The sequence below is a fragment of the Biomaibacter sp. TOL genome (assembly GCF_059717795.1).
The window spans coordinates 173,015-288,357 of the sequence record NZ_AP046092.1 but is presented as its reverse complement, the minus strand read 5'-3'; the positions used below and the strand labels follow the sequence as shown (position 1 = coordinate 288,357).

The window sequence follows — 115,343 nt, the reverse complement described above, 5'->3', positions numbered from 1 at the left end:
GTAATTAACTTAAATGTTTTTCTTTATACAATTTATTGCTAGTAAAGTTATAATTAAAACGCAAAATACAACAGTATATCTATATAAAGTTTTACCTATTCCATAGATATATGCAATAGCTGCAATACTTGTTATACCAATAAATATGGTTAAAAATAGTTTTGTTCCCCAATTTATATTATTATTTCTAAGCCAATACGGTACCAAAAGAAAACTTAAAATATATACAAACAAATAAATAAAAAAATTAATCCTTAAATCAAAATCAGAAAACATAGACACTAAAAGACTTATAATGAAGGATATTAATAGTAATTTAATTGATTCTTTTACTGTATTTTCCATATAAATGTCGAGTAGACGCTCGACTTCCACCTCACTTTTCAATGATGTGTTGAATGTGAAAAGGCCATTCTGTCTTGACGTCAGCGCTGTATTGCTTTGTAAATCTGCCGAACCGGATTATTTTGCTCACTGCTTCTTTGCCACTTTGTCAAACCACATATCCAACACATAGTGTAGATATACGTTTATACACGCCGGCGAAATCAGCCTTCCTTATGCGACGTGCACTTATCGTCTCATAGTAGATACCGGCTTTTAGAAACCGCTTGATGTACCACAGAAAGTTCTTTCAAGATAATATGCAAAGCCTTCCAGGTACGCTGTGAATGGCAAGCTCGTGCTCGCTGTGTGTTCAGACCTCAATGTAACTTGTTTGTTCTCGTCTTTATCGACCAAATGTTATTGCCTAAAGCCAGGGTGAAGGCATCAGCTTCCACTTTGTATAATCTAACGAGGCTATATCACTTCACGCTTTAGCATTCCATCTCGCACAGTTTCCTGCTTACACTTAAACCTCGCCTTACGGCTTTGGCTGCAAGGTTAGATAACGGCGCTGGTTGGGCCTTACCGTGCCGGCTTCCCGCTGGCTATATTCACAGCGCCGAACTGGCGCACCCCCCTGGATAATTATGCCATGAGTAAGGAAATTATTCAAGCCTGACCCCTTTAATTCTGACTGTCATTCTTGAGTTATTTATCCATTATGTTAATATATTATTATAAAATACATCGTAAGTATAAACTAATGATAGTGATTTTGAAGAGATTGTAAAATAATTATAATCATTTTTGCAGGAGGGAGGATAAGATTTAAATTGGTTATTCGCAAGCTTTTGATTGTCCTATTAATGGTTCTGTTTTTAACCGGATGCAGTCAAAATTCCTCTAATCTTATTTACAATAAAGAAAAAATTGATATGATAGATATCCACGGAGTCAATGAATCAAACTCTACAGTTCATTACCCACCACATAGAAGATTTACCCACAATAAAAAAGATATTAAGTTTGATAGATAATATTGAAGTTAGAAAATTATCACCAGATGAAGAAAACAATATTTTAGCTAACGGTAAAAAATGCAACAAAAAGGCAATTATTTTATTTTACTTAATAATACAAAAGAAACCAGTCCTGCAAAATCTCTCTGCGGGCTTCTTATTATTTTAAAAGAAGGTAAATTAATTTTCTCGGATATAAAGACAATGACAGGCAAACAGAGAACCGTTTCATACATTCCGGTTGATAATGTTTCGGACATAGTCCAGGAGTTGTTAAAAATAATAGAAAATCGTTAAATCCAAAGATGTTGTCAACAACTCCGTCCCTTTGATATCACCCTTGAAAAGTATTTTTTCATCCTGACCATCTTCACGTTTTTTATGGCAGTGTCAAAGTTTTAATTCTGCGACACTGTAAGCCAATGTGAAACTGTCTCCTAGTTTCTCGCAGCCCTTATTACTACGGCTGATTTATTGTCACCATCTATATAGTATGAAACTTTGAGCAGCTTCAATTCTATCTCTTGAGGCAATTTTAGATTCAAGGGTACCATGTATTTTATATTGCCTGTCGTTAAATTTGATTTTGAAGAATAATTCCTCGTTCCCGATACTTCTCTTATTTCTTCACCATCGCTGGTGTAAAGGGAAAACATTACATCATAATGCTTATTCAAAATAGGTTTTACATGATAAATCAGATTCATTTCACCGCCGGTCAATTCGATTTTTTCTATTATCAAATCGCCAATACCAGGTAGTTGGAATTTGCTTTCCGTCTCTAATGGAATAGTGATTTTTATCATATCTTCGTAGGGAGCTTCCAGCTCTGCACCTGAAAAAGTTAATAGTAGCTGATTACCCGGGGAAAAAGAAGGTTTGCTCTTGCTGAAAATTAGATCAACATAACCTTCCTGCCCCGTATATATTCGGTCCGGATTAAAAAACATCTCTTTTATAGGATATATGTTTTGTTCGAGGATTCCGCTTTTTAAATTTTCTTCTGAATTGTTGATATTTCGTATGTAAAATTTCGGCTTTAAAATATAGGGCAAATAATAACTCTTTTTTTTAAGATCTTCTGACAATTCGTATTGTATTTGGAGTTTATTTTCCTTAAACCCCAAATATAAATTAACCGGTTTAAAAATTAAGTCTTTACCGGGCGTTGTAAATTCTTCGGAATCAATCTTTATTTCATAAGGCTTGATAGCTTTTGTTAAATCATAACCTGTAAATGTAAAGTAAATAAAACAAACAAGCAGAATGATAATTATTAACAAAATGTATTTTTTCAATTGGCTTATCACCTCATCAAGTTTAACAGAATTTTTTTCTCTTTATTATTATACTAAAAAAATAAAGAAAAGCCATACCATTCAAAATGGATGGCTTTTCTTTATTTTTTATTTGCCACTATAATATGAAGGTGAGGTATTTAATGTAAGTGTATCACGATAATACAAAGTGCTGCTTCCATCGTCCCAATCTGCATAAATAGGGCAGATCCACCTTGCATCCAAGTCTTGGGTATTGCGGCTGCCTCCTACCCAAGCAACCTGTAAAATGGCTTGGAAATTCTGCCCTTTATTTGGCAAATAGCGATTCTTGTAAGTAAACTCAGCCTTTTTTGCATATTCTCCAGTATCAAGATCATCACCAAATATATAATAGTTGCTAGTTTCGGTACAAGACTTGGTAAAGCTAATTGTTTTACTCCAACTCACTTGAATTAACGAGGCTGAGACTCCAATTCCGATTGTTATTGAACCAGGTGAAGAAGCCTTTGTATAGCTTCCCGCAAAAGTACCCTTTAAAAAGGCATCGCCACTTGTACTTGAATCCCCATCGGCAAGAGCTTGAAAAACAATTGGATCGCTATATTTTCCTACAACAAAAGGGGATGTATCAGATTCATAATAAGGAGCAGTTGAAGATGTCCATTTATCATAATTTGTTAATTGATGATTAAAGTCACCAGAACCATTTGCTATGTCTGAAGGGCCATTTACATATGCTTTTAATTTTATATGATATGTTAGTGTATCTCCTTCCGGATTGGCAGTATATGTTTCTGAATACTCATCTTCGTCAGAGTCTGAAGTAGCCATAATCCCAACATCAGCTTTACTTGTACTAATGGGTAAAAATACTTTTGATTGCCAATAATCATCCGAAAACCCTGCAGACTCAATTTTCTTCTGATTGATTTTTCTTAAGTCACTATCTATATCTAAAACAGGCAAAGGAAGTTCGAAAATGCTGAACTCACGTGTGTTCTTTCTTAAAATATATATGCAAAAAACATTTTGCCCTTCTAAAGAATAATCCTTTGTGTTTATAGCAGCTTTATTAAAGTCGTTATGCAAACCCATGTGAATAATTTCAAAGTTATCAGTTTCATCTCTGAATTGTCCAACTTTATCCGATTTGCCAAATTTACTTTGTTTTAGATTGCCCGTTAAATCAAGAGGATAACTCTGATTATTATACGAAACTGACCCAGCTAAGTCCAATTTGCTACCATTAATTTTTATATTTTCCAGTTTTAGAGTAGCCGGAACAATAGGGCCTCCAAAAACAGTCTCAGGTAAGTTTAAATAAGTAACGCCTTCAAATTCCGCTATTTTTTCTAGAGAAGCAAAATCATCAGCTGTCACTATGTTTATAGAACTCAAAAGAAACACGAACAATACAAACACAACCATTAATTTTTTTGTCATTTTGGTAACCTCCAAAATTTGATTTTTTAGATTACCGCTAACATAGAGGTTCACCGATAGAACCCAATGAAACCACCCTCTTTTCAATAAATTTTTCCTCTCCCATAAAAGACATTTGATTTCTCTGCAATTCAGTTCTAAAATTTTTACACTATGGCCATTCCGCATCATTTAAAGTTATTACTTCAATAATTTTTTCTCCGGATTGATTAGGCCAGGTTTTATTGTTTACATTTACACTTAATACGTTGAAGAACACAGCACACGAAAGTATCAAAAGTAATATCCTCTTCATTTATATCACCTCTTTTTGCTTAATATGGAATCTTGTGACTCAATTATTGTTAATTTTATATTAATTGTCAATAGACCGTCTTAAAAAATATTCTGTCATGTCATTATAAATTTACTACTATGCAGTTAAAATAGGTTATCATTCGTTCGCAAGCGCCATAAATTGGCATATCTGTCTAATCCAATCTTGATTTATCAGGTTATTTGCTGTTTTTCTTGACTTATTTATTCGTCATGTTAATATATTGTTATAAATATTTGCGGAGGTAATCTTGATGGGCAGTTTTTTGGGTGAAAAAATTAAGAAGCGCAGAAAAGAGTTGTTCCTCAAGCAAAAGGATCTGGCCGGGGAGGATTTTACCACCAGCTTTATAAGCCAGATCGAGAAAGGAAAGCTGAATCCGTCTTTAAAAACCCTTGAGATACTCGCAAGAAAGCTGGAAGTTCCGGTGGCTTATCTGCTGGAAGAGGAAAGGGAGTCGGTGGTGACGGTGGATAGCGACACGGTCAATCATCTCATAGACCTTTTTGCCAAATTTGAGCTGGATGTCAGTTCTTCCGACTACGCTGGGGCTCTTGAAGTTATAGGCAAGTTAAAATCCAAAATGCAGGAATTGGGAATTGATACTTATTGCTTCTTGTGTGACTATTATGCGGCCAGAGTGTATTTTGGTTTCAATAAGTATGATGAATGTATAAAAGTTTGCAATGATATCCTGCAGAAGTTAATCAATTATGAAATGCATGACAAGATGGCCGTTTGCCTTTACATGATGGGCATGTGCTTCGAAAAGCTGTCGGAGTATGAAAAGGCCGGGGAGCATTTTGCAAGGTGCCTTGAGGTTATGGAAGACAATAATTTGAGTTTGTATGAAATCATGGCTGAATCTCTGATAAAGCTTGGTTCCATATACGGCAGGCAAGGGTCATATGTGAAAGCCATGGAGTATTACCGCCGGGCTTTCGAGATATCAAAAAGGGAGAACTACCATCGATATATTGGAGACTGCTATACCGGCATGGGGCTATGCTGCTATTATCTCAAGGATTACCCGGAAAGTTTGAATCATCTTGGCAAGGCTCTTTCGCTTTACAGGCTAATTGGATACGATTATGGCGTTGCTATGGCCGAAAACAACATGGGCATGGTCTATATCAAGCAGGATAAGGCGGATGAAGCGCTTGAGTGTTTTAAGGACAGCGTAAGGCTTTACCGGAAAATAAACAGACCCCTGAGCGAGGCCAGGAGTCTGAACGAGATAGCAAATATCTATATTCAAAGGAAGGAATATAAGGAGTGCCTGAAATACTGCAGGAGGGTTCGTGATATTTTGCATATGAACCATGATGAGATAATAATGGCACATAATCTTGAGATCCTGGGAAAGTTTTTGTATGGAATAGGCAAGAAGAAATGGGCTTTGAAGGCCCTGAAAAAGGCCGCAGGCATATTTGAAAAACATGACGTCTTGGATTCGAACCTGGCTGATACCTACTCGGTCATGGCAAATGTATATATGGAAATAGGCGAAAATGAGGCTGCCAAGGCCATGTTCAACAGATCAATCAAGATTCTATCGAAAAGCAGTGAAAAGCCGTTGGAAACTGAAGGAGACGGTATCCTTGAGCATAAAATATGATATATACATTACCTTTCCTTTCCTTCCATTCATGATGTGCTTGCCATGGAAAAGGCACGAATACCGCAGGAAAATAACAGAAGTAATAGAGAACATAATCAAAGAATTAAAAGACGCTCTTAAAACAGACGACCTTATCATAGAAGAATGCAACAAAATACTTCTGGAACTTAGCACCCTGGCCGGGGAACTATTCAGAGAAGAGTTAAAAGACATAGAGCAGGAGGTGAATGAAATGGCAAAAATGATAATCGACCCTGAAATATACAGAAGAGGGTTCGAAGAAGGTTTGGAAAAAGGACTGGTGTTACCGCATAAAAAGCAGGATTTTGGCGATTTCTGGAGAATTCTTATTAAATCAAAGGATTTTTGATTATTGGCATAGTTTCAAAGCAATAAAAATTGATTAAGAATGGCCGGGTGGGGAAATGTTGAAAGAGCTTGACATACAAAATGCCATAAAAATATTGCCGCATAAATATTACAAGCTCATTCTGATTGTAGGGCCGAAAGATCGGCAAATCTCCGGCATATTGAAGAAGCTATCTTTGGAATCCGGATATGACTACATCAATTTAAATCTAAAACTTTCCGAAAAACTCATTCGCCTTCCCTTTGATGAGCGCTGTTTTTATGTGGAGGAATATGTAAACGAGATAATCGAATCGTATCACGGCAGTCTGTTGATATTGGATAACATCGAAATTCTTTTTGAAAAGCATCTTAAGATAGACCCTTTGCTCTTGCTGAAGAACTTGAGCCGCTATAAAGCCATTATAGCCCACTGGAACGGCAAAGTGGAGGACGGGTACCTTATATATGCGGTCCCACAGCATCCGGATTTTGCAAAATACAGAATGGATGAACATGACTATATTGTAATCGATGTAACGCAAGAAAAGTAAACCTACATAATTAAGGAATTCTGAAAGAAGTTTTTTAAGAGCAATAATCGAGCGTATGCCGGCCTGCAGCAGGGCATGTGCTTAAAATGCTGAAAGAGCAGGCGCCGGCATTCTCCAGCGGAAAGCTGCTTTTTTACCTGGAATCATCTTTAATAATACCAGCCGAAGAAAAGGGGGATAACTGTGAAGTACAAAGACCTGGTGAGTTTTGATCCGGTGGAAAGCATCATAAAGCTTACCGATACCAACAAAAAGCAGGATGCGGAAAGGTTTGTCAGAACTTACGTCATGTCCGACAGTATGGCGGATGCCCTCATAAGCATTATCTTGCCTCAGCTCCAATTTGAAAATATCGTGGACAACAAGGGCATTTTCATAGTCGGAAACTACGGCACCGGCAAATCCCATCTGATGTCAGTCATTTCCGCCATAGCTGAAAATAAAGACATGCTGGATTTGATGAAAAATGAGCGGTTTAAAAAGGAAGCGAAGTGTATTGCCGGAAAATTTGAGGTGTTGAGGTTCGAGATAGGCGCTTCCAAGATGGATCTTAGAGATATAGTGACCAGGGAAATAGAAAAGGACCTTTACCAAAGAGGAATAGAATATAAATTTCCATCCATGGAGGAAGTATCGAATACCACCGATTCTCTGGTGGAGATGATGAATTTATTTCAGGAAAAGTATCCCGACAAAGGATATCTTATCGTGGTCGATGAGCTTCTGGATTATTTGAGGCATTTGACGGAACAGAAGATGGTCCTGGCTCTCACTTTTCTGAGAGAAATGGGCGAGGTCAGCAAGGTCACCCGCATACGTTTTATGGCGGGTCTGCAGGAATCCCTGTTTGAAAGCGGGCAATTTTCTTTCGTGGCGGACTCTTTAAACAGGGTGAAAGCCCGATTTGAACAGATCATGATAAAAAAGCAGGACATATCCTACGTGGTCTCCGAAAGGATCCTCAAGAAAAACGAAAGGCAGAAGGCATGGATAAGGGAACATCTGGCCAAGTTCGGCCCCCTCTATAAAAATCTTGCCGACCGGCTGGAGGAATATGTTAACCTCTTTCCCATTCATCCTTCGTACATAGAAACTTTTGAGAAGGTTTACATAGCCGAAAAAAGGGAAGTGTTAAAGACCATATCCATTACCATAAAAAATTTGCTGGAAAAAGAGGTGCCCGAAGACGATACCGGCATCATTTCCTACGATTCATACTGGGATTTTATAAAAGATAATCCCGGCATGAAATCCGATGCGGATATAAGGGAAGTCATAGAAAAGAGCGGCGTGCTGGAAAGCCTTATAGAACATTCGTTTACCAGACCTCAGTATAAACCCATGGCCAGAAGAATAATCTACGCCCTGAGCGTAAAAAGGCTTACCACGGGAGACATCCATTCTCCTCTGGGGCTTACGGTGGACAATATGAAGGACGACCTTTTTCTCTATACCCCGATGCCCGAGATGGAAGAAAGCTTTTTAAAGACCACCATTGAAACGGTGATGAAAGAAATATTGAAGACCGTCAGCGGCCAGTTTATAACATATAACCGGGACAATGAGCAGTATTATCTGGACCTGAAAAAAGATATAGACTATGATGCAAAGATTCAGGCCAGGGCCGACTTTATTGAAGATGAGGACATAAATAAATATTATTACAGTATCATATTAAAGGCCATGGAGTGGGAGAGGCCCGAGTATGTGGGAGGTCGCAGAATATACCAGTATGAGCTGACATGGGAAGAAAGAAACGTGGAGAGGCGGGGATATCTTTTCATGGGGCTGCCCAATGAAAGGACCACCGCCCAGCCGCCCAGGGATTTTTATATATATTTCCTGCCGCCTTACGGGAATAGCAGGCATGACGGCGTGACACGGCCGGATGAGGTTTACTTTGAATTTGCTAACCGGGATGAAAAAGTTGATGAATATATCAGGATGTACGCCGCCGCCATGTCCATGTACGACATATCTTCGGGCAGCAGTAAATCCGTATACTACGATAAAGCTGGGGCGTATCAGAAAAAAGCCGTAGAATGGATACGGGAGCACATAAAAGAGTGCTTTGAGGTGCGGTATGACGGCGAATGCAGGACCATCCTCTACTGGCTGAAAAGCAGGGCGGCCGTGGAGGTCACCATCAAGGATTATATAGACATGACCGCATCCACATGCCTTTCCCCGTATTTTGCAGGAAAATACCCCGACTACCCCAGATTCTCCGTCCTGGTGACCCAGAAAAATACGCGGGAGTTGTTCAAATCCGCCATAAATTATATAGCAGGCAAAAAGACCGATGTGGGGGCCAAAGTCCTGGATTCGCTGGGGCTTTTGGATGAAGAAAAAAACATTTCCCCCGAGCACTCTATATACGCTAGGCATTTTATTAACCTCATAAATAAATTGCCGGAACAACAGGTGCTGAACCGGGAAGACATCTTTGAGCGGATAAATGCCGATGAAGAACTCGACAAAAGGTTTAAGCTGGAGCCCTGGTGGGTTCTGGTGATAATGGCTTCCCTGGTCTACAGCGGAGATATAACTTTGACCACCTCCGCAAAAAAATACGACGCCACCATGCTGGAAGAGATGGCGGCTGATAATACCGCAGATATTCTACAATTTAAACACTGCCAGCGCCCGATGGATATCCCCATCGAGGCATTAAAGTGCCTTTTTAAATATCTGGAGATACCTCCGGGACAGATTACAAATCCCAACACCAGGGCAGCTGCCGTGGAAATGATGCTGAAAAGAATAGATGATATGCTGGGAAAGATCATCGATGCCCAGAAATTCATGTATGGGGAGATAAATATATGGGGTAAACCCGTTATAAATGAGAGCAAAAAACAGAATTACAAAGAAGCTCTATTAAGATTCAGGGAATTTCTCGATTCTTTGAAAAAATACAACACCCCGGCAAAACTTAAAAACTTCAAACCCACTTCTAGAGAAATAGAAGATTACTTTAAAGCCCTGGAAATCATAAAAGAATTGAACGTTCTAAAATCCTTCAAGCAGGAGATTGACCCGTATGCCTCTTATATTGCCAGTGCCGAACTGGTGCTCAAAGATGAAGCCTGGAGTAAAAAGGTCGCAGATATAAAACAGGAAATCGAAAGTATCATAAAAGAACCCGGCAGCATAGATGATGATATTTCCCGAAGGCTTACCAGCAGGTTGAGACAGATAAAGGATGAGTATATACAAAAATACATGGAGCTCCACAAAAAGCATAGACTGGACCTTTCAGGCGATGAGCGCAGGAAAAAGATATTAAACGGCAGTATAAAGCAAAACCTTGAGAAGCTAACAGGCATAAAAGATATAATCCCGCAGGGAAAGTTAAAGGAACAGATAGATAGATTATCATCGCTGAAAGTCTGCTTTAGCCTCATCGAAGACAATATGAAAAATACGGCGCTATGCCCTCATTGTAACTTTAATCCTGCGGACGGCGAAAGATCTGTGTTCGGGGAGTTGGAATCCATCGAAGATGCCCTGGATAAACTCTATGAGGAATGGAAAAATATCCTGGTAAATTTCATGGATGATTCAAGAGTCAGCGAGAACATAAGCTTTTTAAGGGAAGAACAGCAAAGGGCGTTAAAACCGTTAATCGAAGGCAGGACTCTTCCCGAAAAAGTCGATGCCGTGTTTGTTTCGGCCATAAACGACCTTTCCAGAGGTTTGGAAAAAATTGAAGTGTCAGCCAGGGATATAGAAAGCAAGGTATTCGGAAGCGGTCCCTCTACCATAGAGGATTTAAAAAAGAGGTTTATGGATTTTTTAGATGAAATATCAAGAGGCAAAGATGCCGGCAGGATAAGAATAATACTGAAATGATGGAGGCAGCACGATGAAGCTCACGAAAGAAATGCTGGACAGCGTAAGACATATGGAGGGATTTCCAAAAGGCGCGGATGAGGATATAATAGCCCTCTCCGACCCTCCTTATTATACGGCGTGCCCCAATCCTTTTATAAATGATTTTATAGAAAAATACGGGACTCCTTATGATGAGGAAAAAGACGATTACCACTGCGAACCCTATACCGCCGATGTGTCGGAAGGTAAAAACGACCCCATATACAACGCCCATTCCTATCATACAAAGGTGCCCCATAAGGCGATAATGAGGTATATCCTCCACTACACTAAACCCGGAGACATAGTGTTCGACGGCTTTTGCGGCACCGGCATGACCGGAGTGGCGGCTTCAATGTGCGAAAACCCCGATAAGGATTTCAAATTGAAAATTGAAGAAGAAGCAAGGCACGAAGGTAAAAAGGTGGAGTGGGGAGCCAGAAGGGCCATCCTGTGCGACCTTTCCCCTGCCGCCACCTTCATAGCGTACAACTACAACACACCGGTGGATGTGGAACAATTTGAAAAAGAGGCAAGGCGCATCCTGGAGGAAGTGGAAAAAGAATGCGGCTGGATGTATGAAACCATCCACACCATAGACGGCGTGCCCCAAGTCGATATCCATGGAAAGCCCGTAAAGGGCAGGATAAATTATACCGTCTGGTCCGATGTTTTCATCTGCCCCAACTGCAGCGGAGAAATCATCTTCTGGGATGCGGCAGTGGACAAAGAATCCGGCAAAGTACTGGATGAATTTAACTGTCCTCACTGCAATGCAAAGGTGAACAAAAAAAACCTGGAAAAAGCCTGGGTGACCAAATACGATAAAGCCATAGGTGAGACCATAAGGCAGGTAAAACAGGCGCCCGTCCTCATAAACTATTCTGTGGGCAGGGCAAGATACGAAAAAACCCCCGATGAATTTGACATAAAGTTGATTGAAAAGATTGAGGAAATGGACATTCCGTACTGGTATCCGACGGACAGGATGCCGGAGGGAGATGAGTCAAGAAGAAATGATAGATTTGGAATAACACATGTGCATCATTTTTATACGAAGAGGAATTTGTGGATATTGAGTGCAATTTATAACAAGTTTAAAAACATTAATCAAGAGTTTTTAGCAAAATTATTATTTACAAGTCAATTAATCAATATTAGTAAATTAAACAGGTTTCGATTTAATGTATCATTTCCGTATAATCCATTAAGTGGGACGTTGTATATTTCATCCATGATTAGTGAATCAAATGTAATAGCGGCTTATTTAAATAAAATTGATAGACTTACAAAAATAAAAACCCCAGGCAGTTATACGATAATCACGTCGCAGTCCTCGGTAGCTCTTAGTAATATTCGCAGCAACTCCATAGACTATATTTTTACCGATCCGCCTTTCGGCGACAACCTGATGTACTCCGAGCTCAATTTCCTCTGGGAAGCATGGCTCGGGGTTTTCACAGACAACAAGTCCGAAGCCATTGTAAACAATGCACAGCATAAAGGCTTATCCGAGTATAAGGAATTGATGGAGAAGTGTTTTTGTGAGATGTACCGCATACTAAAACCCGGCAGATGGATGACGGTGGAATTTCACAATTCTAAAAACACTGTATGGAATTCCATTCAGGAGGCCATTTTGAAAGCAGGGTTTGTAATTGCCGGCGTAAAGACCCTCGATAAACAGCAGGGAAGCTTCAAGCAGGTCACAACCACCAAGGCGACGAAGCAGGATCTTGTCATTTCCGCCTACAAGCCCAGGGATTCATTTGTAAGGGGTTTCCTCAAGAAAGCCGGCACGGAAGAAGGCGCCTGGGATTATATACGCCAGCATCTGGAAAAACTGCCTGTAACGGTGGAACACAAAGGACGGCTGGAGGTCATCCCCGAGAGGCAGGCGTACCTTCTGTATGACAGCATGATTGCCTTCCACATCCAGAAGGGCGCATCCATACCCATGGGGGCGGCGGACTTTTATGCGGGATTGAAGCAGAGGTTCCCGGAGCGGGACGGCATGTACTTTTTGCCGGATCAGGTAATTATATATGATAAAAAAAGGATGGAAATGGAGCTGAATGACCAGCTTTCCTTTTTAATCCTGGACGAAAAGACCGCCATCCAGTGGCTCCGAAAGGAGCTGGAAAAAATGCCCCGGACCTATCAGGAACTCCAACCAAAGTTTCTTCAGGAACTTCACCAGATGAAACATGAAAAACTCCCCGAGCTCTTGGATCTTCTGGAGGAAAATTTCCTGCAGGATGAAAAGGGAAGATGGTATGTGCCGGATCCAAGCAAGCAGTCGGATCTGGAAAAGCTCAGAGAAAAGAACCTGCTTAAAGAATTTGAGGAGTATAAAAACAGCACCGGAAGGCTGAAGGTCTTCCGGACCGAGGCCATAAGGGCAGGGTTTAAAAAGTGCTGGAGGGATAAGGATTACGCCACCATAGTGAAAATAGGCGACAGGCTTCCGGAAAGCATCCTTCAGGAAGACAGCAGCATATTGATGTATTATGACAACGCCCTGACCAGGATGGGTGAGGGGCATGTTTGAGCTGAAAGCCACATATCAAATATGACAGATAATGGATAGCCTGCGATGGACCCATAAAAAATGCAAAACCTTTAACGCTTTTAACTGGCTGCAGTATACGTGTGACCCGGCGGCCGGTCATAAGTATGACCATGCAGCGTTTGGAGTGAAAATATGATTGAAGATGTAATTTGCCAAAAGCTTCCTTTAAACCAGAACAATTTCATACTGCTCTATGACCCTGACGATATGGTGGCCGGGGAAAAGATTGTATCCCGGATAAGTAGCTGCGGTTACACCCTCATTAATTATGAAGACCCGGATATGTTCAGGTTTTATTTCGAACAAATTTTAAATAAAGGTACAGACATTGATGAAGCAGGCGGGGATAAGATTATACTGAGGCTTACACGAAATACGTATGTACCTTACGATATTCAGTCCATATTTCAGGAAATAAGGATAACCATAAAAGACATCTTTCCCGGGCTGAGCTACACTGTTTTAAAGGAAATGGGCAGCGGCATTTTAAATGATGTATACGATGCTTATAAAAATTACACGGGTCTGAATCTGGGCGACGGCGAAACCATAAATTTCATTCTTGAAAACGTCTACGGCATATTTCCGGATACCATACACACATACGAAGATTTGATAAAAACATTGATAAAAATATATTACTGCGGGAAAGAGTTGCCTGAAATCATCCTGAATTACCTTTCAAAGAGATTTGAGACACATCCGGATTTTATAAGCTTCCCCGTTAAAAAAATTTTATCCGGAAAAGAATCCTTCTTTTATTATCTACAGCAGCAATGGGAACTTTATATAAAATCTTTTTTTGAAAATAATATCAAATCCGATGTGAATTTTGGCCATGCAGATATCAGAGTGTATATGGACAACCTTTTTTCCGAAGGGTATTTGACCCCCGTCCATTGCCATGAAATCCAGAGGATTCCAGTTTGGGCCCGGGATGGGGTAATCTATCAAGAGTTTCTCGATAAAAAGAAGAACTATGAAGAATTGATGGAAAAGGTCAGGACGTCCTTGGAAAAGGTGGAATCTTTTAAAGATTGGTGGGGCATAGCTTCCCGGTGGGCTGAATTACTGGTGATAGTAAGTGACAGCAATATAAAAAAGGAGTTGGATATTAAGGAGTTTGAAAAAACTTCTTTACATCTGGAAAGGTGTTTTAAGGAGTGGCTTCTGGAAAATTACGGTTTGCTTTCGTCTTTATCGTATACGGCTTTTCCAGTGATGGTACATCATATTCCCTGGCACATCCATTACAGGATGCAAAAAGAAAACTTTAAAAAAGCGGCCCTCATAGTATTTGACGGCATGTCTCTGGACAACTGGATAATAATAAAAAGGCATCTGAATCAGAGTAAGATATGGATACTGGAAGAGAACCTATCTTTTGCATGGATCCCAACCATGACCTATATATCGCGCCAGGCCATCTTTTCGGGGCAGGTGCCGGCGTACTTTGCCGATACGTTTTTTTCTACGGATAACGATGAAAATCACTGGAAGAGGTTTTGGATGGATAAGGGCTTTCGGGCAGATAGCATATATTACATGAGAAATATTAAGCATTTTGACGAAAACGGCCTTGAAGAACTGGTCAAAAACCCGAAAGCCAGGATACTGGGCCTTGTGGTAAACATGATAGATGACATGGTGCACGGCGGGCAATTGCTTCTTTCGGGGATGCATCAGGACATAAAATTCTGGCTCAAAGAAGGAGGGCTTGAGCGCTTTTTGCTGAAGCTTTCCGCCTGCGGATATGAAATATATATAACCTCGGATCATGGAAACATCAGCGCCGTAGGCCAGGGCAGGCTTCAGGAAGGCCTCGGTGTGGACCAGGCGGAAAGCAGGGTCAGAATATACGAAAAATCCAAAAGCCATGATAGCGCCCTTCAAACATTCAGGGCCTTTAAATGGAAAGCTTATGGCTTACCCCAGGATTATAATTATATCATCTGCGATGATAACTTCGCTTACGGCAAATATAACGAAAAAATGATATGTCATGGCGGAACATCCATTGAGGAAGTCATTGTTCCATTCGTCCATGTAAGAAAAGGAGCATAACATGATGCAGACAGTGGGATTTAATCGATTCATAAAAAGAGAATGGCTGGATTTTACGGCTTTTCTCGCGTGCCGGGAAAAGGATGAAAAAATCATAAGAAAAAATCTGAATGAATATCTTGAAAAGGAAGCAAAAGCCGAAATCACCCGCCAAAAAACCCTGGCGGAGCTTTTAAGGATCTGGGTAAGCGTGCCCGCATCTCATGAAAATCTGAAGCAAAAGGCTCTAGATTTGTTTAAGAAAGTGCCGGAAGATGAGAAAATGTTACTTCACTGGTCCATGATAATTCTGGCCTTCCCCATATTTATCGATGTGGCATCATCATTAGGAAAGATTTTCAGCCTTCAGGACCGGGTGTCTTTAAAAATCTTGGAAAAGCGCATATTTGAAAAGTGGGGAGAAAGGAGCACCGTAAAATACGCGCTTCAAAAAATAGTCGGTTCCATGACTGAATGGGATGTCATCGCCAGGACAAAGGTGGGAGAATACGCCAAAGCCCGGGCTATAGAGATTGAAAAACAGGATTGTAAACTCTTTTTCATAAACTGCTATATGCAAGCTTTGGAGAAAGATTATCTAAGATTCATTGAAGCAAACAACCTCTCCGCCGCCTTCCCCTTTAAACTGAACCTGGGGCTCGATGACTTTAATAATTCAAATACCCTGTCATTGAGTAGGATGGGGAGTGATGTGGTGATTATTGCAAGATAATTACAAGAGGACGAGGGAGTTTTCTAAAAATATTTTAATGATTTTATTAAATCAGGCAAAAGTTCTAATTTGAAGCCACTCTAAAAATATTAGAAAAGGAAGATTTTATATGAACGAAAATAGAAAAGGTTATTTAATACATGAAAGTTCTAAAGACCATCAAAGAAAAATCAATAATTAACGGAGGGTTTCATATGGACAAATATAGGAAAGGTTATCTGATACATGAAGGTGATGGCAATTACTGCCTTTGTAAAATTTTAAATGAATACAATAGCGAAGAAGAAGCAGAAAAAGATTTGATTGATCTTCTTACACATCATAAAACAGAAAAACAAATATTGAAAGAATATAGTAAAAAAGAAGTGTATTAATATTTGAATACCCTAATGGAGTGTGTGGCCCCTCTCGCAGATATTGATGTCGGAATAGTTTTAGACCCTTGCAAAAGCAGCTGACTTTAAATATGTCCTCGATAAGTATTATGAAGAGCGTTTAGAGGAGTGATTATATGTTCTTTACCCCTACCCAGAAAAACTTTAGAAAAGAGATGCAAGAACTTAAGAAAAGTAACAAATACAATGATATAAATGAAATATATTCAAGCCATAAAAGAACTGTTAAGTTTGAACCCGCTGAAGGGACGAATAGAAGTCCTTTTTCGGTGTTTTTAAGTATTATAATAACTCTGATACTGTTTATCGGGCCTACTGTTTTATATAAATATATGAATCAAGATAATAGAATTATAAATACTATTTCTCAAACATCTACGAGCGATTTAAAAATAATTTCGAAAGAACAGGAAATATATTTAAAAAATCTTCAAATATGCAGAGATTCTATCAATCAGAGCCTGTTAAAATTAAGCGATTTTCATAAAGTGCCATATCAGAGTCGAGATATGAAATTATATAAAGAGGTTTTAATTGAAGGAGTTGCCAATTGCGAAAAATGGGAAAACATGCTCGCTGGACAGAAAACAGTAAAACCTTTTGAACCATTATTAGTAACCACCCAGGAATATGCCAACATATCAAAACTGGCTTTTAAACATTATCTTGATTATATCAATAATAAAAGTAAAAGTGATATAGAAATAGCAAATAAGTACATAGAAATGGTCAACCAAAATAATAGCGGTTATTTTTCTGAACTTAAGAAAATTATGGATGAGAACGGTTATAAATATGAAACATTGGAAAACGGTGGAATAAGATACTGGGTGAATTCTTATTAGGAGGTGATGCTATGCTGGATGGCGAAGCCCTTGTTAAAATGTCGGAATAGCTTCATCATAAGACATCAATGACATTGATGGCAGATATATATTGTATAGCGACATTTATAATGACCTTGTAGAAATATTTCCGAGATTGGATTTGGTTTTTGTGCAGGAAAATCATTCGGTATTTCAGACAGAGGCTATTTTAGGCATGTATATACGCTGAATCTGGATATGGGAATTGGCATTTAATAAATAAAATATTATTCTGGAGGAGATTAAAAATGATATTGACGACAACCCCTGGTGTTGAAGGAAAGAAAATCGTGGAGTACAAGGGTATAGTTTTTGGAGAGGTTATCTCTGGTGTGAACTTTATTAAGGATTTTGCAGCAGGGCTTTCGAACATTTTCGGCGGCCGGTCCAGGTCATATGAAGGGGAGTTGCTCGAAGCAAGAGAAGCTGCATTGAGGGAGATGGAGAAAAGAGCGGCGTCTCTGGGAGCCAATGCTGTCATCGGCGTGGATGTGGACTACGAAGTGCTGGGGCAAAACGGCAACATGCTCATGGTGACTGCATCCGGCACGGCGGTAGTAATTGAGTAAATTGATGTAGTATGAGGGGAAATGAAATTATAGATAATAATTCAGGAAGTGATTTAATGCAATTATATGATGACAAGAAAAATAAATTTGAGATAATTAACAGCATATGTAAAAAATATAATATCATCCTTATGTATCTATTTGGTTCCCAGAAGGAAAATGCATTTAAAATCTTAAACGGCGAGGATGTCAATATAGAAGACCCACTGGCAGATATTGATGTCGGTATAGTTTTCTCATATGACATCAATGACGTTGATGGCAGATATAGATTGTATAGCGACATTTATAATGACCTTGTAGAAATATTTCCGAGATTGGATTTGGTTTTTTTGCAGGAAAATCATTCGGTTTTTCAAACAGAGGCCATTTTGGGTATATGTATATACGCTGAATCTGAGGAAATAAAAGATGATTATGAACTCAAGACCCTTGCAAAAGCAGCTGACTTTAAATATGTCCTCGATAAGTATTATGAAGAGCGTTTGGAGGAATTATGATGATAAATAAATCCGCCATACTGGAACGGTTGGACTTAATCCAGGCATATTTAAAAGAACTGGAAAATCTCAAAATCGTTCCCGAAAAGGAATTTTTAGAAAATGGTTTATATTCTGCTGCCGCCGAAAGTTATCTTAGGAGGTCATTGGAGGCAATCTTTGATATTGGAAGGCATATTTTGGCAAAGACTGGTCATATAGACTTTTCCACCGAATATAAATCTATAGCAATATAAATCTATAGTAAAAGGCCTGCAAAAAGAAGGAATCGTTGATGAAAAACTGGGTAAAAGCTTTTTCAAATGGCCGGCTATAGGAATCGCATGGAAGCTATGTTGAAGATATGTAAAATTATTGAAATATATATAGTGATTATATATACTAGAGGTGGGAAAATCCCACAAAAGGAGGCAGAAGCATGTCTCAGATAAAACAAGCAGTAGCAAAGATTGACAGCAAGGGCAGGTTAACATTACCAAAAAATATAAGGAAGGCCTTGGGAATAGATAGCGGTGATATCGTATTTATTAAATATACACCCAAGGATAACCAGTTGCACGTTATTCCTGCAATAAACCCCTTTGATGTTCTTGCTGAAGATGCGATAAATGAGTATAAAAACAGTGGACAAAGAAGATAGAGTAATATTTTGAGGAACAGGAAGAAGGGTAATTATTTTAAAGTGTATTAAAAATAATGCGGAAAAGGATCCTGATGAATTACCACTAAAAGCAAACGGAGGGTTAATAAGATGGAACGCAGGTTTAAAGTAATTTTGGAGTGGAATGAGGAAGATGGCGGCTATACTGTTACTGTCCCAGCTCTGCCCGGGTGTATAACCGAAGGGGATACTCTTGAAGAAGCCTTAAAAAATGTCCGTGAAGCCATAATAGGTTATTTGGAAGTATTAAAAATGAAGGGTGAACCTTTACCTATAAAGGAACCGCCGATCTTTTTTGGGGAAGTTGAGGTGTCTGTATGAGCCTAAGACTTCCCAGAATGACGGGCAAAGAAGTAATCAAAGCTTTGAGCAAAAAAGGATTTAGGTTAGTTCATATCCATGGCAGCCATCATTACCTAGAAGGCCCCAAAGGTAATCTGGTAACGGTCCCGGTTCATGCAGGTGATATCCTGAAGCCCAAAACTTTGAAAAGTATACTCAAACAGGCTGGAATAACAGCAGATGATTTAATTGAACTACATTAAACCGGAGGATTTTATGAAGTCATTTTATAGATTGAATGAAGAAAACAAAACATAGTTTGGCCAATACTACCGATTTAGAAGTTATTTAAAGAAGATTTTCCGCAGAAAAACGCTTTCACCGTCACTGAACAGTTGAGAAACTGCTGGAGATAAAAGAAACTTAACAGATTTAGGGAGGGGAGTAAGTGAATACAGAGGAAAATGCGAAGTCCTTGATTGATGAACATTTAAGGACACTGAACTGGAATTTAGCTGATTTTACTCAAATAACCAAAGAATATCCTAGACCGGGCGGAGAAAAGACGGACTATGCGATATTAGTAAATGGGTCACCTGCTGCAATTATCGAGGCCAAAAAACATGGGATGGATTTGAATGCGGCTTTAGTGCAGGCGAAAAATTATGAGTGCATTTCAATTGGGAAGAGACAGAACCTATTTGAGATGGCCACCGGCACGGGGAAAACGATAACAGCAGCAGGAATTATCGGTAAGCTTTATAAAGTCGGGCTAGTTAGGCGGGTCTTATTTCTTGTAGACAGGGATTCTCTTGCCGAACAGACAGTTTGCTAATTTAATAAGGTATTTGGTGATACCTTTAAAATAAACCGCTTGACCGGCATAATTCTTGATGAATGCCATAGGTCTTATTTCGGAGATTGGCATACGGTAATCGAACATTTCAGGTCTGGAAATGCCAAGGTATTGGGACCGCAACTCCTTCTGACAAGGAAACACAAAATACAGATGCTTATTTCGGCGAACCGGTATTTAGATACAGCTACTATCAGGGGGTTAAAGACGGCATATTAGCAGTTACAGAAAGGTACAAGTTTTTAACCAATATAGATTTAACTGGCATTCACGATGAGGATAAAGATAAAGAACCAAAAGAAACCGAGAAAATTGAGATGGTAATCGCCGATGTGCCTGTCTACGGGGCGTTTCGCCGTTTGTAAATATATGCCGGCACGTATAATTAAGCAAAATCGTGAAATAAAGGAACATTTCCGGGCGATAATCCAGAAAGAAGTAGAAGAAAAAAGAAAAAATGAGAGAAAAAATAAATGAGGAAGTACCTTCTCTGATAAGATGGGTTATTAAACCTATTGCTGAGTTAGGCTTTAGTGAAGGACATCCCGACAGTCAAATATGGATAGTTGGCTTGAACCCAAAAGGGCCTGAAAATTATAATGATCCCAGAGAAAAAGATAATTTGAAAAATTATTTTTCAGGAGATATTCATCCTTATTTCAAGGATTTTTTAACCGTATCGAAGCATCTGTACAGTTTGTTGGGCAAGCCAAAAGGGGCTGGCCATACCGACATTGTAAAATGCTGCTCAAACAATTTTCCGCCTGAAAATATCAACATAAAGGAAGCAGAAAAAATAAAGGAGAACTGTTCAGTTTATTTAAGGAATCAAATATTGAGTTTTAAGCCCAAAATTATTGTTTGTAATGGGACACCAGTGTGCGATTTTTTCATTAAAGCCTTTCCTCCACTTAGAAATTTAAATGGTATATATGATAATGATACAGCTTTAGGGCCTTGGTCGTTATAGCAAGGGAACCTCGATGCACATATTTTGGTTATAGGTCAAGATTGGGGAGATGAAAATTATTATATAACAAACAAAGGTAGAGATGATGATAAAAATCCCACAAATATTAATTTGATGAAACTTTTTCAAACATTAAATATTGATATTGGCAAGCCATCACAACCAAATACCAATGCCCCAACATTTTTTACAAATGCAATTTTAAGGATAAAGCAAAATGGGATGTCCAGCAAAGTTAAGTCTATATGGGAAAAAGAAAGTTACGGAAGAATTTTTGAAGCCATTAATTGAGATTATACAGCCTAAAATAATTATTATTTTAGGTAAAGTGGCTTACGATGCAGTTGCCAGAATATATGGCCTAAGCCTTAAATAAATCGCTTAATAAACTGATAAAAAATAATCCTATAAAAGTACAGAATGTAAATATTTTTGCTATGTATCATTGTGGCAGAATTGGTTTGGCTAATAGAAAGCTAGACCAACAAATTCTTGATTGGAGAAAAATAAAAAAGCATTTGGTTTAAAAATTATATTCTATCACTAACGGAAACCAATAATAACCATAACAACGATTTTAAATGAAAATTGCTGATATTACCACTATAGATGGAAAAAACAAAAATGTTATGGAGGGTATTCAATGGAAAATAGAAAAGAGGCTGTAAAGCATTTATCTATGATATTTACTGAATATCAGATTTATCCACTATCCTGTTACAAAGAAAACAGTCCTGTGAGGGTTTTTCAAAAACTTTATCCTGATAACTATTACGCTGGCGACATTGAAGATTTCCTGTCATTACATGATTATAAACGAATAAGAAGGGGGGCGGATCTCCCTTGGTGGGGAGAAAAATACTTTGAAAATGATAAAAAGAACAGAGTAATGATAATAAGTCAGGATTCACTTGCTAAAGATGCGGGAAGTATAGTGTTTTGGGCAAATCTTTTTAGGATAATCCGTAGCAAATACGATTACGACAGGTTTACAGAACTCCTTGATGACCCCAAAGTGTTTGAATATAACAAATGGGAAAGGGCTTACAGCCAAATAATGAAGTGGAAAATAGATTTGGAACATTGCTATATAACGGATGCATCGAAGGTATATTGGTCGGATTTACAAAATAGAAAAGGCTTTAATAAAGAAGCGAGTAAGAGGCTCCTCGAAAGAGAAATAGATTTTTGTAAACCTGATCTTATAATACTTCTTGGTGCAGAATCCCTTAACCTGCTTTTTGGTCTAGAGTACAAAGATGTTGTTGAAAAAGGGGAATATATTTTTATTAAGGGAATACCATGTGTGGTTTCACCTTTTATAACTGGACAGGGGCATACTCAAAAAAATTATCATAAAAGACTTGAAATTGCATCCAAGCTTATTATTGAAAAAGTAACAAATTAAGGCTATGAAACTTAAGATAAATCCAGGATTATGGAGATAAAAACAGCCGCTTTTTCAATGAAAGTAATTTCCATGACAGCCCCTGTTCATCGTGCTCGTGGTATTATATGGTACACAGAGCAGACAAAGGAGAGATATTAAAATGGGCTTGTTTTTAGAAGAAAGTGAGATTTTTAAGTTTGCATATTCTTATTATTCTACTATATTAACTTTTAGATTAAATGAGTATGAATTAGCTAGACTAAAAAAATGTATGAAGAACATCAAAACTTTCGATAAAAATTTGAGAAGGGAAGTAAAAATTAAAGTTTACATTGCAGATGAAATAACAGAAATTTATGCGATTCCGCATTTTATGGCATTTATCAATTTTGCATCTATCGAAAATGAGGATAAACAGGCACTGTTTGAGTTTTGGAAAGAATGCGAAGAGCCTTTGCCACCTGAGTCAGCTGAGTATGAATATGACTTAAAAGACTTAAAAAATCCAATAACGTATATTTTAAACTATCATGAAAAACCGGAGTACAATATATCGGACATCTATTTTAACGACAATATTCTTAATGATAGCGAAAAGTTGAGATTAACTATTTTGTCAGTAGTTAAAGATAACGAGGGCATTGGACGAAGAGCATGCGAAAGTTCCATCAGATTGCGGCGGGTGTTACTAATGTATAAATGTTTATTGCGGGGAAAGATTTTAACAAAGCAAAAAGTCGATGAAATATGTTATCCGGATATAGTATCAAAGAGGATGTTTTATAGAGACATCAGCATTATTAATGAAATAGAGGATGGCAAGGTTGTTTTTGACAGGAACTTAAAGGGTTATATTTTGAGGGAGTAAAATAATATTGGTAAACTTTTTATTTAATAATGGGAGGATTAGCGGATGTTTTACGTTATTAAGTTTTGTGGTGATGCCCGGAAAAAAATTGCAGACAGCGCAAGCGACCGCTATGAAGGGTTGCTTCACCAGGTTGCTATGGAGTATATACCGGGGTTTGACGCCACATTGGTATATTGCTTCGGTATGGACAAAAAAAGCATCAAAGAACTTTTTTGCATAGGAGACTGGTTTTGGAATAATGCGGAAATACCGAGCTGGGCTGAAGAGCCTTTATATGATGCGACGAAAAAAACTTATTATTACACCAAACCTTATTCAAAATTTTATGGAAGTTATTATTTGTCGCCGAATATAAACAAAGACGGTGTAGAGATTTTCGAAAATATCAACTCCTTATTGGATTTTAGAGATATTAGAATAACCTGGAGTATGCAAGGAGATTTCGGGCTACAGGAGCATCAGGAGAGAAAAGTAAAGAAATTCAGTATAAGGCTAGATGAAGGGATGTTTTCATGTCCTGAGGATTTTGACTCAATAGACGAGTTAAAGGAAAAATTAAAGACCGAATATAATGCAAAGAGGCTTGTTCCTATTTCGTACACTCCATGGGACAGTAAAGAAAGCCACGAAGAAGAGAGCATGATGGTGGACGAACTAACTCTGCTTTATCTATACGAATATCATACGTTTGAAATTAGAAGGTGGTAGGAGGTATATCGTGAGAGGCATTTCTGATAAATTTATTGAGGATTTAAAAACAGGAACATTAGTAGAGGTGTTAAATACTGTCAAGGTTGACCATACTCTCTGCCTGGAAATAAGAGAAAATTACATTAATATCTACTATCGCGGTGGAAATGCACTAAAAATAACAGAAAAAAGTGAAGGTATTTACGAGTTCTGGTTTGATGTTAAGTATGTTGCAGATGATACTGTAAAACAACGCATTGATAGCCTTCTTTCTGGGTCGGTTTCTACCAATAACATGTCTATTGCAAAGAAATGGATTGAGCAGCTACCTTACATTAAAAATCAAATGGATATTTGGTTTGGGCAGCATCCTAAAGAAGAGCGGGAATATCAGCAATTAGTTGCATATGAGAATAATTACGGAAGCGGAGCAAATAGCACTGATTATTATATTTGTGACATAGAATATGCAAATGAAGACCGTAGGTTTGATATGATTGCGGTAAAATGGCCGTCTACTACTTCAGATAGAAAAAATAATCGAAATTTAAGGCTATCATTTATTGAAATGAAGTATTTGGACGGAGCTATTACCGGTGATGCCGGCCTAAAGAAACATATTATGGATTTTAATAAATTCTTGAGCGATACAAACAATCTAAAAAATATAAAAGACGAGATGGTGAATATTTTTAATACTAAAGTTGAATTGGGATTATTAAATGAAATTAAAAAAATCGCATCTTTCAGCGATGAAAATCCTGAGTATATTCTAATCCTTGCCAATCACGATCCAGCCAAGTCTGCATTATTTAGAGAGTTGAGAGATGTTATTAAGTCAAATGATTACGTAGATTTTTGCAGTAAAGCTGAATTGAAAATTGCGACAGCATGCTTTATGGGGTATGGCCTATATAACGAATGTATTTATTCTTTGGATAAATTTCTAATCAAGTATGAAGATATATTTAAAAAAATGGAGCTTTAAGATGAATAGGGCTTCTGGGTGAGGTTTGCAAAAATATACCGATATTTATGGGTGAAAAGGCAGCAAGGATTTTTAATACAACTGCACTATTTATAAATTCTAAGATTTTTGTTAACCCAGCTGAATACCTGGTTAACGGACAGGAAATTGTAGTTGGCGACTTCTCTATTACACCTTATCTAATTGACCACTCTGCATTTGACGCTTATGCTTTTGTTATTCGGGGAGAAGGAAAATGCGTTGTATATACCGGAGATTTAAGAGCACATGGCAATAAACAAAACATAAAAAGTGCAAGGATGCAAAGGTTGATGAATTTTGTTGGCTCTAAAAATATGGAAGTAATATATTTGCATACAAGCGGACACGCGGATGTTGAAACAGTTAAACGTATTTCAAGGGCATGCAGGCCGCAATTAATAATCCCTGTTCATACTGAGTACCCGGAACGGTTTAGAGAGATTTTTAACAATATCAATGAATAGTATTGCGTCAGTGGTGTGTGAACCTGGTCATTGTTTAGGCCAACCAAATCATTCAGTGAAACGCCGAATAGCTGACTCAGTTTAACAAGAATTTCCAGGCCGGGCTGTTTTGCGCCGCGCTCCCAACCCTGAGTGCGCCTGCATGGTGTCCGGTCAGGCTGAGTAGCGGGCCGTGCATAAGAATGTGGGAGGAGGTGATGGATGGGGGAAGAGCTAGAAAATAGGCAGGAAATATCAAAAAACATTAAGCAAGGGGGTAATGAACAATGCCGCCGTGGTAGTGGAAGTCTTGGGCGACGAAAAGGCCGCAAACGCGGGAATGCCTCTGCTCAGCAAAGTGGTGGATATTGTCCTCAAGAACGGCACCCTGACCGGCAAGGTCACCATAACTCTCCACTTCGACAGCAGCAAGCTGGGCAAGGATCAGCAGGCGGCTGCCTTCTACTACAACGAGAAGCAAGGAAAGTGGGTGGGCCTTGAGGGCACCGTAGACGTGGAAAAAGGTACGGTGGCGGTTACCGTAGATCACCTAACCATGTTCGCCGCCTTTGCTACACCCAAAGTCGTAGACTTCAAGGACTTGCAGAGCCACTGGGCTGCTGAAGCAGTAGAAAAACTGGCTGGGAAGAAGAGCACAGTTAAGACTGCAGAGCTAAAATTTGTAGACAATGTCAGTATTCCTGAGTGGGCAAAAACAAGTATTGAAATGGCAGTAGGAGAAGGAATTATACAGGGATATCCAGATAATACTTTCAGGGCAGAGAGAGAGATAACGCGCGCAGAAGTTGCTGCAATGCTCCTCCGTATGCTTGATACACTTGAAAATTAAGAATAATATATTGTATCGCGGGGATTCAAAGTAACCCCGCGATTTTTTAATATTTCGAGATATTACAGGAATTTCGCCTGAAACCCCACGACTGAAAAATATATAACCTGGCCACATGCGAATATATACGTAAGAAGGAAAACGTAGCTTGCTTCTGCTATACTTGATAGAATCGTTCATCATTGTCACCTAGTTTTGATCAAGGGAGAAAGTTATAAAATGAAGGAGCAGAAGTGAATATATCACTGTAGGGACAAAAGATGACCCAATATAATATTACGGCAATGTAAGCGTCATTAAAATGTGTTATAATATATTAGAGGTGGTAATAATGAAAAAATATAACTTCACTATTCTTATAGAGAAAGACGAAGATAGGATGTATTTGGCATCAGTTCCGGCTTTAAAAGGCTGCCATACACAGGCAAAGACAGTGGAGGAGCTGCTTCCTAGGATAAAAGAAGCTATTGAACTATGCGTGGAATGCGAAAAAGAAGATATTTTACAAAATGAATTTATTGGTGTTCAGCAAATTGAGGTAGTAGTATGAGCATATTAACTGTTGTTTCCTCAAAAGATGTGGTAAAAATATTAGAAAGATTAAGCTTTATTGAAATTAGGCAGAAAGGTAGCCATAAATATTTTAAACATGAAGATGGAAGGTCTACTGTCATTCCGTTTCATGGAGAGGATTTAGACGGTTGACTCAGTACAATGCAGGATATTATTGTTTTTTGGAGAAGTATATCGTAATAATAATAATGAATTAATGAAGAGAAAATATAAAAAGCCAACTTTTAATCGGAGGGATTAAAATGATATTGACGACAACGCCTGGTGTAGAAGGAAAGAAAATTGTTGAGTATAAGGGGATAGTTTTCGGTGAGGTAATATCAGGAGTGAACTTTATTAAAGATTTTGCCGCAGGTCTTTCAAACATTTTCGGCGGCCGGTCCAGGTCATATGAAGGGGAGCTGCTCGAAGCAAGAGAAGCTGCGTTGAGGGAGATGGAGACCAGAGCGGCATCTCTGGGAGCCAATGCTGTAGTCGGCGTGGATGTGGACTACGAGGTGCTGGGGCAAAACGGCAACATGCTCATGGTGACTGCATCCGGCACGGCGGTGGTAATTGAGTAAATTGATGTAGTATGGAGGGAAATGAAAATATAAATATAAAGTTTGGCTGTTGAAAACCGCAATAACAAGGATTTGCGAACTATAGGAGGCTTGTTCTATTACTTCTGTGATGAGCTTCAGGATATAAAGTTCATGGAAGCTTTGCAGCTATTGATTGATGCTCTTAAGACTGCTTTGCGTGAAAAGCTCGTGCTTTCAAAGGAAGCAATCAATGAGTTTTTAGATTATTTTATGTCTTGTCTGCCCACTTTCCTCAAGAAAAAGTTGGCACTTTGTTCCTGCGAAAGTTGAGTTAATTATATATAATCAACTAAATGAAAGCAGGGCGAACTGATTATCGAGAATTGATAATCAGTTTTTTAATGTGCAATGATCCAAATACTAGAGCATTTGGCAGACGGTGGAGTTGTAGTGATCCGAGGAGTGAAGGAGAAGCGATACTGAAAGTAGGAGGACGAGTTATGAACTCTAAGATTGATATTAATGTTTGTTACCGCATTGTTTTTGAAGCATTGGCGTCAGGCAAGGGTATGCAGGCCATGATTGATGCTCTTTTTGATTATACCAGGTTGCCAATTCATGTGGTGGATATCTCTTTTAAGGTACTGGCAGCAACATATGGCGAAACCACTGGAAGTAAACATATAGACCAAAATATAAGAGCGGGATTTGTACCTGCTGATGTGGTGATAGAAGAATATTATCGTCAAGGATATATTGATATTATATCGAATAGTGAAAAATCGGTGATCATTGATTGGGGAGTTGTAGAAAAGGCACAGGCCACAGGAGCAATCCGTATCAACGGAAACATTGAAGGGTTTTGTGCTACCACCTATGGCGACCCCACACTGGCTCCCACAGCTTTGCAGGTAAATGATATACTTTGCAAGGCCCTTGCCATAGAGATGGAGCGGGAGCATCTGGAACTGGCATGGGCAACGGATCCGATTCACCAGGTCATTGCCAGAGAGCTCTTTTGGGACATTATTCCGGAGGGTGATAAAAAAGGAAACAGGGGTTTTGTGGATACAGGCAGATTAAAGCCCCCTTATGTGATTGCTATTTTTTCACCGAGTGTACGCAACAATGCAAGGATACAACATATCAGGAATGCTGTTTTAAGTATGTTCTCCAATGTTTTTCACGTGGTTACCGGAGGATATTTATACACACTATTTGCCAACCTGCCGCACTGCAGCGGAGTTGAATTTATTGCAGAACCCCTTGAGAAATTATTAAAACAATATCAATGCTATTGTGGCATGAGCGATATTTTTATGGATCTGGCTGCTCGGTCAGACTTTCGGCTTGGAGCACAAAAGGCGCTGGAGGTGGGGCAAGTACTGCATCCGGATAAAAACTTGTTCCTGTTTAATGACTATTATCTTGAAATTGTGGCTTTATATGCCGTGAGCGGCCTCGGAGAACTTGGCTACCGCCTGTCCGAACTGGAGCGCCTAAGAGCCGTAGACAAGGAAAAGAAGACGGATTACTATAACACTTTAAAAACCTACCTGCTATTAAATAATAACATCAAACTGACGGCACGAAAACTCCATATTCATCGAAATACGCTATTATACAGGCTATCCAAGATTAGAGAGATTATAGGGCAGGATATAAACGACGCTGCGGTGATCAGGCGTTTACTGACGGCCATGACTCTGCGAGAAGTAGATCAGGTCATTCGTCATCATTTGCATTGTGATTGTATGCGATGCACAAATAAGGGAGATTTTTTTAGATAATATGTACCATGAAATTTATATTAATTTTGTTAAAATTATAATAGAATCACAAGAGGCACATACTAAATTGCAAAGCCTAAACTATCCCACCGCTCATAGAGTTAACTGCCCGAACACTCCGTAATTTGTGATGAAGTTTTTTGCGATAGCTATTGAATCAGGGGTGGTCGGCAAAATAATTTAAAATAGAAATGGGGAGTGAAAGACGTGTTTGATTTAACAGGAAGAGTAGCAGTTGTAACAGGTGCATCTGCCGGCCTTGGCAGACAGTTTGCTTTGGCCCTGGCTAGACAGGGCGCCAGCTTAGCCATTATGGCAAGAAGAAAGGATAAGCTGGAGGAAGTAGCGAAAGAGATACGTGCGACAGGAGCCCGGTGTCTGGTTTTGCCATGCGATGTGACAAAGCTGGAACAGGTTAAAAATTGTGTGGCTGCTGTGGTAAAGGAATATGGCAAGGTTGATATTTTGGTAAACAATGCAGGCGGCGGTAGCTCTGCACCATTGGAAGAGATGACTAACGAGATGTGGCAGCACAACATAGACCTGGATTTGACTGCCGTATTCCAATGTACGCGAGAATTTGGCAAGGAGATGCTGAAAAATGGCTATGGCCGGATCATCAATGTCGCATCTATCTTTGGTTTGGTCGGAAACAAGGATATTCCAGTGGCAGGCTATCATGCATCAAAAGGCGGCGTCATAAACTTTACCCGAGCTGCGGCTGCCGAATGGGCTTCCAGGGGCGTTACCGTCAATGCGATTTGCCCGGGTTTTTTCCCATCAGAAGCAAATAACCCTGAGGCTATGGCAGCCATGGACGAGTTCATTAGAAGATGTACTCCTATGAAACGTCCCGGTAGAGAAGGCGAGCTGGATTCAACTATTGTATTCCTTGCAGCTGATGAATCTTCATATGTGACCGGCGCCATCGTAACCTGCGACGGTGGTTGGACCTGTGTTTAGCCTTAAAATAAGTAAGCAGAAAATGATCTGCGGCCGCTTCTGCCTAATAAAGTATCTTTTGAAAGGGTGAATATCGTGGACAATAAATATGCAAAGCTGTTTGAGCCCATGAAGATCGGAAAAATGAATCTAAAAAATCGCCTAATCATGTCCCCCATGGGTACTTTTACCCCCATGCAGGACGGGACGGAGAGCGAAGAAGGTATTATGTATTATGAAGAACGTGCTCGAGGCGGATTTGGCATGATTATCATCGGAGCACAGTTCATAAACGAAAAAACCGCTCAGGGCGGGCCCACTATAGCATTTGACAACGATCGTGCCATCCCTAAGACCACCATTTTGTGTGAGAGAGTCCATCGTTGGGGGGCAAAGATCTGTGCACAGTTAAGTCCCGGAACTGGCCGCAATGGTATGCCCAATATCGGTGAGCGTGTGCCGATATCCTCCTCCGCAATACCTTCCTTTTATAATCCGGATATAATTTGTAGAGCTCTGACTACCGAGGAAATCAAGGAAATCATCAGAGATTTCGCCTCAGCAGCAACCTTTGCTAAAAAAGCGGGATTTGACGCAATTGAGATTCATGGTCATGCCGGTTATTTAATTGACCAATTTCTGTCTCCTATTTGGAACAAACGTACTGACGAATATGGAGGGAGCTTAGAAAACCGGGCGCGTTTTGCCGTAGAGATAGTAAAGGCAGTTCGTGAAGCAGTAGGCCCTGATATGCCAATTCTGTTTAGAATAGCATTGGATCACCGTTTCCCTGGTGGCCGTACCATAGAGGACAGCATGCCATTAATTGAGTTGCTTGAAAAAGCGGGAGTTGACGCTTTAGATATCGATGCTGGTGCTTATGAGACCATGGATTATATATTCCCTACGGCTTATCTTGGTGAAGCTTGTATGGCGTATGTTTGCAAAGAAGCAAGAAAGCATGTAAAGATTCCGCTGATTAACGCAGGCAATCACTCGCCTGAAACTGCATTGGAACTTGTGAATTCGGGTAATTGCGATTTCGTGATGTTTGGCCGTCAAGCTATTGCAGATCCTGAATTTCCTAAAAAATTAATGGAGAACCGTCGTGAGGATGTACGGCCATGTTTGATTTGTAATGAGGAATGCATTGGTCGTATTTTTGGCAGGCTGACACAGATAAGCTGCACCGTAAATATTCAGGTTTGCATGGAAAAATATTTTCAAATCACAAAGACCGCATCACCCAAGAATATCGTAGTTATCGGCGCCGGTCCGGGCGGTTTGGAAGCTGCTCGCGTGGCGGCTATGAAAGGTCATCATGTCACCCTTTATGAAAAGAGGGGCGAAATAGGCGGAATCTTTAAGATCATTGCTACAGGTCCTTTTAAAAAGCGTATCCGGGACTTGATCGCCTGGTATGAAGTCCAGTTGAAAAAACTTGGTGTGGAAGTAAAGTTAAACACAGAAGTGAAGGTGGATGACCCTATTTTGGAGGCTGCTGATAAAATCTTTGTCGCCACAGGGTCTGTACCTTTTGTTCCCAACATACCCGGTGTGAACAACAGCAATGTAATCGGTGTGATTGAAGCTCATCAAAAAGGCGTAAAAGGAAACAAGATTGCCATTTGTGGTGGAGGCCTTAGCGGGTGTGATACTGCACTGGAGTTGGCCATGGAAGGTAAGCAGGTGACTGTAATTGAGATGATGAGTGAATGTGTACGGGATGTGATGCCTATAAACAAGATTAGTCTAATGCGTATGTTGGAGGAAAACCATGTGACTTTGCTGACAGATAGTAAGGTAGTTGCCATTGATAACACAGGTGTGATTATTGAGAAGAAGGACGGCACAAGAGAAGTCGTAACGGCTGATACTGTGATTACTGCATTTGGTCAGAAGCCCGATACTGCCTTTCCGGATGCAGTAAGAGCAAAGTATAACATGAAGACCACTGTAATAGGTGATGCCGAGAAAGTATCCAAAGTGGGAGGCGCTATCCGTACAGGCTTCTATGCTGCCATGTCAGTAGAATAATTATTTAACTACCTGCTATTAACAGCGAGCTATAAGCCGCTGTTTTTTCTTGTTTTTTGGAACAAAACCATGCTTGAGATCTGTTTTTCGTTACTTCATTTGCCTCTTAAGTTTTCACCCATTCAGGTTCCTCAACATCAGGACAGGTCTTATACAATACGATAGGATCTAAATCCAGGCATTTAGTTTCATCATAATTACCTTCTACATCCCATGCCAGTGTGCCATTTAAAACCGTACAGGCATTCATAAAAAGGTCTATATCCTGCAGTTTCCTGAATATACCTTTTTTTATTATTTCCCTGGCATCAAATAATTTTATACTGCCATCGTCAAAATATAGATATACTTTAAAATCTCTGGTAGGTATAACCTGATCTATCTCAGGGAAATATCTATTATCCATAGTCATACCTCCAAGCCCTTTATCGCATTGAGTTCCTTTCCCTCTCTAGCAAGTTCCCAGTTTTGCATCAGTTCATCCTTATGTAATTCTGCCCAGGCTAATACTAATCTTAATTGACGTTTAGGCAAAAATCCTTTAATTACCTTTGTTTTAATAATATCCACGATCGCCTTATTTTCATTATATTCAACATGAAAATGCGGCGGCATATGGTCATTCCAGTTCATTAATATTTTTATACCAAAAAACATACATATTATAGGCATCTTATCATCACTCACTTACTTAATCTTCTTTTGTCTATATTGATTATAGCATGTAGAATCTTTGATATCAATCTTACTCTTATGGTTGTCTTACTTTCATGGTAAGTTTTAACCTGACAACTTTAGATAATAATTTGTCGGTTAATATTAAAAAGAAGGCCTGAAGGCCTTCTTTTTAATATTCCCGGCTATTCATATGTACCTTTAACTACAACATCCATGATTTTACCTTTCGCAAATACATATTCTATGTTCAAATCCTTATCCATAACCACGATATTCGCGTTCGCTGCCGATCTGTATAGCACCTTTTTTCGGATAAAACTTCAGTGACTTTGTATGGTGGCTAAAGTTTTTAAGACATTTTTTGCCGTTGTATAAGATGACTTTTCCCTGAGGCTTGGCTGCATGTGGTGGTGAAACTAATTGATATATATAATATCCACAGTGTGAATCGGCAGCTTTATCGGAGGCATCCTACGATACATTATCTCCGGTTGGGCTGCGGAATTTTTCGGAGCCTTTTTTCCATACGGCACTTTAATCGTAAATATCATAGGATGCTTTATTATGAGTTTTGTGATGATTTTCGCAGCCGAGATGGGTAACATAGATGTAAATATAAGACTATTTTTACGACTGGTATCATGGGAGCCTTGACCACGTTTTCCACATTCTCTTTTGAAACCTTTCAACTTTTATAAGAAGGAAATTTTTTCCTGGCGGGGATTAAAATGTATATTTAAATCTTTTCCTCGGACTTCTTTCTGTATGGCTTGGATTTATCGTTGCCAGAGCGATAGTATAAGAAGGAATTTTTGTGAAAACCCATTATCTTTTCAACCAAAATTCCACCAGCAAGTTAATAAGACTGTTTTGGCCCGGGCTTTTCGAATATTTTATTCGAAATGGTTAAATTATAGCCTTCTTATCGGGTTATGGCAGGAAGGCTTTTTTGATGGTTAAAGCAAATGAAGGGAGGTATATTGTATGGAATTTAAACCCAGTTGCGGTTACGCTCTGTCCGCCACCTGGAGGTGCCCCGTCTGGAGGTGTACCATCCGGAGGTGGCCCATTGGGTGGTGTCTGACCCGGTGCTGCGCCGGAGCCAACTTATCCACTAAAAAAGCTTTTTAAACCCTTTCATTTTCATATCCCTCCATATTTTATAACAACTGCGGCAGAACCTCGCCCTTTATGGGAGACGTCCGCCGCCTCCATCTCGCTTGTTTTAAACTTAAGAGCGGCGACAGCACAGCTTTCCGGTGTTCTTGGCCATATCCGACAGCGGACTTAGTTTATATATCGAAAATGCATTTTTCATTCATCTAATAGTGCCACGAAGTGTCCAGGTGATTACACCGGAATCATAATTTTATTTTAAAAAAAACCATGTCACATTTTTGTTAAGTAATATGATTTTACTTTGAAAAGTATAAATTTGCTAAAAGCCTGCATTGAAATAAAAAACTTACAAAAAGAGGAATTGTTTTATTTTCGTAGAATATAAAATCTAATTTATGTCCATTTTCATGTATAATAATTCAATATGTCCAATATACAATAATAAATTAAATAAATGTATGATTTGTCCTTCAGAAAGGAGGCGGAAAGATTTTTTAGTGGGATCAAGTCATTGAATTTATAAATAAAATACAAGGAGGCAAACATTGTGAAAAAAGTAAAATCATTATTGGTTCTTTCAGTCATATTGCTCATGTGCATTGTATTAGTCGGCGGTTGCGCTCAATCGGCCAATAAAGTTTCAGAGAGCGGGCAAACTGCAAATCAAGGCCAGCAAACCCAGCAGGAATCCAAAAAGACAGAGGTTAAAAACCCAGATACCATGGTAATAGCGTATGATGACCAGCCTACGACACTGGACCCGCACATCGCTTATGACCCCGAGTCGCTTACGGCTATTTCGCAAGTATATGAAGGCCTTGTTACATATAAAGGCAGCAGCAGTGAAGTCATTCCGCAGCTAGCGGAAAGATGGGAAGTCACTGACAACGGCAAGGTATGGACCTTTTACTTAAGAAAGGGTGTAAAGTTCACGGACGGCACTCCTTTTAATGCAGAGGCGGTAAAGATTTCATTTGAAAGATTGTTAAAAATCAATCAAGGTCCTGCATGGATGTTTGATATGATTAAAAACATAGATGTAGTAGATGAATATACTGTTAAATTTACATTGTCCTATGCATTTGTTCCTTTTTTACACGCTCTTGCAAATCCATCTGGTCCATTGATCATAAGTCCTAAAGCTATCAAGGACCATGAGAAAAACGGCGATCTCGCACAGGATTGGCTCAGACAAAACATGGTTGGGACTGGGCCTTATAAGCTTGAGAGTTGGAATATGGGCCAGGATTTCACTCTTGTAAAAAATCCTGACTACTGGGGTGGATGGGAAGGCAAGCATGTATCTAAAATAATACAAAAAGTTGTTCAGGAATCCTCTTCGCAAAGGCTTATGTTGGAAAGCGGAGATGTAGATTTTGCCAATGCTATACCCAGGGATGTTATAGATCAGCTTTCTAAGAATCCTGATATAACTGTACAAAAGAACAAGACTGTTAATTTGCTTAATATATTTTTTAATAACCAGCGGGGTGCTCTAAAGGATAAAAGGGTGCGCCAGGCTATGGCTTATGGTTTTTCTTATGATGATTGTATCAATGGTGTTTTCAATGGCATGGGGACAAAGATGCAAGGTCCTCTGCCGGTCGGTATGTGGTCTCATGATGACAGCATAAAGCCATATGAAAAAGACGTAGAGAAGGCTAAAAAACTCCTGGAAGAGGCAGGTTACCCAGGTGGCGGTGGCCTGAAATTTACCATGATGGTAGAAACGGGTGCGGAAGACTATAAAAAGGTAGCGGAGCTTTTTCAGAGCGACATGAAAAATCTTGGTATCGATATAGATATACAGGTGCTGGCATGGGCTACGATGAAAGATTTATTGAGTTCTCCTAAGTCAGCGCCGGATATGTTTATAAGCGGATTTTACCCCGATTATATGGATCCAGACGATGTGCTGTACGCTATGTATAATTCAAAAACTATAGGCAGCATCAATCAGTCTTTTTATATTAATAAAGAAGTGGATAAGTTATTGGATGAAGCCCGCCAGTCCACTGATGCGTCTCACAGGGAGGAACTGTACAAAAAGGCGCAACAGATTATAAACGAGGACTGTCCGAATATTTTTATACTGACGAGAGACAACATAACCACCATGAGGTCATGGGTGAAAGGATTCGAATATCATCCCCTGCTTGTGAACAGATACTATTTCATGTATAAGGAATAACTTTTGGAGGGGTAAAAGTGGGGACATATATTGCAAGAAGAATGGTAATGCTGGTAGTAGTACTCTTCGGCATGTCGTTGCTCACATTCATTATTTCCCATGCCATCCCAGGGGACCCGGTTCGGCTGGCGGCCGGTCCCCACGCAGGCCCCGAACAGATCGAGTCTTTGAGGAAACAGTTGGGCTTTGATAAACCATTGCCCGTACAATATATCAAATACATGACAGGCCTGCTGCACGCAGACTTTGGTATCTCCATCGAGACTCGAAGGCCTGTGCGGGAAGAATTGATGAAATACCTTCCGGCAACAGTAGAACTTTCGATTTTTGCCCTCTTGATAAGCGTCTGCTTGGGACTGCCTCTGGGCGTCATATCCGCTGTAAAACGGAACTCACCCCTTGATCACAGCGGCAGGGTGGTATGCCTTTTAGGAGCTTCAACCCCGATATTCTGGCTGGGGCTTTTACTTCAACTTTTATTCTATAAAAATCTTGGTTTATTGCCCATTGGCGGGCGCATTGGAGTGGAACTCAACCCTCCTACACAGATAACTGGCCTTTACATCCTCGACAGCATATTGTCTTTAGATTGGCTGGCATTAAAGAGCAGCATACTGCATATAATTTTGCCTGCTTTTACCCTGGGCTACGGCTCCATGGCGGTGTTTACCCGGATGACCCGTTCCAGCGTCTTGGAGATTTTAAATGAAGACTATATCAGGACTGCCAGGGCCAAAGGACTTTCTGAAAGAATTGTAATCTACAAACATGCCCTGCGCAATGCCATATTGCCGGTGCTCACTCTTATAGGCCTTCAGTTTGCCTCGCTCCTGGGGGGCGCTGTACTTACCGAGACAGTTTTTTCCTGGCCCGGCATAGGCAATTACGGAGTCCACGCCATAATGACGCTGAATTTCCCTGCCATTATGGGAGTCACATTGATTATCACAACAATCTTTGTAGTCGTAAACCTGGTGATTGACATAAGCTATGCTTTTGTCGACCCGAGGATCGTATACAAATGATCGGGGTGAATTGCCATGAACAAAAAGTCATTAATTAAATTTTTCAAAAATCCTCTCAATGTTATAGGTGTCTTAATAGTCTTTGCCATGATATTCACCGCAGTGATGGCACCATGGATAGCCAAGGCTGATCCTGTGGCTATATTCATGTCCAATAAACTTCTTTCACCAGGCCCCGGCCATATCCTGGGGACCGATGAGATGGGAAGAGACATCTTCAGCAGAATCGTTTACGGTGCCAGGATATCTTTACAGGTCGGTATAGAAGTCGTGGCATCTGCCGTATTGATCGGTGTGACGCTGGGAGGTATCAGCGGATATTTTGGAGGGTGGATAGATGAGATGATAATGAGGATAACCGACATGTTCCTGTCGTTCCCATCCCTGATCCTTGCTATGGCTGTTGCAGCTGCTTTGGGGCCGACACTCACCAATGCGGTACTGGCGGTAAGCCTCACATGGTGGCCGTGGTACACCAGGCTGGTAAGGGGCCAAGTACTGGCGCTCAGACAGTTTGAATACGTAGAAGCTGCCAGGGCTTTAGGCAACAGGGATATGAAGATAATCTTTAAGCACATACTTCCCAACTGCATCTCACCTATCATAGTTCAGGCCACGATGGACATAGGATTTGCTATACAGCTCACAGCAGGGCTTAGCTTTATAGGTCTTGGGGCTCAGCCCCCAACTCCCGAGTGGGGTGCCATGATTTCTACCGGCCGGCAGTATCTCCTGAGCCACTGGTGGTATCCCACTTTTCCAGGCATCGCGATATTGATCACTGTCCTTGGTTTCAATCTACTGGGGGATGGCTTGAGAGACTTTTTAGATCCTAAAATGCGAAGGGCAGAATAATTACTATGTCAGGCACTCTTTAGTTATTTCTATATTAAAGGGTTGTTGGCGGTTGAAATGGTAATTTAATAAAAAAAGCTGACATAATTTTGACATTTATTAAAGCATGATGTTATTATTATTAACAGCTAATATGAAAATGTTAGCTTTTACAGTTTAATTTAACACAAATCAACCAAATTTCAAACATGTAAGGCATAAGATTTAAAACAATAATAATAAAAATAATAAAGAAAGAGAGGGAAATTTATGTTTAAAAAATGTTTAACTCTGGTGGTGCTTCTTTTTGTAGCTTTGATGCTGTTTGGCTGTGGGAGTCAGCAGACATCGCAGCAGGGTTCGAGCGCTAACAGTCAGGGTGAAAGTAAATCCGGAACAAAGACCTTTAACGGCGAAATCAAAGTGGGCTTGATAATGCCACTCACCGGTTCGGAAGCCACTTACGGCAAAGACATGGAAAATGCTATGATTATGGCGGCGGACGAAATCAATAACTCCGGTGGAGTTTTAGGCAAAAAAATTGTTACCATTTCGGCTGATGACGCCGCTGATCCGCAGCAGGCGTCGGCTGCAGCTAATAAGCTTGTTTCTTCGGGTGTGATGGCCGTTGTGGGTTCTTATGCTTCTGGAGCCACCTTGCCTACACTGGCTATATTCGGAGATGCTAACATCCCTCATATCATTACCGTTGCTAATTCTACAAAACTGATAAAGGAAAAACGCGGCAATGCTATTATGATCAATGGCACAGGGCTTCACCAGGGGGATAAAGCTGTTGAATTGTTCCGAGATATCTGGAAAATTGATACTATAGTAATAGTTCACGAAGGCGACGGTTATTCCGAAGATTTGGCAAACATAACTAAACAGAAATGGGAAGAAGCCGGGCATAAGGTTCTGGGTATAGAAGTGGTAAATAAAGGCGAACAGGATTATTCTTCCATTGTAACAAGTATAAAATCCAAGAATCCAGACGCTGTTTATTGGACTGCTTATTATGCAGATGGTGCTCTTTTAATAAAACAGCTGCGTCAGGGCGGTTATAAGGGCAAAATCGCCGTGGGCGATGGTTCCAATTCGCCAAAGCTGATGGAAATTGCAGGAAGCGCTGCCAATGGCGTGGTATGCACTTCTAATCCCATGGCCGAGTACCTGCCTGCCGCCAAAGACTTTATACAAAAGTACAAATCCCGTTACAACCAGGATCCTGGCCCCTATTCCTCACTATCTTATGACGGAGTTTATCTGTTGAAGGATGCTATTGAAAGAGCGGGGTCTACCGACAAAGACGCAGTTATAAAAGCATTAAAAGAGACCAAAGGATTTAAAGGCATTTCGGGTGAAGTGACAATGACCGATGACGGCACTCTTGCGAAGAGCAATTTTGTTCTCCTGGAGGCGAAAGACGGCAAATGGAATCTTATACAATAGTGCAAAAACTTCAATTTTAAAGGAGTTTTTTGAGGAGTTATACTTCGGTCAAACGAATATTATATTTGACCGGGGTATAATTCCTCTATTTTAATCAGGATTAGACTTTTCGAAAGGATGATGAATTTTCGATGCTAAATATTGTCATTCAGCAAATGATCAATGGACTTATGCTGGGTTCAGTATACAGCCTGGTAGCTCTTGGATATTCAATGGTTTATGGAATAATTAAATTATTAAATTTTGCTCATGGGGATATTTATATGACAGGGGCGTTTGTGGGGCTGGCTGTGCTATCTGCTGTATCAGGTACAGTTGGCGCTGGTTGGGCAGGTATCATGCTGGCCATGATTATAAGCATGCTTATAGTGGGCCTGCTGGGGGTTCTGATTCAACGCATTGCTTACCAGCCGATGCTGAGTGCTCCGCGCCTTTCTATACTAATCACGGCGTTGGGTGTTTCCCTTATACTGTATAATACCGTAATGGTGGTTACTAACGGCGAATTCAAAGCATTTACCACAGATCTAGGCTTCGAAGGAGTGAAGTTGGGCAGCATTCACATAAGTTATACACAAATAGTAATTGTTCTTGCCACAGCTGTACTGATGATAGGACTGCACATTTTTATTTCAAGGACCATGTATGGGAAAGCTATGAGGGCTATTGCGCTTGACCAGGATGCCTGCCGGTTAATGGGAATCAATGTAAAGAAAATAATAGCACTCACATTTTTTATCGGTTCGGCTCTGGCAGCTGCGGCAGGAATCATGGCTGGAGTTTATTACGGCAGCATCCACTTTTTTATGGGTTTTATAATCGGATTAAAAGCTTTTACGGCTGCAGTTATAGGCGGGATAGGAAGCATACCTGGGGCAATGGTTGGAGGGCTGATTCTGGGATTGCTGGAAGCGGCCGGGACTCAGTTACCTTTTGTTGGTTCTGAATGGAAAGATGTTTTCGCTTTTGCAATTTTGATATTATTACTGGTGTTTAGACCTACGGGTATTTTAGGCAAAACTGAAATTGAGAGGATGTAGAGCAATTATGGTCATAAAAAATCTGAACACAATGGCCGAGAAAACATCGATGGATAACAAGACGGTTTGTTGGTTTGATAGAGCATATAAAGCGTTTGAAGACATAAGGGTCAGGACGGGCTTATATGTTTTTTTGATAATAATATCCTTGTTGTTGCCATTTGTTGCCAGTAATTATATTTTGGAGATTTTAACCAATGCCTTTTTTTACATGATATTATGTCTTGGACTGAATATTGTCGTTGGCTTTGCAGGCCTGCTGGACCTTGGGTATGCCGCATTTTTCGCGGTAGGCGCATATACCACGGGAATCCTAACAACGCATCTTGGCATTAATTTTTGGCTGACCATTCCTTTTAGCGTATTGTTTTCAGCTTTAGCCGGCATTATTATAGGAGGACCTACTCTGAGGTTGAGAAGCGACTATTTAGCTATTGTGACACTGGGTTTTGGCGAAATTATAAGGATTGCGGCCAGAAACTTAAAGATAACGGGTGGTGCCAGCGGGCTTGTTGGAATAGAGAGACCGATTTTTTTTGGCATGAAGCTTTATCAGAATAACCATTTTTACTATATATTTTTAACCCTGGTATTCCTTGCGGTGTTTGTATCCTATAGATTACACAATTCCAGACTGGGGCGTGCCTGGGAATATATTCGCGAAGATGAAGATGCTGCAGAAGCGATGGGAATCGATCGTGTGAAATTTAAACTTTATGCATATATAACCGGAGCTATATTTGCCGGAATAGCGGGTTCTTTTTATGCCGTAAAAATGACTTCTATTTCGCCTGAAACATTTCAATTTACACAATCAGTCAATATACTGGCGGCCGTGGTACTTGGTGGAATGGGAAAAATTTCCGGAGTTATTGTGGGAGCATTTCTTCTTGTTATGTTTCCTGAAATATTCAGGAGTATCGGAAATATGAGAATGCTGGTTTTTGGTATAGTGTTACTAATAATCATGATTTTCCGACCTCAAGGGATATGGCCTGAAAAAAGCAACTAAAAATTTTATAAGGAGCGAATATAAGCATGGCGATTTTGGAGGTAAATAATCTTGATTCTGGTGTAAAAACCCCCGATTTTCCCATCCAAAATTAACCAAATACAACTTTAAAAATAAAAATTAGCGAAAACACAATAAAAACTACCAAATTATCATGATTTATGGTATAATATATAGGGACAAAGCCAAATACGAACAATGGTAACCTAAAATCATGATAAATGAGGTGTAAAAATGTTCAGGGAAAATACCAACCACCTACAAGACTCTTTGTTCGAGAGCACAAACTGGATGAATCCCAGAATTAAAGCTAAGTTGGATAAATCATGGGCTCCCATATTCTATAAATACGTATTCTGCAAAATAGATGAAAAACCCTTCGCAGTGCTATACAGCGATACCGGAAGACCAAACTTCCCCGTGAACATAGCCTTATCCCTGGAATACATAAAACACCTAAAAAACTACTCCGATGATGAACTAATCGACAACTTCTACTTCAACTACCTGGTAAACTATGCAGTAGGAATCCGGGTCCTGGGAGAAATAAATCTGGCAGAAAAAACCCTATATGATTTCAGAGCAAGAGTATATCGCTATCTGGTACAACACCCTGAACAGGAAGATTTAATCTTTGCCTCCTTTCTAAACCTTACAAAAAACTTTATCAAAGAAGCCGGCATATCCACCGAAGAACAGCGCATGGACTCCACCATGTTCATGTCAAACATCAAGAAAGCCGGAAGAATAGCATTAGCCTTTGACGTTTTGGAAAGGGCAGTAAAATCAGTACCTGAAGACATTCTTACACCAAACCTCAAAGAAGTCTTAAAACCCGAATTTAAAACAGACATAATCTACAGAGCAAAACCATCGGAAAATGAAAGCAAACTGGATATGCTCTTAAATCTATGCTTTGATATAAAGAACATCATAGAAAAAGCTCCTGAAATAAAAGATCCCGATACCTTGAGGATACTCACAAGATTCATATCAGAGCAATCCGTATTTGATGAACAAAAAAACAAACTCAAAGCCAAAGACAATAAAGAAATTCCTACCAACTCCCTGCAGTCGGCCTATGATGAAGATGCCACATACAGGAAAAAGGGAGACAAAGCCCAAAGCGGATACACACTAACCATTACAGAAACCTGTTCAAAGAACAATCCATTTCAGATGATCACAGACTACAAGACAGATCAAAACATCAAAAGCGATGCAGAAATAGGTCAGGAAAGAATACCCGTTATCAAAGAAAACACCGACTGCAAACACCTTTATTTTGATGGAGGATACTACTGTCCTGAAGTAATCGAAAAAGGTAAAGAAAACGAAATTGAACTTCACTTCACCAACCTCAACGGCAAAAAACCTCAAAAGACATTATCCATAACACAGTTTGAAATAGATGAATCCACCAACATAATAACAAAATGTCCTGAAGGCATGGCCCCTATCCACACTGGCATCACCAAAGGTCAGACAGTAGCTCATTTTGCCTTGAATATATGCGATGCATGTAAACATAGACAAGACTGTTACTGCAAAAAGCAGAAGAAAGATTATGTAGTCCGTATAAATCTAAAAGCCATAGAAACAGCAAGACAGCGTCAAAAAATCGAAGAATGCCGCAAAGAAAACACCAGCATGAGAGCAGCCATAGAAGGGACCAACTCGGCATTAAAGCGTGGACACCAGCTTGGCAAACTCAGAGTAAGAGGCTTTGTAAAATGTAACATGGTTGTAGGATTTAAGATATTAGCCCACAACTTCAAGAGGTTTGCAAATTACATGATAGAGCAGACCAAAAAACTCATGCCTCAAGATATAGGGATAAGTCTGCCTATTTTAAGCCAATAAATGGTAAAAGGTCCCGGAAAGGGTAGTAAAATACCGGATATTAGATGTGAATATAGATGTGAATATAGCAAAAATTATTCTCGAAGCTAAAATATTTTCCAGTTTATACCTTATGAAGTTTTCAAGGTTCGGATAAAGGGGTATAAAAACAGGATTTTTACACTGGAATCAATCTTACTTTAAGATTTGGAGGATTAACGGCTGTCAACAATCTGAGCTTTGAAATAGAGGAACATTCTATTACCAGCCTGATAGGACCGAATGGGGCCGGCAAGACATCGATTTTTAACTGCTTGACGGGTTTTTACAGGGCAAACGAGGGAGATATTGTGTTTTTGGGAAAAAGCATCAAAAAAATGAAGCCTTTTAAAATAACTGAATTAGGTATGGCAAGAACATTTCAGAATTTAAGACTTTTTAAATACATGACGGTTTTGGAAAATGTAATGGCCGGCATGCACTGTCGAAGCAGTTCAGGGATTGTCAGTTCAATCCTACGGTTGCCGAGCCAGAAACAAGAAGAACAAAGAATTAAAGATGTTAGTGAAAAATGCCTCGACTTTGTAGGAATTCTGGATAAAAAGGATCGAATCGCAAAAAATCTAGCCTATGGAGACCAGAGGCGGGTGGAACTGGCCAGAGCTCTTGCAACACAGCCCAAACTGCTTTTACTGGATGAACCAGGAGCCGGCTTAAATCATGATGAAAAGATGCAGTTGATAGCTCTTATGCAGAAAATCCGTGAAAAATTAGGTATTACGATTATATTGATTGAACATGATATGGGGCTGGTTATGAAAGTTTCCGAAAAAATCATCGTGCTGAATTATGGCCAAAAAATAGCCGAAGGGACCGCAGAAGAAGTTCAGAATAATCAAAGAGTTATAGAAGCATATCTCGGCAAAGAGGAGGAAGCAGTATGAATGATATCTTGCTCAGGCTCAAGAATGTTGAAACGTATTATGGCAAGATTCATGCTCTACGCGGTATCAACCTTGAAGTGCGCCGGGGGCAGATTGTTACGCTGCTAGGTTCCAATGGGGCTGGCAAGAGCACGACTTTAAAGACCATTTCCGGTTTAGTACAGGCTTTTGCCGGAACCATCGAATTTATGGGGCAAGATATAACACGAGAAATGCCCCACATAATTGTTGAAATGGGATTAATACATGTACCAGAAGGAAGACGGATTTTCAGAGACCTGACAGTAGAAGAAAACCTTGAACTTGGCTCGTTTACTTTAAAGGATAATAAAAAACGCAAAGAAAGATTAGAGCATGTTTATGAACTTTTTCCGATTTTGAAACAGCGAAAAAGGCAATACGGGGGAACTCTGTCAGGCGGAGAGCAGCAAATGCTGGCCATCGGCAGGGCGATGATGGTTACACCTAAACTTTTATTGCTGGATGAGCCTTCTATGGGTCTTGCACCGATTATTGTACAGGAAATAATGAAAATCATAAAGAGACTTAACCAGGAGGGTATAACTATACTTCTTGTGGAACAGAATGCCAAAATGGCGTTAAAGCTCGCCGATTATGGATATGTTCTGGAAACCGGCAAAATAGTAATGGAAAATTATGGTTATGAATTAAAAAAAGATGAAAGCATTGTCAAGGCCTACCTGGGGAGCTGATATAAAAGGTATGAGGACTTTTAAGGAGATGACAGGCATGAAAACCATTGAAATTAAAACTACAGAAAGGACCGAAATGGTGAATATAACCCGGGAAATAGAAAGGGCGGTAAGAGAAGCAGGGGTTCGGGACGGGCTTTGCCATGTCTTTGTGCCCCATACAACGGCGGGAATCACCATCAATGAAAATGCAGATGAAGACGTAAAGTCGGATATTATTATGGGGCTTAGCAAAATTGTACCGTATAGTGATGGGTACAAGCACATAGAAGGAAATTCCGATGCTCATATTAAGGCTACGCTTACGGGAAGCTCGGTTACGGTGGCCGTCGAGGATGGGCGCCTGGTGCTGGGCACCTGGCAGGCCATATATTTTTGTGAATTCGACGGGCCGAGAAGGAGAAAAGCTCATGTAAAAATTATAAACTGCGGGTGATAATGTGCTGGAAAGATGCATCGAAGTTTTGAAAAAGGGAAAGAGAATTATATACATAGTTCCTTCCCGGGAACTGGCGGACCACATCCGGCAGGAGTTTATGGCAGGCTTAGGCGGGCTCATAAACGCCGATGTCATAGTGATCGATGAGCTGGAAGTATCTTGCGCCAGGGAGTTTCTGGGGGGAAGGAGGATCTTGTCTGAAGATGTCGCTGTCGTGGTATTAAAAGAAGTGATGGAGGAACTGGCGCAGAAGGGGAAGCTTCATTTTTACGATAAGGTTTACGGCAGATACGGGTTTCTGAGAGGATTGATACAAGCTATAAAAAAGATAAAAAGGCAGAACCTTTCCTACGAGGAACTTTTAAGAAAAGCGCAGGATACATGTGAAGAGATGCTGATAAAGAAAGCGGAAAACCTGGTGGCCATATATGAAGCTTATAACAGTAAACTCAGACGGCTTGGATTTGCGGACCAGGAGGATGTGGCCCGCATAGCCGTAGAAAATTCCGGAAGATGTACATATCTGGACGATGTGGAATTAATAGCGGTGGATGGTTATATAAATCTTGACAGGATAGATGCCGAGCTTTTAAAAAGCATTGTGGAAAGCCGGCATATAAAGGTAATAGGCCATGTTCCCATGAATACGCCTTTTATCGATAGGTTCATTGAAAGCGAGGTATACAAGGATTTTGAGGAAATCGGAGCGGAAATTGTAATGTATGATTTTGCACGGGATTGCAAATTTAAACGGGCGGCGGCATGCCTTTTTACCGGCGATAGGCTGCCGGCTCCGGCAAAGGGAATCAAGGTTCTGAACGCCCCCTGCCTGGAAGATGAAGTGAGGCAGGCGGCAAAACTCATCAAATCTCTGCTTTATGAGAAGAAAACGATTCCTGAAAATATTGCGGTAATCACCGGCGATTCCGGAGACTACCGGGAATATATAGCACGAATTTTCGAAGAAATGAATCTTGACACAAATCTGGGAAGGTACATGAAACTTTCGTCCGTACCTTTGATAAGAGACCTTTTCATCCTGTTTTCCGCAGGGGAAGAAGCGACTGAAAGCGGGTTAAATATGGCTTCGCCTTATTTGTCAGGCAATGCCGGCGCAGATTTTAAAAAAATCAATGAAAAATTGTGCGATATTCATTCTGTTGATAAGATCCGGTACTATGCTGTGGAGCTTATAAATATAATCGATGAACTGAAGATCAAGCAAAAACTGAATGATATGTATAAAAACGGGGATATTTCCTCCGACATATTCGTGAGGGACCTGAAAGCATATATTTCGCTGCTGGAAATATTGATGAGAATGGAGCGGGAGTATGCAGACTTTGATATTCAAATTGAATTTGGAGATTTTCTGGAATTTTTAAAGCGGCACATACAGGAGGCGACGATTTCACAAAAAGGCGGCAATCCGGCAGGAATAAAGATATTAAACCCAGACCTTTTAAAAGGGACAGCGTACGACTACGTGTTTTTTCTGGGCCTCAACGAAGGGGTTTTTCCGGCTGCGCCCCCAAAGGGCGGGTTCTTCACATCCCATGAAAAAGAACTTCTGGCAGGGCGGAGGGTAAATCTTGAAAGCCCGGGATGGGAGCTTGCAAGGGAAAAGATAAGGTTTATTTTGAGCGTAGCATCGGCCAGAGAAGGCCTTTTTTTAAGTTACAGGACCGCCGGTGAGGATGGAAGTTACCTCATAAAGTCGCCTTTTCTGGAAGAACTCATTTTCGCGGCAAGACTGGATGAGTCTCCTTACGCCATCACAGATTCAAGGAGCATGAGGCAAAGGTTTTCCACGGATTATGATGATATCTGGAGCCTGAGGGAAGCTGTCGAAAAGGCGATAATCTGCATGCCTGCAGAAATCGCTGGCGAAGAGGATTTGGGAACCTTTCAAGAAAACGCTGATGGAGCAATAAAAGCGAATTCGTCAGAAGGTGAAATCCTTTATGATAATCTAAAGAACAGGGTTGAATGGCTTTGCGCTATAGATACGGCGCATTTTGCCCAAGAAAAGATAGGAAGAGTAGGGCCGGAATGGGTCCGCAAATTCGGCGAGGATTATTTTTTCAGTCCATCCCAGCTAAATAGTTTTGTTTATTGCCCTTTCAGGTTTTTTGTTGAAAGGGTGCTGCAAGTTGCGGTAGAGGACGATGAAGATGTAATACGCGCCAGGGATAAAGGCAAGCTTTATCATGATATTTTGAAAAGATATTATGAAGGTTATAAAGAAGTTATGGTTTTTAATGAGGAGAGGCTGGATGAAAAAGCCAGTGAAGCCTTCGACGCTGCGGGATTGAAGGATGAAAATATAGCGGCTTCTGTGTTTAAAGATGAAATAATAAAGGTATTGAGAGGTTTTTTAATCAAGGACTCCGCTTTTCTTTCGGGTTATTTCAATGCTACAGGGAAATTGCTCAAACCGTATTATTTTGAAAAATCCTTTTACGACGAGGAGTTATTTGAAGATATTAAGTTTTATGCCCGGGTGGACAGGGTGGACCTGGAGTTTGAAAATAGCCGCCCCACCGGTAGGTTTTTAATAATGGACTATAAAACGAAAAGCGGCAGGAACCTAAGAGACTGCCTTGAGGACAGAGACTTTCAGTTGGTCATGTACTATCATCTCGTAAAAAGGGCTCTCAGGGAGGATTTAAATCTGCCGGATCCAGAATGTATATCGCTTCTCTATTGCGATTTAGAAAACTGCAGGTATGAAGGTATTATAGTGGAGGAAGAAAGAAAATCCCTAGGTAAAAACAGGGGAAGCATAGATACGATTTCCCGAGACAATTTTGAATTCGTGATGGACTATTTTAAGGACCTTGCGGCGCATTTGATTCATGACATTAAAAACGGGAATTTTGCGCCGCCCGAAAGGTGTCCTTTTGTAAATACTTATTCCGGCCACCGGTGCAAATACCGGAGCATATGCAGGTACGACGTCGCAAAATTATCGGGTAAAAAGAGGTGATAATCGTGGATGTCTGTAAAATCATGGAGGAGTACGATGTAAATGAGGAACAGGCCAGAGCTCTGGATATAGATAAAAATATTGCCCTTCATGCGGGGGCGGGTTCAGGGAAGACCAGGGTGCTTTCCCGCAGGTTTTTGAGATTGGCGCTCGAGAAAGATGCGGACATTCAAAGCATAGTGGCCATCACTTTTACAAATAAGGCAGCCCTGGAGATGAGAGAAAGGATCAGAAGCTTAATAAACGAGAAGATTCTAAAGGCGAAGGACCCGCAACAATTGCAGAAATTAAAAAGATTAAGGGAAGAGATACAGAGGGCGAACATCGGCACATTTCACAGCTTCTGCGACAGAATCCTGAGGGAAAACTGCCATGTGGTGGGCCTGGACCCAATGTACAGGATAATCGAAGATGTGGATAGGGAGACTTTGCTTTCCAAAATCATAAGGAAAGAAATCAACAAAATTATTACTGAACGCATCTTGGATGAAGAATTCAAAAAGCTCTTCGAATTGTACGGAACGGATTATTACTATAAGGAAGGGCTGATGAAGGATGTAAAACATCTTTACGATAAGATGCGGGAAAAGGCCCTGAGCATAGATGAACTGAGGCAGCATACTATGGGCAATATTGCGCGGTTTTATAAAGAAAACAATATGGAATGTTTCGAAGAAGCCTGCATGCTGGAAGAAGTCCAGTTGTTCATAGTGACCATACTGGAAAAAATCGACGAAAGTTTTAAAAAATATAAACTGGAAAAAGGTCTGGTGGATTTCAACGACCTGGAGATTTTCACTGTAAAGTTACTGGAAAACGGGCATCTGCGGGAGCATTACCGGCGGCGCTTCAAGTACTTTCTGGTGGACGAATTCCAGGATACCAATCGGGTCCAGAAGAAAATCCTTTATTATCTGCTCGAGGAAAATGACGGAAGGATATTCCCGGGCCGCTTGTTCATTGTCGGGGATGTGAAGCAGGCCATCTACGGCTTCAGGGGAGCGGATTATGAGGTTTTTAATTCTGTCACGGAAAAGATAATTGAAAACGGGGAAAAGAGGGAACTTTCTACGTGTTACAGGAGCCATCCGGATATTGTGAATATGGTGAACAGGATATTTTCTAACCTGTTTTCAAATTTCGAGCCCTTAAAGAATGTCGAGGGTTATGAAGGCAGTGCCGGAGTGGAGTTTTCACTTCTGGAAAGAAAAAAGGAGGGCGATGGCCTGTGGAAAAGCGGCAAAGGCGTCCTGAAGAATGGAAACAGGCAGGAGGTGAAAAAATTTCTGGACGAGCTTCTGGGGAAAGGCAAGGATGAAAGGCAAGAGGATGTTGCCGGGACGATGGAGGCGGAAAAGCTCGCTTTAAAGGTAAAAGAACTTGTAGATGAAGGTTATGAATATAAGGATATGGCTGTTTTGCTGAGGAACAGGACAAATCTTTCGCAATTTGAAGAGGCTTTGAGAAAGCATGGTATCCCCTACTGCGTCATTGGCGGCATCGGCTTTTTTGAAAAGCGGGAAATAGTAGATATTATGAACATATTGAAATGCGTATATAACCCCGATGATAAAGCGGCGATGCTTGGAGCTTTGAGGTCGCCTTATATAGGCGTTTCCGACGACTTGCTTTTTGAAGTGTTCGACCATTTTTTTGATGAGGATGTATCAAAAGAATCTTCAAAGAGATTTGATAAACCGGCCGCGCTGGGGCTTTTAAAAGAGATGAGGCAAAGGGCCAGATACTATAATATATCGGATTTTGTCAATCTCATAACCGACAGGTTTCATATAAAGGAAATCATGCTGTCATTTGAAAATGGAGCCGCCATGTACCGGAATATGGAAAAGTTTATCGGCATCGCGCGTGAGTTTGATGAAAAGGATATTTATTCTCCTTCGGATTTTTTTGACTATATTCAAAGTATGAAAGAGGTATCCGCAAAGGAAGCGGAAGCGGTCCTTGACACCGAAGACAGTAATGCGGTTAAGATCATGACCATACATGCGGCGAAAGGCCTGGAATTTGAAGCGGTTTTGATTCCTGAAATAGGCAGGGATGTTATATACAATACCAGAAAAAGCAAACCATGTTTCCTGTTCCATGACGGGTTTGGAGTCATAGCGCGATTCGATGAAAAAATTGCCGATATAAAGGGCGCCGAAAACAGATTATATGATTTTGTGCGCGAAAAGTTCATGGAAAAAGAGCTGGAGGAAGCTGTGAGAATGCTGTATGTGGCAGCCACCAGGGCCAGAAGATACCTGTGCTTTTCAGGGGAAAATGTAGAACTTAAGGATGATGATAAACTCGACTGTTTCGTAAAAATGTTGAAAATGGCATTAAATGAAGAAGTAATTGTGTCGGAAGGCGTTGGTAACGAGGAAAGGTTGGAAAATGAAGATATAATTTATAAAGAATACATATGCGGGAATGATGATGTGACCGGAATTTCTGAGGGAGATTTCAGCGGCAAAGCCCATGAAAATAACGGTAGAAATCATTTGAATGCTTCAGCTCGCGGAATGATTGAAAGTATTTTTAAGAAAATAGAATTTGTTCCGGAATATAAAATCAAATCTTCCTTCAGCATAAGCAGGTATTTTACTTTTACAGGCTGCCCAAGAAAATTCTTTTACATATATAAAGCAGGGCTCAAAGGCACTCATTTTGAAAGCGATATTGAATTGAAGGCCGGAACAGATGATTTGATTTTCGCTTCTTCACAGGGCGTTTACCGGGGTGCGACGAAAGGCAAATTGATTCACGAAATTCTTGAAAAAGTAAAGGAAAATAAAAGCGATATGGAAGATGCAATAAGAGGATATATAGGGAAATGCTTTGCTGATAATGATATCCGGGAGATAAAGCGATTGATACAAAATTACGTTGTTGCCGAATCGGAATACGAAAAAACAGTTGTCGGGAGGAAAATCAAAACCGATCGGGAGAAGGCGTTTGCGGTGCCGCTTTTGGCTGGCGGAGGCAAGGTGGTTTATGGAATAATTGACAGGATAGACATTTATGATAGCGGAGGCACTCCGGAAGCATATCTAATAGATTACAAGACCAACAGGATTAAAAGTAGCGATGACATGGAAATATTGCTGGCTCACTACAAACCGCAGTTTATTCTCTACAGGCTGGGATTTGAAAAGCTCTACACAAAGATATACGAAAATATTAAGTTAAAAGGCATGTTCCTGTTTTTTCTGGATGTTGCAAAAGCAGTACCGGTTTGGTTTGATTGGGGCGAAAGCGCCGAATTTATAAGCCGTTTGAGCTCAATCATTGATTATATTGAAAGCCACAATGACATGGAAGATTACCAGTGCTGTCAACCTTGCGAGTATATGTGCGAATTCGCATCTCTATGCAAATAGAGTGTCTTGTTTAAAATTAATAACAAAACATAAAGTTCGATACTTTATAAAGTTTTCTAAATTAATAAGCAGGAGTTTTACAAAATTTGTCTAATTTTATACAGAAAGGAGGGAAATATTTTGATAAAAACTCTATTAAAATTAAGGATTTATTCTTTACTTATATTTATAATTTCTTTTGTAGCGCTTGTTGCAGTCAAAATTTTTAAATTGCCGGAATACGTTTTTGAAATTATTTCATGTCTTGGCCTTTTGGCGTCAATGATTTTGCTGTATTTACTGACGGAATCAATTATTCGGTTTGACGCCTATGTAAGAAAATCAATAGAGTCTGCTGCAGAGGATGATGCAGACAAAAAGGGCTTGTTCGTACTTGCCGGACTGGCGGGGACCATGAAAGGTTTTATTGACATGGTCAAAGGAATAAAACGTGAATTGAAGATAGTGTCCGAACAGGCTGTGTACTTATCCGATCGGCTCTCCCGGAGTGTGCAAGATGTAGACAGTTCTTACAACCAGATAGTGGAATCGATACAGAGTGTGGCGGGAGGGGCTGAGCACCAGGCTGCCCTGTCGGTGGAGTCGAAAGAACAGCTGTCGGATTTGCTGGAAAAATCCAAAAGCACCCTTGTCAGAGCACGCAAGACCGGAGAGGGATTCAAAGCTTTCCTGGATGTTTTGAATAATTCTTCCGAAACTTTAAAACTTCTTATGGAAAATATCATCGAAAGCGGCAGACATAGCGAAGCTCTGGCCGAAGATATCGGCGAGCTTACTGAAAAAAGCAAAAAGATTGGCGATATAACAATTTCCGTGGAGAACGTGGCGGAACAGACCAATTTGCTGGCTTTGAACGCCGCCATTGAAGCTGCTCGAGCGGGGGAATACGGTCGGGGGTTTGCTGTGGTGGCCCAGGAGATCAGGAAACTGGCTGAGGAATCAAAAGTGCTGGCAAAAAACATTGGAGAAATTCTCGGGGAAATGGTGGAAGGTATCAATAGAAATCTTGAGAATACCAGGAAGAATTTACAGCGATCCAGAAACGACGTTTCCCATGCTCGACAAACCCAGACTTTTCTTGAAAATGTTTTTAAAACCGCCCATGAAGTGGAAAAGGAATTGGCCGAAATAGAGCAAAATGCATCCGGCCAGGCTCAAGAAGTTACAAAGATAGTGGATTCTTTCAACGATATAGTTAAGGTAACGGAGGAAACCTCGGCAGCTTCCCAGGAAGTGGCGGCGGCCAGCGAACAACAAAAAGCGGCCCTAGAAGAACTTTCGCGCATGGCGGTATATCTCAAAAATACGCAGACCCGTTTGAACGAAATAATCAGGAGTTTCGGAAACGATGTCATGCTTGCTGATGATAAGAAAAGAGCGATTGAAACCCTTCTCGATGTTTTGCGGAAAAAAGCTCTATCAAAAGAGATTACATCAATGGATAAGAATGAACACAGGAAAGTGTTTGAAAAGCTTCAGGCAAATCATCCGGAGTTTCAAATCCTTTATTCCGCCGCCAACGGCAAGCTGTTCTATATAACCCGGCAGGTGGATATCGAGGACATTTCATTCCGGCCCTGGTACAGTGAAGCAATTAAAGGAAATTGTTATGTTTCGGATCCTTACATACCGGTTGGAACCGATGATACCTGTGTTACCGTATCGGTCCCCATTAAAAATGAAAAAGGAGATATAGTGGGAGTCCTTGCAACGGATATAAAAATAAAAGATATCTAACTGTAACAGGAAAGGCGCATTATGCGCCTTTCCTTATCCTGCTTTCTTTTCGGTTTTTAAGTCGACTGAAGCATCTTTGCTTTCGGTTTTATTACCCGCTTTTTCGCCGATGCTTTCCACTTTTGAATGGGCTTTTTCATCTTTATGGACATAATCTGTGATATGAAAACCGGAACCTTTAAAGACCAGGCCTACATTGGGGCTTATAAGTCTGTGTACGGGGCCTCCGCAGGTGGGGCATACGTGCAGGGGGCTGTCTTTTATGGACTGCTCTTTTTCAAAATCGCCGCATTTTTTGCATCTGTATTCATAGGTCGGCACGATTATCCCTCCGTTTTCATAAATCTTTAATATGAACAAAATCGTATACAACTTTTTATATACAACTTTTCCCGCATTTTGTCAAGGTCCGCCGGAGTCTATTGTGTTTTGTTAGAAAACAATATTTATAAAAAGTATTGTTTGTGGTAAAATGAGATTTGTTGCATGTATATCAAGATTATATTCGAGATAGGAGAGGATGTGCTTGACCGGCCAGATACATAAATTCAGGATATTTGACAAAAACATAGTTCTTGATGTCAACAGCGGTTCGATATTTGAGATAGATGATATTGTTTACGATGTGCTGGATTATTATGATAAGTTTGACGAAGATTATATAATAAAACAACTTGATGGCAAATATTCAAGAACCGCCATTCTGGAAGCCCTGACGGAAATAGAAAAACTGAAGACAGACCACCTTATATACACCGAGGCGGATTTTTCTTCTGCCATAGACCAGATTAGGAGCAGGCGGCATGTAAAGGCACTGTGCCTGAATGTAGCCCATAACTGCAACCTGCGGTGCAAGTATTGTTTTGCGGCCAAGGGGGATTATCACGGCAGGAGAGAGTTGATGTCAAAAGAAGTGGGCAGGAATGCCGTGGATTTTCTGGTGGAGCATTCGGGAAACCTCAAGAACCTGGAGATAGATTTTTTCGGCGGAGAACCGCTGATGGCGCTGGATACGGTAAAAGAAGTGGTTTCATATGCGAAAAATATTGAGGGAAAAACCGGCAAAAAGTTTCATTTTACCATTACCACCAATGCAATGCTTTTAAACGATGGAACAATTGATTACCTGCATCAAAATATGGACAATATCGTTCTTAGTCTGGACGGGCGAAAAGAGGTAAACGATCGTATAAGGGTCAGGGCTGATGGCACGGGGTCATATGATATGATTGTTCCCAACATTAAAAAAATGGTGGCATTGAGAGAAAAAGAGCATAAAGAATACTATGTGAGGGGTACCTTTACCAACAAAAACCTGGATTTTTCCGAAGATGTTTTTCATATGGCGGATATGGGATTTAAGCAAATTTCGATAGAACCGGTAGTGGGAAAAGAGGGAGATTTTCTGCTGAAAGAAGCCGATGTACAGGTTGTATATGACCAGTATGAAAAAATAGCTCAGGAGTATTTGCGAAGGAAAAGTTCTGGGGAAAATCCTTTCAGATTTTATCATTTCAATGTGAACATATATCATGGCCCGTGTGTGTACAAAAGGCTCTCGGCCTGCGGCGCCGGCAGGGAATACCTGGCGGTGACTCCGAGCGGAGACATATATCCGTGCCATCAGTTCGCAGGCATGGAAGATTTTATTATGGGCAATGTTTTTGAGAAAAAATTGAATGAAAGCATTGTGGAAAGGTTTAAAAATACCCATGTGTTCGCAAAACCAGAATGTTCCGGTTGCTGGGCCAGGTTTTTCTGCAGCGGAGGATGCGATGCCAACAATTACCAGATAAACGGAGATATGAATGTGCCCTATGACGTGACATGCAAACTGCAAAAAAAGAGAATCGAAATTGCAATATATCTTGAGATCGTGAGTCAGTGAGTGAGGGGAGGTTTGTGAGTCAGGGGACGGTTCCTTGACTCACTAGTGAGTCAAGGAACCGTCCCCTGACTCACAACACTCATCCCCTGATTCACCAAATATGGAGGATGAATGTATGCAAAATTTTTTTGTGCCACTTATATTGATTTCCATGGGACATTTTTTTATCGATTTTTACGGCAATATTTTACCCGGTTTGATGCCTGCCATAGCAAAAAACCTGGGTTTATCCATGACTTTATCGGGGCTGCTCTTTACTATGTTATCCATTACTTCATCATGGCTGCAGCCGGTTTTTGGATACCTGGGAGGGAGATTTAACGGATCGACAGTTCCGGCGATATCGGTGATGATTTCGGCCGTCTTTATGGCTATGGTCGGGATGGCAAACAGCTACATATTTCTGCTGATAGTGGTTACCATCGCAGGGGTCGGATCTTCGCTGTATCATCCCTTGAGCTCGGTTTTAATCACTAATCTGACGCCGAAAAATCAGGGTTTTATTATGGCTCTGTACATTACGGCCGGCACCGTGGGCATGACCCTGGCCCCCATCTCGGCTACTCTATTGAAGAATGCCTTTGGATTAAAAGGTGTCCTGCTCCTGGGATTGCCTGGTATAACTGCGGGTATAATAATGTTGATTAATAAAAATCGGTTGCAGGGCTCGGACAGCTTTAAAACCGCACGCAGTTCAAATACGGGGTTTTATCAAAACCATATTAAATACCTGATTCTATTGGTGATTGTGGTGGGATTCAGGACATGGACATTGAGCACTTTTACAATGTATACCAGTATGTTATTTGTATCAAGGGGACTTTCGGAGACCACGAGTTCAGGTATCCTTTCGCTTTTTCTATTTTTTCAAAGCATTGGAGGCATAACCGGCGGTTTTGTGTCCGATCGTATTGGAATTAAAAGGACTCTCATATATTCCTCAATTTTATCCATTATTTGCCTTATCGGATTCTTCAGTTTCAACGGTCCGGTATCCGTTGTATGTTTGCTGCTTGGCGGGGCTTTGATTCACTCAGCTTTTCCTGGCTCGGTGGTTTTGGCTCAGAGGTTGTATCCTCAAAATCCGAGCATGGCCACGGGTCTTATGCAGGGTTTTACTTTTGGCATGGGAGGGCTGGGAGGCCTTTTTACGGGAATTCTTTCCGATGCGCTGGGCGGAAATCTTTACATGGCGATGATGAATACCATTGCTTTTCTTGGGGTATCTCTGGCCGCCAGCCTGATGGTTCCAAATCCTGGAGAAAAGAAGATAAGGGGCGCAAAAGAAATTGGTGTTATTTGATTTTATAAAGGGGTGTTGACATGAGAGGTTCAAAGTATTTGAATTTATTGAAAGAAGCCTGGATGGCTTTAAAATACGTGCTGGATCCCGCTGTGCCCGTCAGTGAAAAGATGTGGGTCATTGTTTCGCTGCTGTATCTCATTTCTCCGGTGGATTTTATACCCGATCCTATTTTTGGAATAGGAATTTTGGATGATTTAGTCGTCATTTTATTGATGCTTTCTTTTATGGCGGACAAACTGAAAAAATACGCTGAAACCAAAAATGTATCTAACCGTGCTCAAAGGCAAACAGACGAGCGGGATATCATCGATGTGGAATATGAAGTGCTCGATAATGAAAAAGATAAATAATGCGGAAGTCGATAAAGCCTCCCATTTTGCCGGAAAAAATCGCGTCTTCAAGAGGTAAAATTTGTTGATTTTAATTGCAATAGCGGCTATAATTAAATATAGTCGAAAAAAAGGGGGATGTAAAGATTGAACATCAAGATAAAGTTAATAACCAGAACGGCATTATTGCTGGCATTGACCATAGCCTTCCAGAGCTTGAAGTTCGGCCAGTTTTTTACAGGGCCGCTTGTAAATGCGGTTCTTCTAATCTCGGCATGCGCCGTCGGATGGCCTGCGGGGATAATCATTGGTGCCGCCACACCATGGATTGCGCTGCTTGTCGGTATTTTAAAACCTGTACTTGCGCCCGCAGTCCCGTTTATAATGATTGGGAATGCCCTGCTGGTAGTAGTATTTTATTTTTTGAAGCCTTTTAATTCGTACATCGCAGTTCTGGCGTCAGCCTTTATAAAATTCGCAGCTTTATATATTGCTACAAGATACCTTCTCCATTTGAATCCGGCGGTTTCTTCCGCACTCCAGTTTCCGCAGCTGATTACTGCAATTGTCGGCGGCCTTTTGGCCTTAATAGTAATTTCAGCCTTAAATTCTTTTGGAGTTGCTCCAAAACTGGGCAAAATACAAAAGAAAATACAAAAATTATAAGCTGACAAGCTCTTACAGTTTATGACAAATATTTCAAAATATGGCGGGAAATAGTTATAATATAGGAAATTTTAACGGAAAAAACAGGATAATAGAATTTTATGGCTATAATGGGATAAACTCGTCATCAGTTAATTTGAATTTACTTTTTTGCTGTGGTAAAATCTCCTACGTTGATTCGTTAATAATTAGGAGAGTTGTTCTAAATGTTAAGAAGTTTATCCCATGAGATTTATAATCTGAAGATAGAGCTTTATAAAACTCTGGACCTGGAGGAGAATCTCAACAGCCAGAAAGCATATCTTCTGAGCCTTAAACTTGACAAGCTTATATATGAGTATTATTGTTTTATTAAAAAGGCGCAAAAAAAAGTAAAAGCCCATATGAATTATTAATTTGTTGCCGCTATTTCACCTGAAGAATAAAAGTCCTTGTAAAAACAGGGACTTTTTTTAAAAAAGCTTTTATCTATAAGCATTTAAACAGCGGTAGCTTTTTTGAAATGCGTTACTGAAAGCCCTACGTTAAGGTATATTTTTGCTTTCCTACGCATTTTAAAACATTTTTGACATACCCAATCGACTAATATATAATTCATATTAGAATAAGAAAAGGGGTGTGCTATATGCTTTATCAAATTGATGATGTGGAAAAACTTTCCCGTAGCGAGATAAGAAAATTGTATTCCGAATATGTTAACCCGGGGCTTGCTTCCATGCTAAGCCTTTTAAATTTTGATAAGAATTTTGTAAAGGCTGAAGGCTGTTATGTATGGGACAGTGAGGGCAAAAAGTATATAGACTTTCTGGGGGCATACGGCGCATTGAATCTGGGCCATAATCCTCCGGAGGTACTTAATGCACTTTCCAGAGTCAGTTCAAGGCCGAATTTACTTCAAGCATCATTGAGTACATATGCAGCGGTTCTGGGTCACAACCTTTCTCAGGTGGCTCCTTCGGGTCTAAAGCACAGCTTTTTTTGCAACAGTGGAGCCGAGGCCGTGGAGGGTGCCTTGAAAACGGCCCGGGCAGCAACTGGAAAGCACAATATCATATCGTGCGAGGGTTCTTTTCATGGAAAGACCATGGGGGCCCTTTCAGCTACCGGTCGGAAAAAATATCAGACACCGTTTTCGCCCCTTATTCCGGGATTTGAGACGGTGGAGTATGGCCGCATCGACGCTTTGGAAGATAAATTAAAAGCAAAAAATGTGGCGGCATTCATAGTGGAACCCATCCAGGGGGAAGGCGGGATAATAGTGCCGCCGAAAGGTTATTTGAGAAGCGCCCGGGAACTATGCAGCCGGTATGAAACTCTACTGATAGTGGATGAGATACAGACCGGTTTTGGCCGCACCGGCAGGATGTTTGCATGTGAGGAAGAAGGAGTGACTCCGGATATAATGTGCGTAGCAAAATCTATCGGAGGCGGAGTCATGCCGATGGGGGCTTTTATAACCACCCCGGTTGTATGGGAGAAGGCTTTCGGCGGCATGGAAAAATGTCTTTTGCACACATCAACCTTTGGCGGCAATACAATGGCATGTGCAGCGGGTATAGCCGCCATTTCCGCCATTGTTGAAAAAAAGCTGCCGGAACGAGCACAAAAAATGGGAGAGTATATGATTCAAGGCTTAAAGACCTTGAAAGACCGATACAGCATCATTAAAGAAGTGCGAGGCCGGGGGCTCATGGTAGGCATAGAATTCCAAACACTGGAAAAAGGGCTGCTAAACAGGATTACGGGCGGGGCAGTTAGCAAATTTTACCAGGAGTTTGCGGGAGCCATGGTGGCCGGCGAACTTTTAAACAGCCACCGGATCATTACGGCTTACACCCTCAACAATCCCAATGTGATAAGGATGGAACCGCCTCTTATTGTCACAGAACAGGATATAGATTATATGTTGAATGCGCTGGAGGACATACTATCTAAAAACCGCGACCTGCTTAAACTTACCTTCAGCACTGTAAAAACTGCGGCAGGTTCACTTTTCTCAAGATAGGTGAAGATCATGTCGTTTTACACGCGTTACAGGAATATCCGGCGAGTTCGGGAGATTGCCAATGTTTTTATAAAACATGGATTTGGTTTAGTGATGGACCGCATCGGAATTTTCGAATATCTTCCTCTTAAAAAAAGGGAGACTTCGACGAATTCCAGTAAAATCCCCGTCGCGGTAAGAGTAAGGCAGGTTCTGGAAGAACTCGGGCCCACATTTATAAAACTCGGGCAGATGCTCAGCACTCGCAAGGATATTATCCCTGGCGATATTTTGAGGGAATTGGAAAAGTTGCAGGACGAGGTAAAACCTTTCAGCACCGAGGAAGCCAGGAAAATTGTGTCGGAAGAACTGGCAAGCCCTCTGGAAGAGGTCTTTGATGCTTTCTCCGAAGAACCGATAGCTTCGGCTTCCATCGGTCAGGTGTATAAGGCAAGGCTCGTCACTGGAGAAGATGTAATAGTAAAGGTTAAAAGACCGCATATAGAGGAAATCGTGACCGAAGACCTGGAGATAATATTTGATCTGGCGGATTTTCTGGAACACAGATTTGAGTGGGCAAGGATGTACGGCCTCGTGGAACTGGTAGAAGAATTTTCCGATTCTCTGATAAAGGAAATGGATTTTGCCAGAGAAGGAAGGAATGCCGAACGCTTCAGGAAATACTTTGAGGGTTCAAGAGAGGTATACATTCCCGAGGTATTCTGGAAGTTTACCACTTCTCGGGTGCTGACTCAGGAGTATATTTCTGGAATAAAGATATCGGATATAGAGACTCTGAAGCAGGCGCAAATAAGCGCCGAAAAAGTTGCCGGAAACCTTGCGAGCTGCTATCTAAAGCAGATAGTAAAGTTCGGATTTTTTCACGCGGATCCGCATCCGGGCAACATAATTGTATTAAATGACGGGAAAATCGGCTTGCTGGATTTCGGCATGGTGGGCACGCTCAGGGAAGAATTGAAACAGATGGGTATGCGTTTGATGGTCGCAGTGACCGGAAAAGATGCGGATAAAATATGTGAAGTCCTGCTGGATATGGGAATTGCCCGGAAAATGGTCAACCGGGAAGACTTGAGAAGCGATATTGAATATCTCATGTCAAAATATTATGATGTGCCTTTTGAGGAAATAAGCATTGGTGAAATAATGACTCAAATGCTGGAAATGGCCCGTAAATATCAGATTAAAGTGCCGTCGGAACTGGCATTGCTGGCAAAGACTCTTATAACATTGGAAGGGATTTTGGCGACACTTGCACCAGACCTGAGCATTGTTGAAATGGCCGAACCCTACGTCAAAGAAGTCATAAGGCAGAACTATTCAATCAAAGGAATAACGGCGGGACTTTATAATTCTCTCAATAAAATCAGAGACTATGGATGGGGTTTGCCGCGGCATTCTTTGAAGATTCTGGAGATGATTGAACGGGGAGAAATACAATTGATATTAAAGCATGAAAAACTGGACCGGTTGATAAGCCGCCTGGATATAATCAGCAACCGCCTGGCTTTCAGCATAATCGTTGCAAGCCTTATCATGGGGTCGTCATTAATGGCTGACCAGAGCCGCCGTCTATTTTTGAAAATACCTGTAGCAGAATTGGGGTTCGTCATAGCGGGTTTCATGGGATTCTGGCTGCTTATTTCCATTATGAGATCGGGCAGGTTTTAGATAAACAGTCTTCATGCAGGTATATTATGTTTTGCCTGTTGCTGAAAAACTTCAGGATTTTGACAGGGCTTTTAGTCCTGATTTTTTTGCCGCATTTTAAGCAATAATAACCCGGGATGTCCATAAGACCGTCAAATGTCTCCACCGGTAGATCACCGTACTTTCTCCAGCTTTTCCATCCGGTTTTACATAATTTCTTTCTTGCGTCATAATCAGCATAGACCCACCGCAGCAGCTTGTGGAAATGGAAGGGATATTTTGTGTATAATACATAGTTTTTGGGAAGGCCGAGAGATACGGCATAATCGGCAAAGGCTTTTTCAACTTTATCCTGAAGGACTCCCTGTATTTTGACATTTTTCCAAATGAAGTTATTTTGTTTGAAGTAATCTCTCAGGGCATCAAAGATGTAACCCTGACAGACTTCTACGGGTTCATCTCCGGGAATAGAATATTTTTGAAGAAAGTTTAATACTATATTGATTACTTGTTGCTGGTAGAGTTTTTTTTTAAAATTTTCCAGAGTATAGAATTCTAAAGGAATATAATCGAAATTAATTATGTTTTTTTTATCATAATAAAGACCTATGCAGGTGCCGCCGATAAGACTGCCGCTGCCGGCGTCATCTATCTGAATCAATCGGACCATCTCGCTTTTTTGACAACCTGTAAGTTATTATAGCTAAAAAAACAAAAAAGCATTATAAAAAAAACCATATCCATACCGGTGGTTTTTTTGTAAAAAATATTTTAAAATGGTCGGGGCGGCGGGATTTGAACCCACGACCTTTCGGACCCGAACCGAACGCGCTACCAAACTGCGCTACGCCCCGACGAATGTTATTATACTACAAACATCTATTTTTTTCAAATGCTTTTTTTACTTTTTGTGGCGATTATTATAAAAAATCTTTGATTCTAAACCCTCGGGCACAAGGCGAAAGATTTAAATCGGTAGATTTTTTGAGATGCGTTACAGAAAGCCATATATTAAGGAATATTTATACTTTCCTACGCATTATAATGTTACGTTGAAAATCACGGCATGGCTTTTAATCCGGACTTTGCGGCTCGGATTGTATACCGGCTATCATGAGGGGAATTATAAAACAAAGGGATTAATGAAGCAGGAATTTCAAAGAAAAAGTGGAAATTATAATAAATGCAAGACACCATCAAGGAGGTTAAAAATTTGAAGGATATTTTTGCTCACAGGACATTGAAAAACGGCATCAATCTTTTTATTCATTCCACCGACAAATTTAAGACAAATACTTTTTGCATTTTTATCCATCAAAATTTAAAAAGAGAAACCGCCACAATGACCGCTCTTTTACCTTTTGTATTAAAGAGAGGCACCCGCAGTTTCCCCACCTCCAGGCATTTAAGCCTCTATCTGGAAAACCTTTACGGAGCGGATATGGGCGGGGATATATTAAAAAGGGGTGAGAGGCAGATATTGCAATTCTTCCTGGAGACGGTAAACCGTAAATATATTTGCGGAAAAGATATAATGGAAGACAGCCTCAACGTCTTTAAAGAACTTGTGTTAAATCCGGTTTTGGAAGACGGGGGTTTTAAGGGCGCATATGTGGAGCAGGAAAAAGATGTGCTTAGAAGGACCATAGAATCTCTCTACAATGACAAGTTCAATTATGCCGTTGAACGCTGTTTTCAAGAAATGTGCAAAGACGAGGCCTTCAGCATTTACAAGTACGGCAATGTTGAAGACCTCGAAAAAATAGATAAAAACAATTTGTACGGATATTATCTTGACTGCATTCATCATTGTCCCATGGACTTTTTTGTGCTGGGGGATGTTGATGAAGACGAGGTCGCATACAGGGTCGAGAAACTTTTTGATTTTGATCGCGGGGAGGAAAAAAGTGTTAATACATCTTTTTTTAAAAAAGAAATCTTAAGCGAAAAAATCGTCGAAGAAAAGCAAGATGTGAATCAGGGCAAACTGTCAATGGGATTCCGCACCAATACCCGCTATGGTGATGACGACTATTACGCCCTTATGGTGTATAACGGCATCCTGGGAGGAGGGCCTCATTCCAAACTGTTCCAGAATGTCAGAGAAAAAGCCGGCCTTGCTTATTATGCTTTTTCAAAGCTCGAAAAGAATAAAGGACTTATGCTGATCGGCTGCGGTATAGATTTTTCAAATTTTGACAGAGCGGTGGGAATTATAAAAGAGCAGCTTGAAGACATTAAAGCCGGAAAGATCTCTAACTATGAATTCGACAGTACAGTGAAAAGCCTTATAAGTTCCCTAAAAGAGACTGCCGACAGCCCGTCCATGATTATTAGCCTATATCTTGACGGCATAATCAACGGCGTCAGAGAATCGACAGAAGACATGATCAGGAAAATACAAAGTGTGTCAAAAGATGATGTCCGGAAGGTGGCACAAAAAATTAATCTTGATACCATATTTTTCCTCAATAAAAAGTGAAATGATGAACATAAAAAAGCCAGTTGAAAGGTGGAAGATAAATGGATACTTTTTTAGGAGAACGCTTGTATTCTCACAGGTCCAATAACGGCCTAATGACCTTTGTCCTTCCTAAGAAGAATTTTAACAAGGTTTTTGCGATGTACTCCACCCGTTACGGTTCCATAGACAGCGAATTTATTGTGCCCGGCACCGGGGAGCATCTTAAAGTCCCCGAAGGCATAGCACATTTTCTAGAACATAAGATGTTCGAAATGGAATACGGCAATGTCTTTGATAAATTTGCGGAATTGGGCGCTTCATCCAATGCTTTTACAAATTATACCAATACCACCTACCTTTTTTCGGCCACTTCATTCTTTGAACAGAATCTCAATTTGCTGCTGGAGTTCGTGGAAACGCCATATTTCACCAGGGAAAGTGTTGAAAAAGAAAAAGGGATTATCACGCAGGAACTCAGGATGTATGAAGACGAACCCGAATGGCAGGTGCTTTTAAATCTTTTGAGGTGCCTCTACCATAACCATCCCGTCAGGATTGACATCGGCGGGACTGTGGAATCCATACAAAAGATCGATGTGGATACCCTGTATAAATGCTATAACACCTTTTACCATCCCAGCAACATGATATTGTTCGTTACAGGATGCATAGAACCGGAAGAGGTTTTCAGTCTGGTTGAAAAACATGAGAACAAAAAACATATGGGTGCTCAACCTCCCATTGAGAGGATTTATCCCGAAGAACCGGGCTTTATCAACACCGCGGCTTCCACGGTAAGGCTCGATGTGTCGGAACCGATGTTTTTAATGGGATTTAAAGATACGGATGTGGGCTACGACGGATATGAATTGCTGAAAAAAGAATTGAGCATTGGAATATTAATGGAAGTGCTTTTTGGAAAAAGTTCCGAGATGTATGAAAGATTGTATGAAGAAGGGTTGATAGACGACAGGTTCAGTTTTAGTTATGAAGGCCAGAAAGACTATGGTTTTTGCACCATCGGCGGTGAGACCAGGGATCCGGAAAGACTTCACAAAGAAATCCTGGAAAGCATTTCAAAAAATAAGGATAGAGGGATTTCAAAAGAAGATTTTACTAGGGTAAAGAAGAAATTTCTCGGGGATTTTATTCAGGGATTTAATTCAGTGGAATTTATCGCCACTTCATTTGTGTCGTATTATCATAAGAACATCGATATTTTCGATTATATGAAAGCCCTTGAAGATATCAAATTCGAAGACGTTGTGGGGAGGCTTTATTCTTTTTTTGACTTTTCAAGGCATGCCGCATCTACCGTGATGCCGAAATAAAAAAAGCTATATTTTAAAAGATGGATTTTGAAAATCCATCTTTTTTTTTTAAAATTTTTTTCTATAACAGGAAGGATTTTTAAAATATTCCTAGAATAGATAAAGTGGAATAAAGTGGAGGAAAGTGGATTATAAAGATATATAAGTGGAGTGAAACGACATGTTTATGGGGCAGTTCCAGCACTCACTGGACCCTAAGGGAAGATTGATTATACCAGCCCGGTTCAGAGAACTACTGGGAGATACATTTATTCTTACAAAGGGTTTAGACCGCTGTCTGTTTGTATATCCTAAAGATGAATGGGCGGTGCTGGAACAGAAGCTCAAATCCCTTCCTTTCACCCAGAAGGATGCCAGGGCGTTCATTCGGTTTTTCTTTTCAGGAGCAGTGGAGATTGAAATGGATAAACAGGGCAGGATACTGGTCCCGCCGCAGCTGAGAGAATATGCCGGAATTGACAGGGACATCATAATCATCGGCGTTTCAAACAGGGCTGAAATCTGGAGCCTGGAGGAATGGGAGGCTTACAGTAAACAGGCTTCGGCGTCTTATGAGGAAATAGCAGAAAAACTGGATTTAGGTTTGTAGCATGGGTGGTAAGATATGGACTACAGATATCACAGGCCGGTGCTTTTGAATGAAACAATAGACATGCTCTCGGTAAAACCAGGGGGCATTTATGTCGATGCTACTCTGGGGGGCGGCGGGCATTTCATGGAAATCCTGAAAAGGGCCCGGGGAGAAGGCAGGTTTATCGGCGTAGACTGGGATGAAGACGCAATATCGAACGCCAGAAGCACATTTTCAAAATATGGTGGGAAAATAGAGTTAGTGCATGACAATTTTAAAAATATAAAACGAATAATCGAAACACTCAATATTGACGGCATCGACGGCATAGTTTTTGATTTGGGAGTTTCGTCTTTTCAGTTGGACGAAGAATCGCGCGGTTTTTCCTATATGAAGGATGCGCCCCTCGACATGCGGATGGATAAAAGAGCGGGGCTTACTGCGGAACAAGTAGTAAATGAGATGGACCGGGAAACTCTTAAAAAAATTTTTAAAGAATACGGCGAAGAAGTCTGGGCTGGCAGAATAGCTGATTTTATATGCGAAAGGAGAAAAAAGGACAAAATTACAACCACAGGCCGGCTGGTAGAAATTATTAAGGATGCCATTCCGGCCCGTGCCCGCAGACAGGGGCCTCATCCAGCCAAAAGGGTATTTCAGGCTTTGCGGATTTATGTCAACGGAGAGCTGGAAATATTGGAGTCCAGTTTAAAGGACGCCGTGGATGTATTAGTGCCCGGGGGAAGGATATGTGTCATAACCTTTCATTCTCTGGAAGACAGAATCGTAAAAAATACGTTCAAGCATCTGGCGGTTGGCTGTATATGCCCCAAGGATGCTCCCATCTGCACCTGCGGCCATAAAAAGACAATAAAAGTTTTGACACACAAGCCTGTGCTTCCCTCACCCGGAGAAATCGAAGAAAATCCCCGCTCCAGGAGCGCAAAGCTCAGGGTGGCTGAAAAGCTCAGGTTCTAAAATGTCGAAGGAGTGAATAAAGTGGTAGTAGCAGAAAAAGTTGAAAGACGGCAATGGTACAGACAAAGATACGAACAAAATTACAATGTTCCTGAAGGCCGTAGCAAAACACATCCCTATAAAAAAGGGCGGTTGATGCTTGCCCTCGGCATTATAGCAATTATCTCGATAATAATACTTTCGCGATATTCAATGATAACCGAAAACCAGTACAGAATCAGCAAATTGAAGGCGGAACTCGCCGATTTGAACGCTCAAAATGAAAGGCTCCGGGTTGAAGCCGCTAACTTGAGTTCCGTAGCCAGAATTGAAGATATAGCGAGGAACAAATTAAATATGAAAGCGCCTGAAAGCCGTCAAATAATTTATTTAAATACGAACTAGCTCAAAAATTGATTTTTGCGGGTGATTTGAAATGGTTCCTTTATCACAGATTAAAAGGAGATTGGTTGTGCTCCTTTTATTTTCATTAATTGCCGGTTTTACCATGATGGGGAGGGTTTTCTGGATACAGCTTGTTCGAAGTGATGAACTTAAGGCTCGAGCTCAGGATCAATGGACAAGTGATGTTCCCGTGGAACCGCAGAGAGGAACCATTCTGGACAGAAACAACAATCCGCTTGCTATAAGCGCCACGGTAGATACCGTGATGGCAAGCCCGCCGGATATCACGGATGTTGAAAAGACCGCCGCACTTCTTTCTTCAGCGCTTGACATGGACAAAGAGGAAATTGTTCGAATCATATCCGAATCAAAAGCAAAAAAGAGGGCTGCGATTTACATAAAACGCAAGATAACGGATGAAGAGTCGGAAAAAGTGCGCAAGCTGGATCTGAAAGGGATTTATTTTACAAAAGAAAATAAGCGTTTCTATCCTGAGAGAAATCTGGCATCTCATATACTGGGATTCACCGGCATAGACAGCCAGGGGCTTGATGGGGTTGAACTGATATACGACAAATATTTAAAAGGAGTCCCGGGTAGAATAGTAACCGAAACTGACGCATTGAGCCGCAAGTTGCCTTTTGGCAATGAACAGTATGTCCCGCCGGAGGATGGGTACAATTTGCAGCTTACAATTGACAAGGTCATACAGCATATAGCGGAAAGGGAACTGGAGAAAGCAATTGCGGAGCACAATGCGAAAAAGGGCACTATCATTGTGATGGACCCCGGGACCGGAGAGATACTGGCCCTTGCCAACAAACCCGACTATGACCCGAACGATTACAAAAAATATACCCCAAAGTTATGGCGCAATCCGGCAGTCTCCGATGTGTATGAACCCGGGTCCACATTCAAGATAGTTACTGCATCAGCAGGTCTTGAAGAGGATGTGGTCCATCCGGAGGATAAGTTTTATTGCCCGGGATATGCCATCGTCTCCGGCGTCCGGATAGGATGTTGGCTGCACGGAGGCCATGGAAGCCAGACCTTTATTCAGGTGGTTGAAAATTCCTGCAATCCTGGCTTTATAGAGGTTGCTCAAAAACTTGGCAAGGAAAGGTTTATAAAATATATAAAAGGATTCGGCTTCGGCCAGACCACCGGTATCGATCTGCCGGGGGAATCTTCCGGCCTGTTTAATCCTTCCAAAATGGGCCCTGTGGAACTGGCCACTATTTCTTTCGGGCAGGGCATTTCGGTGACGCCGATTCAGCTAATAACAGCACTATCAGCCATTGCAAATGACGGTAAAATGGTGCAGCCCCATGTGGCCAAAGCCATAATAGATAAAAATGGAAAGGTAATCCAAGAGTTTGGCACAACACCGGTGAGACAGGTCATATCCTATGAGACTGCACAGGAAATGAAAAAGATACTAGAAAGCGTGGTGACCAACGGCACCGGAGGAAGGGGAAAAATAGAGGGGTTTAGAGTGGCGGGGAAAACGGGGACAGCCGAAAAATACGCAGCAGGCAAGTATGTGGCTTCTTTTGAGGGGTTTGTTCCTGCCGATAATCCGAAGCTGGCCGTACTGGTGATAATAGATGAGCCGTCCGGCGGAATCATCTACGGCGGCCAGATTGCGGGGCCGGTTTTTCAGAAAGTATGTAGCGATGTTCTGAATTATCTTGGAATAAAACCGGAAATTTCCCAGAAACAGGAAAATCTATCAGTCAAAGTGCCGGACTTGAGAAACCTTTTCGTGGAAGATGCCAAAAAGATATTGCAGAAGGAAGGCCTTGCCGTGCGTGTAGAAGGGGAGGGGTATGTGGTTTCAAGCCAGGTGCCTGTACCCGGGACTGAGGTAGATAAAAATACCACTGTGATTTTAAAAGTCACAGATTCAAGGACCAATAAAGACCCGGTGGTGATCCCCGACCTCAGGGGGAGAACGGTAAAAGAATCTACTGATATATTAAATGCGGTAGGTCTTAATATAGATATAGTAGGAAGCGGTTTTGCAGAAAAACAGAATCCTCCCCCCGGCACAGAAGTAGGTATTGGTTCCACTGTAAAAGTGGAGTTCGACAGAAAGCCGTAATCGAATAAATACAATGCTTTTGGAGGATAATATCATAATAAAGAAAGGGATTAAATGTGAAAATAAAAGATCTCATTGAAACAATATCGAATATTGTATATGTAAAAGGTCCGGTAGATGCGGACATTTCCTGTGTGGCTTATGATTCCAGGAAGGTTTCCGAAGGGTGTATTTTCGTGGCCATCAAGGGATTCAATGTAGATGGTCACGATTTTATTCCTCACGCGGTTTCCAAAGGCGCGGTAGCAGTCATCGGCGAACGGGACCTGGAAATACCAGAAATCACATATATAAGGGTAACCGATAGCAGGAAGGCTCTGGCGCAAAGCTGCGCATGGTATTACGGTTATCCCTCCCGAAAACTCGGGATAATTGGGGTGACCGGCACCAATGGTAAAACCACTACTACCTATCTGATAAAGGCTTTGCTGGAACGGGCGGGGTATAAAACGGGCGTGATAGGCACTATCGGAAACCTGATAGGAAATAAATTTCTACATACGGAACGGACAACTCCGGAGTCTCTTGAACTCAACAGCCTTTTTCTGGACATGGTACGAGAGGACGTCAAATATGTGGCTATGGAAGTATCATCCCATTCATTGAAACTTTCCAGGGTTGAAGGTATCGATTTCGAAGTGGGAATATTTACTAATCTTACTCAGGACCATATGGATTTTCACAAAACCTTTGAAGATTATTATGAATCCAAGAGAAAGCTTTTCGACTTTTCAAAAAAGGCAGTGATAAATGTTGATGATAAGAGTGGGAAAAAAATTCTGGGGAGTATAAAAATTCCTGCCCTTTCTTACGGTATCGAAAATGTCGCCGATCTGAGAGCCAGAAATGTCAAAGTGTCTGCCGGAGGGGTTTTTTACGAGGTGGATATCGGGGGTAGAAAATTTTATGTATCATACCGCGTTCCAGGGAGATTCAGCGTTTACAACTCTCTGGCGGCCCTTGGGACGGGCCTTATGCTGGGAATTTCCCCGGAACTTTTGATAAGCGCTCTGGAAAGTGTGAAAGGTGTTCCCGGAAGATTTGAAACAGTGAATATGGGTCAGGATTTTACAGTCATAGTTGATTATTCCCATACGCCCGACAGCCTGGAAAACGCGCTGAAAACCATAAAGAGTTTTGCCACCGGCAGAATAATAACGGTTTTTGGATGCGGCGGAGACCGGGACCGTGAAAAGAGACCGATGATGGGAGGTATTGCCTCGCAACTTTCCGATTATTGCATAATAACCTCCGACAACCCGAGAAGCGAGGAGCCTGAAGCAATTATAGAAGAAATTGAAAAAGGTATTTTCAATAACAATTATGAAAAGATTATAAACAGGAGAGAAGCTATAGCAAAGGCTATAGACATGGCAAAAAAAGGCGATGTGGTATTGATAGCCGGAAAAGGCCATGAAGACTATCAGATTTTAAAAGACAGGATAGTACATTTTGACGACAGGGAAGTGGCTGCTGAATTTTTGGCCAGAAAGGGGAAATCGGGATGATTCCATTGAAAATAGTAGAAGTGATAAAAGAATATACAAAAAAATGTCGAAGATTGTGATATAATCTTGATTAAAGCATCCCGGGCAATGAAGCTTGAGGAAATAACACAGGTTGGTTCTAATGGGGGTTTTAAATTGAAAACCGAGTTTTATGCGGCTGTTGTTAGTTTTTTAATTGTGGCCGTTGCAGGCATATATGCCATTCCAATGTTGACAAGATTTAAATTCGGGCAGACCGTAAGGGTTGACGGTCCGAAAAGGCATCTTAAAAAAATGGGTACACCGACCATGGGGGGAATAATGTTCATTCCCGCTATAACCGCTTCAACGCTACTGTTTTCAGACAGGTCTTATGCTGTATTAATGGCCATTTTCTCGATGGTTGCATTTTCGCTGATAGGTTTTACGGATGACTTTATAAAAATATCAAAGAGAAGATCCCTGGGGCTCCGGGCAAATCATAAAATACTCCTGCAGCTTGTCATATCCGTCATTCTCGCATATTTTGCCGCAGGTTTTTACCCTAAGACTACCGTAATACAGATGCCGGGTTTTTCAAAAGGCATAGATACGGGTATGATGTTCCTGCCTTTTACAATATTTGTCATTCTTGGGACTGTCAACAGTGTCAACCTGACTGACGGTCTCGACGGGCTTGTGTCAGGGATAACAACCGTTATAAGCTTTTTTTATACGTTAATTTCATTTTTTCAGGCAAATTATAATCTAGCAGTATTTGGGGCAGCCATAAGCGGCGGCTGTCTGGGTTTTCTGGTGTATAACCGCCATCCTGCCAGAGTGTTCATGGGGGATACAGGTTCGCTGGGGCTGGGAGGAGCTCTGGCGGCGCTGGCGGTACTTACGGGGACGCAGATTTATTTAGTAATATTCGGCATGATTTTTATAATAGAAACTCTTTCCGTAATCCTTCAGGTGGTGTTTTTCAAGTTGACTGGTAGAAGGATTTTTAAAATGAGCCCGATTCATCATCACTTCGAACTTTTGGGATGGAGTGAGAATAAAGTGGTTTTGACATTTTGGGCTTTTACCCTTGTTACCGGAATCTTCGGTATGGCGCTTTTTAACGCGTTCGGTTCAAGATAAAAGACAAGTCATTGAAGGGGAGTGTAAATATGGATGTAAGGGGCAGGAATATTCTCATTATCGGTCTTGCCCGCAGCGGCATAGCTGCGGCTGTGGAACTTAAAAAAATGGGTGCAAAAGTTACCGGCAGCGACGTTAAACCACGGGAGGCGCTGAAAGATATAGGGCGTTTGGAAACACTAGGAATCACTCTGGTATGCGGTGGTCATCCTCTGAGTTTGCTGGAAGGCTGTGATCTGGTGGTAGTAAGTCCGGGAGTTCCCAGTGACCTTGCCATCCTTGAAGAAGCCCGGAAGAGGGATATCCTGGTCATCAGCGAGCTGGAACTTGGCTACCTTTTTGCAAAAGCACCAATAATTGCTGTGACGGGGACTAACGGAAAAACCACAACCACCACTCTTATCGGGGAAATCCTGAAAAACGATGGGAGAAACATTACCGTAGCAGGGAATATCGGCATCCCGTTGATACGGGAAATTGAAGAAAACATCCGGAAGGATTATCTGGTAGTGGAAGTCAGCAGTTTTCAACTGGAAAATATTTTGCATTTTAAACCTAAAATAAGCGTAATATTAAATATCACCGAGGATCATCTAAATCGTCATAAAACTTTCGAAAACTACATTGAAGCGAAGGCAAGAATATTGGAAAACCAGGATGAGGGAGATTATGCTGTATTAAATTATGATGACCCGATTGTTTTTTCCCTGGCAAAGAGGGCAAAGAGCAAGGTGGTATTTTTCAGCAGGCGGAAGGAACTGGAGAGGGGAATATTTGTCAAAAACAGCGTTATAGTCATAAAGGAAAACGGAAATATGTATCCGATTCTTAAAACCGGAGAATTGGGGATAAAGGGTTCTCACAACCTTGAAAATGCTCTTGCGGCCATAAGTGTCGCATGGATTGCCAGGGTCAATTTGAATAATATGGCCGAGACTTTAAAGGACTTCCGAGGTGTGGAACACAGGCTTGAATATGTGGCTACTGTCGATGGGGTAAAATACATAAACGACTCAAAAGGAACAAATCCCGACGCGGCTCAAAAAGCCGTTGAAGCCATGGAAGAACCAATAGTTCTCATAGCGGGCGGTTACGATAAGAAAAGCGATTTTACGGGTTTTGTAAAATCATTTGATGGGAAAGTAAGAAAACTGATTCTGATTGGAGCCACTGCGGAGACAATAGAAAGAACCGCCAGGGAAAACGGCTTTTTCAACACTCAGCGGGCGGGATCTATGCAGGAGGCTGTTGAACTTGCAAGCAAATCGGCCCGTCCCGGCGATGTGGTGCTTTTGTCGCCCGCCTGCGCCAGTTGGGATATGTTTGAAAATTTTGAGGAACGGGGTCGGATATTCAAAGAAGCTGTTCACTCTTTGAAGCTCAAAAAGGGGTGATCCGAAAATGAAAAATCAAAAGCCGCCGGATTTTGCCATCCTATTTTCCGCAATGGCGCTTTTATGCTTAGGCATAATTATGGTCTTCAGTTCCAGCAGCGTATGGGCTTACTATCTGCATAAGGATAGCCTGTATTTTTTGAAGCGTCAGATGGCCTGGGCGGCTCTTGGCTTTTTGGCCATGATATTTTTCATGAATTACGATTACTGGAATATTAAGAAGTATGAAAAAGCAATTATTATTTTTATGTTTTTACTGCTGCTGGCGGTGCTTGTACCCGGAGTCGGCATGGAACTAAACGGAGCCAGAAGGTGGATAGGAGTGGGCTCCCTTACCGTTCAACCTTCGGAGCTGGCAAAACTCGGCATGGTGATATATCTTGCAGAGGGGCTTGAAAGGAAACAGGATAAAATTAAATATTTTTTTAATGGAATATTGCCATTCCTGATCGTCACGGGAATTGTATGCGGCCTGATAGTTTTGGAACGCCATTTGAGCGCAACGGTGCTGGTAGGTATGAACACCTTTGTTATGCTCTTTGCGGCCGGTGCAAGCCTTTTTCAGCTTCTATTTCTCGGAGCGGCGGGTTTTCTGGCGGTACTTTATCTAATTTTTACGGAAGGTTACCGAATGAGCAGGTTTGTCTCTTTTTTAAATCCGTGGCAGGATGTTCAACATACAGGTTATCATATAGTGCAGTCTCTTTATGCTCTGGGCTCGGGGGGATTAATCGGGGTAGGACTTGGTCACAGCCGACAGAAATTTTTTTATCTGCCCGAACCTCAAACAGACTTTATTTTTGCTATAATAGGAGAAGAACTGGGATTTTTGGGCTCAAGTTTCGTAATTTTGCTCTTCATGTTTTTTATCTGGCGCGGATACAGGACGGCTTTGGCGGCTCCGGACCTTTTTGGAAAGTTTCTCGCTGTGGGGCTTACGACACTTATAACTTTACAGTTTTTGATTAATATCGCCGTCGTTACGGCGTCAATGCCGGTTACAGGGATGCCGCTGCCGTTTATAAGTTATGGCGGGTCGTCGCTGGTTATTACCATGTCGCAGGTGGGTATTTTGTTGAATATATCAAGATTCACGGAGGCAAAATAAAATGCAAAAAAAAAGTTTTGTTTTAGCCGGTGGAGGGACAGGGGGGCATATATATCCTGCCATTGCCATAGCTTCGGGCCTTAAGCGGGATTTTCCTGATGCGGAAATTGTTTTTGTGGGAACAGACAGAGGCCTTGAAAAAGATCTGATACCGAAAGCGGGATTTAATTTAAAAAAAATCAGGGTTAAAGGTTTTAACCGGAAACTATCAATTGACACCCTTTCTTCGATAAAGGAATTGTTTCTGGGCGGCCTTGATTCTATTAAAATATTAAGGCAAATCAAACCGGACCTTGTTATCGGGACTGGGGGGTATGTGGCTGGTCCCGTTATATTTTTTGCGTCGGTAATGGGAATACCAACGATTATACATGAACAAAATGTTAAACCGGGATTTACAAATCGATTTCTTTCCAAATTTGCGGATAAGATTATCATAAGCTTCAATGATTCAATAAAATATTTTCCTAGAAAAAAGGTCGTACTGGCGGGAAATCCGGTCAGGACCGAGATAACCAGGGGAAATCGTGAAGAAGCGTTGAAGGAATATTGTTTGAGGTCCGACATGCCGGTAGTACTGTGTTTTGGAGGAAGTCAGGGAGCCGCCCGCTTGAACGATGCAATGATTTACGTAATAGAAGAGGCAGTGCGCAAAAAAATGTTTCAGGTGATTCTTGTTACTGGCCAGAAACATTATGATAAATACAGCCAATTATTGGAAAATAAAGGAATAGATACGGGCGTTTCCGGGAATATTAAATTAAAACCGTATGTCTATGATATGAAGAACGCATATGCGGCATCTGATCTGGTGATTGCCCGAGCCGGAGCCATAAGCATCTCAGAAATAACTCTGTGCGGTAAACCTTCTATTTTGATACCGTATCCGAAGGCTGCCGGCCGTCATCAAGATTTTAATGCTCGTTTTTTAGAAAAAAATGGAGCCGCAACGGTCATTGCCGATAAAGACTTGACTGGCGAACGGCTGCTAAAGGCTATAGAGAGCATTATTCTGGACAAAAGAAAACTTTTCAATATGGCCGAGGCCAGCAGGAAACTTTCGAAACCCGATGCCCTTGAAATAATACTTGGTGAAATAAAAAAACTGATATTATAAACAGTTTACTTGAACTTTTACATATGTTAAGATGATTGTGTACAAGCGCAGAAGAGAGTAACAATCATTTTTTCATTTGCATATCATAATATATACCTCATTTATCGGTTTTATGGAAGGAGAGAAACAATTTGCTTGGCAATTATAATCGAATTCACTTCATCGGAATAGGCGGAACCGGTATGAGCGGTATAGCGAAAATCCTTATGAATATGGGATATGAGGTTTCCGGATCGGATCTAAAAGAATCGGAGGCTCTACACCGCCTGAGAGATACGGGAGCGAAAGTCCATATAGGACACCGTGCTGCCAATGTGGCGGGAGCAGATCTGGTTGTGCTTTCATCAGCCATTCCAGGTACCAACCCGGAATATATCGAAGCTATCGAGTCCAAAATTCCTGTGGTTCACAGAGCGGACATACTGAGCCTGCTCATGGCCCCTAAAAAAGGCATAGCCATATCGGGAGCGCATGGAAAAACCACCACCACTTCGATGATATCTTTAATTTTAGAAAAATGCGGATTGGATCCGACGGTAATAATAGGCGGAGAACTGAATGATATCGGAGGCAACGCCACACTGGGTATAGGCGATTTTTTGGTGGCTGAAGCCGATGAGAGTGACGGCTCTTTTTTGAAACTCAACCCGTTTATAGCTGTAGTGACAAACATTGAAAACGACCATCTCGACTATTACAGGAACATGGAAAATATGAAAGAGGCCTTTAAGAGATTTGTAAAAAATATCAAGGATGGAGGATTTGCCGTTCTTGGAATAGATAATGAAAATGTAAGGGATATAATTAAAGATATAGACAGAGAATATTATACTTACGGCATAAATTCGGCGGCGGACTATATGCCGAAGAATATTGTAATAGACGGGCTTAAAACTTTTTTTGATATTTATTTCAGGGAAAAATTATTGGGTAAAGTGGAACTTCACGTGCCCGGCGTGCATAATATATTTAATGCAACGGCGGCAGTGGCAGTGGCTGATAGATTAGGCTTGAATTTTGAAGAAATGGCAGGGGCTTTAAAGACTTTCAGAGGAGTGCAGCGGCGGTTTCAGATCATTGGAGATATTAACAATATAAAAGTTATAGATGATTACGGCCACCACCCCACAGAAATTAAAGCTACTTTAAAGGCGGCCAAATCATGCAATCCAAGAAAGATATACGCTATTTTCCAACCTCATAGATATACAAGGACAAAAATACTGGCCGATGAATTCGGAAAGGCTTTTTTAGATGCGGACGAAGTCATAATTACCAGGATTTACAGTGCGGGGGAAAATCCGATACCGGGTGTGTCGTCCGAGCTTATATACGATGCGGTTAAGAGAAATGGCACGCCGGTCACATATGTCGACGAAAAACAGGATATACCGGGACTAATAATTGATAAACTTCTACCAGGAGACTTCGTCTTGACAATAGGAGCGGGAGACATATTTACCGTAGCCTTCAGTATTGCAGATAAATTAAGAAACATTATCAAGGGAGGGAAACGGTAATTTTCGGAGGTGAAATGTAAGTGGGGGCTTATATCATCACCGGAGGCAGGAGCCTTGCCGGTGAAGTCAGGGTTCAGGGTTCAAAAAACTCCAGTCTTCCCATTCTTGCTTCCACATTGTTGAATGCAGGTAAAAATGTGATAAAAGATGTGCCGGATTTAAGGGATATAAAGGTAATGACCGATATATTGGAAAAACTAGGAGCAAAAGTTTGTAAAAAAGGGAATATATTGGAGGTGGATTCCGCCGGGGTAAATATATGGGAAGTTCCGGAAGACCTGATGAGGGAGATGCGCTCTTCCATTGTGTTAATGGGAGCCCTGCTTGGTAGATTTAAAAAAGTAAGAGTATCCTACCCGGGGGGATGCGAGATAGGGCCGAGGCCTATTGACCTTCATTTGAAAGGTCTTGCTCTCATGGGAGTCACTTTAAGAGAGAAACATGGTTTTATCTATGCCGAAGCGCCGGTTTTGAAGGGAGCGGATATACATCTGGATTTCCCAAGCGTGGGAGCCACCGAAAATTTGATGATGGCTGGAGTGCTTGCCGAGGGCAGGACAGTAATAAGAAACGCAGCTAAAGAACCGGAAATTGTAGATTTGCAGAACTTTTTAAACAGGATGGGCGCACAAATCAAAGGAGCTGGAACCGACACTATCAAAATCGACGGGTGCGCTTTTGACAAATTAAAAACAGTGGATGATTATATGGTGATACCTGACCGCATTGTGGCGGGAACTTATCTGGTGGCTGCCGCCATTACAAGAGGGCAGGTTACATTGAAAAATGTGGTTAAGGAACATATGGAGCCAATTCTGGCAAAATTGCGGGAAACGGGATGCAAGCTGGTATGCGGAGAAGATTATATTAACTTAAAAGCGGATACCACATTGAAATCCCTGGACAGTTTGAGGACCCTTCCCTATCCGGGTTTTCCAACGGATATGCAGGCGCCCATGATGGCCCTTCTTACAACTGTAGAAGGCACTTCCATATTGACTGAAACCGTATTTGAAAACCGCTTTAAACATGCGGAAGAATTGAGAAGGATGGGAGCAAACATAACCATAAACGGGAACACTGCAATTATCAAAGGCGTCAGGAGGCTGACGGGCGCCATAGTGGAAGCTAAAGACCTCAGGGCGGGAGCGGCATTGGTCCTGGCAGCCCTGGCAGCGGAAGGACAGACTACGGTAATAGGTTTAGGACATGTGGAAAGGGGATATGAAAGATTGGAAGACAACCTTATCTCCCTGGGTGCGGAAATTGTCAAAAGAGAATAAAAACAATAAAGTTTATAAACTATTTATTGGATAACATTATTTTTTTAATAATTTAAAGGACAAGTGGTAGAAATGCCGGAAATATATTTGAAAGAAAATATATATAGGTATAGAAAAAAAAGGAAGATTAACATAAAAAGACTATTGTTGTTGATAACGTTTTTATGTATAATAGCAATGATACCGGCAATAACGAGTCCATTATTTGCGGTGAAAGATATCCAGGTAACGGGGAATAAAAACATCTCCTCCAGTGAGATTATCAAAGCCGCCAGTTTTTTTTATGATAAGAATTTGCTGACGGTGAAAGAGAGGGATGTAAAGAAAGCCATATCTGAATCCGTCCCGGTGAAGGAGGTTCATTTGACTTATAAGCTTCCCCATACTCTTATCATAAGCGTCAAAGAAAGAGAGGTAGCAGCGGCATTGCCGTATCTGGGTGGTTTCATTTTGATAGACCCGGACGGCATAGTGGTTAAAATACTACCTAAACTTGATTCCATAACAGTTCCGGTTGTCACCGGGTTAAACGTTACTCATGCGTCCGTGGCAGGGCGACCCGTTATTGAGAATAATGCGAACTCTTATAAAAAGCTTCTGGAGTTAATATCGGCCGTTTCGCCTTTATCTTCGGAACTGTCCGAGATACATGCAGCTGCAGACGACGTTAATGATACCGTATTTTATTTATATACTCTTGACGGTTATCAGATTTTTTTAGGAAGTTTCGAGGAGAGAAAGATTAATGTTATGAAGCAGATATTGGATGATTTGAGAAAGAACAACAGAGGAAAAGGAGAAATCAATATTAGCGGCGAGACGCCGGTTTTTAAACCTTTTTCCGGGGATGGAGGAGAGGATAAACCATGAAAAATACCTTTCAGGCGCATTTTTTAATCGCTATGGTATGCTTTATACTTGGTATGATGCTTGTTGCACAGTTCAGAAGCGTTCAAATAAATGGCGGAGCCATTACTTCCCTGCAAAGGGCTCAGGAACTGACAACAGAGTTGAAAAATGTCATAGACGAGCGGGAACTTTTGAAAAAGGAAGTGGCGGAGTTGCGCGGGCGGCTGACCGAATATGAAAATTCGGCTTCAAAGGTGAGCGGCTTAACGGATGCCATGAAAAAAGAGCTGGAAAAAGCCCGCATGACGGCGGGCCTTTTGGAAGGAACCGGTCCGGGAGTCGTCATCATGCTGGATGACAGCAACATTCCCAAACAACCCGGAGAGGATCCCAATCTGTTTCTTATACATGACGAAGACCTTTTGAAAGTGGTAAATGAACTGTTTGCCGCCGGGGCTGAAGCGGTATCGATAAACGGTCAGAGGATAATCGCCAATAGTGAGATAAGATGTGTGGGACCGACAATAATTGTAAATTCAGTCCGGCTGGCGCCACCTTTCATCGTCCAGGCCATAGGCGACCCCGATACGCTGGAAAGCTCTTTGAAGATGAGGGGTGGAGTGATCGAATCCCTGCAAGTTTTTGGCATACAGGTAAGCATAAAGAAACAGGATAATATCGATATGCCAGCTTATAACGGTCCCGTCCAATTCAAGTATTTTCAACCTGTAAAGGCAGGTGAAAAACAATGATATATCCTTTAATAGGGTTATTTCTGGGTATTCTCGTAGGCATCTACGCTCCGATAAATATTCCCGTGATTTATGCTCCTTACATGTCTATAGCGGTGCTGGCTGCCCTAGATTCGGTTTTCGGGGGTATCCGGGCCATTGAAGAGAATAATTTTAATATGAATATTTTCATAACTGGATTTTTCAGCAATACCCTTCTGGCGGGTTTTCTGGCTTATTTTGGCGACAGGTTGGGTCTCCCCATATACCTGGCCGCTATTTTCGCCTTTGGAGTCCGTATATTCCAAAATCTGGCAATAATCCGACGGGAAATTATTCAACGCATTTTTCAAAAAAAATAATTAGAAAATAAAAGGGAATTTTATTTATTTGTTGAATTAATACATGTAAGAACCTGCCCATAGGGGGGAGGTGCAGTTTTGGGGAAAAACAACATTGTGGCAAGCCTGGATCTTGGAACGTCCAAAGTTTGCTGTATGATTGGCGAAATAACCCGTACAGGCGATCTGGATATAATGGGTTACGGCATTGCCGAATCATCCGGAATAAAAAAAGGTAATGTCATCAATGTAGATTCCGTAGTCCAGAGCATATCCAAAGCGGTGGAACAGGCCGGTCAAATGGCGGGATATAAAATAAGCCGGGCAATAATCGGACTGTCGGGAAGCAATATATCATTGTTAAACAACAGGGGAGTTGTTGCCATACCCAGAAATGCCCGGGAAATAACGCCGCTGGATGTCGAGAGGGTTTTACAGGCGGCAAAAATCGTGGCGATACCTTATGATAAGGAGATGATAGATGTCATCCCGAGAGAATTTATAGTAGACGGCTGTGATGGAATAAAGGACCCGGTGGGAATGGTTGGTACAAGGCTGGAGGTATCGGCGTGTATCATTACGGGTCTCTTGACGGCAATACAGAACATCGCAAGATGTGTGCAAAAAGCCGGGATTGATATTGAAGGCATGGTTTTAAAACCTCTGGCTGCCGCGGAAATGCTCCTGACTGAAGATGAGATGGATATGGGCGCCGTACTGTTAGACGTTGGAGCGCAGGTGACGGAAGTTGCGGTCTTCCAGGAGGGATGCATTACCGCATATGAATTGATTCCCCTCGGAGGAGATCATATTACAAACGATATTGCCATCGGGTTGAGACTGCCATATTCTAGAGCTGAAGATATTAAACGAAGATATGCGTGCGCAAAGCCGGCTCTGGCTTCCGATAAAGCGGAAATTGAAATACAGAGCATAGGTGATACCGTCGGCAGAAAAATTTCCCCAAAAGACCTCACTGCAATAGTGGAACCCAGAATACAGGAAATACTTATTTTTGTATCAAACTGTTTGAAAAACTTAAATTTGAAGTCATTGCTGCCGGCCGGAGTGGTATTAACCGGTGGCGGTCTGGTACATATAAAGGGTTCGGTGGAAATTGCGCAGCAAATTTTAGGCCTTCCGGTCCGGTTGGGTATAATCGACTCTTATGACAGGGAACAAACATTTACCGTAGCTCTGGGGCTATTGTATTACGGCCTCAGGCGAGGATTCATTAATGGCAATACAACAATGAAACAAAATCCAACAGACAGTTTTTTTGAAAAGGCAAAGCGTCTTCTAAAAGAATATTTTTAGCAAACAAGGGGGTTTCCAAATCATATGCTGGATTTTGAGGTGGATCTGGAACAATTCGCCAATATAAAAGTCATTGGAATCGGCGGAGGTGGAAATAATGCCATCAACCGCATGATAGATTCAGGGCTTAAAGGTGTAGAATTTATATCGGTCAATACCGACGCTCAGGCACTGTATCTGTCGAAAGCAGACAAAAAAATACAGATAGGTGAAAAACTAACCAAAGGACTGGGGGCAGGGGCCAATCCGGAAATCGGAAGAAAGGCTGCGGAGGAAAGTAAAAACGAAATTGAAGAGGTTTTAAAAGGTGCTGATATGATTTTTGTCACCGCCGGTATGGGAGGGGGCACAGGAACCGGAGCCGCTCCGGTAATTGCCGAGATTTCAAAAAACCTTGGAATCCTGACCGTTGGAGTCGTCACAAAACCTTTTGCTTTTGAAGGCAAGAAGCGCATGGCCAATGCGGAGATGGGAATCGCCAATATAAAAAACAGCGTGGATACTTTAATCACCATTCCAAATGACAGATTGCTGTCCATAGCTGAAAAAAAGACTTCAATGATCGATGCCTTCAAGATGGCTGACGATGTTTTAAGGCAGGGCGTTCAGGGAATTTCGGATTTAATAGCGGTGCCGGGCCTTATAAACCTTGACTTTGCCGATGTGAGAACCATCATGATGGGCACAGGATTGGCGCATATGGGCATAGGAAAGGGAACAGGCGAGAACAGAGCGGTTGAAGCCGCAAAACAGGCCATTTCAAGTCCCTTGCTGGAAACTTCCATAGAAGGGGCAAAGGGAGTGCTTCTGAATATAACCGGCGGATCAAACCTGGGGCTCTTAGAAGTCAACGAAGCGGCAGAACTTATTTCATCGGCTGCTGATCCGGAAGCTAATATTATTTTCGGAGCGGTCATAGATGAGAAATTACAGGATGAAATCAGGATTACCGTTATAGCGACAGGATTTGAACAGTTTAAAGAAAAATCACTGGAAATAGAAGAATTTGAAGTGGGTCCTTTTACAGACGAAGACCTGGATATTCCAGCATTTCTGCGGAGGAACCGCAAAAGATAAAAGCGCAAATTTAGCGCTTTTTTTTATTGTATAAATCACAATATGACATTTTTTTAAAATTGGTGATGTTAAAATATATCATAAAGGACAAGAAAGACGAATATAGATTTTTTATAGATTGGTAGTTCTTCGGAGGATTATATGGTCATATATTTTGACATAGTGTTATTGATAAACCTGCTGATGAATTTTTTGATTTTATTGTTCGTGGCAATAGTTTTGAAACTAAAAATAAATCTTGTGAAAATTTTCGCAGGAGCGATGATAGGATGCTTATTTCTGTTCTCTATAATTATACCCTATCTTAAGGTTTTTCAGAGCCTGAGTTTTAAACTAATCCTCTCGGTGGCAATGATATTGTTGAGTTTTAGACCACATTGTTTTAAGGATTTCATAAAAATACTGGGCTTTTTTTATCTTATTTCTTTCATGGTGGGCGGAGGGGCCTTTGCGCTTTTCTATTTTTATAATTTAAAAGATACGGTTTCCGGCAGAATGCTTTTAATAAATAATATTTCGGTACCATGGTGGATATTACTTATTTCTTCTTTTATGTTATTTTTATTTTTTAAATATTTCTGGCCTCTTTTATTCCGTATGCTGTCAAAAGACATTCTTCTTGTACCGATGAAAGTCGACTTTGGCACAAGAAGCCTTGAAATCACGGCACTTATCGATACCGGCAACGACCTTCGTGATCCGGTATCGGATTATCCGGTGGTTATAGTGGAATTTAATGCGGTAAAAGATCTTTTCAGCAAGGATTTGCAATCTATATTGATAAAAGGAACTGAGGTAAACCTACAGGATATGAGTGAACTAATATCCGAATCTAAATGGGCTACAAGGTTTCGAGTGATTCCTTTTGAAAGCATTGGAAAAAGCAAAGGCTTGATGATTGGCTTCAAACCCGATATGATAACCGTAAATTTCAACAATAAAATAATGGGAATCCAAGATGCCGTTCTTGGCATTTATCAGAGAGCTCTTTCTCCCGACGGAACGTACAGGGCTCTGTTGAATCGCGATTTATTAAATGAATAAAAAATTTGCTGGAGGGAAAAGTATGTTTAAATTTAAAAAAATAAATTTTAAACTGATTATCGTCAGACTGCTGAGACATCTCAGAATATATAGGAAGTCCCTGGTTTATTACATTGGCGGGACTGAAGCCCTACCGCCTCCCCTCAGCGGCGAAGAAGAGGTTATCCTGCTCAACAGACTAGTCATGGGCGATATGGGAGTAAAAAGCGTCTTAATCGAACGAAACTTACGGCTTGTGGTTTATATAGCAAAAAAATTCGAGAATACCGGAGTTGGTATAGAAGACCTGGTCTCTATTGGAACCATTGGGCTTATAAAAGCCATTAACACCTTTGACCCCAATAAAAAAATCAAACTTGCGACTTATGCTTCCAAATGCATTGAGAATGAGATTTTAATGTACCTGAGGAGGAACAACAAGACAAGAGTTGAGGTGTCTTTTGACGAGCCGCTCAACATTGACTGGGATGGGAATGAACTCCTGCTGTCGGATATCCTGGGCACCGATAATGATATGATATATAAGTGCATAGAGGAAGAAGTGGATAAGGAGCTGTTGGATACGGCTATGAAGCGCCTGTCAAAACGGGAGAGATGTATTATAAAGCTTCGGTTTGGCTTAAGTGACGGTGTAGAAAAAACCCAGAAAGAAGTAGCGGATATGCTGGGTATTTCTCAATCTTACATATCACGGCTTGAAAAGAGGATAATAAAAAGATTGAAAAAAGAAATGGTAAGAATGATGTAATAAAATAGAAACATGTATAAAAACCTCCCCCTATGGCAAGACTTTAAATGATAGCTTAAGGAAGACAGGGGGAGGTTAATGATTTTAAATAAAGTTGAAATATGCGGAGTCAATACTTCAAAACTCCCGGTACTTTCCAACAGCAAAATGAAAGAATTATTTTTGCTTGTGAAGAAGGGCGATAAGGAAGCCAGGGAAAAATTGATAAACGGTAATTTGCGTCTGGTCTTGAGCGTGATACAGAGATTCAACAATCGAGGCGAGTATGTCGACGACCTTTTTCAGGTGGGATGCATAGGTTTAATGAAGGCCATCGATAATTTTGACTTGAATCAAAATGTGAAGTTTTCCACCTATGCGGTTCCAATGATAATAGGGGAAATAAGGCGCTATCTCAGAGACAACAACCCCATAAGAGTGAGCCGTTCCCTGAGGGATGTGGCATACAAGGCCCTGCAGGTAAGAGATGTCCTAGTGAACAAAAATTCGCGGGAACCGTCCATCAATGAAATCGCATCGGAGATGAACGTTCCCCGAGAGGAAATAGTTTTTGCCCTGGATGCCATTCAGGAGCCAATTTCTCTCTTTGAACCCATATATCATGACGGCGGTGATCCTATTTTTGTAATGGATCAGATCAGCGATGAAAAAAATCAGGATGAAAGCTGGCTCCAGGGCATTTCCATCAAAGAGGCTATGCAGAAACTGAATGAGAGAGAGAAACGCATTTTAAATCTCAGATTTTTTGAAGGCAAGACTCAGATGGAAGTGGCGCAGGAGATAGGTATATCTCAGGCACAGGTTTCCAGACTCGAAAAAGCAGCCTTGAAGCACATGAGGAAATACATTTGAAGAGGTGAAACATATGCTCAAAGTTTTCACAAAGTATATAGCGGTTATCATTGCGGCGCTTGCTATATTCAGCTTTTATTTTGCGCCGCGAAGTGTGGTGGCGTATAACACTAAAAATCTGACTGCAGTTAGCCAAAAGGTGCAGAAAGACATATTGAAGATTGCTGAGCAAAAATGAAAAGGCCGGTTCCGGCCTTATTTTTTTTGCACTTTTTTAGGTCAACCCGAATATAATTATGATAGCAACTTGAGGCGCCGGTCCATCTCTGGCAGGAAAATAACTTTTTGCCCTAATAATAAAGATTAAATAATGCGAGGGGGCCTGATAATATGATCAAAACATCGGATTTACGGCAGCGGGAAGTAATCAATGTGACCGACGGTAAGAAGCTAGGATTCGTATACGATCTTGACATAGACCTGGAGGAAGGCAGGGTAAGATCCATAATTATCCCCGCACAGGGCAAGTTTTTCAGCTTGTTCGCCAGATCCGGAGATTACGTTATTCCATGGGAACAGATAAAAAAAATAGGTTCCGACGTGATTTTAGTGGAATTGAAGGACTTTATCAACCCTAAAAAAAATGAATAAGAATTAAAAAAAGCTTTCACTTATAAGCATTTAAACAGCGGTAGCTTTTTTGAAATGCATTACGGAAAGCCTAAATTAAGGAATATTTTTGCTTTCCTATGCATTATGACTTTCAATTTGTCCCAAAAAACATTATAATATATACGGGGTGATATTATGAAATGCCCTTTTTGCGGTTATCTTGACAGCAAAGTTATGGATTCAAGACCCACGGATGAGGGAAGCATTATTAGAAGGCGAAGGGAATGCCCTTCATGCAAAAAGAGATTTACCACATATGAGAGAGTAGACGAACTTCCCATCATGGTAATAAAAAAGAGCGGCAACCGAGAAGTCTTTGATCCCCATAAGATCATTAACGGTCTTATAAAGGCGTGTGAAAAACGACCGGTTGCAATGGATGTTTTGCAGAACATAGCCAATGATGTGGAAAAGGAATTGAAGAACTCTATGGACCAGGAAGTGGAGAGTCAAAAAATAGGAGAAATGGTGATGAAGAGGCTAAAAAATGTAGATGAAGTGGCGTATGTCCGGTTTGCATCTGTATACCGGCAGTTCAAGGATATCAATTCATATATAGAAGAAATTGAGAGACTGCAAAAACAAAAGTGAAAGCATAAACATTCGGAGGTATATGGATAGATGCCCTGGGAAAATATTAAAAACCTGAAAAAGCTTGCCGAAGATGAAATATCGTTTGCGCCAAAAAAGAGCTTTAATTCTGTTCCTACCAATGTAGCGCTAGTATTTCCCAACTCTTACAGCCTGGGAATGTCAAACCTGGGCTTTCATTCGATATTTCATCAGATAAATTCCAGGGATGATTCCCTCTGCCACAGGGCTTTTGTTTCACTGGCGGATAAGGATTCTTCGGAAGCTAGGGCTTTTGAATCGGGCCAGCCTCTGAGCGTTTACGATATAATTGCCTTTTCCATTTCCTTCGAGCTGGATTATATAAATGTCCTTAAAATTCTTGACAGGGCCGGATTACCGTTACTGGCAAAGGACAGAGAAAAGCCTCTTGTGATAGCCGGCGGACCTGCGGTAACTTTCAATCCCGAGCCGCTTGCCATATTTTTTGACGCTTTTGTCATAGGCGAGGGAGAGGAAGCGATCCACGAGGTAATTGAGACTTTTGCAAAATACAGACACAGGTCAAAATGGGAGATACTGGAAGGTATTTCTACTGTTCAGGGTGTTTATGTACCTTCTTTTTATGAAATAAAGTATGACAGATCCGGAAGGGTAATTGAATTTGAAACAAAGAATAGTGCACCTGCCCGTGTCAGGAAAAGATGGATAAAAAAGCTCGACGATGTTAAAACCGAATCGGTAGTGCTTACTCCAAATACCGAATTTCGCGACATGTTCCTTCTGGAAGTTTCCAGAGGGTGCGGAAGAAACTGCAGGTTTTGCATGGCGGGATACTGCTACAGAATTCCGAGAGCAAGGTCTCTTGAGTGCATCCTGGAAAGGGCGAAATTCGGTTCAAAGTACAAAGAAAAGATAGGTCTCGTTGGTGCGGCGGTATCCGATTACCCGTATATAGATGAACTTTCACAAAAGTTTATTGAGAATAAAATTAAATTTTCGGTTTCTTCCCTGAGGGCTGATACTTTGAGAGAACCGTTGATGGAGGGACTCGCCAGAAGCGGACACAGAACGTTAACCATAGCTCCGGAAGCCGGTTCGCAGCGGTTGAGAGATGTAATCAACAAAGGGATTAACGAAGAACATGTGTTGAATTCCATAAGCCTGGCACATAAATTCGGCATTAACAATATCAAGCTTTATTATATAATAGGTCTTCCCACGGAAACCGACAGTGATATAAGCGAAATGATAAGTTTCTTAATACAGATTAAAGATTTCATGAAAAAAACAGGCAACAGGCTGGGCGATTTATCAGTAAGCGTAAATCCTTTTATTCCAAAGCCATGGACTCCGTTTCAATGGTTTGGAATGGAGTCCCCGGATACTCTGAATAAAAAAATAAACAGACTCCAGGGCTACGTAAAAAGCGAAGGCATAAGGTTAAACTTTGAGAGTCCCAGGCTTTCCGAGATTCAGTCAGCCCTTGCCAGAGGCGACAGGCTGACGGGATTTTTGTTGTATGAGGCTTATAAGCTGGGAGGCAAGGTTTCGTCTTACAAAATGGCCGGAACGGATGGCAGGAATGTGGAATACTATGCTCACAGGCATTTTGATTTGGGAGATACGCTCCCGTGGTATCATATAGACATAGGTCTGAAAAAAGAATATTTTATAAACGAATTCAAGCGGGCTCTTAAAGGAGAGCGTACCCGGACATGCACCGATGAAATATGCAAAACTTGCCGGATATGTTGGAAAGATGAGGAGGGCAGTTAATTTTGGATTTTGAAATGAGGCAAAAGGGGGCTTTGAAGTATTTCATCATCCCCTCATTTGAAAAGACAGGTCTTGTAAGACACGGTTTTTCCACACGAATTGGAGGAGTTAGCGATAAGCCGTATGATTATTTAAACCTTGGGCTAAAAAAAGCGGATGAAAAAGAGAGGATAATGAAAAATTACAGGCTGATCTGCGATGCCATCGGCATAAATTTAGATCACCTGGTCATTTCGGATCAGGTCCACGGTGACGAAATATATGAAGCGGGGCTTAAGGATAGAGGGAAGGGTATTCTGAAAGCGAGTGATATAATTAATAAGGATGCATTGATGACAAAGCAAAAAGGGGTGGCTCTGGTGACATTTTATGCAGACTGCGTTCCCTTGTTTTTCCTGGATGTCAGAACACCGGCCATCGCCCTCGCCCATGCGGGATGGAGGGGCACGGTGAAGAAAATCGGTCAGAAGACTGTAGCACGGATGATAGAAAATTATGATTCTGATCCGGGGAATATCCTGGTAGGGATTGGCCCCTGTATAAAAAAATGCTGTTACGAAGTGGATGAGCCAGTGGTAAACGAGTTCAAAAAGGCATTTATCTGTTGGGAAGAATTGATAGAAGATAAAGGCAATGGTCACTTTATGCTGGACCTGGTAAAAGCCAATAAAAAACAACTGAATGAAGTCGGCGTCAAACCTCAGAATATAACGATAAGCCATTACTGCACTTCTTGCAGCAACGACCTGTTTTTCTCCTACAGGGCAGATCGGGGAAGAACCGGAAGTCTGGCAGCTTTTATTGAACTTGCATGATATTCCGCCAACTGGATGTCGGATGCCAGATGTCAGATTAAGTTGGAATTTGCGACTTGCAAATCCCTTCTATTCCGACTTCTGACTTCTGGCTTTTCGAAGAAGCGGCAGAGAGCTGCTGAATTAAGTTTTAAATTGTGACAATGGAGGAGGATTTATGGCGAAGGAAAAAATACTTGTCGTCGACGATGAGCCGCATATACTGGAACTGGTAAGGTTTAATCTGGAAGCCGGCGGGTTCAAGGTCCTGGAAGCTGTTGACGGTCAGAAGGCAATAGAACTTGCCCAGACAGAAAAACCGGATTTGATTTTGCTGGATTTGATGCTTCCCGGAATTGACGGATTGGAAGTTTGCAGAATACTGCGCCAGCAGAAGACAACCCGGGAGATCCCCATTATCATGTTGACCGCAAAGAGCGAGGAGATAGACAAAGTGCTTGGGCTTGAAATGGGAGCCGACGACTATATTACAAAACCCTTCAGCCCAAGAGAATTGACGGCCAGGGTAAAGGCAGTGTTGAGAAGGTCGTCCGGTTCGGAAAAGAATGAAAATAATATAAGAATAGGAAATCTGGTTATGGATATAGAAAAACATGAAGTGCTGGTGGACGGAAAAAAGCAGGAGTTTACGCCGAAGGAGTTTGATTTGCTAAAGTTGCTGGCATCCAATCCCGGCAAGGTTTTCTCAAGGGAGTACCTCCTTGAGAACATCTGGGGATATGATTATCTGGGTGATACGCGGACTGTTGATGTCCATATACGGCATCTGCGGCAGAAAGTTGAAAAAGATTCTGAAAAGCCCGTTTATATAGAAACTGTAAGGGGCATCGGTTACAAGTTCAATAAGCCGGAGTGATGTTTTTGCAAAAAAAGCTTTCAAGAGCACTTATTTTATTAGCACTGATTTCGGTAGGTATAACAGGCATTTTCCTATTTGTAGAACTGGAAGGTTATTGCCTGAAAGGTGTCAATGCCGATATTTCATATGAAGAAATATTTTTTAAAATGATCCGGGTCCTGATGACTGCAGCTTTGCTCAGCGGAGTTATGGCGTTGTTTTTATCAGTCCGGTTTTCGATGAGAATAGTATCTCCAATAAAAGAGATGATACGGGTTACAAAAGAATTCTCAAATGGCAATTTTACGGAATTGATTCAGACCAGATACCCTGACGAATTGGGGGAACTGGGAGAAGCCCTAAATTTTATGGCGGCAAGACTTGAAAAATCAATGCAGGAACTGGATGACAGAACTACAAAGATGGAAGCCATTCTTAGAGGGATGGTTGACGGGGTCCTGGCCGTTGATAGTGTCGGCAGAATAATGCTGGTAAATCCCGTTGCCGAAAAAATGTTTAACATCAGCGCATCTGATGCAACCGGCAGACATTTAATTGAAGTAATAAGAAATTATGAACTGAATGAATTTATAAATGCATCGTTAAGAAAAGGTATTGTTTCTTTTAAAGAATTGATCTTACTTCCTGGAGAACAGATCTTGAGGGTTCACGTAAGCCCTATTAAGACTTTTTCGGGGAAGACATTCGGTATAGTGGCGGTTATAAGAGACATTACCGAGCTTCGCAGACTTGAGAAAGTACGTTCCGATTTCGTGGCGAATGTTTCCCATGAGCTCAGGACGCCGCTTACTTCCATAAAGGGTTTTGTGGAAACTCTGCTGGACGGAGCTTATAAAGATCCCAATCTTGCCAGAAGGTTTCTCAATATCATAGATTTTGAAACGGGAAGACTTTACCGATTGATAAATGACCTTCTGGACCTGTCACAACTGGAGACCAATCAGATAAAACTCAATATTGAAACTGTCAAATTGCCTGCATTAATAGAGGAAATAATGATGATTTTCGATGCTCGTCTGGAAGAAAAGAACTTGAGTTTTTCTACACATCTTCCTGATAACCTCCCCGGAGTAAAAGCAGACCCCGACTGGCTTCGGCAAGTGTTCATAAATCTTGTGGATAATGCTGTTAAATATACTTCGCCCGGCGGCAGGATATGGATTGAAGCAGAAGAAAAAGGCAATTTCATAGAAATACGCGTTTGCGATACTGGCATTGGTATTCCCGGTCAGGATATATCCAGGATTTTTGAAAGATTTTACCGTGTTGACAAGGCAAGATCCCGACAGGTGGGAGGAACGGGCCTGGGGCTTTCAATCGTAAAACATATTGTCAAATCTCTTGGTGGAGAAATAAAAGTGGAAAGTAAAGTGGGCGAAGGAAGCAAATTCATTTTTTTATTAAAAAAAGCTGGTTAACAATAACTTAAAATAATTTTAAATTAAAATTAACATTAATTGTTTAATATTATTTAATATGAGAGGTGAGTAAAATAGAGAACAAGATTTGTACCGAAGGTTTAAACCTTTATTACGGCAAGTTTCAAGCTTTGAAGAATGTTGCCATGGAGATAAAGAAAAATAAAGTTACGGCTCTTATTGGCCCCTCCGGCTGCGGTAAATCCACTTTTTTAAGAACTCTTAACCGCATGAACGACTTGATAGAGGATACGCGCATTGAAGGCAAAATTCTTCTGGATAACAAGAATATTTATGACAAAGATGTGGATGTGGTCGATTTAAGAAAACGTGTCGGGATGGTGTTCCAAAAACCGAATCCTTTCCCAATGACTGTATATGATAACATCGCATATGGTCCCAGAATACACGGAAACAGGGATAAAAAGAAATTGGATGAGATAGTAGAAAAAAGTCTAAAAGGAGCGGCTTTATGGGATGAGGTGAAAGATCGTTTGAGAAATTCCGCACTGGGATTGTCGGGAGGTCAACAGCAGAGGCTGTGTATTGCCCGTGTGCTGGCTGTGGAACCCGAGGTCGTATTGATGGATGAGCCCTGTTCTGCCCTGGACCCTATTTCTACCATGAAAATTGAGGAATTGATAGAACAGCTAAAGCAAAACTACACTATAATAATAGTTACCCATAACATGCAGCAAGCCGGCAGGATATCGGACTACACGGCTTTTTTCCTGAACGGCGAAGTAATAGAATTCGGAATGACCGAAGACCTGTTTTATAATCCTAAAAACAAGAAAACCGAGGATTATATTACGGGACGTTTCGGTTAATACGTTATGGGAGGTAAAATTATATGATTTCGACACGGCCTTCTTTCGACAGGGAACTGCAGGAACTCCAGCAGGATATACTGAGAATGGGAAGCATGGTGGAACAACAAATATACAATGCTGTGGAGTCGCTGGTAAAAAAAGATGAAAAACTGGCCAACAAGGTCATAGAAGATGACGATATTGTGGACGACATGGAACACCAGATTGAGGACAAGTGCGTTAAACTCATTGCAAGGCAACATCCCCTTGCAAAAGATTTGCGGGTGATTTTTACGGGAGTCAAAATAGCGACGGACCTTGAAAGGATGTCCGATAATTCCATAGATATTGCAAGGACCACAATAAGGCTACTGGGACAGCAGTATATAAAACCATTAATTGATATTCCCCGGATGGCTTATTTGACTCGGGAAATGGTAAGGACAGCCCTGGATGCTTATATCAACCAGGATGTGGAAGCAGCCCAGAAAGTGTGCAGGTCCGATGATGAGATTGATCATTTGTATTCGCAGATTTTCAGAGAACTTCTTGTCATAATGATGGAGGACCCCAAAACCATATCCCAGGCAACGCAATTACTATTTGTGGGAAGGTATCTCGAACGCATTGCAGATCACGCCACAAACCTGGGCGAGTGGATCATATATCTCGTCACCGGCGAGAAAAAAGAACTTAACAATTAAGTTTGATTGGCAAAGAAACTGCGGCCGCAATCCGGCTGCTTTTATAACGACTGCGACAGAAAACCTGACCTCTTGTGGGTCAGGTTTTCTGTCGCACAAAATTTCAAAGAATCTACCGATTTAATACGGGCTATAATCAAAGATTCTTTTATTTTTGTACAGGAAACTGTGCGAACGTTGACCCGAGCGCAACCGTTCCGGCCTGCGAGATGACTTTGAGCTATATTCTGGAATAAATTAAAAAAACCCAGGGCAACATAAGGACAGAAATTTTTTACAAAAGCGAGGTGCTTTTCGTGCCCGTTGGAGTAATTTTATTGCTGGTGATAGCGGTAATTATCTATTTCGGCCTTTTACAGCGGGTTCTCGACAGGATGCATATGTCGGACAAATTGGCTCTGGCCTTTGTGGGAGCTATGATATTGGGAACTTTTTTGCCGAACATCCCTTTGGGGCTGGGGTTGTCAATAAACCTCGGCGGAGGCGTGGTGCCAGTAATAATTGCAATTTACCTGATTACCACATCCAATACGGGGCAGGAAAAAATGAGGGCTATCGCCGCTTCAATTATTACCGGGGTAGCGATATACGCCGCGGGCAGGTTGCTTCCCGCGGAACCGGGCACTATGTTCATAGATCCTATGATAGCTTTTTCCGTGCTGGCCGGAATAGTGGCGTACCTTTTCGGGCGCTCCCGCCGGGGGGCATTCACAGCGGGTCTTTTGGGTATTGTAATCAGTGATTTCATTTATGCTCTGGGCGTAACTGCCAGGCCTATCGGCACGGTAATAGGCGGAGCGGGAGTATTTGACGCTGAGATCATGGCAGGGGTAATAGCGGTGGCGCTGTGCGAGATTGTTGGAGAAACCCGGGAAAGACTCCAGGGGGGCACGGCCAAAGCCGACAAGAGACCCAGGGAGAATTCCGAAATGGCAAGCATGCTGGCAAAGAACGAGAGCAACATATCGAAAGAAGGTGGACAGGAAAATGAAGAAAACAATGAATAAAATAATAGTTTTCACTGCGTTTTTTGCAATTGCTTTATTTTGCTTTTGCTCCGAGGCTATCGCGGAAGAGGAAAAGGAAGAAGGCTATTTTACAGTGTATGAGGAGGGCACAGATAAAAAAATTTTTGCCACCAGCATGGTAGTAAATATAGGCGACCAGTATCTGGATGAAGACAATAATTTCTATGAAGTTGTAAAAGTATCGGGGGATAAGGCATATGCCAGATTTTTACGCAAGGAAGACATAGCAAAATCTTTGGATTTTCCCGAGGCAAAAGCTATGGCTGCGGCTGTCCAAGGAGACTACAATACTTTAAAGACTGCGGAATTAAAAAAAGAAAGGGTCATAGCCGTATATCACACCCACAGCGATGAATCATATATACCTACCGATGGCAGATCCAGTATTCCGTATAATGGCGGAATATTCAAAGTCGGCGGCTCGCTGACGGCGGCTCTGGAAAGGAAGGGCATTAAGGTCATTCATTCCATGAAACCGCATGATCCTCATGATTCCATGGCGTATCAAAGGTCGCGCCGTACCGCCATGGATCTTTTAAAGCAGGGTCCCGATGTGCTGCTGGATATTCACAGGGATGCGGTTCCGGCCGAAGAATACCAGGGCGATATAAACGGAAAACCTCTTGCCAAAGTCAGGTTGGTAGTCGGGCGGCAAAACCCGCAAATGAGCACTGTCAATAATTTTGCATGGCAGTTGAAAGCCACTGCGGATAAAAAATATCCCGGTCTTATAAAGGGGATTTTTTACGGAAAAGGGGGCTACAATCAGGATTTATATCCACATGCCATGCTGATTGAAGCTGGTACCTACACCAACTCCCGTTATAGTGCTGAAGATGGTGTGGATTTCATGGCTGATGTAATAGCTGCTACTGTATACGGCTCCGATTATCAGAAAAAAGTCGCGCCTGGGGGCGGGGCTACCACCCAGATTCCGGGGGAAGGCGGTGGAACAGCTAGGGCTATAGGATGGATTGCGGGCATTGCGGTAGTGGGCCTGGGCGCTTACATGTTCATCAGCACCGGCGGCTGGAATGAATTATCAACCAAAGTAAGGCGATTTGCAGGTTCGGAATTTGCCAATTTCCTGGGTAATATAAAAAAAATACACGGCAAAAAGCAGAAAAGTCCCGGAGGAAATGATAAGGACGATGATAAAAATGAATGAGGGATTTTTATGTCAAAGTACCTGGCGGTAGTGACCATGGGAGTGATTATGGGAGTAACAGCCCGGTTGTATATGCTACGGGTAGATTACAGACAATATCCGAGTTACCCCCAGGGTTATTTAATACACATATCGCTGGGATTGATAGCGGCTTTCCTCGGCGCGGTAGCCGTACCCGCCCTTATTGCGAGGGAATATACCGCCGTAACTTTTCTGGCGCTGGCTGCTCAGCAGTTTCGGGATATACGGGATATGGAGCGAAAAAGTCTCGAGAATATAGAGGACACTGAACTAGTGCCCAGGGGGTCCGCTTATATTGAAGATATTGCAAAGGCTTTTGAGTCAAGGAATTATCTTGCCATTTTAACCTCGCTTTTCAGCAGTATGGTTTTACAGTTTTCCGACAGCTTTCCTGCGGCTATTTTGACCGGAACGGCAGCTATTATGGTTTTAAGCCTGATGACAAGGAGAAAGAAAATAAAAGACATAGCCGTCATCAGACCCGCAAAAATTAGATTTCAAAATTCTCTGTTGTGTGTTGAAAACATCATAATAATGAATGTGGGATATCCTGATTCACGAAAAATAATAGAAGAAGAGGGCCTTGCCGTAATGATAGAACCAAAAGATGACAATGCCAGGGCAACTCTTTCCAGTATCGGTCAGAGACAGGCTATAGTTCATGATGCGGCATCACTTCTGGGCGTCAAAAGGGATGTGACCGACGTTGACTTCATGCCGCTGGCAAGGCTGGATGTAGATACCGGCCGTGTGGGTGTTATAATAGTGCCCATGGAAAGGGATATAGAAAGTCTGATAGAAGCGGTGAAAAGAGTACCGGTTCTAGAAAGCTCCAAGCGAAAACCATTGGAGTCTTTTGCAGGGAAACAGGCCTCCGATTAGGTGATGCACATGGATAATATAGGAATTAAAGAAGCCATTCTGGCTGTTATTACACTGAATGAACGCCAACCCGCTTCGGGAGTGCCCGTTTTTTACGCAAAAGATGAAAAGGAGCGGGATAAAATAGCATTGTATCTTTCAAAGATACTTTCGGCCATGGTACATGACCTGGAAAATGGCACTTATATTATTGTCAGGCATTAAGGAAAGGGCCACTTTTCCTCTTCCGGGCATTTAACCGGGTAGGCGGAGAAATGTCCCCAATTAAATGGAGGAATTGTTTTGAAAATCATATATTCCTGCTACTGGGGCAGCTACCTTGCAGTGGTGGCTGCTTCGCTGCATCTGGGACTGATAAACGACCGGGATTTATCCAGGGAAAAGATATTAAACCTGCCTCTGTTTGGAAAACTAAAAAAAGAAGATTTCGGAGAAATGATATTCATGGGCTCCGATAACCGAGCAAGAAAAGTATATGTGCTTGGAGCAAAACGGTCGGGCCGCATTATTGAAAGGGCTCTAAACGGGTTTGCACAAATATATGGCCTGGGGAAAAAAACGGTGGAATTTATTGATTTGATGGCTTACAATAATTTTTATGTCAGCTTCGGGCTATTTCTAATTCATAAATTGGGGTTGAGGGGAATCGGTATGATAATACTTTTCCGGGGCATTAAAAAAAGTTTTGGTAGAATAAAAAAACTGGTGAGCAAAGTCTTGAACGAACCGGATTATTTTCAGGAGAACAGGGAATTATGAAGATATTTTATTATTGCTACGGCAGCGCCCATTCATCGGTAGTAGCCGCATCTATTCATCTGGGTAAGCTTCCGCTCGACAGGCTTCCGTCCGCAGAGGAAATTGAATTTCTTCCGCATTTTGACAAAACCGACTCCTATGAAATAGGAACTCCATTTTTTATGGGTGTCGATGAACATGGAACGGAAATTTTCATAACCGGTATGACCAGTGAGAGACAGCTGGTTAAAAAAGCCATATACAGTTTCTTAAGAAATTCCGGAATAGATGAAAACGATGTGATGATGGTGGACGCCTTGAGATATGTAAATTTGAAAACCAGGATAGGAGGATTTCTTTCCCGACGCCTGGGCCTTGTCGCTGTTGGAAGACCTTTGACAATAAAAGGTATACAGGAAAAATATGCTGATTTTTTAACACTGGTGAAAGAAACAAAGCAAAAAGAGTTGATGCATTTAAATAAAACTTGACTTGACATGGTTTTTCGGCAATAATATTAGTAGCAGGTAATATAACTAACTATAAAGAGGGAAAAGATGGGAAAAAATGCAATTATAAAAACCATCGCAAGAGATAGTATCGCCGCCAGAATAGGGCTTTTGCCCGGGGATGAAATTATAAGCATAAACGGGCAGGAGTTTCACGATTTTCTGGAGTATAAATTTTTGATGACTGATGAAAGAATTAAATTGAATGTTAAAACCAGGGACGGGAAAATTAAGCGGTTAACCATATATAAAAATTTCGATGAAGGCCTTGGAGTGGAGTTTGAAAACCCTTTGATGGATGAAATAAAAAGGTGTAAAAACAAGTGCATTTTTTGCTTTGTAGATCAGATGCCTCCAGGGCTTCGCGAATCTCTTTATGTAAAGGATGACGATTATCGACTTTCAACGGCGTTTGGAACTTTTGTAACACTTACAAACCTGTCGCAGCTAGAATTAAACAGAATAGTTAAGCTCGGGTTAAGCCCCATATATGTTTCGGTGCATGCCACTTCTCCGGAAGTTAGAAATTTCATGATGAGAAATCCGCATTCCGGGGAAATTTTAAACATCCTCAAGTTTTTAACCTCGCACAATATTTTTCTTCACTGTCAGATAGTTTTATGCCCCAGAATAAATGACGGCATTGTGCTGAGACAAACGCTGAAAGACCTGTCGAGCCTGTGGCCTTATGTGTTGTCTATAGCCGTAGTGCCGGTGGGCATTACGAAATTCAGGGAAAAACTTTATCCTTTAAGAACTTTTACAAAAAATGAAGCTGACGGAGTGATCGATTTCATAGAGGATCTTCAGAACCGAAATCTGAAAAAATTCGGGTCGCGCCTTGTATTTGCGGCTGATGAGTTCTATTGCATAGCTCAAAGACAGGTTCCCGATTATGAAACTTACGAGAATTTTTATCAGCTTGAAAATGGAGTGGGCATGATTGCATTGTTAAAAAATCAAATTGAACAACACATGAAAAAACTTCCGCGAAAGCTTGGTAAAAAAAGGAAGGTTACTGTGGCTACAGGCGTTTCTGCATATAAATTTTTACGGCAGATTCTAAATCCTTTGGAAAAAATCTCCGGTCTGGAGCATGAAATACATCCCATTATAAATAATTTTTTTTGGTCCTTCCGTGACAGTGGCTGGATTGATAACCGGAAAAGACCTGATGGAACAGCTGAAAGAAAGGGATTTAGGAGATGTTTTGTTGATACCCGATGTCATGTTAAAGGAAGAGAAATTTTTTCTTGACGATTTAAAAGTGGAGGATGTCGGAAATTTTCTTGGGAAAAAAATCGAAGTGGTCAAGGTGGACGGCAAAAGTTTTTTAAATGCAATACTTGGTAAAAAATGGAGGACATAAAATGAGTTTTACTGTTGCCATAGTAGGGCGCCCCAATGTGGGAAAATCAACTCTCTTTAACAGATTGATGGGAAAAAGGATTTCCATAGTTGACGATAAACCGGGAGTCACCCGGGACAGAATTTACGGTCAAATGGAATGGAACGGTAAAAAATTTACCGTAATTGATACCGGAGGTATTGAACCTGCCGCCAGAGACTTTATTTTCAGCCAGATGAAACGCCAGGTGGAATTTGCGATCGACACCGCGGATATTATAGTTTTTCTTGTGGATGGCAAAGAAGGTCTTACTCATGCGGACGAAGACGTGGCGGATATATTAAGGAAAAGCGGAAAACCGGTTTTACTGGTGGTCAATAAAGTGGATAATTTTAAAAATGCGCCTGAAAATTACGAATTCTATAGGTTGGGCTTTGAGGATCCCATATTTATATCGGCATCCCATGGCCTGGCGGTGGGTGATCTACTAGACAGGCTGACGGAGCATATAAAGGACATGCCCGAAGAATCCGAAGATGAGGATATAATCAAAGTGGCGGTAGTCGGAAAACCCAATGTGGGTAAGTCGTCCCTGGTAAATGCCATACTGGGCGAAGAGAGAGTTATCGTCAGCGATATCCCCGGGACCACCCGCGACGCCATTGACACCTATTTCGAAGTTGGCGGCAAGAAGATGGTTTTTATAGATACGGCGGGGATGAGAAGAAAGAGCAGGGTGAAGGAGGATATTGAATTTTACAGCAATGTAAGAGCTCTGGGGGCTATTGACAGGTCGAATGTGGTACTGATGGTGCTGGATGCCGTTCAGGATATATCAGAACAGGACAAAAGAATTGCGGGAATTGCCCATGAAGCCGGAAAAGCCATAATTATTATTGTGAATAAATGGGACCTTGTAGAAAAAGATGAACATACAATGAATGAATTCAGAGAAAAAATAAAAAATGAGTTTGCTTTCATGCAATATGCGCCCACTCTTTTTGTTTCGGCAAAGACCCGGCAGAGGGTCCACCGTATAATCGAACTAATAAATTTTGTTATGGATCAATATACTTTCAGAGTGAGGACTCCGATGTTGAACGAGCTGGTGCGGGAAGCGACAGCTATCGTGGAGCCTCCCAGCATCAAGGGAAAAAAGTTAAAGATATATTATGCGGTTCAGACGGGCATAAAGCCTCCAACCTTCGTGTTCTTCATAAATGATATGAAACTCTTCCATTTTTCATATATGAGGTATCTTGAAAACAAACTGAGAGAAACATTCGGCCTGGAAGGCACACCCATAATAATAAAAGGCAAGGAGAAAGGGGAAAGAAAACGGTGAAAACATTGGGAATTGTCCTGAGTTATTTTATAGGTTCCGTATCCACCGCATATATTCTTGTAAAACTCATGAAAGGCATTGATATAAGAACCGTTGGGAGCAAGAATGCGGGCGCCACAAATGTCCAGAGGGTTTTGGGAACAGGCCCGGCTCTTCTGGTGTTTGCCCTTGATATGCTGAAGGGGTTACTGGCGGTAATGATAGGCAGGCTTACAGGAGGCTCAACTGCTTCGCTCTGGTGCGGTATTGCGGCGGTGGTGGGGCATAATTGGCCGTTATTTTTCGGATTGCGAGGGGGGAAGGGAACTGCGACAACTCTGGGAGTGCTGTGGGCTGTCATGCCAAATATTGCATTGATCATCACGGCTGTAGGGATTGTCACTATTGCCATTACCCGGTATGTTTCGCTGGGGTCCGTTCTAGGGGCGCCGCTTCTTCTTATTCTGGTCATTGCGACAGGTAAATCCTGGAATTATATTATCTTCGCATTCATATTAATGTCAATGACCCTATACAGGCACAGGGAAAACATTGTGAGATTGCTGGAAGGGAGAGAATCCCGTTTAGGCCAAAAGTTAAAAAGGGTCAAGTAATGGAGGTAATGTAACATGAAAGTAGCGGTGATAGGTGCGGGTGGCTGGGGCACGACTCTTGCAAATGTGCTCGCTCAAAACGGCATTATGGTAGCATTATGGGCGCGAAGGCCTGAACTGGCCGAGGAAATAAATACTTGCCGGGAAAATAAAGATTACCTTCCCGGAGTAAAGGTATCGGATAATGTAAATGTTTCTTCAGATATAGAGCAGGTAGTGCATAATTCTGAATGTGTAGTGATGGTTGTTCCCTCTCATTCTATGTGCGCGATTGCAAGACAGGTGGCAAGATACATAAAAGAGGATGCCATAATCATAAGTGCTTCCAAAGGTCTGGAGACTGATTCTTTCAGAAGGATGTCTCAGGTCCTTGAGGAGGAACTGCCTTCGCGGTTTTGCAAAAATATAGCTGTCCTTTCCGGTCCAAGTCATGCCGAAGAAGTTTCAAAAGAACTCCCCACGGCGGTGGTGGCTGCCTCCGTCAAAAGGCAGGTGGCGGAACGGGTGCAGGACATTTTTATGAACAACTATTTTAGAGTTTATACAAATCCGGATGTGGTAGGAGTAGAAATAGGCGGTGCATTGAAAAATGTAATTGCCATCTGTTCCGGCATTTCCGACGGTCTGGGTTTCGGGGATAATACCCGGGCGGCTCTCATGACCAGAGGCATTGTGGAGATAACAAGGCTGGGGATTCGTTTGGGAGCAAAGCCCGCCACCTTCGGGGGCCTGTCGGGAATAGGCGACCTGATAGTCACCTGCGGCAGTGTATACAGCAGGAACAGAAGAGCAGGAATGGAAATTGGCCGGGGAAAAACTGTAAAACAAGTGCTGGAATCGACAAAAATGGTTATCGAGGGTATAAATACCACAAAAGCGGCCTTTTTACTGGCGAAAAAGCTTAATATAGAAATGCCCATTACAGAACAGGCTTATGCGGTGCTATTCCAAGACAAGAATCCCCTGGATGCGGTTTCTACGCTGATGAGGAGGCAGGGCAAACATGAAATTGAGGATATAATTTTTGAAAGGCCTTCAGGCTGGTAAAAACGTGGTTTTCCACGTTTTTTCATTTTTTAAGTAATATTCATGGGACCATGTCATATATATATACTGTATATAAAAGTGAACTACCCCTCCTCTTGAAAATAAAATTTAAAAATAATTAGGAAAGGGGGGGAGGAAAAAAGAAGGAGGGAAAATGATGGAAAAGTTTGACCTGTTCAAAGATATCGCCGAACGGACCGGAGGGGATATTTATATAGGCGTGGTAGGACCTGTAAGGGCAGGCAAATCGACGTTTGTAAAAAAGTTTATGGAATTGATGGTAATACCCAACATTGCCAACCCTAACGACAGGACCAGAGCCAAAGACGAACTTCCGCAGGCGGGTGCGGGAAGGACCATAACAACGGCAGAACCCAAGTTTATCCCCAGCGAGGCCGTAGAAATAACCTTTAAAGAAAACATAAAATTTCGTGTGAGACTTGTGGATAATGTGGGTTTTACCGTAAGGGGTGCTCTGGGATATGAAGATGAAAACGGGCCGCGGATGGTTTCGACTCCCTGGTTTGATAACGAAATACCTTTCCAGCAGGCTGCGGAAATCGGCACCAGGAAAGTTATAGAAGAACACTCGACCATAGGCCTGGTAATAACCACGGACGGTTCCATAACGGAGATACCCCGAGAAAATTATGTTCAGGCCGAAGAAAGGGTGGTGGAAGAATTAAAAACCATTGGCAAACCATTCGTTATAGTCTTAAACACCGCAAGACCCATGGATGAAAGAACAATGGATCTCAAGGAAATCCTTGAGTCAAAATATGACGTGCCGGTCATGCCGATGGATTGTCAGGATTTAACAAGCGAAGACATCTATGCAATTCTGGAAGAAGTTCTCTATGAGTTCCCGTTGATGGAAATTAACATACGCCTCCCTCGATGGGTCGAAGTAATGGAAAAAGAACACTGGCTGAGGAAACAGTTTGAAGAATCAATTACAACTACGATTAAAGATGTGCGCCGGCTGAGGGACATGGAAAAGACGCTGGCCGTGTTCAATACATTTGATTTTATTGACAATGTCAGACTAAAGGAGATGAATCTGGGCCTTGGAATTGCGGAAATCGAAATGGAGGTCCGTAAAGATCTTTTTTATAAAGTTTTAAGCGAAACGGCAGGCATCTCTATATCGGGAGACCATCAATTGATGAAATTGGTAAAAGAATTGACGACGGCCAAGAAGGCTTATGACAAAGTTTCGAAAGCCCTTGACGATGTTCAAAAAATAGGTTATGGGATAGTGCCTCCGCAGCTTGACGAATTGACTCTCGAGGAGCCAGAGATCATAAGACACGGGTCCCGATTCGGAGTAAAATTAAAGGCTGTAGCTCCTTCAATTCACATGATAAGAGCTGACATCAGGGCTGAAGTTTCTCCTATAATTGGTACGGAGAAACAAAGCGAAGATCTGATAAATTATATTATGAATGAATTTGAAAACAATCCTTCCAAAATATGGGAGACCAACATCTTTGGCAAATCTTTAAACGACCTGGTACGGGAAGGCATTCAAAACAAATTGTTCAGCATGCCCGAAACAGCCCAATCCAAACTGCAGGAAACCCTGCAGCGAATAGTCAACGAAGGAAGCGGAGGGCTGATATGCATAATACTGTAAGAGGCCAGAAGTCAGAAGTCGGATTTGATGCACTTTATAGCAAGACTTTATCGGTAGAATGAGAGTCTTGCTTTTTTTGTTGTCTTATGCTATAATGTCTGCCGTAAAAAAATTAATGTTTACCATTCATGAACATCAGGGAGAGGATAATTTTGACCGAAAAAAGAGGATATTATATCATTAAGGATGAAATTCTTCCCGATATTGTTCGCAAGACGGTGAAGGCTAAAGAGCTTCTTAAAAGCGGTAAAGTCCGCACTGTCAATGAAGCTACGGAAAAAGTGGGCATGAGCAGGAGTGCATTTTATAAATACAAGGACTTCGTTTTTCCTTTTTACGAAGCAAGTCTGGGAAAAATAATCACCATTTCTCTGGTTCTGGAACATCAGCCGGGGGTTTTGTCGAGTATTCTTGACGAGATTGCCCGGGCCCGGGGGAACATTCTAACAATAAACCAGAATATTCCCATACAGGGGCTCGCAAATGTCACTATTTCCTTTGAAACAGGCGACCTGGTTAAAAACATTGAGGAACTGATAGGAGAAATACAAAGTAAAAGCGGTGTACAAAAGGTGGATATAATAGCCGGAGAATAATACAAACTCTTGGGGGAGGATTATTGTGATACAAATCGGACTATTAGGCTTTGGCACGGTGGGCTCCGGGGTCGCGGAATTAATCCAAAAAAACCAGAATACAATAGCAAAAAGACTGGGAAAAAATATCGAAATAAAAAAGATTCTGGTGAGAGATATAAATAAAAAGAGGCAGTTTCCAGCAGAGGGAAAAATCACTGACGATCCGGCGCAGTTGCTGGGTGACAACGATATTTCCATAGTAGTGGAATTGATAGGCGGAGAGGAGCCAGCTCTTACATATATTCGTCAGGCTCTTTTGGCAGGCAAACATGTGGTTACAGCCAACAAGGAAGTAATTTCAAAACATGGAAAGGAACTTCTTGATCTCGCACAGAAGCAGGGCGTAAACCTTTTTTTTGAAGCCAGCGTCGGCGGAGGAATCCCGATCATTCGACCCATGAAACAATGTCTTGCTGCCAATGAAATAATAAAGATAATGGGGATATTGAACGGTACTACCAACTATATACTGACTCAGATGACCGAAAAAAACAAGAGCTTTGAAGAAGCATTGTGTGAAGCTCAGAAAGAAGGTTATGCCGAAAGCGATCCCGTAGCGGATATCAATGGGTCTGATGCGGCCAGGAAATTGGCGATTTTATCTTCCATCGCCTTTAACACACGGATTACTCCTGATCAGGTCTATACAGAAGGTATAGATTCTATAAACCTGATAGACATAAATTATGCAAGAGAACTGGGCTACAAAATAAAACTGGTTGCAATTGGCAAAAGGCACGGAAACGAAGTGGAGGTTTCGGTCACTCCGGTGCTTTTAAAAGAAAGGCATCCTCTGGCAAGCGTAAGCGGTGCCTTTAATGCAATACTTGTTGAAGGAAACGCGGTGGGCAGAGTCATGTTTTACGGCCAGGGGGCCGGTAAAATGCCAACAGCTAGTGCGGTTGTGGCTGACATTATCGATGCGGTCAGGAGCAAGAATGGAAGTAAAATTTACTGTACCTGCTATGATGAATTGAATGTCATGAATCCGGGTCTTTCAACCGCAAGATTTTATTTGAGGCTAAGAGTTACGGATAAGCCCGGAGTGCTTTCTAAAATTTCCGGAGCCATGGGAGAAAATCAGATCAGTATATCTCAGGTTTTTCAGAAAAACACCATGGACAATACGGCGGAAATCGTCATGGTAACATATGAAGTGCCTTTTGAAAATCTTCAAAATGCCCTTGAAGAAATAAAAGCATACAGGCAGGTTGAAGAAATATCCAGTGTCATGAGAGTAGAGGAGGAATCTTAAAATGATACGAACCGGCATTATAGAAAGATATTTTTCATACCTTCCGGTAAAAGACCCGAAGAACATAATCACTCTTTATGAGGGAAATACGCCGCTTTTAAGGGCTAAAAACCTTGAAAATTACCTTGGAACGTCAGCGCAAATTTACCTCAAATACGAAGGAATGAATCCCACCGGTTCTTTCAAGGACAGGGGAATGACAGTGGCCGTTTCAAAAGCGGTAGAAGATGGTTCCGGTGCGGTTATCTGCGCATCCACCGGCAACACTTCGGCTTCTGCCGCAGCATATGCGGCAAAGGCATCTATTAAATGCGTCGTATTGATTCCCGACGGAGCTATCGCCATGGGGAAATTGGCTCAGGCCGTAGCATACGGTGCTGAGGTTGTCGCTGTAAAGGGCAATTTTGATGTGGCTTTAAAAATGGTAAGGGAACTGGCGCAAAAACATCCCATTACCCTGGTGAATTCCATAAATCCTTATCGGATAGAAGGTCAGAAAACTGCGGCATTTGAAATCTGCGACCAGTTGTCGGACGCGCCGGATTATTTGGCCATTCCAGTAGGGAACGCAGGAAACATAACGGCTTATTGGAAGGGTTTTAAGGAGTACCATGCTCTCAAAAAATCAACAAGGCTACCGAAAATGATTGGCTTTCAAGCTGCCGGAGCGGCACCAATAGTGGAAAACCGAGTTATTGAAAATCCTTCCACAATCGCTACGGCCATACGCATCGGAAATCCGGCCAGCTGGAAGTTCGCAGTGGAGGCTGCCGCCGAATCTGGCGGGAAAATAGACAAAGTCACTGATGAAGAGATTCTTGAAGCTTATTCCATACTGGCAAAAAAAGAAGGAATTTTTGCGGAACCGGCTTCTGCGGCTTCAGTAGCGGGAGTTATAAAATACTGCAAACTGAATGGTTTCAAAGAAGGGGATAAAATAGTTTGCGTATTGACAGGCCACGGTCTCAAAGACCCCAATACCGCCATACAAACCGGCGCTTCACCTGTCGTTGTAGAGGCTGAAATAGAATCGCTCGAAAAAGAAATTTACGGTTAAGAGGTGAGCTCATGGTTCGGGTCAGGGTTCCCGCCACCACTGCCAATTTCGGGCCGGGTTTTGATTGTCTTGGTGCGGCCCTTGGACTTTATAATTTTATCGAAATGGAGTTCTGGCATAAGCCTGAAATAGAGGTGACAGGAGAAGGCCGGGATGAAATCAAAAGAGACAAAACAAACCTTGTTTACCGGGCCGCTGAGAAAGTCCTAACAGAAGCCGGGTTAAATAGACCGCTGAGAATAAAGCTTGAAAACAATATTCCGCTGGCCCGAGGCCTGGGAAGCAGCGCAGCCTGCATTGCCGGAGGGATGGTGGCTGCCAATGAACTTATGCACAGACATTTTTCTATTGACAAAATAATCGATATTGCGACAGGCATGGAGGGCCACCCCGACAATGTGGTGCCGGCGCTGGTAGGCGGATTTTCGGTTTGCCTGCTGCATGACGGAAAAGTGATTTACAGGAGTTTTCCAATACCGGGCGACCTGAGATTTATTGCGGCAATACCGCATTTTCAGCTTGAAACCGTGAAAGCCAGAAAAGTCCTGCCACAAGAGGTGCCCTTATCTGACGCCGTATTCAATCTCAGCCGTGCTGCTTTAATGGTAGCAGCATTTTGCAGTGGCGATTTTAAGGATTTTGCGGTTTTTTGCCAGGATAAACTGCATCAACCCTATAGAAACACGCTCATCCCGGGCCTGGAAAAAATAATAAAAACGGTTTCGCAGCAGGGCGCGCTAGGCTGCTTCCTGAGCGGAGCAGGGCCTACCGTTATATGCATTTCCTATGAAGATAAAGCTGATATTTTCGGCGAAATCATGGCTAAAGCCTTTTCTGACGAGGGAATTGAAGCTGAATATAAAATATTGATTCCTGATGACAAAGGAACATGTTTATTATGAAAAATGTATCCACGCATATTATTTACAAATTAATCACAAAAAAAATCTGTTCAGGACTTGAAAATAATTAATTTATCCATTATAATAAAAAAAGAATTGAAACGTGGCTGGGTGTGGCGCAGTTTGGTAGCGCGCTAGAATGGGGTTCTAGAGGCCGGGGGTTCAAGTCCCCCCACTCAGACCAGAAAAAGATAAAAAAAATGCCGTTATTCGGCATTTTTTTATTTTTCATTACAAAGTATTTTAATACAAAGTATTTTAAATAAAAATTATAAAGAAAAAGAGGATTATTCCTTTTTTTGGAGAAAATATAATTAAACTCAAAAAGGTGGGAAACATGCGACCTCCGATAAACAGAAAAGTAGTACCTTTAAAGCCAAGAAAATCCTATTTTTTCAAATTAATTCGGGTCTGTGTGGCAGTGGCGGTTCTAATGTTAATTTTTATGCTTTTTAACCACTATTATATCAAGACTTACACGGTTACCGAGGGAACCATTCATGAAAGAGTTTCCACCGAAGCGCTTGTGATAAAAAAAGAAACGATAGTCAATTCTCCGGCTGACGGCAAGCTTCAAATCCTGGTGAAACCGGGCGAAAGAGTAAGGGTGGGCACACCTTTATTTATGGTTATAACCGATTCTAAACAAAAAGAGAATTACGAGAAACAAATATCGGAGTTGCAGGCAAACATTCGCGACATGCAGAATACGTTGAATTCATCTGTATCATTAAACGCTTTAAACAAATCAATTGATGATGCAACAAAAAAATTGAAAGACGCTATAGCAGAAGGGCAATTTGACAGGGTGAAGGCATTAAAAAACGAACTTGCAAGGTTGGCTGATGAAAGGCAGAAGCAAATTCAAGCCGGCAGAACGAACATAAAAACTCTGGAGAAAAGCGTCGATGAGCTGAAAAAAAAGTTGAGTTCAATAGAATTGCTGGTAAATGCACCTGAATCAGGAATAGTGAGTTTTAATATTGACGGCCTGGAAGAAGTATTGACTCCAGAAGACATGAAGGTCCTATCCGCCGTTCAATTGCAATCGATAGACAATCTGACAGTAACCCGGGAATTGCCGGCAACAGCCGTTATTAACAGGCCCGTTTTAAAAATAATGGATAATTTTGCGTGGTATCTTGCATCGGATATCAAAAATTCCGAGTTAAAAGTAGGCAAAAATTACGATATTGTAATTAAACAATCGGATATGAGCGAGAAGATTAGGGCTAAACTTGTGGATATTCACGACAACAACTCTGTGGGTGTTTTTTTGGTGGAAAAAGACATACCGGAAATGATGAAGTTTAGAAAGGTAAATTTGGAAATAATAACCGAAACTGCCACCGGAAATATGATTCCAGTGTCGGGGATAGTTAATGTTGACGGAAATGAAGGAGTTTATCTGTTGGAAGGAGGAAGCAGGGTTTTCCGAGCAGTAAAAGTAATTTCCAGTGACGGTTCATATGCAATAGTGGATGGTTTGAAATTGGGAGATAGAATATTATTGGGTGAGAAGGGTTCAGTATGGAAACATTAGAACAAAACATAACAGTTGTAAAGTCAAAGATATACGAAGCAGCTTTAAAATCCGGAAGGTCTCCGGATGAAATACATCTTGTGGCGGTAACAAAAACTGTTGCGTCGGAAATCATTCAAAAAGCCGTAAACCTAGGCGTGACTTTGTTGGGTGAAAACAGGGTTCAGGAAGCCAGTAAAAAAGTTTATATGGTGGAAGGAAATGTCCAGTGGCACTTGATAGGTCATCTTCAAAAAAACAAAGTAAAGTCTGCTGTAAAGCTTTTTTCCATGATACAGTCGCTGGATAGTGTGGAACTGGCTGAGGAGATAGAAAAAAGAGCTGGAGAAATACAAAAGGTCATGGATGTTTTAATACAGATAAATATAGGGAGGGAGGAGTCCAAGTTCGGAATAGATGTTGATGACGCTGTTGAATTCACAGACAGGATTTCACAATTGCCTCATATAAAAGTACGCGGTTTAATGGCTATAGCGCCGTTTAAAGAAAACGCCGAAGAAGTAAGGCCTTATTTTAAGAAAATGTATGATGTGTTTACGAAAATAAAGAATCTCAATTTAAAAAATGTGGATATGAGTTTCTTATCAATGGGAATGACTCATGACTTTGAAGTTGCCATCGAAGAGGGTGCCAATATGGTAAGAATAGGCACAGGCATATTTGGCGAAAGAAAGCAATAAAACAAAATTTTACCAGGAAAGAGGATAAGACATGGCTGGGAAAAATATCTTTAATAGAATTCTATATTTCTTGGGCATTGAAGATGAATATCCGGCCCATGCAGAAGATATCGATGATTACCAACCTTATATAACCCGTCCTGATATAAAGCCGAAAGGTAGGGTAATTAACATTCATCAGTCATCAAAAAATAAAATGGTGATTTTTAAACCAACTTCATTTGACGAAGTGAGGGAGATATCCGATGAAGTAAAAAACAGACGGGCCGTTATTGTTAATATGGAAAAGCTTGACAAAGATAACGCCAAGCGTGTGCTGGATTTTTTGAGTGGAAGCATCTATGCGCTCAACGGCACAGTCAAAAAAATAGGTCCAGGCATCTTTATTTTTGCTCCTGACAATGTGGATATTTCCGGAACCGCAGTGGAAGAAAGTCTGGAAAAATCCTTTTCAATGAAATAACGTTTCGGGGTAGGGGTGGTTTTTTTGGTGTTGATTAAGGCTGTGGATTTATTTTTTCAGTTTATATATTTAATGGTGGTGGCGAGGGTTTTTTTATCCTGGATGCCGGCTGCTGCAAATTCCGGCATCGGCAGGTTTATTTTCCAGGTAACCGAACCTATTCTTGAACCTTTCAGAATATTGTTCTCAAAATTCATGCCGAAAGGGCCGAGCTTGTACTTGTATTTTTCTCCAGTCGCCGCACTTTTTGTGCTGGAGGTTGTGCGGCGCTTATTATTAAATTTTCTTATAAGAACGACATTTTAAGGAGATGAGCATCATGGCGCTGGCACCGATTGAAATTCAAAAAAAGGAATTTCGCCGCTCTTTCAGAGGATATAACGAAGAGGAAGTTAAGTCATTTCTTGAAAAGATATCCGCAGATTATGAAAAAATATATAAACAAAACCAGGACTTGAAGGAAGAGATAACTTCCCTGCAGGAAAAAATCCAGGAATATCGGAATATGGAATCCACATTGAAAAATGCTCTGATATTGGCTCAAAAAACGGCGGAAGACACCAGAAATAACGCCCTGAAAGAAAAAGACATAATCTTAAAGGAAGCTCTGGCGAAAGCCGGAAAACTTATCGACAGGGCGGAGCAAAAGTATATGTCTTTAAATAACCAGTATGAAGAGCTTCGGAGACAATTCAGCTTATTTAAGACAAGATTTACTAATTTTTTACAATCACAGATCGAAATTATTAACTCATGCGAACTTAACGAGATGAACGAAAACCCGTACATGCCTGATTCGTTTGTGCAGGCGGCCGCCGCCTGCGATGAAGAAATAAAAAAAGAATTTGATTCTGAAACGGCGAATGCGGACGTTACAGATCATACGGATGGCGAGTGTATTGAAGAAGAAATTTATGAAAACCGGGGTGATGCGCAGACCCGGAATATTGTGAATGAAGACGAAACAAAGGATAACAATCGTGAGTAAAAAGGAGTCGGACAGGATGCCGGTGGAAAAGAGAATATCTGTGATTGGAATTATTGTGACAAATCGGGAGGAGTCGGCGGAGAAAGTAAATGAAATATTATCAAGGTACGGACAATGTATAATAGGCAGAATGGGGATTCCCTACCGTGAAAGGGGCATTTCGGTTATGGCCCTTATTGTTGATGCTTCTACTGACGAACTGGGAGCACTCACAGGACGGTTGGGAAGTATACCAGGTGTAAAAGTGAAATCAGCCGTTACAGCATGACGTGATACGGTTATATAATACGCATATGCTGGGGAGAATAAATAGGGGCATGTTATCTGAAATTATTTTATGGAGGAGAGAATGAACCAAGATAAATTGATGCGAGATTTATACCAGAAAATCGACGACCTGTCGATACAGATAGAAAAATTGAATCTCAGCGAATACATCGAGCTCTTTCGCAACCCCCGGCGGCTGTTATATGTTAATTTTTTAAGCGGTGTAGCCCGTGGTTTTGGCATGGCTGTAGGATTTACCCTTCTGGGAGCGCTGGTTATATATATGCTGCAGCGTCTGGTCATTTTAAGGCTTCCTTATATAGGCGATTTTATTGCGGATATAATAAAGATAGTGCAAAAAGAACTGGCAAAATAATTAAAATAAAAAAGCGGCATAGGAGGCATAACTTTGAAAAATATCCAGCATTTCAAAGCAAAGCTGGAAGGGTTGAAAGTACAGCTTGAAGATGAGATGAAGGTGTTGATTAAACGGGGTTCTGATTCGTTTAAGGAGTCGGTTGGCGAACTTTCCAGTTATGACAACCACACATCCGACCTGGGAGCGGAAACCTTTGAAAGAGAGAAAGACCTTGGCTTAAAGGACAACACGAAGATTCTTCTGATGAAGGTCAATCACGCCCTTGATAAAATCAAAGAAGGATCTTACGGAATTTGTGAAAGATGTGGTAAACCCATAAAAGAGGAACGACTGGAGGCTGTCCCCTATACCACTCTTTGCATAGAATGCAAAAAGGAAGAGGAAAAACCCGATGATCCGCGTTCCAGGCCTCTTGAAGAAAATGTTTTGAAATATCCTTTTGGTAGGAGTTTTCTGGATGACACCGATAGGAACGAGTATGAGGGAGAAGATGCCTGGCAGGATGTGGCGCGTTATGGGACCGCCAATACGCCTCAAGATGAACCGGGCGCGGTAGATTATACTGAAACCTATACGGATGGAAATGAAAAAAGAGGTATTGTGGAAAGAGGGGATATGATTATTGATGAAGAGGACTCAGATGAGGATGACAAAAACGAGCTCGGGAATTGAAAAAATGCCTTAAAAAGGCATTTTTTTTAAAGCTGCATTCTGGTATAATTTTTTTTATGAAATACCGACAAAAGAGGGTGTGTATATTGGATGTAATATTATACGGGTTTCTGGTCCTTGCAGCAGACCAAATATCAAAATATATTGTTCGGACGAACATGAGCCCCTATGAGTCCTTTCCGGTCATCAAAGGCATTTTTCATATAACATACGTACAGAACACCGGAGCCGCATTCAGCATCCTGAGAGGGAAAACACATTTTTTTACCATTGTTTCACTGGCAATAATTTTTGCCATTATAATTTTTTTGAGAAAAGTCCCCTCCGAAAAAAAGATTTTGAGAATGGTAATGGCTCTGGTGCTGGGCGGAGCTGCGGGAAACTTGATAGACCGTTTTCGGTTCGGGTATGTGGTGGATTTTTTTGATTTCAGGATATGGCCGGTTTTCAACATTGCAGACTCTGCCATTGTGGTGGGAGTTATTATTCTTGCATATCTGATAACTTTTGATCCGGGATTATCCGGGCAATTTGGAAAAGGGGGGAGGTAAAAAATTTGACAGAGGAGTTTTGCTTTTCTGTAGATGCTGCCGACGAAAAAAAGAGGATTGATGTTTTCCTCGCTGAAAAAATAAGTAAGTATTCCCGAAGCTATTTAAAAAAAGGCATAGAAGAAGGATGGGTAAGGATAAATGGCAAAAATGTAAAACCCAATTACAAGGTAAAGCCTCTGGACAGTATAACCGTATCAATTCCTTCTCCGGAAAAGCCGTCTCTTGAGCCTGAAGATATACCTTTGAATATTATATATGATGATGAGGATATTATTGTCATTGATAAACCCCGGGGTCTTGTGGTCCACCCTGCGCCGGGCAATTATTCAGGAACCCTTGTAAATTCTCTGCTTTATCATGTTGGAGGTCTTTCGGGCATCGGTGGCGTTATGCGGCCGGGTATAGTTCACCGACTAGACAAAGACACTTCCGGAGTCATGGTCGTTGCTAAAAACGATATGGCTCATGCAGCCCTTACAGCGCAGCTTAAAAATAAACTGATGAAAAAGGTTTACCGGGCTCTGGTCTGGGGGACGATTCAAGAGGACAGAGCTACCATCAATGCCCCCATTGGTCGTCACCCGATCAAACGTAAAGAAATGACGGTTATGACCAGAAATGCCAGGGAAGCGATAACCCATTTTAATGTGCTCGAAAGGTTTTCTGAGTTTACTTTGCTGGAAATAAGAATTGAAACCGGGAGAACACATCAAATAAGGGTTCATATGAAATACATAGGTCATCCCGTGGTGGGCGATCCGGTGTATTCCAAACGGAAAAATCCGTTTGCCATAAAAGGTCAGGCGCTTCATTCATATAAACTTGGTTTGATTCATCCCAGGACCGGGGAATTTATGGAGTTTACTGCGCCAGAGCCTTCGGATTTTGCCTCAATCTTGAAAATTTTAAGGTCAAGGGAGTGATATGAGTGGAGGAAAAAGCACGCATTATGGATGAAACCGCCATAAATAGGGCTCTGATTAGAATAAGCCATGAGATTGTCGAAAAAAACAAGGGAGTGCAGGACGTCGCTCTGGTAGGCATAAGGAGGAGGGGAGTGCCGCTTGCCAGGAGGATGGCTTCTTATATTTCAGGCATAGAGGGGATCTTGATTCCTGTCGGAATTCTGGATATAACACTGTACAGAGATGACCTGTCAAGCCTTTCATCCCAGCCTGTTGTACACAAAACCGAGATACCTTTTAATATCTCGGATAAAAAAATTGTACTGGTAGACGATGTTATATATACAGGTAGAACGGTCAGAGCAGCCCTGGATGCTCTTGCGGATATAGGGAGGGCCAGAATGATACAGCTTGCGGTGCTGATTGATAGAGGGCACCGCGAACTGCCCATCAGGCCCGACTATGTTGGAAAAAATGTACCCACATCCAGAGATGAAGTTGTTAAGGTAAAGCTGGAAGAGGTAGACGGTGAAAACTGTGTGGTTATTTTTAAGAAGTAATTTTTAACCTGTCGACAATTTCTTTTTCAGGAGTAACATAAAGGGTTTTATGATGGTCATAAATGACAAAACCGGGTTTTGCGCCTGAGGGTTTTCTCACAAATTTTTTTTTGGTGTAGTCTACCGGCACATTGCTGCCGCTGCGGGCTTTGCTGTAATATGCCGCCAGCATGCCCGCTTCCATCAGGGTTTTTTCAGAGACGCTCTCCCCATTGCAGTCTATCACCACATGAGAGCCCGGGATATCTTTGGTGTGCAGCCAGATATCATCTGGTTTTGCTTTCTTCATTGTTAATACATCATTCTGGCGGTTGTTTTTACCGACATAAATAATATATCCCTCAGAAGATTTAAATTTTAAAGGTTTGGAACCAGGTCTGCTTTCTTCGGCTTTTAAAGGGTTTTTTATATACCCCTGGTTTTCCAGTTCTTTATAGATATCAATAATGTCATCCAGAGTTTCGCTGTTTTTTATACTCGTAAGAACATTTTCAAGATAATTTATCTCATTTAAAGTTTCCTGCATTCTGGTCTCAGATACAACTCTTGCCGAATGCAGCTTTTTATACTTGTTAAAATAGATTTGAGCATTGTGTGCAGGGGTGTATTTTTTATTCAGTGGAATGACAATTTCTTCTTCGGGATGGTAAAAATTGGGAAGCTTAACCTCACAGGTTCCCGGTTCAATACGGTATATATTGGCGGACAGGATTTCCCCCCAGAGCCTGTATTTTTCCATGTCTTCTCTTTTTTCCAGAGTTTCTTTTAAACGAAGCAAATTTTGATTAGCCTTATTCAGGTGTTTGGAAATTTCCGCCTGAGCTCTTTCTTTAATTTTTTCCAAATTTTCAGCCTTGGTTTTTTGAGCATAATAATAATCTATAGCATTACTTGTCTCTTGCATTTGAGTAGATTTCTGCCTTTTGTGAAACATGGGAAAAACCCAGAAATCCACGGGGATACCGGTGCTGTCGTCTAAATATATCGTCGGTTTAAAACTAGACGAGTTGATGTCGCGGGCGAGCTCCGATATGACTTTTATCAAAGCGGCCCATTCATTCTGCGTGATATTGCATATGATTTTGCTGTCGGTTATACCCGCTCTGTACAATATTTCTCGGGCAGTGGTTCCATTTACCCCGGAAAGATTTTCCACGATCAATTTGCTGACGGTTTGAGACG

At 41.4% G+C, this 115,343-nt stretch carries 118 protein-coding genes, 2 tRNA genes and 2 pseudogenes (1 of these 122 cut by a window edge); 113 read left to right on the top strand and 9 right to left on the bottom strand.

The window, feature by feature from the left end; all coding sequences use genetic code 11:
• Positions 1–1,284: 1,284 nt before the first annotated feature.
• Positions 1,285–1,515 carry a hypothetical protein gene (locus tag AC6I1H_RS01535; protein WP_497739293.1) on the top strand — a complete coding sequence of 77 codons (231 nt, stop codon included), beginning with the start codon at positions 1,285–1,287 and terminating at the stop codon, positions 1,513–1,515.
• A 268-nt stretch (positions 1,516–1,783) separates the two neighbouring features.
• On the opposite strand, the gene AC6I1H_RS01530 is transcribed toward AC6I1H_RS01535, so the two are convergent.
• The 3 genes from AC6I1H_RS01530 to AC6I1H_RS01520 all read right to left on the bottom strand — a co-directional run bounded on the left by AC6I1H_RS01530 (position 1,784) and on the right by AC6I1H_RS01520 (position 4,364).
• A complete protein-coding gene (locus tag AC6I1H_RS01530; protein WP_497739292.1) occupies positions 1,784–2,644 on the bottom strand; it encodes a hypothetical protein in 861 nt (286 codons plus the stop codon).
• Between the two features lie 108 nt (positions 2,645–2,752).
• Positions 2,753–4,069 (bottom strand): hypothetical protein, encoded by a 1,317-nt coding sequence (locus AC6I1H_RS01525; protein ID WP_497739291.1) that lies wholly within the window; start codon positions 4,067–4,069, stop codon positions 2,753–2,755.
• Positions 4,070–4,220: 151 nt separating this feature from the next.
• Positions 4,221–4,364 carry a hypothetical protein gene (locus AC6I1H_RS01520; RefSeq protein WP_497739290.1) on the bottom strand — a complete coding sequence of 48 codons (144 nt, stop codon included), beginning with the start codon at positions 4,362–4,364 and terminating at the stop codon, positions 4,221–4,223.
• Between the two features lie 274 nt (positions 4,365–4,638).
• Here AC6I1H_RS01520 and AC6I1H_RS01515 point away from each other — a divergent pair, with 274 nt between their 5' ends.
• The 33 genes and pseudogenes from AC6I1H_RS01515 to AC6I1H_RS01355 all read left to right on the top strand — a co-directional run bounded on the left by AC6I1H_RS01515 (position 4,639) and on the right by AC6I1H_RS01355 (position 32,350).
• Entirely contained in the window at positions 4,639–6,003 is a 1,365-nt protein-coding gene (locus AC6I1H_RS01515; protein WP_497739289.1) for a tetratricopeptide repeat protein, read from the top strand.
• Positions 5,987–6,376 (top strand): hypothetical protein, encoded by a 390-nt coding sequence (locus AC6I1H_RS01510; RefSeq protein ID WP_497739288.1) that lies wholly within the window; start codon positions 5,987–5,989, stop codon positions 6,374–6,376. Before AC6I1H_RS01515 ends, AC6I1H_RS01510 begins: the two co-directional genes overlap by 17 nt.
• 55 nt (positions 6,377–6,431) lie before the next feature.
• Complete coding sequence (gene brxF / locus AC6I1H_RS01505; RefSeq protein WP_497739287.1) at positions 6,432–6,908, top strand: BREX-3 system P-loop-containing protein BrxF; 477 nt, start codon at positions 6,432–6,434, stop codon at positions 6,906–6,908.
• Between the two features lie 183 nt (positions 6,909–7,091).
• Positions 7,092–10,763, top strand: coding sequence for a DUF6079 family protein (locus AC6I1H_RS01500; protein WP_497739286.1), 3,672 nt, complete (start codon positions 7,092–7,094; stop codon positions 10,761–10,763).
• A 13-nt stretch (positions 10,764–10,776) separates the two neighbouring features.
• A complete protein-coding gene (locus AC6I1H_RS01495; RefSeq protein WP_497739285.1) occupies positions 10,777–13,335 on the top strand; it encodes a DNA methyltransferase in 2,559 nt (852 codons plus the stop codon).
• 153 nt (positions 13,336–13,488) lie between these two features.
• Positions 13,489–15,420, top strand: coding sequence for a BREX-3 system phosphatase PglZ (gene pglZ / locus AC6I1H_RS01490; RefSeq protein ID WP_497739284.1), 1,932 nt, complete (start codon positions 13,489–13,491; stop codon positions 15,418–15,420).
• A 1-nt stretch (position 15,421) separates the two neighbouring features.
• Positions 15,422–16,132: a hypothetical protein gene (locus AC6I1H_RS01485; protein WP_497739283.1), complete on the top strand. Its 711-nt coding sequence runs from the start codon at positions 15,422–15,424 to the stop codon at positions 16,130–16,132.
• A 194-nt stretch (positions 16,133–16,326) separates the two neighbouring features.
• Positions 16,327–16,506, top strand: coding sequence for a hypothetical protein (locus tag AC6I1H_RS01480; protein ID WP_497739282.1), 180 nt, complete (start codon positions 16,327–16,329; stop codon positions 16,504–16,506).
• A gap of 137 nt (positions 16,507–16,643) precedes the next feature.
• On the top strand, positions 16,644–17,372 hold the full coding sequence (locus tag AC6I1H_RS01475; protein WP_497739281.1) for a hypothetical protein: 729 nt from the start codon (positions 16,644–16,646) through the stop codon (positions 17,370–17,372).
• A 269-nt stretch (positions 17,373–17,641) separates the two neighbouring features.
• Positions 17,642–17,962, top strand: coding sequence for a putative heavy metal-binding protein (locus AC6I1H_RS01470; protein ID WP_497739280.1), 321 nt, complete (start codon positions 17,642–17,644; stop codon positions 17,960–17,962).
• Between the two features lie 56 nt (positions 17,963–18,018).
• A complete protein-coding gene (locus AC6I1H_RS01465; RefSeq protein WP_497740892.1) occupies positions 18,019–18,462 on the top strand; it encodes a nucleotidyltransferase domain-containing protein in 444 nt (147 codons plus the stop codon).
• Positions 18,462–18,698 (top strand): HepT-like ribonuclease domain-containing protein, encoded by a 237-nt coding sequence (locus AC6I1H_RS01460; RefSeq protein WP_120766956.1) that lies wholly within the window; start codon positions 18,462–18,464, stop codon positions 18,696–18,698. Before AC6I1H_RS01465 ends, AC6I1H_RS01460 begins: the two co-directional genes overlap by 1 nt.
• Positions 18,699–18,880: 182 nt before the next feature.
• Entirely contained in the window at positions 18,881–19,102 is a 222-nt protein-coding gene (locus AC6I1H_RS01455; protein WP_120766955.1) for an AbrB/MazE/SpoVT family DNA-binding domain-containing protein, read from the top strand.
• A 111-nt stretch (positions 19,103–19,213) separates the two neighbouring features.
• Positions 19,214–19,444 carry a type II toxin-antitoxin system HicB family antitoxin gene (locus AC6I1H_RS01450; RefSeq protein WP_120766954.1) on the top strand — a complete coding sequence of 77 codons (231 nt, stop codon included), beginning with the start codon at positions 19,214–19,216 and terminating at the stop codon, positions 19,442–19,444.
• A complete protein-coding gene (locus AC6I1H_RS01445) occupies positions 19,441–19,668 on the top strand; it encodes a type II toxin-antitoxin system HicA family toxin (RefSeq protein WP_120766953.1) in 228 nt (75 codons plus the stop codon). The genes AC6I1H_RS01450 and AC6I1H_RS01445 overlap by 4 nt, the downstream gene beginning before the upstream one ends.
• 185 nt (positions 19,669–19,853) lie before the next feature.
• Entirely contained in the window at positions 19,854–20,240 is a 387-nt protein-coding gene (locus tag AC6I1H_RS01440; RefSeq protein WP_497739279.1) for a DEAD/DEAH box helicase family protein, read from the top strand.
• A gap of 86 nt (positions 20,241–20,326) precedes the next feature.
• Positions 20,327–20,626 (top strand): hypothetical protein, encoded by a 300-nt coding sequence (locus AC6I1H_RS01435; protein WP_497739278.1) that lies wholly within the window; start codon positions 20,327–20,329, stop codon positions 20,624–20,626.
• 92 nt (positions 20,627–20,718) lie between these two features.
• Positions 20,719–21,231 carry a uracil-DNA glycosylase family protein gene (locus AC6I1H_RS01430; RefSeq protein ID WP_497739277.1) on the top strand — a complete coding sequence of 171 codons (513 nt, stop codon included), beginning with the start codon at positions 20,719–20,721 and terminating at the stop codon, positions 21,229–21,231.
• Between the two features lie 24 nt (positions 21,232–21,255).
• Positions 21,256–21,522 carry a hypothetical protein gene (locus AC6I1H_RS01425; protein WP_120768694.1) on the top strand — a complete coding sequence of 89 codons (267 nt, stop codon included), beginning with the start codon at positions 21,256–21,258 and terminating at the stop codon, positions 21,520–21,522.
• Positions 21,523–21,874: 352 nt separating this feature from the next.
• Entirely contained in the window at positions 21,875–22,639 is a 765-nt protein-coding gene (locus AC6I1H_RS01420; RefSeq protein WP_497739276.1) for a uracil-DNA glycosylase family protein, read from the top strand.
• A 142-nt stretch (positions 22,640–22,781) separates the two neighbouring features.
• A complete protein-coding gene (locus AC6I1H_RS01415; RefSeq protein WP_120768700.1) occupies positions 22,782–23,489 on the top strand; it encodes a hypothetical protein in 708 nt (235 codons plus the stop codon).
• Positions 23,490–23,534: 45 nt separating this feature from the next.
• Complete coding sequence (locus tag AC6I1H_RS01410; RefSeq protein ID WP_120768702.1) at positions 23,535–24,200, top strand: hypothetical protein; 666 nt, start codon at positions 23,535–23,537, stop codon at positions 24,198–24,200.
• A gap of 10 nt (positions 24,201–24,210) precedes the next feature.
• Positions 24,211–25,170: a hypothetical protein gene (locus AC6I1H_RS01405; protein WP_120768704.1), complete on the top strand. Its 960-nt coding sequence runs from the start codon at positions 24,211–24,213 to the stop codon at positions 25,168–25,170.
• Positions 25,171–25,217: 47 nt separating this feature from the next.
• Entirely contained in the window at positions 25,218–25,655 is a 438-nt protein-coding gene (locus AC6I1H_RS01400; RefSeq protein WP_497739275.1) for an MBL fold metallo-hydrolase RNA specificity domain-containing protein, read from the top strand.
• Positions 25,656–25,914: 259 nt separating this feature from the next.
• Entirely contained in the window at positions 25,915–26,484 is a 570-nt protein-coding gene (locus tag AC6I1H_RS01395) for an S-layer homology domain-containing protein (protein WP_497739274.1), read from the top strand.
• A 147-nt stretch (positions 26,485–26,631) separates the two neighbouring features.
• Positions 26,632–26,721: pseudogene (locus AC6I1H_RS01390) on the top strand (ATP-binding protein); the annotation flags it as partial.
• A 94-nt stretch (positions 26,722–26,815) separates the two neighbouring features.
• Positions 26,816–27,034 (top strand): type II toxin-antitoxin system HicB family antitoxin, encoded by a 219-nt coding sequence (locus AC6I1H_RS01385; RefSeq protein ID WP_497739273.1) that lies wholly within the window; start codon positions 26,816–26,818, stop codon positions 27,032–27,034.
• A complete protein-coding gene (locus AC6I1H_RS01380) occupies positions 27,031–27,189 on the top strand; it encodes a type II toxin-antitoxin system HicA family toxin (protein ID WP_497739272.1) in 159 nt (52 codons plus the stop codon). The genes AC6I1H_RS01385 and AC6I1H_RS01380 overlap by 4 nt, the downstream gene beginning before the upstream one ends.
• Before the next feature lie 110 nt (positions 27,190–27,299).
• Positions 27,300–27,620, top strand: coding sequence for a putative heavy metal-binding protein (locus AC6I1H_RS01375; protein WP_497739271.1), 321 nt, complete (start codon positions 27,300–27,302; stop codon positions 27,618–27,620).
• Between the two features lie 42 nt (positions 27,621–27,662).
• Positions 27,663–27,911 (top strand): annotated as a pseudogene (locus AC6I1H_RS01370) (IS4 family transposase); the annotation flags it as partial.
• Positions 27,912–28,081: 170 nt separating this feature from the next.
• The gene (locus AC6I1H_RS01365) at positions 28,082–29,371 is read left to right on the top strand and encodes a PucR family transcriptional regulator (protein ID WP_497739270.1); all 1,290 of its coding nucleotides are present in this window, start codon (positions 28,082–28,084) and stop codon (positions 29,369–29,371) included.
• A gap of 207 nt (positions 29,372–29,578) precedes the next feature.
• Entirely contained in the window at positions 29,579–30,334 is a 756-nt protein-coding gene (locus AC6I1H_RS01360; RefSeq protein ID WP_497739269.1) for an SDR family NAD(P)-dependent oxidoreductase, read from the top strand.
• Positions 30,335–30,409: 75 nt separating this feature from the next.
• On the top strand, positions 30,410–32,350 hold the full coding sequence (locus AC6I1H_RS01355; RefSeq protein ID WP_497739268.1) for an oxidoreductase: 1,941 nt from the start codon (positions 30,410–30,412) through the stop codon (positions 32,348–32,350).
• A 106-nt stretch (positions 32,351–32,456) separates the two neighbouring features.
• Here AC6I1H_RS01355 and AC6I1H_RS01350 read toward each other — a convergent pair whose 3' ends face one another.
• Together AC6I1H_RS01350 and AC6I1H_RS01345 are read right to left on the bottom strand one after the other, a co-directional pair.
• A complete protein-coding gene (locus tag AC6I1H_RS01350; protein ID WP_497739267.1) occupies positions 32,457–32,756 on the bottom strand; it encodes a DUF2442 domain-containing protein in 300 nt (99 codons plus the stop codon).
• Positions 32,757–32,758: 2 nt separating this feature from the next.
• On the bottom strand, positions 32,759–33,022 hold the full coding sequence (locus AC6I1H_RS01345; RefSeq protein WP_463052751.1) for a DUF4160 domain-containing protein: 264 nt from the start codon (positions 33,020–33,022) through the stop codon (positions 32,759–32,761).
• Between the two features lie 453 nt (positions 33,023–33,475).
• On the opposite strand from AC6I1H_RS01345, the gene AC6I1H_RS01340 reads away from it, so the two are divergent.
• The 14 genes from AC6I1H_RS01340 (at position 33,476) to AC6I1H_RS01275 (ending at position 53,748) form a co-directional block, all read left to right on the top strand.
• On the top strand, positions 33,476–33,682 hold the full coding sequence (locus tag AC6I1H_RS01340) for a fluoride efflux transporter FluC (protein ID WP_497740889.1): 207 nt from the start codon (positions 33,476–33,478) through the stop codon (positions 33,680–33,682).
• A gap of 1,012 nt (positions 33,683–34,694) precedes the next feature.
• A complete protein-coding gene (locus AC6I1H_RS01335; RefSeq protein WP_497739266.1) occupies positions 34,695–36,338 on the top strand; it encodes an ABC transporter substrate-binding protein in 1,644 nt (547 codons plus the stop codon).
• 17 nt (positions 36,339–36,355) lie between these two features.
• A complete protein-coding gene (locus AC6I1H_RS01330) occupies positions 36,356–37,363 on the top strand; it encodes an ABC transporter permease (protein WP_497739265.1) in 1,008 nt (335 codons plus the stop codon).
• A gap of 15 nt (positions 37,364–37,378) precedes the next feature.
• Positions 37,379–38,218, top strand: coding sequence for a nickel transporter permease (nikC, locus tag AC6I1H_RS01325; protein ID WP_497739264.1), 840 nt, complete (start codon positions 37,379–37,381; stop codon positions 38,216–38,218).
• A gap of 249 nt (positions 38,219–38,467) precedes the next feature.
• The gene (locus tag AC6I1H_RS01320; protein ID WP_497739263.1) at positions 38,468–39,649 is read left to right on the top strand and encodes a branched-chain amino acid ABC transporter substrate-binding protein; all 1,182 of its coding nucleotides are present in this window, start codon (positions 38,468–38,470) and stop codon (positions 39,647–39,649) included.
• Between the two features lie 131 nt (positions 39,650–39,780).
• Positions 39,781–40,689, top strand: a complete 909-nt coding sequence (locus AC6I1H_RS01315) for a branched-chain amino acid ABC transporter permease (RefSeq protein ID WP_497739262.1) — start codon at positions 39,781–39,783, stop codon at positions 40,687–40,689.
• 7 nt (positions 40,690–40,696) lie between these two features.
• Entirely contained in the window at positions 40,697–41,701 is a 1,005-nt protein-coding gene (locus AC6I1H_RS01310; protein WP_497739261.1) for a branched-chain amino acid ABC transporter permease, read from the top strand.
• Between the two features lie 234 nt (positions 41,702–41,935).
• Positions 41,936–43,564, top strand: coding sequence for a transposase (locus AC6I1H_RS01305; RefSeq protein WP_497739260.1), 1,629 nt, complete (start codon positions 41,936–41,938; stop codon positions 43,562–43,564).
• A 167-nt stretch (positions 43,565–43,731) separates the two neighbouring features.
• The gene (locus tag AC6I1H_RS01300; protein ID WP_497740887.1) at positions 43,732–44,487 is read left to right on the top strand and encodes an ABC transporter ATP-binding protein; all 756 of its coding nucleotides are present in this window, start codon (positions 43,732–43,734) and stop codon (positions 44,485–44,487) included.
• Positions 44,484–45,200 (top strand): ABC transporter ATP-binding protein, encoded by a 717-nt coding sequence (locus AC6I1H_RS01295; RefSeq protein WP_497739259.1) that lies wholly within the window; start codon positions 44,484–44,486, stop codon positions 45,198–45,200. The genes AC6I1H_RS01300 and AC6I1H_RS01295 overlap by 4 nt, the downstream gene beginning before the upstream one ends.
• A 37-nt stretch (positions 45,201–45,237) precedes the next feature.
• Complete coding sequence (locus AC6I1H_RS01290; protein ID WP_497739258.1) at positions 45,238–45,636, top strand: secondary thiamine-phosphate synthase enzyme YjbQ; 399 nt, start codon at positions 45,238–45,240, stop codon at positions 45,634–45,636.
• A 4-nt stretch (positions 45,637–45,640) separates the two neighbouring features.
• The gene (locus tag AC6I1H_RS01285; protein WP_497739257.1) at positions 45,641–48,628 is read left to right on the top strand and encodes a PD-(D/E)XK nuclease family protein; all 2,988 of its coding nucleotides are present in this window, start codon (positions 45,641–45,643) and stop codon (positions 48,626–48,628) included.
• A gap of 5 nt (positions 48,629–48,633) precedes the next feature.
• Positions 48,634–52,011, top strand: a complete 3,378-nt coding sequence (locus AC6I1H_RS01280) for a UvrD-helicase domain-containing protein (protein ID WP_497739256.1) — start codon at positions 48,634–48,636, stop codon at positions 52,009–52,011.
• A 120-nt stretch (positions 52,012–52,131) separates the two neighbouring features.
• A complete protein-coding gene (locus AC6I1H_RS01275; protein ID WP_497739255.1) occupies positions 52,132–53,748 on the top strand; it encodes a methyl-accepting chemotaxis protein in 1,617 nt (538 codons plus the stop codon).
• Positions 53,749–53,781: 33 nt separating this feature from the next.
• Here the strand turns inward: AC6I1H_RS01275 and AC6I1H_RS01270 are convergent, their stop codons facing one another.
• Positions 53,782–54,069: an FmdB family zinc ribbon protein gene (locus tag AC6I1H_RS01270; RefSeq protein WP_497739254.1), complete on the bottom strand. Its 288-nt coding sequence runs from the start codon at positions 54,067–54,069 to the stop codon at positions 53,782–53,784.
• Positions 54,070–54,268: 199 nt separating this feature from the next.
• On the opposite strand from AC6I1H_RS01270, the gene scfB reads away from it, so the two are divergent.
• The 7 genes from scfB to AC6I1H_RS01235 all read left to right on the top strand — a co-directional run bounded on the left by scfB (position 54,269) and on the right by AC6I1H_RS01235 (position 61,610).
• The gene (gene scfB, locus AC6I1H_RS01265; RefSeq protein WP_497739253.1) at positions 54,269–55,636 is read left to right on the top strand and encodes a thioether cross-link-forming SCIFF peptide maturase; all 1,368 of its coding nucleotides are present in this window, start codon (positions 54,269–54,271) and stop codon (positions 55,634–55,636) included.
• A gap of 115 nt (positions 55,637–55,751) precedes the next feature.
• Positions 55,752–56,939, top strand: coding sequence for an MFS transporter (locus AC6I1H_RS01260; protein WP_497739252.1), 1,188 nt, complete (start codon positions 55,752–55,754; stop codon positions 56,937–56,939).
• Between the two features lie 20 nt (positions 56,940–56,959).
• Positions 56,960–57,292, top strand: a complete 333-nt coding sequence (locus AC6I1H_RS01255; protein WP_497739251.1) for a YkvA family protein — start codon at positions 56,960–56,962, stop codon at positions 57,290–57,292.
• Positions 57,293–57,418: 126 nt separating this feature from the next.
• Positions 57,419–57,937 (top strand): ECF transporter S component, encoded by a 519-nt coding sequence (locus AC6I1H_RS01250; protein WP_497739250.1) that lies wholly within the window; start codon positions 57,419–57,421, stop codon positions 57,935–57,937.
• Positions 57,938–58,143: 206 nt separating this feature from the next.
• Entirely contained in the window at positions 58,144–58,332 is a 189-nt protein-coding gene (locus tag AC6I1H_RS01245) for a Spo0E family sporulation regulatory protein-aspartic acid phosphatase (RefSeq protein ID WP_497739249.1), read from the top strand.
• 230 nt (positions 58,333–58,562) lie between these two features.
• Positions 58,563–59,942, top strand: a complete 1,380-nt coding sequence (locus AC6I1H_RS01240; RefSeq protein ID WP_497739248.1) for an aspartate aminotransferase family protein — start codon at positions 58,563–58,565, stop codon at positions 59,940–59,942.
• A 9-nt stretch (positions 59,943–59,951) separates the two neighbouring features.
• Positions 59,952–61,610 carry an ABC1 kinase family protein gene (locus tag AC6I1H_RS01235; protein ID WP_497739247.1) on the top strand — a complete coding sequence of 553 codons (1,659 nt, stop codon included), beginning with the start codon at positions 59,952–59,954 and terminating at the stop codon, positions 61,608–61,610.
• On the opposite strand, the gene AC6I1H_RS01230 is transcribed toward AC6I1H_RS01235, so the two are convergent.
• Both AC6I1H_RS01230 and AC6I1H_RS01225 read right to left on the bottom strand, forming a co-directional pair.
• Complete coding sequence (locus AC6I1H_RS01230; RefSeq protein ID WP_497739246.1) at positions 61,588–62,250, bottom strand: hypothetical protein; 663 nt, start codon at positions 62,248–62,250, stop codon at positions 61,588–61,590. The genes AC6I1H_RS01235 and AC6I1H_RS01230 overlap by 23 nt on opposite strands.
• A gap of 116 nt (positions 62,251–62,366) precedes the next feature.
• Positions 62,367–62,443, bottom strand: a tRNA-Pro gene (locus AC6I1H_RS01225).
• Positions 62,444–62,802: 359 nt separating this feature from the next.
• Between AC6I1H_RS01225 and yfmF the strand changes: the two genes are divergently transcribed.
• The 58 genes from yfmF to pyrR all read left to right on the top strand — a co-directional run bounded on the left by yfmF (position 62,803) and on the right by pyrR (position 114,161).
• Entirely contained in the window at positions 62,803–64,071 is a 1,269-nt protein-coding gene (yfmF, locus tag AC6I1H_RS01220; protein ID WP_497739245.1) for an EF-P 5-aminopentanol modification-associated protein YfmF, read from the top strand.
• Positions 64,072–64,112: 41 nt separating this feature from the next.
• A complete protein-coding gene (gene yfmH, locus AC6I1H_RS01215) occupies positions 64,113–65,384 on the top strand; it encodes an EF-P 5-aminopentanol modification-associated protein YfmH (RefSeq protein WP_497739244.1) in 1,272 nt (423 codons plus the stop codon).
• A gap of 160 nt (positions 65,385–65,544) precedes the next feature.
• Entirely contained in the window at positions 65,545–65,973 is a 429-nt protein-coding gene (mraZ, locus tag AC6I1H_RS01210) for a division/cell wall cluster transcriptional repressor MraZ (RefSeq protein ID WP_497739243.1), read from the top strand.
• A 15-nt stretch (positions 65,974–65,988) separates the two neighbouring features.
• Complete coding sequence (rsmH, locus tag AC6I1H_RS01205) at positions 65,989–66,933, top strand: 16S rRNA (cytosine(1402)-N(4))-methyltransferase RsmH (protein ID WP_497739242.1); 945 nt, start codon at positions 65,989–65,991, stop codon at positions 66,931–66,933.
• A gap of 21 nt (positions 66,934–66,954) precedes the next feature.
• Positions 66,955–67,317, top strand: a complete 363-nt coding sequence (ftsL, locus tag AC6I1H_RS01200) for a cell division protein FtsL (RefSeq protein WP_497739241.1) — start codon at positions 66,955–66,957, stop codon at positions 67,315–67,317.
• A 31-nt stretch (positions 67,318–67,348) separates the two neighbouring features.
• Entirely contained in the window at positions 67,349–69,421 is a 2,073-nt protein-coding gene (locus AC6I1H_RS01195) for a stage V sporulation protein D (RefSeq protein ID WP_497739240.1), read from the top strand.
• A 56-nt stretch (positions 69,422–69,477) separates the two neighbouring features.
• Positions 69,478–70,929, top strand: a complete 1,452-nt coding sequence (locus AC6I1H_RS01190; protein WP_497739239.1) for a UDP-N-acetylmuramoyl-L-alanyl-D-glutamate--2,6-diaminopimelate ligase — start codon at positions 69,478–69,480, stop codon at positions 70,927–70,929.
• A gap of 135 nt (positions 70,930–71,064) precedes the next feature.
• The gene (gene mraY / locus AC6I1H_RS01185) at positions 71,065–72,033 is read left to right on the top strand and encodes a phospho-N-acetylmuramoyl-pentapeptide-transferase (RefSeq protein WP_497739238.1); all 969 of its coding nucleotides are present in this window, start codon (positions 71,065–71,067) and stop codon (positions 72,031–72,033) included.
• Positions 72,034–72,062: 29 nt separating this feature from the next.
• Positions 72,063–73,427, top strand: a complete 1,365-nt coding sequence (murD, locus tag AC6I1H_RS01180; RefSeq protein WP_497739237.1) for a UDP-N-acetylmuramoyl-L-alanine--D-glutamate ligase — start codon at positions 72,063–72,065, stop codon at positions 73,425–73,427.
• A gap of 7 nt (positions 73,428–73,434) precedes the next feature.
• Positions 73,435–74,535 carry a stage V sporulation protein E gene (spoVE, locus tag AC6I1H_RS01175; RefSeq protein WP_497739236.1) on the top strand — a complete coding sequence of 367 codons (1,101 nt, stop codon included), beginning with the start codon at positions 73,435–73,437 and terminating at the stop codon, positions 74,533–74,535.
• Position 74,536: 1 nt separating this feature from the next.
• Positions 74,537–75,652, top strand: coding sequence for an undecaprenyldiphospho-muramoylpentapeptide beta-N-acetylglucosaminyltransferase (murG, locus tag AC6I1H_RS01170; RefSeq protein ID WP_497739235.1), 1,116 nt, complete (start codon positions 74,537–74,539; stop codon positions 75,650–75,652).
• Positions 75,653–75,783: 131 nt separating this feature from the next.
• Positions 75,784–77,172 (top strand): UDP-N-acetylmuramate--L-alanine ligase, encoded by a 1,389-nt coding sequence (murC, locus tag AC6I1H_RS01165; protein ID WP_497739234.1) that lies wholly within the window; start codon positions 75,784–75,786, stop codon positions 77,170–77,172.
• A gap of 20 nt (positions 77,173–77,192) precedes the next feature.
• Positions 77,193–78,455, top strand: coding sequence for a UDP-N-acetylglucosamine 1-carboxyvinyltransferase (gene murA / locus AC6I1H_RS01160; RefSeq protein WP_497739233.1), 1,263 nt, complete (start codon positions 77,193–77,195; stop codon positions 78,453–78,455).
• A gap of 72 nt (positions 78,456–78,527) precedes the next feature.
• Positions 78,528–79,325: a cell division protein FtsQ/DivIB gene (locus AC6I1H_RS01155; RefSeq protein ID WP_497739232.1), complete on the top strand. Its 798-nt coding sequence runs from the start codon at positions 78,528–78,530 to the stop codon at positions 79,323–79,325.
• Positions 79,322–80,056, top strand: a complete 735-nt coding sequence (locus AC6I1H_RS01150) for a DUF881 domain-containing protein (protein WP_497739231.1) — start codon at positions 79,322–79,324, stop codon at positions 80,054–80,056. Before AC6I1H_RS01155 ends, AC6I1H_RS01150 begins: the two co-directional genes overlap by 4 nt.
• Positions 80,053–80,397: a small basic family protein gene (locus AC6I1H_RS01145; RefSeq protein WP_497739230.1), complete on the top strand. Its 345-nt coding sequence runs from the start codon at positions 80,053–80,055 to the stop codon at positions 80,395–80,397. Before AC6I1H_RS01150 ends, AC6I1H_RS01145 begins: the two co-directional genes overlap by 4 nt.
• Positions 80,398–80,475: 78 nt before the next feature.
• A complete protein-coding gene (gene ftsA, locus AC6I1H_RS01140; RefSeq protein ID WP_497739229.1) occupies positions 80,476–81,693 on the top strand; it encodes a cell division protein FtsA in 1,218 nt (405 codons plus the stop codon).
• A 24-nt stretch (positions 81,694–81,717) separates the two neighbouring features.
• Positions 81,718–82,770 (top strand): cell division protein FtsZ, encoded by a 1,053-nt coding sequence (gene ftsZ, locus AC6I1H_RS01135; protein ID WP_497739228.1) that lies wholly within the window; start codon positions 81,718–81,720, stop codon positions 82,768–82,770.
• 141 nt (positions 82,771–82,911) lie between these two features.
• Positions 82,912–83,814 carry a sigma-E processing peptidase SpoIIGA gene (gene spoIIGA / locus AC6I1H_RS01130; RefSeq protein WP_497739227.1) on the top strand — a complete coding sequence of 301 codons (903 nt, stop codon included), beginning with the start codon at positions 82,912–82,914 and terminating at the stop codon, positions 83,812–83,814.
• A gap of 22 nt (positions 83,815–83,836) precedes the next feature.
• Positions 83,837–84,562: an RNA polymerase sporulation sigma factor SigE gene (gene sigE / locus AC6I1H_RS01125; protein WP_497739226.1), complete on the top strand. Its 726-nt coding sequence runs from the start codon at positions 83,837–83,839 to the stop codon at positions 84,560–84,562.
• A 78-nt stretch (positions 84,563–84,640) separates the two neighbouring features.
• Positions 84,641–85,414: an RNA polymerase sporulation sigma factor SigG gene (gene sigG, locus AC6I1H_RS01120; RefSeq protein ID WP_497739225.1), complete on the top strand. Its 774-nt coding sequence runs from the start codon at positions 84,641–84,643 to the stop codon at positions 85,412–85,414.
• A 13-nt stretch (positions 85,415–85,427) separates the two neighbouring features.
• Positions 85,428–85,592 (top strand): hypothetical protein, encoded by a 165-nt coding sequence (locus AC6I1H_RS01115; RefSeq protein WP_497739224.1) that lies wholly within the window; start codon positions 85,428–85,430, stop codon positions 85,590–85,592.
• Positions 85,593–85,744: 152 nt separating this feature from the next.
• Entirely contained in the window at positions 85,745–86,005 is a 261-nt protein-coding gene (locus AC6I1H_RS01110) for a YlmC/YmxH family sporulation protein (RefSeq protein ID WP_497739223.1), read from the top strand.
• Between the two features lie 156 nt (positions 86,006–86,161).
• The gene (gene nrdR, locus AC6I1H_RS01105) at positions 86,162–86,617 is read left to right on the top strand and encodes a transcriptional regulator NrdR (RefSeq protein ID WP_497739222.1); all 456 of its coding nucleotides are present in this window, start codon (positions 86,162–86,164) and stop codon (positions 86,615–86,617) included.
• Between the two features lie 30 nt (positions 86,618–86,647).
• Positions 86,648–88,375 carry a radical SAM protein gene (locus tag AC6I1H_RS01100; protein WP_497739221.1) on the top strand — a complete coding sequence of 576 codons (1,728 nt, stop codon included), beginning with the start codon at positions 86,648–86,650 and terminating at the stop codon, positions 88,373–88,375.
• A 2-nt stretch (positions 88,376–88,377) separates the two neighbouring features.
• On the top strand, positions 88,378–89,190 hold the full coding sequence (gene pgeF / locus AC6I1H_RS01095) for a peptidoglycan editing factor PgeF (RefSeq protein ID WP_497739220.1): 813 nt from the start codon (positions 88,378–88,380) through the stop codon (positions 89,188–89,190).
• 157 nt (positions 89,191–89,347) lie between these two features.
• Complete coding sequence (locus AC6I1H_RS01090; protein ID WP_497739219.1) at positions 89,348–90,046, top strand: response regulator; 699 nt, start codon at positions 89,348–89,350, stop codon at positions 90,044–90,046.
• 5 nt (positions 90,047–90,051) lie between these two features.
• Positions 90,052–91,467, top strand: coding sequence for a two-component system histidine kinase PnpS (gene pnpS / locus AC6I1H_RS01085; RefSeq protein WP_497739218.1), 1,416 nt, complete (start codon positions 90,052–90,054; stop codon positions 91,465–91,467).
• A gap of 74 nt (positions 91,468–91,541) precedes the next feature.
• Positions 91,542–92,297 carry a phosphate ABC transporter ATP-binding protein PstB gene (gene pstB / locus AC6I1H_RS01080; protein ID WP_497740885.1) on the top strand — a complete coding sequence of 252 codons (756 nt, stop codon included), beginning with the start codon at positions 91,542–91,544 and terminating at the stop codon, positions 92,295–92,297.
• Positions 92,298–92,320: 23 nt separating this feature from the next.
• Positions 92,321–92,983 carry a phosphate signaling complex protein PhoU gene (phoU, locus tag AC6I1H_RS01075; RefSeq protein WP_497739217.1) on the top strand — a complete coding sequence of 221 codons (663 nt, stop codon included), beginning with the start codon at positions 92,321–92,323 and terminating at the stop codon, positions 92,981–92,983.
• 296 nt (positions 92,984–93,279) lie between these two features.
• Positions 93,280–93,990: a DUF1614 domain-containing protein gene (locus AC6I1H_RS01070; RefSeq protein ID WP_497739216.1), complete on the top strand. Its 711-nt coding sequence runs from the start codon at positions 93,280–93,282 to the stop codon at positions 93,988–93,990.
• Positions 93,971–95,179, top strand: coding sequence for a stage II sporulation protein P (spoIIP, locus tag AC6I1H_RS01065; protein WP_497739215.1), 1,209 nt, complete (start codon positions 93,971–93,973; stop codon positions 95,177–95,179). Before AC6I1H_RS01070 ends, spoIIP begins: the two co-directional genes overlap by 20 nt.
• A gap of 9 nt (positions 95,180–95,188) precedes the next feature.
• Positions 95,189–96,082, top strand: a complete 894-nt coding sequence (locus AC6I1H_RS01060) for a YIEGIA family protein (protein WP_497739214.1) — start codon at positions 95,189–95,191, stop codon at positions 96,080–96,082.
• Between the two features lie 9 nt (positions 96,083–96,091).
• Positions 96,092–96,286 carry a capping complex subunit for YIEGIA gene (locus AC6I1H_RS01055; protein ID WP_497739213.1) on the top strand — a complete coding sequence of 65 codons (195 nt, stop codon included), beginning with the start codon at positions 96,092–96,094 and terminating at the stop codon, positions 96,284–96,286.
• Positions 96,287–96,364: 78 nt separating this feature from the next.
• Positions 96,365–96,841, top strand: coding sequence for a DUF3189 family protein (locus AC6I1H_RS01050; RefSeq protein ID WP_497739212.1), 477 nt, complete (start codon positions 96,365–96,367; stop codon positions 96,839–96,841).
• Positions 96,838–97,311 carry a DUF3189 family protein gene (locus tag AC6I1H_RS01045; RefSeq protein ID WP_497739211.1) on the top strand — a complete coding sequence of 158 codons (474 nt, stop codon included), beginning with the start codon at positions 96,838–96,840 and terminating at the stop codon, positions 97,309–97,311. The genes AC6I1H_RS01050 and AC6I1H_RS01045 overlap by 4 nt, the downstream gene beginning before the upstream one ends.
• A 66-nt stretch (positions 97,312–97,377) precedes the next feature.
• On the top strand, positions 97,378–98,586 hold the full coding sequence (locus AC6I1H_RS01040) for a DUF512 domain-containing protein (RefSeq protein ID WP_497739210.1): 1,209 nt from the start codon (positions 97,378–97,380) through the stop codon (positions 98,584–98,586).
• Positions 98,504–98,698 (top strand): DUF512 domain-containing protein, encoded by a 195-nt coding sequence (locus AC6I1H_RS01035; RefSeq protein WP_497739209.1) that lies wholly within the window; start codon positions 98,504–98,506, stop codon positions 98,696–98,698. Before AC6I1H_RS01040 ends, AC6I1H_RS01035 begins: the two co-directional genes overlap by 83 nt.
• A gap of 1 nt (position 98,699) precedes the next feature.
• Positions 98,700–100,022, top strand: coding sequence for a ribosome biogenesis GTPase Der (gene der / locus AC6I1H_RS01030; protein ID WP_497739208.1), 1,323 nt, complete (start codon positions 98,700–98,702; stop codon positions 100,020–100,022).
• Positions 100,019–100,615: a glycerol-3-phosphate 1-O-acyltransferase PlsY gene (gene plsY, locus AC6I1H_RS01025; RefSeq protein ID WP_497739207.1), complete on the top strand. Its 597-nt coding sequence runs from the start codon at positions 100,019–100,021 to the stop codon at positions 100,613–100,615. Before der ends, plsY begins: the two co-directional genes overlap by 4 nt.
• A gap of 15 nt (positions 100,616–100,630) precedes the next feature.
• The gene (locus AC6I1H_RS01020; RefSeq protein WP_497739206.1) at positions 100,631–101,662 is read left to right on the top strand and encodes an NAD(P)H-dependent glycerol-3-phosphate dehydrogenase; all 1,032 of its coding nucleotides are present in this window, start codon (positions 100,631–100,633) and stop codon (positions 101,660–101,662) included.
• 157 nt (positions 101,663–101,819) lie between these two features.
• Entirely contained in the window at positions 101,820–103,298 is a 1,479-nt protein-coding gene (gene spoIVA, locus AC6I1H_RS01015) for a stage IV sporulation protein A (RefSeq protein WP_497739205.1), read from the top strand.
• Positions 103,299–103,450: 152 nt separating this feature from the next.
• On the top strand, positions 103,451–103,894 hold the full coding sequence (locus AC6I1H_RS01010; protein WP_497739204.1) for an ACT domain-containing protein: 444 nt from the start codon (positions 103,451–103,453) through the stop codon (positions 103,892–103,894).
• Between the two features lie 28 nt (positions 103,895–103,922).
• Positions 103,923–105,191, top strand: a complete 1,269-nt coding sequence (locus AC6I1H_RS01005; protein ID WP_497740883.1) for a homoserine dehydrogenase — start codon at positions 103,923–103,925, stop codon at positions 105,189–105,191.
• A 1-nt stretch (position 105,192) separates the two neighbouring features.
• Positions 105,193–106,248, top strand: coding sequence for a threonine synthase (gene thrC / locus AC6I1H_RS01000; RefSeq protein ID WP_497739203.1), 1,056 nt, complete (start codon positions 105,193–105,195; stop codon positions 106,246–106,248).
• An 11-nt stretch (positions 106,249–106,259) separates the two neighbouring features.
• Complete coding sequence (thrB, locus tag AC6I1H_RS00995; RefSeq protein WP_497739202.1) at positions 106,260–107,150, top strand: homoserine kinase; 891 nt, start codon at positions 106,260–106,262, stop codon at positions 107,148–107,150.
• Between the two features lie 107 nt (positions 107,151–107,257).
• Positions 107,258–107,334, top strand: a tRNA-Pro gene (locus AC6I1H_RS00990).
• A gap of 249 nt (positions 107,335–107,583) precedes the next feature.
• Entirely contained in the window at positions 107,584–108,693 is a 1,110-nt protein-coding gene (locus AC6I1H_RS00985) for a biotin/lipoyl attachment domain-containing protein (protein ID WP_497739201.1), read from the top strand.
• The gene (locus AC6I1H_RS00980; RefSeq protein WP_497739200.1) at positions 108,681–109,373 is read left to right on the top strand and encodes a YggS family pyridoxal phosphate-dependent enzyme; all 693 of its coding nucleotides are present in this window, start codon (positions 108,681–108,683) and stop codon (positions 109,371–109,373) included. Before AC6I1H_RS00985 ends, AC6I1H_RS00980 begins: the two co-directional genes overlap by 13 nt.
• Positions 109,374–109,404: 31 nt before the next feature.
• On the top strand, positions 109,405–109,836 hold the full coding sequence (locus tag AC6I1H_RS00975; protein ID WP_497739199.1) for a cell division protein SepF: 432 nt from the start codon (positions 109,405–109,407) through the stop codon (positions 109,834–109,836).
• 72 nt (positions 109,837–109,908) lie between these two features.
• Positions 109,909–110,142, top strand: coding sequence for a YggT family protein (locus AC6I1H_RS00970; protein WP_497740881.1), 234 nt, complete (start codon positions 109,909–109,911; stop codon positions 110,140–110,142).
• A 13-nt stretch (positions 110,143–110,155) separates the two neighbouring features.
• The gene (locus AC6I1H_RS00965) at positions 110,156–110,824 is read left to right on the top strand and encodes a DivIVA domain-containing protein (RefSeq protein ID WP_497739198.1); all 669 of its coding nucleotides are present in this window, start codon (positions 110,156–110,158) and stop codon (positions 110,822–110,824) included.
• A gap of 16 nt (positions 110,825–110,840) precedes the next feature.
• A complete protein-coding gene (locus tag AC6I1H_RS00960; protein WP_497740880.1) occupies positions 110,841–111,092 on the top strand; it encodes a TM1266 family iron-only hydrogenase system putative regulator in 252 nt (83 codons plus the stop codon).
• A gap of 81 nt (positions 111,093–111,173) precedes the next feature.
• The gene (locus AC6I1H_RS00955; protein WP_497739197.1) at positions 111,174–111,467 is read left to right on the top strand and encodes a DUF5665 domain-containing protein; all 294 of its coding nucleotides are present in this window, start codon (positions 111,174–111,176) and stop codon (positions 111,465–111,467) included.
• A 33-nt stretch (positions 111,468–111,500) separates the two neighbouring features.
• Positions 111,501–112,142 carry a TraR/DksA C4-type zinc finger protein gene (locus AC6I1H_RS00950; protein ID WP_497739196.1) on the top strand — a complete coding sequence of 214 codons (642 nt, stop codon included), beginning with the start codon at positions 111,501–111,503 and terminating at the stop codon, positions 112,140–112,142.
• Positions 112,143–112,228: 86 nt separating this feature from the next.
• Positions 112,229–112,693: a signal peptidase II gene (lspA, locus tag AC6I1H_RS00945; RefSeq protein WP_497739195.1), complete on the top strand. Its 465-nt coding sequence runs from the start codon at positions 112,229–112,231 to the stop codon at positions 112,691–112,693.
• 5 nt (positions 112,694–112,698) lie between these two features.
• The gene (locus AC6I1H_RS00940) at positions 112,699–113,619 is read left to right on the top strand and encodes an RluA family pseudouridine synthase (protein WP_497739194.1); all 921 of its coding nucleotides are present in this window, start codon (positions 112,699–112,701) and stop codon (positions 113,617–113,619) included.
• Between the two features lie 5 nt (positions 113,620–113,624).
• Positions 113,625–114,161: a bifunctional pyr operon transcriptional regulator/uracil phosphoribosyltransferase PyrR gene (gene pyrR / locus AC6I1H_RS00935; RefSeq protein WP_497739193.1), complete on the top strand. Its 537-nt coding sequence runs from the start codon at positions 113,625–113,627 to the stop codon at positions 114,159–114,161.
• Here the strand turns inward: pyrR and AC6I1H_RS00930 are convergent.
• Positions 114,151–115,343: the 3' portion of an Rqc2 family fibronectin-binding protein gene (locus tag AC6I1H_RS00930; protein ID WP_497739192.1), read on the bottom strand. It continues 574 nt past the right edge of the window; 1,193 of the gene's 1,767 nt are visible here — the last part of the coding sequence; the start codon falls outside the window, past its right edge; its stop codon occupies positions 114,151–114,153. The genes pyrR and AC6I1H_RS00930 overlap by 11 nt on opposite strands.

What these genes read in the sequence shown, in the direction of transcription:
- AC6I1H_RS01535 (WP_497739293.1), top strand. Translation starts at nt 1,285, where the DNA reads ATGAATCAAACTCTACAGTTCATTACCCACCACATAGAAGATTTACCC.
- AC6I1H_RS01525 (WP_497739291.1), bottom strand. Translation starts at nt 4,069, where the DNA reads ATGACAAAAAAATTAATGGTTGTGTTTGTATTGTTCGTGTTTCTTTTG.
- AC6I1H_RS01520 (WP_497739290.1), bottom strand. Translation starts at nt 4,364, where the DNA reads ATGAAGAGGATATTACTTTTGATACTTTCGTGTGCTGTGTTCTTCAAC.
- AC6I1H_RS01515 (WP_497739289.1), top strand. Translation starts at nt 4,639, where the DNA reads ATGGGCAGTTTTTTGGGTGAAAAAATTAAGAAGCGCAGAAAAGAGTTG.
- brxF (WP_497739287.1), top strand. Translation starts at nt 6,432, where the DNA reads ATGTTGAAAGAGCTTGACATACAAAATGCCATAAAAATATTGCCGCAT.
- AC6I1H_RS01495 (WP_497739285.1), top strand. Translation starts at nt 10,777, where the DNA reads ATGAAGCTCACGAAAGAAATGCTGGACAGCGTAAGACATATGGAGGGA.
- pglZ (WP_497739284.1), top strand. Translation starts at nt 13,489, where the DNA reads ATGATTGAAGATGTAATTTGCCAAAAGCTTCCTTTAAACCAGAACAAT.
- AC6I1H_RS01485 (WP_497739283.1), top strand. Translation starts at nt 15,422, where the DNA reads ATGATGCAGACAGTGGGATTTAATCGATTCATAAAAAGAGAATGGCTG.
- AC6I1H_RS01480 (WP_497739282.1), top strand. Translation starts at nt 16,327, where the DNA reads ATGGACAAATATAGGAAAGGTTATCTGATACATGAAGGTGATGGCAAT.
- AC6I1H_RS01475 (WP_497739281.1), top strand. Translation starts at nt 16,644, where the DNA reads ATGTTCTTTACCCCTACCCAGAAAAACTTTAGAAAAGAGATGCAAGAA.
- AC6I1H_RS01470 (WP_497739280.1), top strand. Translation starts at nt 17,642, where the DNA reads ATGATATTGACGACAACCCCTGGTGTTGAAGGAAAGAAAATCGTGGAG.
- AC6I1H_RS01465 (WP_497740892.1), top strand. Translation starts at nt 18,019, where the DNA reads ATGCAATTATATGATGACAAGAAAAATAAATTTGAGATAATTAACAGC.
- AC6I1H_RS01460 (WP_120766956.1), top strand. Translation starts at nt 18,462, where the DNA reads ATGATAAATAAATCCGCCATACTGGAACGGTTGGACTTAATCCAGGCA.
- AC6I1H_RS01455 (WP_120766955.1), top strand. Translation starts at nt 18,881, where the DNA reads ATGTCTCAGATAAAACAAGCAGTAGCAAAGATTGACAGCAAGGGCAGG.
- AC6I1H_RS01450 (WP_120766954.1), top strand. Translation starts at nt 19,214, where the DNA reads ATGGAACGCAGGTTTAAAGTAATTTTGGAGTGGAATGAGGAAGATGGC.
- AC6I1H_RS01445 (WP_120766953.1), top strand. Translation starts at nt 19,441, where the DNA reads ATGAGCCTAAGACTTCCCAGAATGACGGGCAAAGAAGTAATCAAAGCT.
- AC6I1H_RS01430 (WP_497739277.1), top strand. Translation starts at nt 20,719, where the DNA reads ATGAGAGAAAAAATAAATGAGGAAGTACCTTCTCTGATAAGATGGGTT.
- AC6I1H_RS01420 (WP_497739276.1), top strand. Translation starts at nt 21,875, where the DNA reads ATGGAAAATAGAAAAGAGGCTGTAAAGCATTTATCTATGATATTTACT.
- AC6I1H_RS01415 (WP_120768700.1), top strand. Translation starts at nt 22,782, where the DNA reads ATGGGCTTGTTTTTAGAAGAAAGTGAGATTTTTAAGTTTGCATATTCT.
- AC6I1H_RS01410 (WP_120768702.1), top strand. Translation starts at nt 23,535, where the DNA reads ATGTTTTACGTTATTAAGTTTTGTGGTGATGCCCGGAAAAAAATTGCA.
- AC6I1H_RS01400 (WP_497739275.1), top strand. Translation starts at nt 25,218, where the DNA reads ATGGGTGAAAAGGCAGCAAGGATTTTTAATACAACTGCACTATTTATA.
- AC6I1H_RS01395 (WP_497739274.1), top strand. Translation starts at nt 25,915, where the DNA reads ATGAACAATGCCGCCGTGGTAGTGGAAGTCTTGGGCGACGAAAAGGCC.
- AC6I1H_RS01385 (WP_497739273.1), top strand. Translation starts at nt 26,816, where the DNA reads ATGAAAAAATATAACTTCACTATTCTTATAGAGAAAGACGAAGATAGG.
- AC6I1H_RS01380 (WP_497739272.1), top strand. Translation starts at nt 27,031, where the DNA reads ATGAGCATATTAACTGTTGTTTCCTCAAAAGATGTGGTAAAAATATTA.
- AC6I1H_RS01375 (WP_497739271.1), top strand. Translation starts at nt 27,300, where the DNA reads ATGATATTGACGACAACGCCTGGTGTAGAAGGAAAGAAAATTGTTGAG.
- AC6I1H_RS01365 (WP_497739270.1), top strand. Translation starts at nt 28,082, where the DNA reads ATGAACTCTAAGATTGATATTAATGTTTGTTACCGCATTGTTTTTGAA.
- AC6I1H_RS01350 (WP_497739267.1), bottom strand. Translation starts at nt 32,756, where the DNA reads ATGGATAATAGATATTTCCCTGAGATAGATCAGGTTATACCTACCAGA.
- AC6I1H_RS01345 (WP_463052751.1), bottom strand. Translation starts at nt 33,022, where the DNA reads ATGCCTATAATATGTATGTTTTTTGGTATAAAAATATTAATGAACTGG.
- nikC (WP_497739264.1), top strand. Translation starts at nt 37,379, where the DNA reads ATGAACAAAAAGTCATTAATTAAATTTTTCAAAAATCCTCTCAATGTT.
- AC6I1H_RS01320 (WP_497739263.1), top strand. Translation starts at nt 38,468, where the DNA reads ATGTTTAAAAAATGTTTAACTCTGGTGGTGCTTCTTTTTGTAGCTTTG.
- AC6I1H_RS01315 (WP_497739262.1), top strand. Translation starts at nt 39,781, where the DNA reads ATGCTAAATATTGTCATTCAGCAAATGATCAATGGACTTATGCTGGGT.
- AC6I1H_RS01310 (WP_497739261.1), top strand. Translation starts at nt 40,697, where the DNA reads ATGGTCATAAAAAATCTGAACACAATGGCCGAGAAAACATCGATGGAT.
- AC6I1H_RS01305 (WP_497739260.1), top strand. Translation starts at nt 41,936, where the DNA reads ATGTTCAGGGAAAATACCAACCACCTACAAGACTCTTTGTTCGAGAGC.
- AC6I1H_RS01295 (WP_497739259.1), top strand. Translation starts at nt 44,484, where the DNA reads ATGAATGATATCTTGCTCAGGCTCAAGAATGTTGAAACGTATTATGGC.
- AC6I1H_RS01290 (WP_497739258.1), top strand. Translation starts at nt 45,238, where the DNA reads ATGAAAACCATTGAAATTAAAACTACAGAAAGGACCGAAATGGTGAAT.
- scfB (WP_497739253.1), top strand. Translation starts at nt 54,269, where the DNA reads ATGTGCTTGACCGGCCAGATACATAAATTCAGGATATTTGACAAAAAC.
- AC6I1H_RS01260 (WP_497739252.1), top strand. Translation starts at nt 55,752, where the DNA reads ATGCAAAATTTTTTTGTGCCACTTATATTGATTTCCATGGGACATTTT.
- AC6I1H_RS01255 (WP_497739251.1), top strand. Translation starts at nt 56,960, where the DNA reads ATGAGAGGTTCAAAGTATTTGAATTTATTGAAAGAAGCCTGGATGGCT.
- AC6I1H_RS01245 (WP_497739249.1), top strand. Translation starts at nt 58,144, where the DNA reads ATGTTAAGAAGTTTATCCCATGAGATTTATAATCTGAAGATAGAGCTT.
- AC6I1H_RS01240 (WP_497739248.1), top strand. Translation starts at nt 58,563, where the DNA reads ATGCTTTATCAAATTGATGATGTGGAAAAACTTTCCCGTAGCGAGATA.
- AC6I1H_RS01235 (WP_497739247.1), top strand. Translation starts at nt 59,952, where the DNA reads ATGTCGTTTTACACGCGTTACAGGAATATCCGGCGAGTTCGGGAGATT.
- yfmH (WP_497739244.1), top strand. Translation starts at nt 64,113, where the DNA reads ATGGATACTTTTTTAGGAGAACGCTTGTATTCTCACAGGTCCAATAAC.
- mraZ (WP_497739243.1), top strand. Translation starts at nt 65,545, where the DNA reads ATGTTTATGGGGCAGTTCCAGCACTCACTGGACCCTAAGGGAAGATTG.
- rsmH (WP_497739242.1), top strand. Translation starts at nt 65,989, where the DNA reads ATGGACTACAGATATCACAGGCCGGTGCTTTTGAATGAAACAATAGAC.
- AC6I1H_RS01195 (WP_497739240.1), top strand. Translation starts at nt 67,349, where the DNA reads ATGGTTCCTTTATCACAGATTAAAAGGAGATTGGTTGTGCTCCTTTTA.
- murD (WP_497739237.1), top strand. Translation starts at nt 72,063, where the DNA reads ATGGATGTAAGGGGCAGGAATATTCTCATTATCGGTCTTGCCCGCAGC.
- spoVE (WP_497739236.1), top strand. Translation starts at nt 73,435, where the DNA reads ATGAAAAATCAAAAGCCGCCGGATTTTGCCATCCTATTTTCCGCAATG.
- murG (WP_497739235.1), top strand. Translation starts at nt 74,537, where the DNA reads ATGCAAAAAAAAAGTTTTGTTTTAGCCGGTGGAGGGACAGGGGGGCAT.
- AC6I1H_RS01155 (WP_497739232.1), top strand. Translation starts at nt 78,528, where the DNA reads ATGCCGGAAATATATTTGAAAGAAAATATATATAGGTATAGAAAAAAA.
- AC6I1H_RS01150 (WP_497739231.1), top strand. Translation starts at nt 79,322, where the DNA reads ATGAAAAATACCTTTCAGGCGCATTTTTTAATCGCTATGGTATGCTTT.
- AC6I1H_RS01145 (WP_497739230.1), top strand. Translation starts at nt 80,053, where the DNA reads ATGATATATCCTTTAATAGGGTTATTTCTGGGTATTCTCGTAGGCATC.
- ftsZ (WP_497739228.1), top strand. Translation starts at nt 81,718, where the DNA reads ATGCTGGATTTTGAGGTGGATCTGGAACAATTCGCCAATATAAAAGTC.
- spoIIGA (WP_497739227.1), top strand. Translation starts at nt 82,912, where the DNA reads ATGGTCATATATTTTGACATAGTGTTATTGATAAACCTGCTGATGAAT.
- sigE (WP_497739226.1), top strand. Translation starts at nt 83,837, where the DNA reads ATGTTTAAATTTAAAAAAATAAATTTTAAACTGATTATCGTCAGACTG.
- sigG (WP_497739225.1), top strand. Translation starts at nt 84,641, where the DNA reads ATGATTTTAAATAAAGTTGAAATATGCGGAGTCAATACTTCAAAACTC.
- AC6I1H_RS01115 (WP_497739224.1), top strand. Translation starts at nt 85,428, where the DNA reads ATGCTCAAAGTTTTCACAAAGTATATAGCGGTTATCATTGCGGCGCTT.
- AC6I1H_RS01110 (WP_497739223.1), top strand. Translation starts at nt 85,745, where the DNA reads ATGATCAAAACATCGGATTTACGGCAGCGGGAAGTAATCAATGTGACC.
- nrdR (WP_497739222.1), top strand. Translation starts at nt 86,162, where the DNA reads ATGAAATGCCCTTTTTGCGGTTATCTTGACAGCAAAGTTATGGATTCA.
- AC6I1H_RS01100 (WP_497739221.1), top strand. Translation starts at nt 86,648, where the DNA reads ATGCCCTGGGAAAATATTAAAAACCTGAAAAAGCTTGCCGAAGATGAA.
- AC6I1H_RS01090 (WP_497739219.1), top strand. Translation starts at nt 89,348, where the DNA reads ATGGCGAAGGAAAAAATACTTGTCGTCGACGATGAGCCGCATATACTG.
- phoU (WP_497739217.1), top strand. Translation starts at nt 92,321, where the DNA reads ATGATTTCGACACGGCCTTCTTTCGACAGGGAACTGCAGGAACTCCAG.
- spoIIP (WP_497739215.1), top strand. Translation starts at nt 93,971, where the DNA reads ATGAAGAAAACAATGAATAAAATAATAGTTTTCACTGCGTTTTTTGCA.
- AC6I1H_RS01060 (WP_497739214.1), top strand. Translation starts at nt 95,189, where the DNA reads ATGTCAAAGTACCTGGCGGTAGTGACCATGGGAGTGATTATGGGAGTA.
- AC6I1H_RS01055 (WP_497739213.1), top strand. Translation starts at nt 96,092, where the DNA reads ATGGATAATATAGGAATTAAAGAAGCCATTCTGGCTGTTATTACACTG.
- AC6I1H_RS01045 (WP_497739211.1), top strand. Translation starts at nt 96,838, where the DNA reads ATGAAGATATTTTATTATTGCTACGGCAGCGCCCATTCATCGGTAGTA.
- AC6I1H_RS01040 (WP_497739210.1), top strand. Translation starts at nt 97,378, where the DNA reads ATGGGAAAAAATGCAATTATAAAAACCATCGCAAGAGATAGTATCGCC.
- AC6I1H_RS01035 (WP_497739209.1), top strand. Translation starts at nt 98,504, where the DNA reads ATGGAACAGCTGAAAGAAAGGGATTTAGGAGATGTTTTGTTGATACCC.
- der (WP_497739208.1), top strand. Translation starts at nt 98,700, where the DNA reads ATGAGTTTTACTGTTGCCATAGTAGGGCGCCCCAATGTGGGAAAATCA.
- AC6I1H_RS01020 (WP_497739206.1), top strand. Translation starts at nt 100,631, where the DNA reads ATGAAAGTAGCGGTGATAGGTGCGGGTGGCTGGGGCACGACTCTTGCA.
- spoIVA (WP_497739205.1), top strand. Translation starts at nt 101,820, where the DNA reads ATGGAAAAGTTTGACCTGTTCAAAGATATCGCCGAACGGACCGGAGGG.
- thrC (WP_497739203.1), top strand. Translation starts at nt 105,193, where the DNA reads ATGATACGAACCGGCATTATAGAAAGATATTTTTCATACCTTCCGGTA.
- thrB (WP_497739202.1), top strand. Translation starts at nt 106,260, where the DNA reads ATGGTTCGGGTCAGGGTTCCCGCCACCACTGCCAATTTCGGGCCGGGT.
- AC6I1H_RS00985 (WP_497739201.1), top strand. Translation starts at nt 107,584, where the DNA reads ATGTTAATTTTTATGCTTTTTAACCACTATTATATCAAGACTTACACG.
- AC6I1H_RS00980 (WP_497739200.1), top strand. Translation starts at nt 108,681, where the DNA reads ATGGAAACATTAGAACAAAACATAACAGTTGTAAAGTCAAAGATATAC.
- AC6I1H_RS00975 (WP_497739199.1), top strand. Translation starts at nt 109,405, where the DNA reads ATGGCTGGGAAAAATATCTTTAATAGAATTCTATATTTCTTGGGCATT.
- AC6I1H_RS00970 (WP_497740881.1), top strand. Translation starts at nt 109,909, where the DNA reads ATGGTGGTGGCGAGGGTTTTTTTATCCTGGATGCCGGCTGCTGCAAAT.
- AC6I1H_RS00965 (WP_497739198.1), top strand. Translation starts at nt 110,156, where the DNA reads ATGGCGCTGGCACCGATTGAAATTCAAAAAAAGGAATTTCGCCGCTCT.
- AC6I1H_RS00960 (WP_497740880.1), top strand. Translation starts at nt 110,841, where the DNA reads ATGCCGGTGGAAAAGAGAATATCTGTGATTGGAATTATTGTGACAAAT.
- AC6I1H_RS00955 (WP_497739197.1), top strand. Translation starts at nt 111,174, where the DNA reads ATGAACCAAGATAAATTGATGCGAGATTTATACCAGAAAATCGACGAC.